This is a genomic window from Rhodococcus sp. Q1, assembly GCF_004153645.1.
Classification (GTDB): Bacteria; Actinomycetota; Actinomycetes; order Mycobacteriales; family Mycobacteriaceae; genus Rhodococcus; species Rhodococcus gordoniae.
Genome location: NZ_SDMJ01000005.1, coordinates 226,770 through 341,750 on the forward strand (window position 1 = coordinate 226,770; position 114,981 = coordinate 341,750).

The window sequence follows — 114,981 nt, forward strand, 5'->3', positions numbered from 1 at the left end:
ATAGTGCTGGCGGTGCGCACCGCGCTCGGGATCGAGGGCGGGCCCGGCCGCCGCAGTGTGCCCGGTAAGCGCGGAAACAACGGTCCGGCGGGTCCGACCTGTCTGCGATAGTCGGGACGAGCCGTGCCCATCCCGGGCATCCCGCACGCCGGAGACGGAGCCGCCGATGTTTCTGCTCGACGACAGGCTGATGTTCGGCGCCGGAGATCTCACCCGCGCCGCATCGTGCGAATTCGCACTGCTCCGCACGTTCGACTCGGTACTGGGCCGCGTCCCCCGCCCCGAGGCGGAACCCGACGCGATGCTCGAACGCGTCGCCGCACTCGGCGGACACCACGAACAGCACATCCTCGACCGGTTCCGCGCGCAGGTGGGCACGGACGAGGTCGTCGAGATCCCCCGGCCCGCCCACACCGCGCAGGCCCTCGCGGAAGCCGCGCAGGCCACCCTCGAGGCCGTTCGCGCCGGCGCACCCGTCGTCTGTCAGGGTGCGTTCTTCGAGACCGGCCCGGATCCGGCCGGCATGATCGGCTTCTCCGACTTCCTCGTCCGCGAGGACGACGGCTACGCCGTGTACGACAGCACACTGTCCCGGCACGCGAAGGTCGAGGCCCTCCTGCAGCTCGCCGCCTACGCGGACGCCCTCGCCCGCACCGGGACTCCGGTGTCCTCCCACGTACATCTCGTCCTGGGCAACGGTTCGATCGCCTCCTACCCGCTCGCGGAGGTCCTGCCGGTCTACCGGTACCGACGCGACTGTCTCGAAACCCTTCTCACGTCGCACGGCGCTGCCACCGGACCGGCGCGGTGGGGATCGGGCGGGCACACCGCGTGCGGTCGCTGCGACGAGTGCGCCCCGGAGATCGAGCGGAACCGCGACCTGCTGCTGGTCGCCGGGATGCGCAGCACCCAGCGCCTGCGGCTGATCGACGCGGGCGTGTCGACCATCGACGATCTCGCCGCACGTGAGACACCCGTCGGCGGGATGGCGCGCCGCACCTTCGACACCCTGCGGGCGCAGGCACGGGCCCAGCTCGAGGAGGAGAAGCAGGGCGCTCCCTACGCCGAGGTCTACGATGCCACCCCGCTCGGCGTCCTGCCCGCCCCCGACGAAGGCGACATCTTCTTCGACTTCGAAGGCGACCCGCTGTGGTCCGAGGGTGGCAGTTCCGAATGGGGACTCGAGTACCTGTTCGGTGTCGTGGAGGGCACCGCCGACGCACCGGTCTTCCGGCCGTTCTGGGCGCACGACCGCCGGCAGGAGCGACAGGCGCTGCTGGATTTCCTCGACTACGTCACCGACCGCCGGCGCCGGCACCCGAAGATGCACATCTACCACTACGCCCCCTACGAGAAGACGGCTCTGCTGCGGCTGGCCGGTCGGTACGGCGTCGGTGAGGAGATCGTCGACGACCTGCTGCGCGAGGGTGTCCTCGTCGACCTGTATCCCGTGGTGCGCAACTCGATCCGCGTGGGTGCCCGGGCGTACGGGCTGAAGGAACTCGAACCGTTCTACACCGGCGACGCCGAGGCGCGCGAGGGGGATGTCGTCGACGCGGGCGCCTCGATCGTCGCGTACGCGGACTACTGCGCACTGCGCGACGCCGGACGCCACGAGCAGGCGGAGCACGAACTCGCGTCGATCGCCTCCTACAACGAGGACGACTGCGTCTCGACACTGCGCCTGCGCGACTGGTTGCTCACCCACGCCCGCGACCACGGCGTCTTCCCGAGCGAGGTGACGCACGACGAGGCCGCCCCCGACGCGGAAGCGCACCCCGCGGAGACGAAACTGCTCGAATTCGTCGGTGGGGCGCTGGCGGGCGACCGCACCCCCGAGCAGCAGGCCGCCGCCCTCGTGGCTGCAGCCGTGGGCTATCACCGGCGCGAGCGGAAACCGTTCTGGTGGGCGCACTTCGATCGTCTGGCCACGGCCCCCGACGAGTGGGCGGACGGCCGCGACACGCTGGTCGCGGCGACGGCCGACGTCGAGACCGACTGGCACAAGGCCACCCCCCGGCAGCGACTGCTCCGGCGCCGGTTGCGCCTCGCCGGCGAGCTCGAACCGGGCAGCGCGTTGCGGGCCGATCAGGACGTCTTCCTGCTGTACGACGCGCCGGGGCCGGACGGATTGCCCGACGGCGGCGCCGGGACGCGCGCGTGGTCGCGCGGCAAGGTCGTCGAACGCACCACGGGGACGGAGCATCCCGACGTGCTCGTCGTCGACGAGCTGTTGCGGACGGACGAGGAGTACTCCGCACTGCCGGTCGCCGTCACGCCCGGCGCGCCCATCGCGGCGAAGAACATCGACGCGGCGATCGCTTCCGCCGCCGAGGCGATGTGCAGCGGATTGCCGGCGGTGCCGTCGACCGCGGCGGTGGATGTGCTGCGCCGCATCCCTCCCCGTCTGCGCTCCGGCGCCGCGTTGCCACCTCTCGGTGACGATACGGCGGACACCATCGTCACGGCCGTTCTCGCCCTGGACGATTCGTATCTGGCGGTGCAGGGTCCGCCCGGCACCGGCAAGACGTACACCGGGGCCCGCGTCGTGGCGTCGCTGGTGAACGAGCACGGTTGGCGTGTCGGCGTGGTCGCGCAGTCGCACTCGGTGGTCGAGAACATGTTGGCCGGCATCGTCGCGGCGGGAGTGCCGGGCGAGCGGGTCGCCAAGGCGAAATGCCAGAACCCGGAACCGACGTGGGCCGCCTTCCCGGACGCGAAGACGCTTGCGGCACATATCGGTACATCCACCGCCGGCTACGTGGTGGGCGGAACGGCCTGGGACTTCACGAATCCGAATTGCATCGCTCCCGGCAGCCTCGACCTGCTGGTGATCGACGAGGCCGGACAGTTCTGTCTCGCCCACACCATCGCCGTGGCCACGGCCGCGTCGAATCTGCTGCTGCTCGGCGACCCCCGGCAACTTCCCCAGGTCTCCCAGGGCACCCACCCCGAGCCGGTCGACGAATCCGCCCTCGGGTGGCTCGCCGAGGGGCACGGTGCGCTGCCCGCCGACCTCGGCTATTTCCTGCCGGTGACCTGGCGGATGCACCCGGATCTGTGCGCGCGGGTGTCCGACCTGTCCTACGAGGGACGACTGCACTCGAAGACCGAGGTCACCGCACGTCGCGCGCTCGACGGCGTCCCGCCCGGTGTCCGCCTGATCGAGGTGGCCCACGAGGGCAACGCGACCTGCTCGCCCGAGGAGAGCGCCGAGATCGTGCACGGGATCGCGGGCGTGCTCGGCTCCGCGTGGACGGACGACGCCGACTCGCCGCCGCGGCCCCTGGGCGAGGAGGACGTCCTGGTGGTCGCGCCGTACAACGCTCAGGTCACCCGCCTGCGACAGGATCTCGCCGCGGCGGGTCTGCACCGGGTGCAGGTGGGCACGGTCGACAAGTTCCAGGGGCGCCAGGCTGCGATGGTGTTCGTGTCGATGACGGCCTCCGCCGTCGAGGACGTGCCACGGGGGATGTCGTTCCTGCTGTCCCGCAACCGGTCGAACGTGGCACTCTCGCGCGGCGAATGGACGGCAGTGATCGTCCGGTCCGGTGCGCTGACCGATCACCTCCCGTCGACTCCCGACGGTCTGATCGAGCTCGGGGCGTTCCTGCGCCTGACCGAACCCGGCCCTACCGGGACGTGACCGCACTCACATCGTCCGTTAGGATCGACGGCGATCCTGTTACCTCAGGTAGCGGATACACGGGACCCGGTCCCCCGAGAACAGGAGTACACGTGTCGAAGACCCTCGAGGCCACGATCGAGATCGCCGCCTCCCCCGAGCAGGTGTGGCGCGTGGTGTCCGATCTGAAGCGGATGGGCGAATGGAGCCCGCAGTGCCGCCGGATGATCGTGCGCGGCGGGCCGGTGTCCGCCGGCACCACCACGATCAACATCAACAAGAAGGGCCTGCTCGTGTGGCCCACCACCGCGAAGGTCGTCGCCTTCGAACCCGGCCGCCACCTGAGCTTCCGGATCAACGAGAACCGCACGATCTGGTCGTTCACCCTCGAACCCACCGCGACCGGCACCCGCGTCACCCAGCGGCGCGAAGCCCCCACCGGGACCAGCACACTCTCGCAGACCCTGGTGAAGTATGTTCTCGGCGGCACCGAGGCGTTCGACGACGAACTGACGAGGGGGATGAACGCGACCCTCGCGCGTCTCAAGAACGAGATCGAGACGGCCGCGCGGGTCTGACCTTCCACCCTCGGCTCACGTACGCTGGAGTGCCTGTGGACCGACAGGACCCGCCCGTTCGTCGGGCGGGTCCACTGCGGTCCACAGCACACCGATCGCCAGCGATAAGAGGAGCCCGTGGCACGTAAGCCGACGCCCGCCGGAACACCCCCCACCAGCGGGGTAGCCCACATGGTCGACCTGGTCAGACATGTCGTACCGCCTATGCATCCGGGCGGCATCCCCTTCGTCGCCGCTCCGTTGGCCGTGGCGACCCTCGGCCGCCGTAAGCCCTGGCTGCGCCGCGCCGGTCTCGCATCGGCACTGGCGTGCGCCACCTTCTTCCGGCATCCGCACCGTGTGCCCCCGAACCGCGCCGGTGTGGTCGTCGCGCCCGCCGACGGCGAGATCGCTCTCGTCGACCACGCCGTGCCGCCCGCCGAACTCGGGCTCGGCAGCGAGGAGCGCCCCCGGGTCAGCATCTTCCTGTCCGTCCTCGACGTGCACGTACAGCGCAGCCCCGTCGGCGGCACCGTCCGCTCGGTGGTCCACACGCCGGGCAAGTTCCTCTCCGCCGATCTCGCCGACGCGAGCGAGGTCAACGAGCGCACCAGCATGCTGATCGAGACCCGCGACGGCGCCGAGGTCGCCGTCGTCCAGATCGCCGGGCTGCTGGCCCGTCGCATCGTCAACGACGCGCAGATCGGCGACACCTTGCCGATCGGCGACACCTACGGCCTGATCCGTTTCGGTTCCCGGGTCGACACCTACCTGCCGGCCGGGAGCACTGTGCTGGTCGAACGCGGTCAGCGCACGATCGGCGCCGAGACCGTTCTCGCTCAGCTGCCCACGCTGTCGTGAGTCCGCCTACGCAGGGTGCGCGCGCGGCCGCGACCGCACGGTCCCGCAATCGGTCCAATGTCGTCCGCCTGTTGCCGAGCGTCATCACCATCCTCGCGTTCTCCGCCGGTCTGTCGGCGGTGAAGTTCGCGCTCGACGGGGAATTCGGTACCGCTCTCGGCATGATCGGCGCCGCGGCGGTCCTCGACTCGCTGGACGGCCGCATCGCCCGCATGCTCGACGCGACCAGCAAGATCGGCGCCGAACTCGACTCGTTGTCCGATGCCGTCGCGTTCGGTGTGGCACCGGCGCTGGTGCTGTACGTGACGATGCTCGACGGCAGCCCCTTCGGCTGGATCGTCGCCCTGCTCTACGCGGTGAGCCTGATCCTGCGGCTCGCGCGCTTCAACACCCTCCTCGAGGACGACAGCGTCCCCGCCTACGCCCGCGAGTACTTCGTCGGCGTGCCCGCCCCGGCGGCCGCCCTCGTCGCGCTCGCGCCGGTCGCGGCATACATCCAGTGGGGCGACGGCTGGTGGACCACCTACGCTCTGGTCGCGCTGTGGACCCTCGCAACGGCAGGCCTCGCGGTCAGCCGGCTCCCGACCTTCGCGATGAAGTCGGCGTCGGTGCCCGCACGACTCGCAGTCGTGCTGCTCGTGCTGGTCGCGGTGGCTGCGGCCGCGCTGGTCACCTACCCCTTCATCCTCATGCTCGTGCTGGTCGCGGTCTACCTCGCGCACATTCCCTTCGCGGTGCGGTCCCGGCGCTGGGTTGCGGCCCGGCCCGAGACCTGGGACATCAAGCCCTCGGAACGACGGGCCCTGCGCGCGCGTAACCGCGCCGAACGTCCGCGTCGCGTCGCGGCCCGGCGCGTCGCCACGACGGCACGATCTCAGGCGCGACTCGGGCTGCGCCGTCCGCGAGGGCGATGACATGCACGACCCGCGAGGACGCTAGTCACGTTCTAGGCTCGGCGGGGTGACCACCCCACAACTCTCACTCACCGTCCGGCTCAACACCTCCGCCGCCGACGCGCGGCGCGGTGTCGTGCGTCTGCACCCCGAAGCGCTGGCCGCGCTGGGCCTACGGGAATGGGACGCGATCGCGCTGGTGGGGGCGCGTCGCACAGCGGTCGTGGCGGGTCTCGCACCGGCCGGCACCCCCACCGGCACGATCCTGCTCGACGACGTGGTGCTGTCGAACACGGGCCTGAAGGAGGACGCGACCGTCGTCGTCGCGCCCGTGACGGTGTACGGCGCGCGCACGGTGACAGTCACCGGATCCGCCCTCGCCAGGCAGTCGATTCCCGAGACCACGCTGCGTCAGGCACTGCTCGGCAAGGTCCTCACCGTCGGCGACGCGGTGTCGTTGCTGCCGCGCGATCTGGGACCGGGCACGAGCAACGCCGAGACGACGCGGGCGCTCTCACGGACGTTCGCGATCGCATGGACCACCGAACTGCTCACCGTCTCGTCGGTCGATCCGGCCGGGCCGGTGAGCGTGCAGCCGAACACCGCCGTGGTGTGGGGTGGCGGCCCGGGTGCCCTGCCGTCCACCTCCGTGCCGTCCGTCTCCGGATTCGTCGCCTCCTCCTCCGCGACCGTCCGGCCCGAACCGGCCGCCGCGCCGCCGCCGGCACCACCGGCGCCACCGGTCGAGGACCTCGTGGGTGTGCAGGCCCAGGTCGCGAAGCTGTCCGAATGGCTCACCCTCTCGCTCGACGAACCCGAACTGCTGTGCACTCTCGGTGCGTCGCCGCATCTCGGCGTGCTCGTCACCGGTCCCGCCGGAGTCGGCAAGGCGACCTTCGTGCGATCGGTCGTCTCGGGCCGGCGTCTGGTGGAGGTCGACGGACCGGGCGTCGGTGCGCTCGCCGCCGACGAACGGCTCCGCCGGATCTCCGCCGCGGCCGAATCGGTGCGCGGCGGTGGTGTCCTGCTGCTGACCGACGTCGACGCCGTGCTGCCGGCCGACACCGAACCCGTCGCGACGTTGATCCTCGACGAATTACGGCGGGTCGTCGACACCGAGGGTGCGGTGCTCGTCGCGACCACCGCACATCCCGACGACGTCGACTCCCGGCTGCGGGCACCAGAGATCTGCGACCGCGAACTGTCCCTGCCGTTGCCCGACGGCGCGACCCGCCGCGCCCTGCTCGACGTGCTGCTGCGGTCGGTGCCTTCCACCGACCTCGACCTCACCGCCGTCGCGGGTCGCACCCCCGGCTTCGTCGTCGCCGACCTCGCGGCGCTGTGCCGCGAGGCCGCACTCCGCGCGGCGTCCCGGGCGAACCGCGACGACGACGAACCGTCGCTCGTCCAGGACGACCTGATCGGCGCCCTCGAGGTGATCCGCCCGCTGTCGCGCTCGGGCACGGAGGAACTTGCGATCGGCAGCGTGAGCCTCGACGACGTCGGCGACATGATCGAGACGAAACAGGCCCTGACCGAAGCCGTGCTGTGGCCCCTCCAGCACCCGGATTCGTTCGAGCGTCTCGGTGTCGATCCGCCGCGCGGCGTGCTGCTGTACGGCCCGCCCGGGTGCGGCAAGACCTATCTCGTCCGCGCTCTCGCCGGCACCGGGCGCCTGAGCGTCCACGCCGTCAAGGGCGCCGAACTGATGGACAAATGGGTGGGTGCCTCCGAGAAGGCGGTGCGCGAACTGTTCGAGCGTGCCCGCAACTCGGCACCGGCCCTGGTGTTCCTCGACGAGATCGACGCGCTCGCGCCGCGCCGCGGACAGAGCTCGGATTCCGGGGTGTCCGACCGGGTCGTCGCATCGCTGCTCACCGAACTCGACGGTGTGGAGCCGCTGCGCGACGTCGTGGTGGTGGGAGCGACCAACCGGCCCGACCTGATCGATCCGGCGTTGCTGCGTCCAGGCCGGCTCGAACGGCTCGTGTTCGTGCCGCCGCCGGACGCCGACGCCCGCGCCGCGATCCTGAAGACCGCGGGCCGTTCGGTGCCGCTCGACGACGACGTCGACCTCGACGAACTCGCCGCCGGACTCGACGGTTATTCGGCCGCGGACTGTTCGGCGTTGCTGCGCGAGGCCGCGCTCGCGGCGATGCGGCGCAACGTCGATGCCGCCGTCGTCACCGCGAAGGACGTCGCGACGGCCCGGGAGAAAGTGCGGCCCTCACTCGATCCCGAACAGGTCGCACATCTGCAGGCCTACGCGGAGGGCCGTTGAGATGCCCGTCTCCACCGCGGTCCGCGTCGCCGGTCCGGCAGCCGTCCTCGCGGCCTTCCTCGCGGCTGCGGTCGCGATCCTCGTCCCGGCCGCGGGTGAGTCGGTCCTGCCGGAAGGTGCCCGCAGCGAGTGGGCTCCCGTGGTCACCGCCGCGCTGGCCGTCCTCTCGGCGGCCGGGCTTCAGCGGACCGGATCCCGGCGCACCGCATGGATGCTGGCCGCCGCGTCGGTCGTGGTCCTCGGCTCGGTTCGGTATCTCGTTCCCGCCGGTATCTCGGCCGACAGCCTGACCGTCGTCGGATGGGTGATCGCGGCGATCACCGGTGTGCTGCTCGGGGCGGCGACCGCGGGCTCGTGGGGCTCGGCGACCGGCCAGTGGGCCCTGATCGCCGGCGGGTGGGCGGCCTTCCTCACCGCCGCGGCCGTGGGCTCCGAGGTTCCGGTCCACGCGCTGCGCTGGACGGTGCCGCAATGGGCACTGGCCTTCGCACTCGTCGCAACGGTCGCCGCCGCGCTGACGGTGCCCGCGGGCCTGCGCGTGCAGCGGGCCGATCCGCGACTGCTCGCGATCGTGGTGACCGCCGCGGTGGTGCTCTCCCTGGGGTACCGACTGCTGGGTGAATTCGTGGGCTCCCGCGCGACCGGCACGGGTGTGCTCCTGTGGCTGATCGCCGGTGGCGCGCTCGCCGTGGCGGTCGTCGGCGCCGAGATCGTCGCGCGTCTCGTCCCACCCGGCGACGACCGGTTCGTCCTCGCGGTCACCGGCGCCGTGGCCGCGGCATACCCCGTGCTCGTGGAGTTGTGGTCGGGCATGCGGTCGGCGAGCGTGCCGTGGTGGGTGTCGCTCGTCGCGGTGGCCGCGGTGGTCGCCGGGGTCCGGCTCGCCTCCTCCCTGCCGTACGCGCTTCCCGGGCTGCTGCTCGCCGCGTCGATCTCGGCGGCGACGGTGTGGTGGCCGGAGGAGATCGGCGAGGGCATTCCGCTCGCGGTGCGGGTCGCGCTCGTCGCGCTGGGCACCGGTCTCGCGCTCGGTGCGTCGTTGCCGGGTTCGGCCTCCGTCGCGGCGCTCGGGCTCGCGGTGCCGGTGCCGGCGACGGCCGTCGTGGGAGCGGTGTGGATGCTGCCGGCGGAGCCACAGTGGTCGGCGCTCGCATTGTTCGCCGCCGCCGTGATCTGTGCGTGGCAGGTGCGTTAGATGCTCTCACCTACCCGATTCGCAAGCGTGTGAAGACAACCATTAGGATAGGGACAATCCGTTTTGCCCGATGACGGCGAGCGGCGTGCATGTCGGGGCGATCCCCGTTTCGGCGGTGTGCCGTCCGCTGTGACGACAGCGAGTCCTATCGACCCGCAGTCCGTTTCACCCCGCCGACAGGCCCGACCCCGACGGAGTGCCTTTTGATCGCCATACTCGTCGCCCATGCGGTTGCTGCTCTTCTGGCGCCGCTTCTGGTCAGAGTCATGGGGAGAAACGCATTCCTGCCGCTCGCGCTGGTGCCCCTCGCGAGTCTCGGCTGGGTCGTCACCAATTGGGGAACCGAGCAGAAACTGCAGATCGCGTGGGCTTCGACTCTGTCGATGAACATCGATCTGCGCTTCGACACGCTCGCGGCGATCATGTGCGTGCTCGTCCTGGGCATCGGCTCGCTGATCCTGCTCTACTGTTCGCGTTATTTCGAGGACGACGAGCCCCGCCTGGGAATCTTCGCCGCCGAGATGGTCGCCTTCGCGGGCGCGATGTTCGGCCTGGTCGTCAGCGACAACATGTTGCTGCTCTACATCTTCTGGGAACTGACGACCGTCCTGTCGTTCCTGCTCGTGGGCCACTACGCCGAGCGAGCGTCGAGTCGGCGCGCCGCCACCCAGGCCCTGCTCGTCACCACGGCCGGTGGCCTGGCGATGCTGGTCGGCATCATCATCCTCGGCGAGATGGCCGGCAGCTACAACCTCTCCGACGTCGTCGCGGCGGCACCTCACGGATGGCTCGCCGGCGTCGCCGTGGTGCTCGTGCTCGTCGGCGCACTGTCGAAGTCCGCCGTGGTCCCGCTGCACTTCTGGCTGCCCGGCGCGATGGCCGCCCCCACCCCGGTGTCCGGATATCTTCACGCCGCGGCGATGGTCAAAGCCGGCATCTACCTCGTGGCCCGGCTCGCACCCGGCTTCGCGGACAGCGCCGCGTGGCGGCCGATCGTCATCGGTCTCGGTCTCGCGTCGATGATCCTCGCCGGCTGGCGAGCGTTCCGCGCCTTCGACCTCAAGCTCATCCTGGCCTTCGGCACCGTCAGCCAGCTCGGCTTTCTCACTGCGCTGGTGGGTACGGGCAGCCGGGAAGCGGCCCTGGCGGGCCTGGCGATGGTGATCGCCCACGCCCTGTTCAAGGCATGCCTGTTCATGGTGGTCGGCATCATCGACCACTCCACCGGCACCCGCGACATCCGCAAACTCGCGCATCTCGGCTCTGCCGCCCCCTACCTGATGGTGATCGCGATACTTGCGGCGGCGAGCATGGCCGGTCTGCCGCCGTTCATCGGTTTCGTCGCGAAGGAAGCCGCGCTCGAGTCGTCGCTGGTGGCCGAGGTGCTCCCCGAATGGGCGCGGATCGCCATGACTGCGGGCATCGTGGTGGGCTCGATCCTCACCCTCGCCTACAGCATCCGGTTCATCTGGGGTGCCTTCGGCCGCAAGCAGCTCAAACGTCCGAGCCCCGCGGTGCAGAACCTGCACGTGCCCGGCCCGCTGCTGCTCACCGCCCCGAGCGTCCTCGCGTTCGCCGGTCTCGCCGCGGGCTTCGCGAGCTCGTGGATCGACCATCTGATCACCCCCTACGCCGACGAGCTGCCCACCGAACTCGACAAGCCCTACCACCTGGCGTTGTGGCACGGATTCTCCTTGCCGCTGGGTCTGACCGGCGTGGTGATCGTGGGCGGCACGGTCCTGTTCCTCGCGCACCGCACCATCGCGCGTCTGCGCTTCGAGCACCCGCCGCTCGGAAATGCCGACCGGATGTACGACGCGACCCTCCAGGGCATGGACACCCTGTCCCTGCGCCTGACCGCCTTCCTGCAGCGCGGTTCGCTCCCCCTGACCCAGGCGACCATCCTCATCACCCTGGTGGCGCTCCCGACGGTGCTGATGTTCTTCTTCGGGCTGAGCACGATGCCGTCGACGCGCGCGTGGGACTCGATCTGGCAGCTCGGGGTGGGGTTGATCATGATGGCCGCCGCGATCACCGCGACGGCCCTGCGCAACCGTCTCGGCGCAGTGTTGGTCGTGGGCGTGACCGGTTACGGGCTCGGGGTGCTGTTCGCCCTCCAGGGAGCTCCCGACCTCGCGCTCACCCAGTTCCTCGTCGAGACCGTCACCCTCGTGATGTTCGTGCTGGTCCTGCGCAAGCTGCCCGCCGAGACCGACCCGGCCGCGGTGATGGGCAGCAAGTTCGCCCGCGCGATGCTCGGCATCGCCGTGGGCGCGGTGGTCGCCGGGATCGGCGCCTACGCCGTCGCGGCACGCACTACCGATCCGATCTCGCTGCTGCTGCCCGACGCCGCCTACTACGGCGGTGACGGCAAGAACATCGTCAACGTCCTGCTCGTCGACATCCGCGCCTGGGACACGCTGGGCGAGATCTCGGTGCTGCTGGTCGCCGCGACCGGCGTGGCCAGCCTGGTCTTCCGCACCCGCCGCTTCGGCACCGCCCCGCGTGTGGCGGACGCACCCGCGGCGCAGCTCGACGCGGTCTCCGCCAGCAACGAGACGACCTGGCTGCTCGGCGGCGATCTCATCGATCCGCGCTACCGATCGCTGGTCCTCGAGGTCACCACGCGACTGGTCTTCCCCACCATGATGATCCTGTCGGTGTACTTCTTCTTCTCCGGGCACAACGCGCCCGGTGGCGGTTTCGCGGGCGGTCTCGTCGCCGGTCTCGCGCTGGTGTTGAGGTACCTGGCCGGCGGACGCTACGAGCTCGGAGAGGCGGTTCCCATCGACGCCGGCAAGATCCTCGGCATCGGACTCACCTTCGCCGCGGGCACCGCACTGGTGTCGATGTTCCTCGGCGCCCCGGCGCTGTCGTCGGCGACCCTCGAGCTCACGCTGCCTCTGCTCGGCGACATCAAGCTCGTGACCGCACTGTTCTTCGACCTCGGTGTGTACCTCATCGTCGTCGGACTGGTCCTGGACGTGCTGCGCAGCCTAGGTGCTCGCCTCGACGCCGAGACCGTGGGTGAGCGCCGATGACCGCGAACATCACGCTCCTCGCCGTCGTCGGTGTGCTCGTCGCGGCCGGTGTGTACCTGCTGCTCGAACGCAGCATCATCAAGATGCTGCTGGGCCTGCTGCTGGCCGGCAACGGCATCAACCTGTTGCTGCTCACCCTCGGCGGCCCCGCAGGTCATGCACCCATCGTCGGTGTGGAGAGCGACGTCGAGCCGGACATGGCCGATCCCCTCGCGCAGGCGATGATCCTCACCGCGATCGTGATCACGATGGGTGTGGCGGCGTTCGTGCTGGCACTGACCTACCGCTCCTACACCTACCGCGCACGGGACGAGATCGAGAACGACCCCGAGGACACCCTCGTGTCGCAGCGGCGCAGTCTCGCCGATCTACCGTCGCGAGACCGCTCCGACGACCCGCTCACCGGTATCCCGAGCAAGAGCGGCGACGCCTTCGACGCCGCGGGCAACCCGATCCCGCTCGATCAGCTCAAGAACATCGAGGACATCGAGGCGTACGAGGATCTGCACGACGGCGACTTCGACGACCCCACCGACTCGGCCTACACGCAGAACCAGGGGGGGACGGACGAGTCCGGCTCTGCCGAAGATTCGGGCGGGGCCGGCTCTATCGAGGATGCCGAGGACGCCGACGAGGACGTCCGCGCGGACGATCCCGACCCCGAGGCCCCCGACCCTGCCGAGGGCGAGCGGACCGGAGACGACGAGAAGAACGGGAAGGAGGATCGCCGATGAACCCGAGCGTCGCGAACCTCGTTCCCCTCCCCGTCCTCATCCCCTTGCTCGCCGCAGCCGCAACCCTGATCGTCGGCCGCCGTCCGCGCGTCCAACGGTGGATCACCGTCTTCGCGCTGGTCGCCTCGCTCGTCGTGTGCGTGGCGCTGCTGTACTACGCCGACGCCGACGGCATCGCGGTACTGCAGATCGGTGGGTGGGAGGCGCCGATCGGCATCTCGCTGGTCGTCGACCGATTGTCGGCGTTGATGCTGGTCGTCTCGGCGATCGTGCTGCTGTCGGTGATGCTGTACGCAGTCGGCCAGGGTATCCACGACGGCAACGAGCAGCAACCCGTCTCGATCTTCCTGCCGACCTATCTCGCGCTCACCGCGGGTGTCAACATCGCCTTCCTCGCGGGCGACCTGTTCAACCTCTTCGTCGGCTTCGAGGTGCTCCTCGCCGCCTCGTTCGTCCTGCTGACCCTGGGTGCGAGCGCCGACCGGGTCCGCGCGGGCGTCTCGTACGTCATGGTCTCGATGGTGTCCTCGCTGGTCTTCCTCGTGGGCATCGCCTTCGCCTACGCAGCCACGGGCACTTTGAACCTCGCCCAGATGGCACTGCGGATGGACGAGATCTCACCGGGCACCCGGGCCGCGATCTTCGGTGTGTTGCTCGTGGCTTTCGGTATCAAGGCCGCGGTCTTCCCGCTGTCGTCGTGGCTGCCCGACTCCTACCCCACCGCGCCCGCACCGGTCACGGCCGTCTTCGCCGGCCTGCTGACCAAGGTCGGTGTGTACGCGATCATCCGGGCGCACACCCTGCTGTTCCCGGGCGGCGAACTCGACGACGTCCTGCTCGTCGCGGGTCTGCTCACGATGATCGTCGGCATCCTCGGCGCGATCGCACAGAACGACATCAAGCGTCTGCTGTCGTTCACGCTCGTCAGCCACATCGGCTACATGATCTTCGGTGTCGCTCTGTCGTCGCAGACCGGTCTCGCGGGCGCCGTCTACTACGTCGGCCACCACATCCTCGTGCAGACCACCCTGTTCCTCGTAGTGGGTCTCATCGAACGCCAGGCCGGGTCGGCGTCGCTGCGACGCCTCGGCAGCCTCGCGCTCATGTCTCCGCTGCTGGCGGTCCTGTTCCTCATCCCGGCGCTCAACCTGGGCGGTATCCCGCCGTTCTCCGGGTTCATCGGCAAGGTCGCCCTGCTGCAGGCCGGCGCGGAGGACGGTTCGGTCCTGGCCTGGGTCCTCGTCGCCGGTGGTGTCGTGACCAGCCTCCTGACGCTGTACGTCGTCGCGCGTATCTGGACGAAGGCGTTCTGGCGGGCACGCGCCGACGCTCCCGAGGGCGATCTCGCGGACATCGGCCCCTCGGCGCTGATCGACGAATCCGCCACCGACATCTCCTTCGAGGAACGCCCGGACGTGGGCCGGATGCCGGCCGCGATGCTCGTCCCCACGGTCTGGCTCGTCGCGATCGGTGTGTCGTTGACGGTCTTCGCCGGTCCCCTGCTCGACATCAGCAACCGTGCCGCGGAGAACCTGCGCGACCGCACGGTGTACATCGAGGCCGTGCTGGGGGGTGAGCAGGAATGATGAAACGCGCCAACATCCTGCGCATGTTCGTCGTGGGATGGACGACGCTGGTCTGGGTCCTGCTGTGGGGCACCTTCAGCATCGCCAACATCCTCGGCGGTGTGGTCGTCTCGCTCGTCGTCATGTTCGTGCTGCCGCTGCCGCGTGTACCCGTCGAGGGTCGCGTGCACGTGTGGTCCGCGATGCGACTCGGCGCGGTGATCTTCGGCGAGACCATCCGCTCGACGATCAACGTGGGGTGGCTCGCGATCCGGCCGTCCCCGCCGCCGGTCACAGGCGTGCTGCGCTGCCGGCTCACCATCAAGTCCGACCTGGTGCTGACACTGTGGACGGACATCATGAACAACATCCCGGGCACCATGGTGCTCGAGATCGACCAGGTGCGGCGGATCATGTACGTGCACGTCCTCGACGTGAGTACCGACAAGGCCGTGGCCGACTTCTACCGTTCCGCCCGCCTCATCGAGCGCCTCCTCATCCGGACGTTCGAACGCGAGTCGGAATGGCAGGCCAGCCCCTGGCGCAGCGGAACGGAGGAACTGACGTGACCGTGACACTGGCGATCGCGGGGGCGCTGCTGTTCGTCTCCGCAATCCTGATCACCTACCGCGTGATCGCGGGCCCCAACTCCCTCGACCGGCTCGTCGGCGTCGACGCCCTGCTCGCGCTCGGCATCTGCGGCATCGCGATCTGGGCGGTGTACACACGCGACACGTCGGTGCTGCCCGCCACCGTGGCCCTCGCCCTGGTCGGCTTCATCGGGTCGGTGTCCGTGGCTCGATTCCGGGTGCGTGACGAAGGATGACGACGATCATCGACACCTTCGCCCACCTCCTGATCCTCATCGGGGCGGTCATCTCGTTGACCGCTGCGATCGGCGTGGTGCGTTTCCGCGACACCCTGTCGCGCATGCATCCGGCCACCAAGCCGCAGGTGGTGGGTCTGTTGTTCGTGCTGGGTGGCGCGATGATCATCCTGCGCAGTTCCGTCGACATCTGGATGATGGCGCTGGCGGGCATGTTCATGGTCCTCACGGCACCGGTGATCGCGCACCGCGTCGGTCGCGTCGCCTACCGGGAGCAGCTCGGTCGCGACGGCCTGCTCGACGAGGACGCTCCCGGCGGTGCGTGACAGGTGACGAGGAGCTGACGGCCGGGACGTCCTCGGACGATCACTCCTTCAGTTCCTGCACGAGCGAGTCCACCACCGCGACGAGATCGCCGTCCGTCCGTTCCGCGAGCCTGCGCTGACGCTGATAGGACGCTCCCCGCACCGGGATGTCCGCAACTCGCGCGAGTTCGTCGGCGCATCCGAGCCGTACCGCGGTGGGCATGATCTGCTCGAGCAGATCGTTCAGGTCGTCGGTGACGAGCCGTTCGGTACACACCGGGTCGAGGATGACCTCGGCATCGAGTCCGTACCGCGCCGCACGCCACTTGTTCTCCTTGACGTGCCACGGTTGCAGCACAGGAAGTTCCTCACCGCGCTCGAGACGTTCGTCGAAGTAGACGACGAGTGAATGCACGAACGCGACGAGGGCGGCCAGTTCGGCGCGGTTGGTGATGCCGTCGAAGACCCGGACCTCGAGGGTGCCCCATTTCGGCGCGGGCCTGATGTCCCAGTGCATGCCTCCGGGATGGCTGATGACACCGGACTCGAGCTGGTCGGCGATGAATTTCGCGTACTGCGGCCAGTCGGCGAAGTGATAGGGCAGGCCGGCAGTCGGCAGCTGCTGGAACATCAGCGCACGGTTGCTCGCGTAGCCGGTGTCGTAGCCCGCCCAGATCGGCGACGAGGCCGACAACGCGAGCATGTGGGGGTACTTCACGAGCATGGCGTTGAGGATCGGGATGATCTTCTCCGCGGAGGAGACTCCCACGTGGACGTGCACTCCCCAGATGAGCATCTGCCGTCCCCACCAGCGGGTGCGGTTGATCATCTCCTCGTAATCCGGGGAGGGTGTGACGGTCTGGTCGGTCCATTGCGCGAACGGATGGGTGCCGGCACACATCAGGTCCACTCCGAGCGGATCGGCGGCGCGGCGCAGCAACGACAGCGACTCGGACAGATCGTCGACGGCCTCGGCGACGGTGTCGTGTACACCGGTGACGAGTTCGACGGTGTTGCGCAGGAACTCCTTGGTCAGCCGCGGGGTCTCCCCGGCGATCTCCTCCACCCTGTCGAAGACGACCGCCGCGCTGTTCGAGAGATCGCGGGTGGTCTTGTCCACCAGAGCGATCTCCCATTCCACGCCGATCGTGGGACGAGGTGATCCCGGAAACGCGACTGCCACGTCTCGATCCAACCACAGGGCCCCGCCGACGGATGTCCGTCGCGGGGCCCTGTGTCAGGAATTACCCGGGTACCGAGCTTCAGGGGATTCGAACCCCGCTCACCCGATGACGCCGCATGCGAGGCGGGCGCCGAGGTTGTCCTGGTGCACGACCACAGAGGCGCCGTCCTCACCTTCGAGGTCCTCGAGGCCGAAGGCCGAGGTGGTGACGGTGGCGGTGGCGGTACCGTCCTCGTGGACGACGAGCGAGACCAGGTCGCCGCTCTCCGGGACGGAGGTGTTGCCACCGGCCTGCAGGTGGGCACCGGCCGACAGGAAGGCGCCGGGCTCGCCGCCGTTCGGCGCGGTGGACTGGGGCTCGCACCGGCCGAACTCGTGGATGTGGACACCGTGGTAGCCGGGCTCGAGACCCTCGACCTCGATGGTCACCTCGACGTCGCCACCGTTCTCGGCGAACGACACGGTGCCCGCCGATGCACCGTCGACCGTGGTCAGCTCGGCGGTGAGCGCAGCGGCGGAAGCTGCAGCAGCACCACCGGCCGGCGACTCGCTTCCGCCCTCGGTGCCCTGGTCGTCGCCGTGGGCCTCGGAAGCGGGCGCGGCGGATCCCGTCCACACCGGCGGAGTCGTCCCCGGCTCGGTGCTCGCCTCCTCGCTGTTCGAGCACGCAGTCAGGCCCACCGCGGCGATCGCGACGATCGGGGCCAGAGCACGCCAGGACATGCGACGGGTGGAACTGGAGACCATCAAACCGCTCCTTCGAAGTGCCGAAAAGTCACCCGATCATAACCGGGCGTCTCCGGCGCCCACCCGGTGGCGGACCGACACGGTTCCGGCGCTAACGCGAAGTGACGATGACGATCACTCCGGGGGCGGCGTCGCGGATGCCCTCGAAGCGCGGTTGCGCGGTGACACCGAGCGACTCGGCGACGGCTGTCGCGGTCTGCTGCTCTCCGGGAGACGACCCGTAGAACACCGCGGTCTGCGGGAGCAGACCCTCGCTGTAGTTGCCCGTTTCACTGATCGTGAATCCCTCGTCCTCGAGGTAGGCCGCGGTCTGCGCGGCGAGGCCCGCGACCTCCGAATTGTTGAACACGCGTATCGGAGCCGTCGCGGCCGGAGACGCGCCGGCGGCGAGCGAGGTTCCACTCGCCGCGGGCAGGGAGGGAACCGAGGACACGGCAGCGGAGGTGCTCGCGCCGGCCGGCGCCGGGGCGGACGTAGCCCCGTTCCCGGCAGCAGGCGCGGAGGGCACCGCGGCCGAGCGCGGAGAGGGCGCGGCCGGTGCGGCAGTGGTCGTGGGTGCGGCCGTGGGAGCAGGCTCGTCGTCCGAATTACCCAGGGCGGCGAAACCCAGACCGGCGAACAGGATGCCCAGGGCGATCAGGACCATCGCGAACGCACGCAGAGGCGGTCCCGAGGGTGTGGGCGCGCGGCTGGGGATCTCGGGGGTTCTGCTCACGACCTCGACCATAGTTGCCCGAGCACACACAGCGCTGCCGACCGGCCGTGCGTGTCGACTTCGCCGTGTCCTCCTACGAGGTGCCCGGACTAACGGGTGTCGAAACCGAGACGGCGGGCCGCGCGGGCCTTCTGACGGCTCGCACGCAACCGCCGCAGCCGCTTGACCAGCATGGGATCGGCGGCGAGCGCCTCGGGACGATCCACCAGGGCATTGAGCACCTGGTAGTAGCGGGTGGCGGAGAGACCGAAGAGTTCCTTGATGGCGTCCTCCTTGGCACCCGCGTACTTCCACCACTGCCGTTCGAACGCCAGGATGTCGAGATCGCGACGGCTCAGGCCGTTCGCCTCGTCGCCGGTGGGCTCCTGCGCGAGTGCGCCGTCGCCCTGCGGGGACACGAGATCGGACCGGTCGTTGCCGTGCGCTGCTGCGCCGTCCATTTCCCTCCTCGACTGACTGGATCACACCGTGACGAAGAGTCCTTGCGTCTCGGCGGAAGTCATTCAACCACGGGGTAGGGACACGTACCGGTCCGAGAACGCCGCGAGTCCGTCCCATTATCCTGTGTCACCATGGCCATTCTTCCGATCGTCATCGTCGGCGACCCCGTCCTGCACAATCCCACCCGGCCGGTGACCGAGTCACCCGCCGAACTCGCCGAGCTGATCGCCGACATGTTCGAGACGATGGACGCGGCCAACGGCGTCGGACTCGCCGCCAACCAGGTCGGCGTCGGCAAGCGACTGTTCGTCTACGACTGCCCCGACCGCGACGGGTCCGGCTCGGTCGTCCGGCGACGCGGCGTCGTCGTCAACCCGGTCCTCGAGACCTCCGAGATCCCCGAGACCATGCCCGACCCCGAGGACGATCTCGAGGGCTGCCTGTCCGTGCCCGGCGAGAACTTCCCCACCGGACGCGCCGACTGGGCGAAGGTCACCGGCACCGACGAGAACGGGGAGCCCGTCGAGATCGAGGGCCACGGTTTCTTCGCCCGCATGCTGCAGCACGAGGTCGGGCATCTCGACGGTTTCCTGTACGTCGACGTGCTGATCGGGCGCAACGCCCGCGCCGCGAAGAAGACCATCAAGCGGGCCGGATGGGGTGTTCCGGGCCTGACCTGGCTGCCGGGTTCGGTGGAGGACCCGTTCGGCCACGACGAGGACGACTGACGAGACGACCGGCGAACCGTCGATGACGACCGACCGTCCGGCCGCACCCGTACCCCTCGGCACCCGGGTGGTGCTGCGGTACCGCCTGCCCGCCGGCTACAGCCACCCGATGACCGACGTCATCGGCGAACTCGTCTCCGTCGAGCCGGTGGTCGCGGTGCGCAGCGCCGACGGTCGTGTCGTCCAGGTGTCCCCCGCCTCGGTCGTCGCTCTCAAACCGATCGCGGCGCGGCCCATCCGCGTCTCGGAGATCCGTGCGCTCGAACACGCCGCCGCGGCGGGGTGGCCCGGTCTGGAGTCGGATTGGGTGGACGGGTGGCTCGTGCGGGCCGGGCACGGCTTCACCCGGCGCGCCAACTCGGCGACGCCGCTGGGTGAACGCGGGACCGTGGCCGATCCCGCCGATCCGGCCGTGCGGGCCCGGCTGCGCGGATGGTTCGCGGCACGCGGACTGCCGCTGCGGCTGTCGGTGCCCGATCGGCTCGGCCGGATCCCCGAGGGCTGGCCGACCTCGGAGCCGGTGCTCGTGATGGGAGCCGACCTCGCGAACGTGCCGCTGCCCCCGGAGCCCACCCCGGTCACCATCACCGACCGGCCGGATGCCGACTGGATGTCGCTCCACCGGACCGGTGACGATCCGGTGGTCGCGCAGGACGTGCTCGGCGCGGTGGCCGCGGGCATCCTCGGGTTCGGCCGTATCGGGGCGCCCGGGCAGCCGCCCCTGGCGATCTGCCGCGCGGCGGTCACCGACGCCCCGGACGGACGCCGCTGGGTGGGTCTGTCGGCCGTGGAGGTCGCGCCCGAGCACCGGCGCCGCGGACTCGGCACGCTCGTGTGCGGCGCCGTCCTGCACTGGGCCCGCGAGCAGGGCGCGACCCACGCATACCTGCAGGTCGAGGAGTCGAACACAGCGGCCCGCGCCCTGTACCGCGAACTCGGCTTCGTCGACCACCACCGCTACCGGTATGCCTCCGAACCCGTCGGATAGGTCACCTACAGTGGGCGTGTGCGCCTTGCTACCTGGAATGTGAACTCCGTCCGTGCCCGTACCGACCGCATCCTCGACTGGCTGCAGCGAACCGGCACGGATGTGCTCGCGATGCAGGAAACCAAGTGCAAGGACGAGCAGTTCCCCCACGAGCGTTTCGAGGAACTCGGCTACCGGGTGGCGCACGTCGGGCTGAGCCAGTGGAACGGTGTGGCCATCGCCTCGCGGGTGGGCCTCGACGACGTGCAGATCGGATTCGACGACCAGCCCGGTTTCTCCAAGGACCCGGAGGCCGAACCCGCACTCGAGGCGCGGGCGATCGGCGCGACGTGCGCGGGTGTGCGCGTGTGGAGCCTGTACGTCCCCAACGGCCGCGACCTGCACGACCCGCACTACACCTACAAGCTCGACTGGCTCGCCAAGCTGCGCGCCGACGCCCACGGCTGGGCAACTGCGGCTCCCGAGCAGCCCATCGCCCTGGTCGGCGACTGGAACGTCGCCCCCACCGACGACGACGTGTGGGATCCGGCCTTCTTCGAGGGCAAGACGCACACCTCGCAGCCCGAGCGCGACGCCTTCCACGCGTTCGCCGAGGTCGGCTACACCGATGTGGTCCGTCCGTACGCCCCCGGCCCCGGGGTGTACACCTACTGGGATTACACCCAGCTGCGATTCCCCAAGAAGCAGGGCATGCGGATCGATTTCGTCCTCGGGTCGCCGGCCTTCACGGCGCGCGTGACCGGCGCCGAGATCGACCGCAACGAGCGCAAGGGCAAGGGCGCGAGCGACCACGCCCCGGTGATCGTCGACCTCGAGGTCTGATCAGGCCTTGCGGGCGGGCACCTTACGCTGCCGATCGTTACGCTGCGGTTCCTTGCGATGCGGCTCGAGGGGCACGACGACGTCGCGGTAGTTCTCGTGCGAGGCGAGGAACCGCTGCACATAGGTGCACACCGGCCGCACCCGCCAACCTCGCCGGCGCGCGAGATCGAGCGACCCGCCGACGAGGACGGCCGCGAGACCACGATGACCGAAGTCTTCGACGATCACGGTGTGCATGAAGTCGACGACCGGCGGGTTCGGTGCCGGAGCGCGTTCGAAGTCGTAGTACCCCAGGATGCCGACGAGGTCACCGTTGAGGCGCAGTTCGAACCGGTTCTGGTCGGCATTGTCCACCACGTCGAGGTCCGGCGAACTCGTGTTCATGAGCGCCTCCAAAAGCGTCTTGCGTAATCGAACTGTGACCTGTGCCACTATAGAACACTGAGGGGTGAACCGCCGGTAACGCTGTCGTGTTTCGCAACGGGAGCCCGCCTCAGCGCCGCCCGGCCGTGATCGAACACACCCTCGGTAGGGTGTCTGCGTGGAACTTCTGCCCTTGTCGCCCCGAGGCGAGACCCCGGTTCGAGCCCTCACCATCGCCGGCACCGACTCCGGAGGTGGAGCCGGCATCCAGGCCGATTCGCGCACGATGGCGATGTGCGGTGTGCACGCATGCGTCGCGGTCGCGGCCGTCACGGTCCAGAACTCGGTCGGAGTCCGCGGGTTCCACGAGATTCCCGCCGAGATCGTCGCCGATCAGGTGCGCTGCGTGGTCGAGGACATCGGCGTGTCCGCGGCGAAGACGGGCATGCTCGCCTCCACGCAGATCATCGAGGCCGTCGCCCAGGTGTGCTGCGAGGTGGGCATCGGCCGCGACCAGGCGGTGCCGCTCGTCGTCGACCCGGTGTGCGCGTCCATGCACGGCGATCCCCTGCTGCACGCCGATGCGCTCGACGCGATCCGCGGTGTGCTCGTCCCCCTCGCCACCGTCGTCACCCCCAACCTCGACGAGGTACGGCTGATCACCAGCATCGACGTCGTCGACGACGCCTCGGCCCGCCGCGCCGCCGAAGCCCTGCACGCACTCGGCGCCCGGTGGGTGATCGTCAAGGGCGGCCATCTGCGCAGCTCGGCGATGAGCACCGATCTGCTGTTCGACGGCGACCGTTTCCTCGAGTTCAGCACGCCTCGCATCGACACCGGCAACGATCACGGCGGCGGCGATACGCTCGCGGCCGCGATCACCTCGGCCCTGGCCCACGGCCGGTCGGTGCCCGAAGCCGTCGAGTTCGCGAAGGAATGGATCACGAAGTGCCTCGAGTGGGCCTACGACCTCGGGCACGGCCACGGGCCGGTCAACCCCTTGTGGCGCCTGCACGAGCGCTGACGACGCCCACCCTCACTCGGTGAACTCGGCGCGCACCTGTGCTCGCCGGTCGCCGGTGGGGACCCCGTCGGGTCCGTCGACCGAGTTCGCGTAGACGGCCGTGCCGTAGGCGACTGCGGCGGCCGCTGCCGCGAACGCGTCGCGGTCGATGCCGGCCAGGGTGTCCTCGGGGGTGTGATAGTTCGGGTCGAAGGGCTGGTCGGCGGTGCCACCCCACAGCTCGGCCTGCTCGGGGGTCTTGACGTCGTCGGCACCGGTGAACACCCCGCCCGCGGGGATACCGGAGGCGACGAACGGACCGTAATCGGAACGACCGTCGAAATCCGTTCCTCCGACGTCGATTCCGCGTTCGTCGAAGAACTGCGCGAAGGTCCGTTCGATCCCCGCCGAGCCCTCCGGCCCGGGTCCCTCGCCGACGGCATCGGAGTCGTCGCCGTCGAACACCAGATATCCGGCGTTGGGTGAGCCGAGCATGTCGAAGTTCAGGTACAGCGCGATGTCGAGTCGCTCCTCCTCGGACAGCGACTCGACGTACCTGGTGGAGCCCACCAGCCCGACCTCCTCGGCCCCCCAGAACGCGAACCGCACGGCGTTGGTCACTCCCGGTTCGCTGCCGAGCTGCAGCGCGGTTTCGAGGACGGCGGCGACGCCGGTGCCGTTGTCGTTGATCCCCGGCCCTTCGGGCACACTGTCGAGGTGCGCGCCGACGACGATCACGTCGTCGGTCGAGCCGGTGCGGGTCTGGGCGATCACATTGCGTGACTTCTGATCCTCGGTGCGGGTCTCGAGCGTCATCGTCACGGTGGTCGCGGCGGAGAGACGCTCCGCGTCGGCCCCGGCCACACCCCCGACCGGGATACGGGGGTTCGACTCCGCCCCGAGACCGGCGGCGTCGAGCGGGCCGTCCTCGTTGTTGGCGACGATCAGCGCGGCCGCTCCCCGGTCGGCGGCGACCTGCTCCTTCACGGCGAAGGTGCACACGCCGCGATCGACGATCACCACCGCGCCGGTCGCGTCGACCCCGTCGTAATCGGTGGGTTCGCACCCGGGGGTGCCGTCGGGGGCGATCCGCACGACGCGCGCGGTGAGTCCGTCCGGTCCCGTCGACGGCGACATGCCGAGTGCGCTCACCCCCGTCGGGTCCCCGTCGACGACGAGCTGCTCGTTCTCGACCGCGAACAGCGTCGAATCGAACTCCGGTGTCTGCACGTCGAATCCGGCGTCGCGCAGAGCTCCGGCGACGTAATCGACGCTCGCGTCGTAACCGGCGGTACCGAGCGCACGGTTGCCGTCGTTCTCGCCGGCGATGCGTTCGAGTTCCGTCAGGTGCGTCGTGACGGCGTCGAGTTGCACGGCGTCGGCGAGCGCCGCCGGATCCACGGGTGACGCCTCCACCTCCCCTTCCGAACATCCTGCCGTCAGGAGTACTCCGGCGGCGAGCAGAGCCGCTCCCCGTATGCCGTATCTCGCCCGCGCCCGCGCCATCGTCCGAGCGTACAAAAAAGCACTGCGCCGCACGGGGAATCCGTGCGGCGCAGTGCGGCGGTGCGGGAGTATCAGGCGTCGCGGCGGTTGACCACCACGAGCGACAGCGCGAATACCAGGAATGCGAAGGCCGCGAAGTATACGAGCGATCCCCATGGACCCCAATGGAATTCGATTCCCTGACCGATACCCAGGAAGTTGTTCGCGTTGGCGAACGGCAGGAACGGCTGGATCTCGCGGCCCACGGAACCGAACAGCGCGAACAACGACTCGAGGAGCAGCGGCCACAGCATGAGCAGTGCGATCGTGCCCGCCGACTGCCGCAACAGGGTGCCCACGCCGACCGCGAGGAAGACGCAGAGGAACGCGTAGATCGCGGTGCCGTAGACCGCACGCCACGCGGTGTCGCCGCTCAGGACGAGATCACGTCCCGCGTCGGGACCGGCCAGCACCTTCGCGAGGTAGAAGGCCCCGAACGAGACCGCGACCGTCAACAGCGCGCCCAGCACCCCGATGAGCAGGGCCTTCATCGTCAGGAGCAGAGTGCGGTTCGGGGTGGCCTGGAAGGTCGTGCGGATGACCCCGAAGCGGTACTCGCTCGTGACCGACAGCGCCGCGAGGATCATGAGTACCAGCACGCCGAAGCCGGTGACGCCGCTGACCGCGACATCCACGGTCGGATAGAACTGCCCCATCTCGTCGTCCATCCCCACCGACGCGCGGGAGACCGAACCGAGGATCGCGGCGAGCCCCAGCCCGAGGGCGACGATGACGACGGTGCACCACAGCGGCGACTGCACCGACGTGAGCTTGATCCGTTCGGCCCGCAGTGTATCGAGCGCCGTACTCATCACAGTCCACCCTTCATGACGTCGTCGACTCCGGATCCGTGGTATTCGACCTCGCCACCGGTGAGTTTCATGAACGCTTCCTCGAGGGACGCGTGTCGTCCCGCGAGTTCGTGCAGCACGATCGACCGGGCCGCGGCGAGTTCGCCGATCTCCGCCGCCGGAGCTCCCGAGACGTGCAGGGCGCCGTCGTCCTCCCGGACGGTGTGCCCGCGTTCGGCGAGCGCGGTGCGCAGCTCGCCGAGCTGCGGGCTGCGCACCACCACGAACGAGTCGGACGCCCGGTCGACGAACTCCTTCACCGAGGTGTCGGCGATGAGCCGGCCGCGGCCGATGACGATGAGATGTTCGGCGGTCTGAGCCATCTCGGAGAGAAGGTGGCTGGACACGAGCACCGTGCGGCCTTCTGCGGCGAGCGCCTGCATGAACCGCCGGATCCATACGATGCCCTCGGGGTCGAGGCCGTTGACCGGTTCGTCGAACAGCAGCACGCGCGGGTTGCCGAGCAGCGCGGCGGCGAGACCGAGGCGCTGCGACATCCCGAGCGAGAAACCACCGGCACGCTTGCCCGCGACCTCGGTCAGTCCCACCTGGCGCAACACCTCGTCGACGCGGGAGGCGGGCAGGCCGTTCGACGCGGCCAGCCAGGCGAGATGGGACCGCGCCGATCGGTTGGGATGCACCCACTTCGCGTCGAGCAGCGCCCCGACGGTGGTGAGCGGCCGCGTCAGCTCCTGGTACGGCTTCCCTTCGATCAGTGCGGTTCCCGAGGTCGGCCGGTCCAGTCCCAGGATCATGCGCATCGTGGTGGACTTCCCCGCCCCGTTGGGGCCGAGGAAGCCGGTGACGATGCCGGGACGGACCGTGAACGTCAGGTCGTCGACCGCGGTCGTGGACCCGAAGGTCTTGGTCAAGCCGGTCACTTCGATCATGCGCACCACCCTACGTGCGGCTCCGGCGAGCGCATCCGATCACACTCCCCGGAGCCGCACGCGGTGCGTCAGGGGACGAAGACCTCGGTGGTGACCGGGATGCTCGGTCGCTCGGTACGCATCGTCAGGGCGACGCGGCCGGGCCCGGGGAACACGTGCATGAACAACGGCCGGGTGCTCGTGTGGAAGGCCGGCACGAAGCGGGTCTCCGTACCGTGGGCACCGGTGTCGAGGTTGTGCCAGTCGAAAGCGACGGTGACGTCGCAGTTCAGGATGCTCGGCGTCCACTCGCCGAGAAGCGAGTAGCCCTGCGTGATCCGCAGTTCGATCCCGTGGGTGGCACCCGGCGCCGAGGAGTACTCGTAGAGCGGGCCGTCGAAGGCGGTTCCACCGGCGCGCACGATGCCGGCGCAGATGCCGTCGCCCAATGTCAGCACGGGTGGCGTGGACAACTCCGTCGTCGCGCACGACCTCGGTCCGGTGTTCGACCAGCCCATCTGACACGGTTCCTGGGCGCCCGCGACACCCGGCGCCGCGACGGCGACGACAGTGCCCATGAGCCCGGCAGCGGCGGCAGCGAGAATTCTGTGTGCAACTGTCATGCCCGGGGATCGTACAGACCGATCGGTAACCCGTCGCGCAATAATCGGAAAACCCCTGAACACCAAGGTGCTCAGGGGTTTCCCGTACCGGTCACGGCTCCATCGGCGAAGATGCCTGGGCCCAGAAGCGTTTCGGGATCCGGCCGGCGTGCCGGGCACGGAATCCCGCTTCGACGGCGTGCCGCATCGCGGCGGCCATCAGCGCGGGATCCTTCGCGCGGGTGACGGCGGTGGCGAGCAGGACTGCGTCGCACCCGAGTTCCATCGCGAGCGCGGCGTCGGAGGCGGTTCCGATCCCCGCGTCGAGGATCACCGGCACGCCCGCGGCCTCGACGATCATCTCGATGTGGTGCGGGTTCGAGATACCGAGGCCGGTGCCGATCGGCGAGCCGAGCGGCATCACCGCGGCGCATCCGACATCCTCGAGTCGCCGGGCGAGGACCGGGTCGTCGGTCGTGTACGGCAGGACGACGAACCCGTCGTCGACGAGTTGCTCGGCCGCCGAGACGAGTTCGATGGCGTCGGGCAGCAGTGTCCGTTCGTCGGCGATGACCTCGAGTTTCACCCAGTCGGTCTCCAATGCCTCCCGGCCGAGTTGCGCGGTCAGCACCGCTTCCTTCGCACCACGGCAACCGGCGGTGTTCGGCAGCGGTTCGATACCGAGGCGACGCAGCAGATCGAGGACACCCGTTCCGGAGGCCGCGTCGACGCGGCGCATCGCGACGGTGGTGAGCTCGGTGCCCGACGCGACGAGCGCCTCCTCGAGCACGGCCAGGTTCGCCGCACCACCGGTACCGGTGATCAGCCGCGAGCCGAAGGTGCGGCCGGCGATGGTCAGCTCCGGCAGATCTGCGCCGGGATCGCGTGTGTCAGCCACCTTGGACCGCCGTGAGGATCTCGATGCTCGCACCCCGGGGCACCGGCTCCGACCATCGTCCTCGCGGGCACACGACACCGTCGACGGCGACCGCGATTCCCTTCTCGGGCAGACCGAGCTCGTTCAGCAGCTGCGCCACCGTCGGCGCCGCGTCGTAGTACTTGTCCTCACCGTTGACGGTGATGCCCACGGACACCTCGTTCGTCATCCCACACTCGCTTCCGTAATTCGTCGGGGACAGGCGTATTTCGCATCGGCCAGCGACCGCCCGCCGAGTTCGGCGAGCACCGCGTCGACGGTGAGGGGCGTGAGCAGCACACCGTTGCGACCGTGCCCGGTCGCGGCGACGACACGATCGGAGACCCGGCCGATCAGCGGCAGGTTGTCGGGCGTCATCGGGCGCAGGCCCGCGCTCGCCTCGAGCAGCTCGTACTCGCCGAGCGCCGGAAAGATGATCTCGGCATCGGCGATCAGATCGCGCACACCCGCCACCGTGACCTGCGTGTCGGACGCCTCGTACTGCGTCGCCCCCACCACGAGACCGTCGTGGCGCGGAACCAGGTAGGCGGGACGCCCGTGGACACTCGCGCGCACGGTGCGTTGCGGCGGCGGGGTCGCGCCCGGCCGCACCCGCAGGCGCAGGATCTCGCCCTTGACCGGGCGGACCGGAAGGTCCGGCCACAGACGTGCCGAGGCCACCCCGGCCGCGAGCACCACCTGGTCGTCCGGCAGGTCGGCCGGGTCGTGCACGGCGGCGTCCGAGAAACGCACTCCGGCGCCGGTCGCCGCGACGCGCAGGGCGTCGACGAGCGCACGGTTGTCGACCGACGACTCGGTGGGGGCGAGGAGTCCGAGACGGACCTTCGGACCGAGGGACGGCTCGAACTCCCGGATCTCGGCGCGGGAGAGCAGCCGCATCTCGTGCCCCTGCTCCCCCACCCATTCGGCGACGGTCCGCAGGTCGGCCGCATCGGCCGCATCGAGCGCGACGGTCAGGGACGCCTGGGCGGTGAACACATCGACGCCGGTCTCCGTGCGCAGCGCCTCCGCGAAGCCGGGCCAGCGGTCGAGGGAGGCCGCTCCCAGGGACAGGACGTGGTCTTCACCGGGCCAGCCCTCGGACAGCGGTGCCAGCATTCCTCCGGCCACCCACGAGGCTCCGCTACCAGGATTCGGGTCGTGCACGGTCACGATGTGTCCCGCGCGGGCCGCGCGCCATGCGATCGACAGCCCGATCACTCCGCCACCCACGACGGCCACAGTTGCCATTGGTCCACCTCACTCCCTGCGCCGGCATGATCCGGGTCAGGTCATAACGGTCGGGGCCGGCAGGCCCCCTCTCAGCCCCGCGATCCCCGGGACTCCCGTGTCGTCACTTTCGCTCTAGAGGCTACCGTCTTGTCCGTGACCACCTATCGCGGCAACCATCCCGACCCGCGCGGCCGACTCGCCACCGCCCGGCTGTACCTGTGCACCGACGCCCGCCGGGACACCGGCGACCTCGCACGGTTCGTCGAGGAGGCCCTCGCCGGTGGGGTCGACATCGTCCAGTTGCGCGACAAGGACTCGGCCGGCGAGAAGAAGTTCGGACGGCTCGAGGCACGCGACGAACTCGCGGCCCTCGAGATCATCGGCGAGGCGTGTGCACGCCACGGAGCACTCCTCGCCGTCAACGATCGCGCCGACATCGCGCTCGCAGCGGGCGCCGACATCCTGCATCTCGGTCAGGGCGACCTGCCGGTGCGGCACGCGCGGCAGATCCTCGGCGACGAGATCGTCATCGGCCGGTCGACGTCGAGCCGGGCGCAGGCCGCGCTCGCCGACATCGAGGAGGGCGTCGACTACTTCGCGTCCGGACCGGTGTGGGACACCCCGACCAAGCCGGGCCGTACCGCGGCGGGGCTGGAGGTGACGCGCGAGGTCGCGCAGTCGCAGCCGGCACGACCGTGGTTCGCGATCGGCGGCATCGACCTCGAACGGCTCCCCGAGGTGCTCGACGCCGGTGCCACGCGGGTCGCGGTGGTCCGGGCGATCACGAAGGCAGACGATCCGCGGGCCGCCGCGGCTGCACTGAAAGCGGCTCTGCCGGTCTGAAGACCGGTACGGCAGGGCGCTACAGCCAGCCCAGCACGGCCGAGGGCGACATCGCGAGCGTGCCCTCGGGCAACCGCGCGCGCAGACCGCGATCCGCAGTGACCACGACCGTCACTCCCGGGTCCACCACGGCCGTCGCGGTCGCGGCGAGCCGGGCCAGTTCGTCGTCGCCGCTGCCGTCCGCGGTGTGCACCGGGATCCGGACGTCGTCGATCGTCGCGGCGCGGGCGTGGCCTTCGAGGACCGCCTCGACGCGGGGCACCCAGCCGAACGACCCGTCGGGAAACTCGACGGTGCGGGGCAGCGCCGCGGCGAGGTCGGCGAGCAGGGCGGCGGTCGCACCGGGGCGGTCGCGCCACCACCCGGTGGGGCCACCGGCCCCCAGCACGTTCGCCGTGTCGAGCAGCATGCGCACCGGCGCGGTGCGCAGCGACGGCCATGCCTCGGCGAAACCGCTGTGCAGCGGCATCGTCTCGACGTCCGGTTCCGGCACCCAGCGCAGTTCGGTGCTCTCCTGGTTGAGGCTGGTCACGAGCGTCTCGGCGGCATCGGCGACGACGGTGGTGTAGGTCCACCCACCGGCGAGACCGGAGGTGACGCGTTCGGCACGCACCGTCACCGCCTCGACGTCGATACCCGCCTCTTCGTGCGCTTCCCGCACGGCTGCGTCGACGGTGCTCTCGTGCGAGTCGCGGGCACCACCGGGAAGGGCCCAGGTCCCACCTTGGTGCGACCATGCCGCCCGATGCTGCAGGAGTACCGCGGGCCGACCGTCCGCCAGCGGAGCGCGCAGCAGCAGGCCTGCGGCGCCGTGCCGTCCCCAGCGCTTCCCGCCGTCCGGGCCGGCCGCCCAGCCGTCGCCGTCTCCACGCATAACGTCCGCCTCTCCGATCCGCCTCGCCCGGGCCTGTGCCCGGTACCGGATCCCGCCGTCCGTGGACGGCAACAATACCGCCGGGCTGCTTATATGCTCCCCTCAGACCGCTCGACACGAGGAAGGGAGTGCCCGGTGGACGTGCGGATCACCCCTCCTTTCGCTCCCATCGGGAGCCACGTGCGCGAGACTGCCGGTACGGACGATCCGGACGCCCGTGTCGATCGCTTCCGCGCCCTGCTGCGATCGACCCCGGTCCGGTTGCTGATACTCGGGGCGGTGCTCACCGTGTTGCTCGTGGCCTCGGCCGCGGTGTCCGCGACCACCGTGTCCGGCCGGCAGGCCACCCACGACCGTCTCCTCGTGTCCGTCGAACCGCTCGCGAGCGCGGCCCAGAATCTCTACAGCGCGCTCTCGGTGGCCGACGCGGCCGCCGTGACGGGGTTCATCTCGGGCGGGCTCGAACCGGAGGCGGTGCGGAGTCGCTATATCAGGGCCACCGACGAGGCGGCGGAGTATCTCGTCATCGCTGCGACGGGGCTGACGGACGCCGACCGCGAGACGGCGCACAACCTCACCGAGATCGGGCGCTTGCTGCCCGTCTACACCGGGCTGATCGAGACGGCCCGCACCAACAATCGCACCGGGCATCCGGTCGGTTCCGCCTATCTGGGTGAGGCCTCGCATCTGATGCAGACCGAACTGCTCCCGGCCGCACAGGAACTGCACACGCGCGGTGTCGCTGCCGTCGAGGACACCCAGCGCGACGCGGTACGACCGCCCTGGCTCGCCATCGGACTGCTCCTCGTCACGGTCGCCGCGCTGTGCGCGGCGCACGTCGTGGTGAGCCGCCGCAGTCGTCGCACCTTGAATCCCGGGCTCATCGTCGCGATCGGCGCGACCGGGGCGCTGCTGGGCTGGCTGCTCGTCGCCGGCCTGGCGTCGTCGAGCGCCACCGAACGCGCCATCGAGCGGGGCGCGGCACCGCTCGCCGATCTCACCGAGGGACGGATCCTCGCCCAGCAGTCGCGCACCGCCGAAACCCTGCTGATCGCCCGGCGCGACACCACCGGCGCGTACGACGACACCTTCGGGACCAACATGTCGCGACTCGGCGACATCCTCGACGTGTACGGACGCGAGTCCGCCCTGGAGGCGGGCGCCGACGCGGTCACGGCGGCCCGGTCGGCGCACGAAGCCTGGATCAACTCGCACGCACGCATGGTCGACGCACTCGCGCGCGGTGACTACGCGGCTGCCTCGGTCCTCGCGGTCGGGGCGGGTCCCGGCGAATCCACCGCCCGGTTCGTCGCCCTCGACGAAGCCTTGACGGAAGCGATCGACGGCACCCGCACCGAACTGCGCGACAACGAGTTCCGCGCGTCGCGGACCCTCGCCGGCCTCACACCGATGTCGGTGATCCTGCTGACGGTGGCGCTCGTCGGAGTGTGGGTCGGTCTCCGGCCACGGTTGAAGGAGTACCAGTGAGACAGCGCGTTCTCGTCGCGGGCCTGTGCGTCGTCGCCGCACTCGCCGCCGGGTGCGCGACCGAGCCCCCACCGCGCGCGCCCGGTCTCCAGGGGTCGACGACGTCCGTCCCGCTTCCCGAGAACGCGCGGCTGCTCGAGTCCTCGGTGGCCACGCCGCCCGCTCCCGACTGCGGTGATCCCACCGCATCCCTGCCACCTGATCCGGGCGTGACCGGACCTGCGATCGATCGGATCCGGGCGCGCGGCCGACTGGTCGTCGGACTCGACACGGGCAGCAATCTCATGAGCTACCGCGATCCCGCGACGGGACGGATCACGGGCTTCGACGTCGACATCGCCCGCGAGATCGCCCGCGACCTCCTGGGCGACCCCGACCTCGTCGACTACCGCATCCTGAGCTCGGCAGAACGCGAGAAGGCGCTGCAGGATTCGACCGTCGACATCGTCGCGAAGACGATGAGCATCACGTGTGCCCGACGCGAGAAGGTGGATTTCTCGACGGAGTACTTCCGCGCGCAACAACGAGTACTCGTCGTCAAGGGTTCCGACATCCGCACCGCCGCCGATCTCGCCGGGCGGCGCGTGTGCATCGTGGACGGCACCACCTCGCTGCTCCGGATGCGGGAGGTGCAGCCGTCGGCGTCGATCCTCACCGTGCCGTCGTGGGCGGACTGCCTCGTCGTCCTCCAGCAACAGCAGGTCGACGCCGTGAGCACCGACGACACCATCCTCGCCGGCCTCGCCTCGCAGGACCCCTATCTCGAACTCGTCGGTCCCTCCCTGGGATCCGAGCCGTACGGTATCGGGATCCGGCTGGGGAGCGACGATCTCGTACGGTTCGTCAACGCGACCCTCGAGCGGATCCGTTCCGACGGTACGTGGACGGCGCTGTACGAGAAGTACCTGCGGGTGCTCGGTCCGACACCGCCACCCCCGACACCGAACTACCGGGAGTGACGGCCATGTCCGACGAACCCGAACCGGCCGGCACCCCGTCGGCCGATTCCGGGCCCGCCACCGAACGGGCTGCGGACTCCGGACCGGCCACCGCACCGGCGACCGGGGATATCGGCCCCGCCACCGAACGCGGTCCCGCAGCCGAACGCAGCCCCGCCCCCGTGACGCGGTCCGACTCCACCCAGCGGTCCTCGATCTGGTCCGGTTCGTCCTCGCAACGCTCGTCGAGCCGTCGCGTGCGCCCGCGCGGAACCCAGCGTCGTCGCATCGCCGGCCTCGTCGACGTACCGGTCCCCACCGCGAAGGACCCCCTCGAGGCAGTGCTCCGCGACCCCCACGTGTCCGAGGGCAAACGGTTCTGCTCGAAGTGCGGACAGCCGGTGGGCCGCAGTACCCCTTCGGGTCCGGGGCCCACCGAGGGTGACTGCCCGAAGTGCGGCACCCATTTCGAGTTCACGCCGGCCCTGCACCACGGCGATCTCGTCGCAGGGCAGTACGAGGTCCAGGGCTGCCTCGCGCACGGCGGACTGGGGTGGATCTACCTGGCGATCGACCGCAACGTGAGCGACCGCTGGGTGGTCCTCAAGGGCCTGCTGCAGGGCGGCGACGCCGAAGCCCAGGCGGTCGCGGTGGCCGAACGTCAGTTCCTGGCCGAGGTCAGCCATCCGAGCATCGTGCAGATCTACAACTTCGTCGAGCATCCCTCGCCGGACGGCACCCCGATGGGATACATCGTCATGGAGTACCTGGGTGGTCACACCCTGCGTACCGTGCTCGACAACTATCCTCCACCGAACCGCATCCCCGTCGAGCAGGCCATCGCATACATGCTCGAAGTGCTTCCGGCACTGCAGTATCTGCACGACATCGGGCTGGTCTACAACGACCTCAAACCCGAGAACATCATGGTCACCGACGAGCAGATCGAACTCATCGACCTCGGCGCGGTCTCCGCGATCGAGGGATACGGCTATCTGTACGGGACGCCGGGATATCAGGCACCGGAGATCGTCCGGACCGGGCCGACGGTGGCGAGCGACATCTACACGGTCGGACGCACCCTCGCGGTGCTCACCCTCGAGATGCCGTCGGACAAGGGACGTTACCGCGACGGTCTCCCCACTCCCGAGCAGGCGCCCCTGCTCGCCGAGTTCGACTCCTTCCACCGACTGCTGCTGCGGGCCACGAATCCCGACCCCCGGCAGCGTTTCTCGTCGGCCGACGAACTGCGGGGACAGCTCACGGGCGTGCTGCGCGAGATCCTGTCGAAGAAGCTCGGCACCGAACACCCCGGCCTGTCCGGTGTGTTCAGTCCGCCCCGGACCACTTTCGGTACCGATGAGGCGCTCGTGCCCACCGATGTGTACGCCGACGGAATCGAACGCGACGCCAAACTGCAGGGCCAGGATGTCGCGGCCGCGCTGCCCGTCCCCCTGCTCGATCCGAACGATCCGAGTGCTGCACTCCTCGCCGCCGCGGTGCACAGCGAACCGCAGCAGACCCTCGACTCCCTCCGGCACGCGCGGGAGAACGGTGTCGGACGGGTTGTGGGAGCATCCGACGTGTCGTTCTCCAGGGAGATCACATTGGCCGAAGTCCGCGCGTATCTCGATCTCGGGCAGGTCGACAGCGCCGTCGAGATCCTCACCCGCCTCGAACGCGAATTCGGCGACGACTGGCGCATGGACTGGTACGCCGGCATCGCCGAACTGCTGCAGGACGACTACGAGGCAGCGTTCGCGCGGTTCGACAAGGTGTTGCAGGCCCTCCCGGGCGAGATCGCCCCGAAGATCGCGCTCGGGGCCACCGCCGAACTGACGCTCCAGCATTGGGAGAGCGACGATCCGGCCGCGTGGCGACGTTTCTGCGAGGAGTCCTATCGGGTGGTGTGGCGCACCGATCACGCCGTCGTCAGCGCCGCCTTCGGACTTGCACGCCAACTCACCGCCCGCGACGAGATCCGCGCCGCCGTGGACGTTCTCGACGAGGTTCCGATGACCTCCCGGCATCACAGCGCCGCGACGATGACCGCCGCACTGGTCCTGTTGCGGGGCGGTCGTGTCGAGGAGATCTCGGAGGCCGATCTGCGCGAGGCCGCGCACCGGATCGCGTCGCTGCCACCCGACGAGGGCCGCGCCCTGCAGATGCGCGCACTCGTGCTCGGGGCGGCGCTCGAATGGGTGCGCAGCGGGCGGGCGTCGAGTCGCGAATACGACCGCATCCTCGACGTGCCGTTCACCGAGAAGGGACTCCGCCTGGGCGCCGAGGCGGCGTTGCGGCAGCTGGCGCGCAACGCCCCCTCCCGCACGCACCGCTACACACTCGTCGATCTCGCGAATGCGATCCGGCCGCGTAGCTTGACCTGACCAGGATCAGCGTCGAGCGAACTGCACTGCGGCCCGGGCGATGGCGAGCTCCTCGTTCGTGGGGATCACGAGCACCTCCACGTGGGACGAGTCGGCCGAGATCCGGCGTTCCCCGTCCCCGTCGGCAGTGTTGCGGGCGTCGTCGACGACGATGCCGAGGCGGTCGAGACCGGCGAGACTGTCGCGCCGGACATCGACGTTGTTCTCCCCCACACCACCGGTGAAGACGATCGCGTCGACACCTCCCAGCTCGAAGGTGTAGGCACCCAGGTACTTCCGGATGCGGTGCACGTAGACGTCGTACGCGAGTCGCGCGTCCTCGTCGCCTTCGCCGACGAGCTTCAACAGGGCCCGGAAGTCGTTGACACCCGACAGTCCCTTCAGGCCCGAGTGCCGGTTGAGCAGGTCGTCGATGGCGTCGACCTTCAGTCCGGCCGCCCGGTTGAGGTGCATGACGACGCCCGGGTCGATGTCGCCGCTGCGCGTACCCATGACGAGACCTTCGAGCGGGGTCAGCCCCATCGAGGTGTCGATCGGGTTCCCGCCCGCGATCGCCGATGCCGACGCACCGTTGCCCAGGTGGAGCACGATCAGATTCAGCTCCGCGATGTCGCGTCCCAGGAACTCCGCGGCACGCCCCGACACGTATTCGTGCGACGTGCCGTGGAATCCGTACCGCCGGATGTCGTACTTGCGGGCGACGTCGCGGTCGATCGCGTAGGTCGACGCATGCGCCGGAAGACCGTGGAAGAAGGCGGTGTCGAAGACACCCACATGGGGCACCTCGGGAAGCTCCTCCCGGGCGACCTCCATCCCCACGACGTTCGCCGGATTGTGGAGGGGCGCGAGGACCGACAGTTCGTCGACGGCGCGCACCACGTCGTCGTCGATGAGGGTGGGTTCGTAGAAGACCTTGCCGCCGTGTACGAGCCGATGGCCGACCGCGACGATGCCCACCTCGTGCAGGGGCCGGCCGAGCCCTTCGAGCATCTCGAGCATCGCACGCAGTCCGGTCCGGTGGTCGGGGATCGCGTCGTTACGTTCGTCCACACCCGTCGTGTGGTGGAAGACGATCCTGCCCTCCGGCTCTCCGATGCGCTCGATCAGTCCGTGTGCCGGTGAGTTCCCGCTCTCCGGCTCGATCAGCCGGAACTTGATCGACGAGGATCCCGAATTGAGGACCAGGACGGTCCCTGCGGTCGCGGGGTTCGGGCTGCTCACGCGTCTTCCTCCTGCGCCTGGATCGCGGTGATGGCGATGGTGTTGACGATGTCCTGGATCAGGGCGCCTCGGGACAGATCGTTGACCGGTTTGTTCAGGCCCTGCAGGACGGGCCCGACGGCGATGGCACCGGCACTGCGCTGCACGGCCTTGTAGGTATTGTTGCCGGTGTTCAGGTCCGGGAAGATGAACACCGTGGCGCGACCGGCGACGTCGGAGCCGGGGAGTTTCGCGCTCGCGACCGTCGGTTCGATCGCCGCGTCGTACTGGATCGGTCCCTCGACGAGCAGGTCGGGTCGCCGCTCCCGCACGAATGCCGTGGCGGTGCGGACCTTGTCGACATCGGCACCCGAACCCGATTCGCCGGTGGAGTACGACAACATCGCGATCCGGGGATCGATCCCGAACCGGGCCGCGGTCGCGGCCGACGAGATCGCGATGTCGGCGAGCTGGTCGTCGGTCGGGTCGGGAACGACGGCGCAGTCGCCGTAGGCGAGCACACGGTCGGCGAGGCACATGAGGAAGATGCTCGACACCGTCGAGACGCCGGGTTCGGTCTTGATGATCTCGAGTGCGGGGCGGATCGTGTGGGCGGTGGTGTGCGCCGCACCCGACACCATGCCGTCGGCCAGACCCAGATGTACCATCATCGTGCCGAAATACGAGATGTCACGCATGATCTCGCGTGCGCGATCGACGGTCATCCCCTTGTGGGCACGCAACCGCGCGTACTCCTCAGCGAAACGGTCGGCGTGCTCGGAGGTGCGCGGATCGAGGATCTGCGCGTCCGACAGGTCCACGCCGAGTTCCGACGCCCGCTGGCGCACGGCCGCCTCGTCGCCGAGGATCGTCAGCTTCGCGATGCCGCGCTGGAGCACACGTCCTGCCGCCCGGAGGACACGGTCGTCCTCGCCCTCGGGCAGCACGATGTGGCGCTGCTGCGTCCGCGCCCGGTCGATGAGCTGGTATTCGAACATCTGCGGGGTGGTCACGGACGGACGCGGCAGTCGCAGCCGGTCGAGCAGGGCGCGGGAATCGACGTGCCGTTCCATCAGCGCGAGCGCCGTGTCGATCTTGCGTTGCGCACCGAGTGCCATGCGACCGCGGGTGCGGTCGGCGGCCGAGGCGGTGTCGAAGGTGCCGAGGTCGGTGGTCAGGATCGGCAACGACGGCTTCAGCGCGGCGACGAGCTGCGCGATCATCGGGTGCGGCAGCAGACCACCGTTCATGATGATGCCTGCCAGCGTCGGAAATCCTTCGGCGGCATTGGCATTGACGAGTGCGAGAATGACGTCGGAGCGGTCGGCGGGTGCGATCACGACGATGCCGTCGGTGATCCGCTCGAGGATCCGCTCGGCGGTCATACCACCGACCATGATGCGCAGCGCTTCACGCTGCAGCAGGTCGGGGTCGCCGCTGTAGAGATCCCCGTCGATCGCGGCCTGCAGTTCCGCCATCGTCGGCGCGACCAGCGCGGGAACCTCCGGGAGCGTCCACACCGGTTCGGTGCGGTCGCCGAGCGCCTTCGCGATGTCGTCGAGGGCGTCGGGATCGCAGCGGTTGACCACGACCGCACCGAGATGCGCGTGCTGCCCGGCGAGTTCGTTCGCGCAGACCCCCGCGAGCTGGGCCACCTCGGCAGGCGTGCGCCGGGCGCCACGCAGGACGAGCAGCACCGGAGCGTCGAGGTTCGCCGCGATACGAGCGTTGTACGACAACTCGCTGGGATTGGCGATCTCGGTGTAGTCACTGCCGACGATGACGACGGCGTCGCAGCGGTCGGCCACCGCGTGGTACTTGCCGACGATGTCGCTGAGCGCTGCGTCGGGGTCGTCGTGGACGTCGTCGTAGGTGACGCCGATACAGTCCTCGTAACCGAGGTCGACGGTGGTGTGTTCGAGCAGCAGTTCGAGGATGTAGTCGGTGTCGCTGTCGGAGCGCGCGATGGGCCGGAAGACACCGACGCGGGCGGTGGACGCGCACAGCGTCTGCAACACGCCCAGAGCGACGGTCGATTTCCCCGTGTCCCCTTCCGGAGCTGCGATGTAGATGCTCGAGACGGACCCTGCAGCAGCACTCATGGATCCCACCCTAACGGCAAACTTTGCTCCGTCCGATGTGCCCGCGCATATGCCCGGCCGGAGGTGCCCGGCCGGGCATATGGCGCCGGAGATGACGGTGAGCATCACGCTGCGCCATGCTGCTCGGCGAGCACCCCCAGCTCGACCGACTCGTGCGGGCCGAACTGCTCCGCCGCCGGGAAAGCACACACAACCTCCCCCTCGCCGGACGATCAGGCGGCGCGGACCCGCGCCAATCCCCATTCGTGGGCCAGGAGTTCGTAGGAACGCAGACGGTCCTCGTGGCCGTGCGTAACCGAGGTGACGACGAGTTCGTCGGCGTCCGTCACTCGGCGGAGAGTGTCGAGGCGCTCCGCCACCGTGCTCGGCGACCCCACGAACTGGGTAACGATGCGGTCGTCGACGAGGGTACGCTCCTCGGCGGTCAGTGGCGGGGTGGTGTCCGGATTCGGGTACGGGATCGCACCGCGACCCACACGGATGCTGTGTGCCCAGTGCCCGTAGGTCGATGCCAGTTCGCGCGCGGTGGCGTCGTCGTCCGCGACGACCGCGTCGGCCGAGACCACGACGTACGGCTCCGACAGGATCGACGACGGACGGAACGCCGCCCGGTACGCCTCGACCGCTTCGACGGTCGTTCCCGGGCTGACGTGGTAGTTCGCACCGAACGGCAGGCCCAGGCGACCCGCAAGTTCCGCCGACGGTCCGGCGCTCGACCCGAACACCCACAGCTCGAGGTCGGCGCCCTCTCCCGGGCCGGCGTGCAGGTCAATTCCGTCCGGCGTCGTGTAGGTGCCGTTCAGGAAGGCGAGGATGTCCTCGACCTGCCGTGAGAAGTCGGGCGACTCGGCGCCGGGTTGCTGCAGGACACCGAAACTCGCGGCGAGACGCGAGGACGACAGCAACTTCGCCGCCGAGAAGGGCGGCGGAATGATCAGCCCGTCGCGGATCTCCGTCGCCCGCGGAGCAGGTTCGGGAGCGGCCGCACCAGCCAGCGCCTCCGCCCGTCGCTGACCCGACCTGCCGAGACCGAGATCGATGCGTCCCGGGTACAGGGCGTCGAGGGTGCCGAAGGATTCGACGACGCCGATCGCCGTGTTGTGCCCGAGCTGGACCGCGGCGGCACCGACTCGGATGGTGTGGGTTGCGGCGGCGATCGCACCGATGAGCACGTCGGGCGCGGACGAAGCGACGGCGACGAAGTGGTGCTCGGCGACCCAGTACCTCGTGTACCCCCATGCTTCGACGTGGCGCGCCAGGTCGAGGGTGTTACGCAGCGCTTCCGGGACCGAGGACCCCTCGCTGACCGGTGAAAGATCCAGCACGGACAACGGAACCGGATTCACGGCGTTCACAACGACTCCCGGACACGGGGATCGCGTTCACCGGATTCGACGGCGAACGGAAGTCGGTTCTGCGATGGCGCGAGCGGGCACGTCGCCGCGTCGGTGAACGCGCACGGCAGGTTCGCCGCGCGCGTGAAGTCGAGTGCGACGGCGCCGTCGGTGGCCGGCCTACCGACCTGCAGGATCCGCGCCGCCGGATAAGTGGTCACCCCGCTCGTCGCATCGGTGAACAACACGCGCAGCGGGCCCCCGGCTCCCCCGAAGGCGACGAGTTCGTGTTCGGCTCCGTCGTAGTCGAAGCGGATGACCCCGGCTGCGGGATGGTGGTGCTCGAGTCCGTCGACGACCGCGCCCGTCGTCACGACCTGCTGTTCGTCGAACGCCTCGAACCGGCCGGTCAGCACCCAGGACGGGTCGGGTTCGTAGGCCGGGACGCCGGTGAACGACGCGAGCGCCGGTGCGGTGCGGTCGTGGATGCGGATCCCGAATCGTCCGGTGCGCTGGATGACCTCGACGAAACCGCAGTCGAACTCCGCTTCGAGGCCCGGCGCACCCTCGACCGGCTCGTAGGTGGTGGTCTCACCGTCGAGTTCATGGATCACCGACCCGCCGTCGACGTGCCACCGACCCGGCGCCTCGCCGAAGAAGGTGGGGGTTTCGTCCAGCCAGTAGAGGGCGGTGAGACTCAGCCAACCGAGCGGTTGCCGCAAGCCGTCGTTGCGGTCGGCATGCCACCGCCGCCAATCGTCGACGAACGTATCGAATGTTGCTGTCATGACGCCCGGGCTCCTTCGGTGACGGTGTGGGGGTCGCGCAGGCCGAGGTGGCCGCGCAGAGTGGTGCTGTCGTATTCGGTGCGGAAGCTGCCGCGTTCCTGCAGCAGCGGGACGACCGTGTCGACGAATTCGTCGAGGCCGCCGGGAGTGAGGTGCGGGACGAGGATGAACCCGTCGCCGGCGTCGGTCTGGACGTAGAGGTCGATCTCGTCGGCGACCTGCTGCGGCGTTCCGATGAACTGCTGGCGCGCGGTGACCTCGACGACCAGTTCCCGGATGCTCAGTTCCTCCGCCTCGGCCCTCTCCTTCCACTGCCGGGCGACGGCGAACGGATCCTTCGCGTGCCGTACGCGGCCGCGGGTGATCGTGACGTTGTCCTCGGGATCGATGTCGGGTAACGGACCATCGGGGTCGTACGACGAAAGGTCCTTACCCCAGATCTGTTCGAGGAAGGCGATGGCCGTCTGTGGCCCGACCTGCTGCAGGCGGATGTGCCGGGCGCGCTCGTGGGCGTCCTCGGAGGTGTCTCCGAGGACGAAGGTCGCGGCGGGCAGGATCTTCAGCTCGTCCCAGCTGCGGCCGTACTTCGCGAGGCGGTTCTTGACGTCGGTGTAGAAGGCGCGACCTTCCTCGAGGGTGCCGTGCCGGCTGAAGATGGCGTCGGCCTTGGCGGCACCGAACTCACGGCCCTCGTCGGAGTCACCGGCCTGCAACAGGACCGGGTGCCCCTGGGGGCTGCGCGGCACCTCGAAGCGACCCGCGATGTCGAACTGGGTGGTGTGGATGTCGAACGACGCGATGTCGCCGTCGGGAGCGAAGACTCCGGCCTCGCGGTCGATCACGGGTCCGCGGGCGGACCAGCCGTCCCACAGCTCCCGCACCACGTCGACCACCTCGGAGGCACGGACGTACCGCTGCGAGTGCTCGAGGAATCCGCCGCGACGGAAGTTCTCTCCGGTGAACGCATCCGACGAGGTGACGAGGTTCCATGCGGCGCGACCGTCCGAGAGGTGGTCGAGGGTCGCGAACTGCTTGGCCAGTTCGTACGGCTCGTTGAAAGTGGTGTTGATGGTGCCGGCCAGGCCGAGGTGGGTGGTGGCACCGGCGAGGGCCTCGAGCACCGTGAGGGTGTCGGGGCGTCCCACGACGTCGAGGTCGTGGATGCGGCCGCGGTGCTCGCGGAGCCGGAGTCCTTCGGCGAGGAAGAAGAAGTCGAACTTACCGCGTTCGGCGGTGCGGGCGAGATGCAGGAACGACGAGAAGTCGATCTGGCTCTTCGACTCGGGGTCGGCCCACACCGTGGTGTTGTTGACGCCGGGGAAGTGCGCGGCGAGATGGATCTGCTTGCGAACAGTGTTGCGGGACACGATGATCGTTCCTTCAGTGAGCAGCCGCGAAGCGGTTGGCGGGACGGGACAGACCGAGGCGGTCGCGGAGGGTTCCGGTGGCAGGCGCGACCTCGGGGCGGACGACGGGCAGCACGTCCTCGACGAGCCGGCCGAGGGTGGACGGCAGTGCGAGCGGCCGCAGGGTCACCCCGTCCACACCTGCCACGTCGTCGAGCAGTTCGATCAGACTCTCGGACGCACCGACGTGGACGAGCGTGTCGGAGCGGTAGGGCTGCCCGGCCCACGTCTCGAGTCGCGCGAGCTCCTCGGCGGCGTCGTCGCCGAGCAGGACGTCGAGGTCGAGCAACACGAAGATCTGCCGACCTTTCGCCGCCGCCCGGAGGCGGCCTGCAAGTTCGGATGCTGCGGACAGGTCGGTGGCGCGGATACGCACGAGATCCGCTCGCTGCGCGGCGAACCCGAAGGACTCGTCACCGGTCACCGTCGCCGCGACCAGCGGTTGCCCCTGCGGGGACCGCGGCACGATCGACGAGCCCTTGACGGAGAAGTACTCGCCGACGAAGTCGATGTAGTGGACCTTGTCGCGATCGATGAAGCGGCCGGTGGCGACATCGCGGATCTCGGCGTCGTCCTCCCAGCTGTCCCACAGCCGCACCGCGACTTCGGCGGCCTCGTGCGCTTCGGCCCACAGCGACGCGGTGTCCTGCTCGTCCTTGCGGCCGAACAACTCCACGACGCCCGGCGTCACCGCGACCTCCCATCCGGCGCGACCGAGCGTGGTGTGGTCGATCGTCTGGATCGCCTTGGCGACGTGGAACGGTTCGGTGTGGGTGACGGTGGCCGTGGGGATCAGACCGATGCGCGTGGTTGCGGTGGTCAGGCGCGCCGCCAGGCCGACGGCTTCGAGGCGGCCCTGCACCGTGGTCGCGCCCGAGACGACGCCGAAGGTGTCGGAGAAGAACGCCAAGTCGACGCCGGCGCGGTCGGCGGCACCGACGAGGTCGGCCCAGTAGCGGGGGGTGAACAGTTCCTCGGCGCACGAATCGTCACGTCGCCAGGACGAGGGGTGTAGGCCGGTGCCGGCGAAGTCGACGGCCAGCAACAATTCTGAACTATCGGACATGGTGGACCTTCCCGGGGATGGCCTCGAGCAACGTCTGCGTGTACTCGTGTTGGGGGTTGTCGAGAATTTCTGCGGTGGGGCCGTATTCGACGACCCGACCGGCGCGCATCACGGCGACGGTGTCGCTGATCTGCCGGACGACGGCGAGGTCGTGCGAGATGAACAGGTAACTGATTCCGAGTTCGGCCTGCAGCGAGGTGAGCAGGTCGAGGATCTGCGCCTGGACCGACACGTCGAGCGCCGAGACGGGTTCGTCGAGGACGAGCAGTTCGGGGTTCAGGGCGATGGCCCGTGCGATGGCCACGCGTTGCCGTTGCCCACCGGACAGTTCGGCGGGTCTGCGGTCCAGATGTGCCGTCGACAACGCCACCTGGTCGAGGAGGCAGGCGACGTGCTCGGCACGTTCGGCTCTCGTGCCGACACCGAACGCCTCGAGAGGTTCGGCGACGATGTCGCGGATCCTCAGTTTCGGGTCGAGCGAGGCGTAGGGATTCTGGTGCACGATCTGCACCCGGCGTCGCAGCGCCCGCAGGGCGCGGCCACCGAGCGCCGTGATGTCGTCACCATCGAACCGGACCGATCCGGAGGTCGGGGTCTCGAGCCGGATCGCGATGCGCGAGACCGTGGACTTTCCCGAACCCGACTCCCCCACGAGCGAGAGAGTGCCGCCGCGGGGTACGTCGAAGGACACATCCCGCACGGCGTGCAGCGAGGACTTCCGGTCGATGCGGAAGGTCTTCGACACCGTCGACACCGACAGGATCGGCGCAGCCTCTTTCGGCGCGGGCCGCACGACCGGTTCCGCGAGGCTCGGCGCGGCCGCGATGAGCGAGCGCGTGTACTCGTGTTGCGGGTCGGTGAGGACCTGCGCCGCCGGTCCGGTCTCGACGACCCGTCCGCCCTGCATGACGACGATGCGGTCGGCGCGATCCGCCGCGACACCCAGGTCGTGGGTGATGAGCAGGACAGCGGTGCCGGTCTCGGCGATCCGCGCCTCGAGGTGGTCGAGGATGCGGCGCTGAACGGTCACGTCGAGCGCGCTGGTCGGTTCGTCGGCGATGACGAGGTCGGGTCGGCAGGCGAGGGCGATACCGATGAGCACCCGCTGCCGCTGACCGCCGGACAGTTCCTGCGGGTACTGCTTCGCACGCAGCTGCGGGTCGTCGAGCCCGGCCTCTTCGAGGATGCGCAGCGCCTCGATCCGCGCGGTGCGCCGGTCGGCGAGACCGTGGATGCGCAGCACCTCGGCGATCTGGTCGCCGATACGGATGACGGGATTGAGGGAGATCGTCGGGTCCTGCGGAACGAATCCGATCCGGGCGCCGCGGATGCGTTCGAACGCGCGCTCGGACAGGTCGTTCAGCGATGTGCCGTCGAAGGTCACCGACCCGGCCGTGACGCGACCGGCTCCGGCGAGCAACCCGATGATCGCGTGCGCCGTCGTGGACTTGCCCGACCCCGACTCGCCGACCACCGCGACGACCTCGCCGCGACCGACGGTGAGATCGACACCGTTCACCGCGACCACCGGCTCGCGCGACGATTCGTAGGCGACCTGCAGGTCGCGCACTTCGAGGAGGCTCATCGTGCGCTCCTGTCCTCGATGGCGTGGCCGACGCGGTGGGCCGAGAGCACAACGGCGACGATGACCAGGCCCGGCAGGGTCGTCATCCACCAGGCCGCGGCGAGATAGTTGCGGCCCTCCGAGATCAACGACCCCCATTCGGGTGTCGGTGGCACGGCACCGAAACCGAGGAAGCTCAGTGACGACACGGCCAGCACGGCCATACCGAATTCGACGGCGGCCAGGGCCGCGACGGGCGCGTACGAGTTGCGCAACACGTGCCGGCGCAGCACGGTGTGCCACCGGGCACCGCACGCGAACGCGGCTTCGACATAGAGCGCCTTGCGTACCCGCAGCACTTCCGACCGCATGACGCGTGCGAAGTTCGCCACGAGGCTCACACCGACGGCGATCGCGACGTTCATCGTGCCGAAGCCGAGAGCGGTGACCAGGGCGAGGGACAACAGCAGCGCGGGGATGGACAGCAGAACGTCGACGAGGCGCATGAGTGCCGCGTCGAGGGCACCGCCGACCGCGCCGGACAGCAACCCGATCAGCGAACCGACCACGAGGGCGATCCCGACCGCGACGAGCGTCGCGGTGAGCGACAGGCCGGCTCCGTGCACGACGCGCGTGTACACGTCGCGACCGAGATTGTCGGTGCCGAACCAGTGCGCGACGCTCGGCCCCTGCAACTTCTCGGCGGGTACGCCCTGCAGGGGGTCGCCCGACGCGAAGACCGACGGGACCAGCGCGAAGCCCACCGCGAGGAGCAACACGATCGACGAGACGACGAGCACCGCATTGCGTCGCACCGCCGTCGCAATGGATGTGATCCGAATTCTTCTGCGCGAGCTCGGTTCCGGCAACGACGTCGCCGGTATCGCTTCGCGGACGAGGGTGTCAGACACGTGCCTCGACCTCCAGGAGAGTGTCGTCGTGGGTCGGGTCGTCCTCCGTCGACGCGGCTGCACCACCGCGGTCGATGCCGTGGGTGATCCGCGGGTCGATGAAGGGGTAGAGCAGGTCGACGGCGAGGTTGACGAGCACGAAGACGGTCGCGGAGAACACGACGATGCCCAGCACCACCGGGATGTCCTGCGCCATCACCGACATCTGGGTCAGGCGTCCGACACCGCCGCGAGAGAAGACGGTCTCGACCACCACGGATCCCGCGAGCAGGTTGCCGACGATGACGCCGGCGATCGTGAAGGCGGGGATGCTCGACAGCTTCAGTGCGTGACGCGTCTGGATGCGCAGGCGGGACGCGCCTTTCGCGCGTGCCGCCTCGATGAACGGCTGCCGCCACGTCGTCTGCAGGCTGGTCGCGAGGACCTGGGCGATCACCGCACCGGTGGGCAGTGCCAGGGTGATCGCGGGCAGGATCACGTGCTCGATGCCCTGGTCCCCGAACGCCGGGAACAGCCGCAGCCGGAACGAGAAGAGCTGTAACAGGATCAGGCCCACCCAGAAGGTCGGGACGGCCACCCCCAGCGGGGGAAGCGAGAACAGCAGGCCGCGGAGCCAGTGCGTTCGCGTGTAGGTCGCGAGGAAGGCGACCGCCGTGCCGAACACCAGGGCGAACACCAGGGCGGTGCCCGCCAGGACGAGGGTGCTCGGCAGGGCGGCGGCAATTGCGTCGGTCACCTGCTGTCCGGTGGAGATGGACATGCCGAAGTCACCTCGGACCGCGTTGCTCAGCGCGTTCCAGTACTGCACCGCGACGGGCTGGTCGAGTCCGTACCGCGCCTGGAGCTGTTCGATCGCGGCGGCGTCGACCGGTGTTCCGGCATCGGCACCGGCGGCGATGGAGACCGGATCGGAGGGCAGCAGGAACAGGACCGCGAACGACACCGTGAACGCCGCCCACAGCACCCCCACGGCCTGGAGCACACGGAAACCGAGATAGCGCAGCATGATCTACTCGCTCAGCCAGGTGTCGAAGAACTGCAGTCGTGCCGACGCCTCGAACTTCAGGTCGGCGACGTTCGGTCCGGCACCGATCGCCTGCGACAGTTCGACCGTCGGGATCCACAGCCCGTTGTCGAGGACGAGCTGCTGCGCCCGGCCGATGAGCTCGGCACGTGCGGCCGGGTCGGTCGTGGACAGCTGCTGGGCGAGCACGTCGTCGAGATCCGGAATGGGATTGCGCTGGTTGAGGTTCCGCCCGTCGAGCCCGAATGCCGTGCGCAGGATGTCGCCGTCGGCCCGGGTGCTGTTGTAGTAGGACGCCTCGTAGTCGCCGGCATTCTGGCGTGCGGTGTTCTCCGGAGTGGAGACGAGATCGAGCTGCAGGTCGATTCCCACCGCCCGCAGCTGTTGCTGCACCAGTTCGAGAATGGCCTGGTTGCCGGCGAACACCGAGCTGAACAGCACGGGGAAGCTCAGGCGCTGCCCGTCCTTGACTCGGATGCCGTCGGGACCGGGCGCCCAGCCGGCCTCGCCGAGGATCTGCTCGGCCTTCGCCGGGTCGTAGGTGACGTCGGCGAGCTCGACGTAACCGGGGGTCGCGGAGGCGAGAGTGCTGGTGGCCGGGCGGAAGTCCGGTCCGAGGACCGTGTCGACCAGTTCCTGCCGGTCGATCGCCGGGACGAGCGCGCTGCGCACGGCCGGGTCGGTGAGGACACCGCGGCTCACGTTGGGTTGGAAACCGAACGGGATGCCCGGATTCGGGGTGGTCAGGATGCGGCCGCCGGCCCCTTCGATCTGCGGGGCGTCCTGCGGCAGCGCATCCGAGATGGCGTCGAGCTGACCCGAGGCGAGCGATCCGGTGCGGACACCCGATTCAGGGACGATCGTGAACTCGATCCGGTCGAGGTAGGCGTCGCCGTCGTGTCCGAAGGCCTCCGAACCCCACGAATAGCCCGTGCGTTTGACGAGGGTGGCGGACTTGTCCTGCTGGTAGTCCTCGTACACGAACGGGCCGGTGCCGGACAGGTCGCCGGCGCAACGTTCCTCCGCGCTCTTCGCGGTGTCGGCCTCCGAGAGCAGGCCGAGCTGATGACTTGCTGTGGCCTGCAGGAACGGCGCGTTCGGCACGGAGAAGTCGATCTGCGCCGTGCGGTCGTCGACGACCGTGGTGCCGGCATATCCTGCGAGATACCCGACGGCCTGCGGCGCCTTCACCCCTCCGAGGCTGTTCACGATCGCGTCGAAGTTCTTCTTCACGGAGTCCGCGGTCAGTGGAGTTCCGTCGCTGAAGGTCACACCCTCCTTCAGGCGGAAGGTGAACTGCGTGCCGTCGGCATTCGATTCCCAGCTCTCGGCGAGCCACGGCACGATCTCGCCTGTCCCGGGATCCTGGTCGGTGAGCGAGTCGACGACCTGCCGGGCGACGTAGATGGTCTGGTTGCTGGCGGCCTGCGCGGGATCGGCGCAGGTGGGTGGGACCGACAACCCGTACCGCAGGGTGCCACCGGCCTGCGGATCGCCGGTGGGCTCCGAGTTCGCCACGGCGCCGGTGCCGCACGCGGTGAGGGCAGCGCCCAGTACGGCGGTGGCGGCGGCCGTGACGACGAACCGGGACGCGGAGGAGGACGAGATGGACAACGACGGGCTCCGTGATCTGGACAGGGCTCCGGCGGCATCACCGTGTGGATGCCGCCCGGCGGGCGGGGATGTCGTCCCTGGGGAACGGGGGGTTCAGCGCGGATCTCGGCCGCAACGACACCTGGCGGCGCAGTGCCGGCACAGATCGACGTGGATGCGTTCCCACGCCCCCACCAGACCTTCGTTCGTCATCTTCTCCTCCATCGGTCCCGGCGGTAGCACCCTCACCTGCCCACGGCAGGGGGTTGCTGCGACGTCGTCGAGCCGGGTCTCTCGGTCGCTCTGGATGGTTCGTTACGCGAGGTTACGGAGCCACGGGGCTCGGGCACACCGTTTTTTTCACCACGATCGAAACGGTTCCGACGCCGCCGGCTCAGGCGGTGACGGCATCGCGGTGCGGTATCGCCGCACGCAGTGCCGGCGCGACCTCCGCCTGGAACAGTTCGAGGCTCGCCCGCTGTTCGGCCGCCGAGAACCCGCCGCGGTCGGCGGTCACGTGCGTGACCTCGTGACCGAACCGCTCGTGGTAGCGGAGCACCTTGTCGATCACCTGCTGCGGGCTCCCGATGAGTGCGGAGCTGCGTTCGACGAAGTCCTCGACGGTCTCGAAGACGACGGGAAGTCCCGTCTCCCGGGAGAATTCGAGTCGTTGCTCGAACTGGGTCCGGTAGGCGTCGATCGCTTCCTGCGAGGTCGGCGCGACGTACAGTCCGGCCGTCCCCGCACCCACCCGCGCCTCGGCGGGGTCGTGGCCGTAGGCCGCCCATCGTTCGCGGTAGTGGTCGATGAGCTCGGCGTAGGGCTCGATCGGGTTGGTGACGTTGGCAGAGAAGATCGGATCGCCGTAGCGGGCTGCGAGATCGACGGATTCGCGGCTGGTGGCGCTGCCGTGCCAGATGGCCAGACGGTGTTGCAGTGGCCGGGGCACGGTGACGGCGTCGGTGAGCGACGGCCGGAACCGACCCTCCCACGTGACCGTCTCGTTCTCCCACAGTGCCCGGAACAGCTCGTAACCCTCACGGTTGCGGTCCCACTGGTCGTCGGGCGTGACGTGGAACAGGTCGGCCTGGGCGGTGCCGTTGCCCTTGCCGATCATCAGCTGCAGGCGCCCACCCGACAGGTTGTCGAGTGTGGAGTAGTCCTCGAACGCCCGGACGGGATCGAGCAGACTCAGAGTCGTGACCCCGGTCCACAATTCGAGGGTGCTGGTCCGCGCCGCGATGTTGGCCAGGACGACGGGAGGCGACGAGGCGAGGAACGGCTTCTCGTGCCGCTCGCCCACCGCGAATCCTTCGAATCCGAGTTGTTCGGCGAGCACGGCGGTGTCGACGACCTCCCGGATCCGTTCGGACGGGGACAGCCACTCCCCCGTCACGGGGTCGGGATGGTGGGTGATGAGACTGAGCAGCAGGAACTTCACGCGGAGGCCACCTTTCGGACCAGGAATTTCTCGAAGGGATGCGGGCCGATCTCCTCGGCGGGTCGCCGGGGATCGAACAGGGCGGTGTACCCGGCCGCGAGATACAGCGCGACGGCCTCCGGTTGTCGCCAACCGGTCGTCAGATAGATGCGGGTGTACCCGCGACGTAAGGCCTCGGCCTCGAGTTCGGCGACCACGATGCGGCCGAGACCACGGCGCCGATGGTCTTTCGACGTCCAGATCCGCTTGAGTTCGGCGGTGCTCTCGTCGTAGCGCTGGAAGGCTCCGCCTGCGACCGGCACTTCGACCTCGACGAGGACGAGCAGGGCACCGTCGGGTGGCGCGAACCGGTCCTCCGGATAGCCGACGAGACTCTCGTACTGCTCCTCGAAGGAGTGCTCGTAACGGGTGCTGTACTCGACCGCGAGTTCTTCGAGCAGCGGTGCGGCCAGGGGATCGTCCTGCCGCACCGCCCGCACGTCGAGTCTGCCGGTCCCGGTCACGAGACCACCGCCGGCTGTCGTGCTCCGAACCGGAACGGTTCGGGGCTGGTGGCGGTGCCGTCGGCGAGGTCGGCGACGAGTTCGCCGATGGCGGGCGCGAACTTGAATCCGTGTCCGGAGAATCCGGCGGCGACGGTGACGGCACCGACGCGGTCGACGACGAAGTTCGAGTCCGGCGTCGTCGTGTACAGGCAGGTGTCCACCCGTGCACTCTCGGCGTCCACGCCGGGGAGCCAGGTCCGGGCGTAGGCGACGAGTCGGCGGACACCGTCCGGGTCCGCCACGAAACTACGGTTGTCCGGTTCGACCTGCGGGCCGGTGCCGTGCTCACCGATCTTGATGCCGTCGACGGAACCGAGGCCGTAGATGCCCTCCCCGTCGAGTCGGGCGCCACGGTGGTGGACGAAGCTGGGCCACTGCGCGTCGGTGAGCGGGACGAAGTGCGCCGGTTGTTCCTGCGTCGTGCGCAGGGCCGGCAGCCGGGGTGCCGTCTCGTTGCCCGCCCCGTCGAGGACGGCGCGCGTCCACGCTCCCGCCGCGACGACGACGTGCCTCGCGGTGATCACCTCGGTGTCGAGCACGATCTCGACGCCGCGATCGGTCTCGCGGACGGTGCGGGCCGGGGTGAGGTGCCGGACGTCCGCACCGGCCTGCGCCGCGGCCTGCTGCAGCGCCGCCACCGAGTGGTCGGCGTGCAACCGCCCGGCGTCGGGATGGTGCAGCACCGTGGTGTCGAACCTGATGCCGGGCCAGCGACGCTGCGCCTCGGCGGGATCGAGGACGGTGTGCGCGATGCCGAGCTGATACAGCGTCTTCGTCTTGGCGTGGACGGCCGCGGGCAACCCGTGGTCGACGGCGCCGGTGAGCTCGAGGACCCGGTTGCCCGTGGTCTCTTCGAGCTGCCGCCAGAGCGGTAGGGCACGAGCGGCGAGCGCGGTGTAGAACTGCCCGTCGTAGGCCTGCCGATAGATGCGGGAACTGCCGTGCGAGGCACCGCGGTGGTGCCCCTGCTCGAACTGTTCGAGCAGGACCACCGTGCGGCCACGTGCGGCGAGTCGCCACGCCGCTGCGGAGCCGATGACACCGCCACCGACCACCACGACGTCGACGAGTCTCCTGACGCGAGTCATGCTGTCTTCCTGTCGTTTCCGGCCTACGAGGTCTTGGGCAGGCCGGGCGGGTTGATCCGCGAGACCTCGATCGCTTCGCTGCTGATGCCCCACCGGTCGAGAACCTGTGCGTACGTGCCGTTCTCGATGACGTGGTTGATCGCCTCGTTGATCGCCTGGATCAGGCCGTTGTCCTTCTTCGTCAGTACCGCGATCTCACCCTGCAGGTCGAGACCGGCTCCCGAGAACGTGCCGGCCACCTCGGTCTCACCGGACTGCAGCGCGTGGAAGGCAGACGTCGGATTCGGGCCGACGTACGCGTCGATGCGGCCGGAACCGAGCGCGAGGTAGTAGTCGACGGCGTTCTGGTAGTACAGGATCTCGGCAGGTTCGAGTCCGGCAGCGACGTTCTGTTCGTTCCACTCGACGAGCAGCGCCTCCTGGTTGGTTCCGGAGCCGACGCCGATCGTCAGGCCGGCGATGTCCTCGGGTCCGTCGAAGGTGATGCCGCTGTCCTTGCCGACCTCGACGGCAAGGCTGTCGAGGCGGTAGGTGGCGAAGTCGTACTTCTCCTTGCGTTCCTCGGTGACGGTGACGTTGGAGATGAACACGTCGGCCTCACCCGAGTCCACGCGGACGAAGTTCTGGGCCCAGTCCGCGGCGGTGAGTTCGATGTCGAGGTCGAGAACATCTCCGATGAGATGGGCGAAGTCGGTCTCGGATCCGATGATCGTGGTGTCGTCGTCGGCGTAGAAGCGCAACGGCGGCACCGTACCGGCGTTGCCGGTGACGACGAGCGTGCCGCGGTCGCGGATCTCCTCGGGAACCTTCGCGGCGATCTCCTCCACCGGGTCGGTGGTGATGCGGTTCTGGTCCGCGGTGAGGTTGTAGCCGGCCGCTGTGGCGTCGGTGTCGGTACCGGCCTCTGCGTCGGAACTGCAGGCCGCGGCGCCCAGGAGAGCAACGGCGGTCAGGGCCGAGGTCAGCAGGCGGACCCGGCGGGAGGAAGCGAACATCGTTACCTTCTCGAGTGCTGTGGTGGGGGATCAGAGAACGCGCGACAGGAACGACGCGGTGCGTTCCTGTTGCGGGTTGTCGAGGACTTCGTGGGGTGGTCCCTGTTCGACGATGACGCCGCCGTCCATGAAGACGACGGTGTCGGCGACCTCACGGGCGAAACCGATTTCGTGCGTGACGATCACGAGGGTCGCGCCGTCGCCGACGAGGTCGCGGATGACGGCGAGAACCTCGCCGACGAGCTCGGGGTCGAGCGCCGAGGTCGGCTCGTCGAAGAGGATCACGGCAGGTCGCAGCGCCAGGGCACGCGCGATCGCGACGCGCTGCTGCTGACCGCCGGACAAGTGTTTCGGATAGTCATGCAACTTGTCGCCCACGCCGACACGGTCGAGCAGGGCGCGCGCCTCCGCCTCGACCTCCGCGCGATCGCGTCCCTGCGCCGAGACCGGTGCCTCGACGACGTTCTCGAGGGCGGTCAGGTGTGGGAACAGGTTGAAGTTCTGGAAGACGAAGCCGAGGCGGGAACGCTGACGGAGGATGTCGTGGGCGCGCAACTCGTGCAGCTTGTTTCCGCGACGCTTGTAGCCGATCAGCTCGCCGTCGATGCGAACGGTCCCCCGGTCGACCTTCTCGAGGTGGTTGAGGGTGCGCAGGAGGGTGGACTTCCCGGATCCGGACGGCCCGAGGATCACGGTGACCGTGCCCTTGCGTAGCTGCAGGTCGACGCCTTTCAGCACCTCGAGTGCGCCGAAGGACTTACGGACTCCGCGCACGTCGACGACGTAGTCGACGTCGTCCCGGGTGGCGGTCATTTCGTCGCTCCTCGGGGTGCGCCGATTCCACTGTCGCGGATCTCGCGGTACTTCGCGACCACGCGCTGCCACGGGGTGAGCGGCAGGGCACGTGCCGAACCGCGGGCGTAGCGCCGTTCGACGTAGTACTGCCCGATCGACAGGATCGTGGTGAGGATGATGTACCAGACGGTCGCGACCATGAGCATCGGCACGACGCGTCCGGTGCGGCCGAAGATCACCTGTACCTGGTAGAAGAGCTCGGCGATGGCCATGGTGGAGACGATCGAGGTGCCCTTGAAGAGACTGATCACCTCGTTCGCGGCGTTCGGGAGAATCGCCCGCATGGCCTGCGGGAGCACGATCTTCACGAACTGCCGGCGACGCGGAATGCCCAGCGCGTTCGCGGCTTCGATCTGACCGTGGTCGACGGAGATGATGCCGGCGCGGATGATCTCGGCGGAGTAGGCCGCCTGGTGGAGCGCCAGACCGATGACTGCGGCGGTGAAGCCCGAGATCACCCCGGCGACACCGAACTCGAAGAACGCGGGACCGAAGGGGATGCCGATCGACAGCGTCTTGTACAGGTACGCGATGTTGAACCAGAACAGAAGTTGGACGATGAGCGGGATCGATCGGAACACCCAGATGTAGGTCCACGAGACCACCTGTAGAACAGGATTGTTCGACAGTCTTCCGATCGCAAGGAGCACACCGAGCGCGAAGCCGAGGACGGTGCCCCACAGCGTCAATTCGATCGTCGTCCACAGTGCGGACAGCACGGACGACGCAGTGAAGTACTGGGCGAAGGTCGCCCAGTCCCAGCCCGGGTTGGTGGCCAGGCCGTGCACGAACTGCGCGACGAGGATCAGCACGGCGACGCTGATCACCCAGCGCCAGGGATGCCGTTTCCGGGCGACGACCGGATTCTCGTCGTGGGCGTTGTCGACCGGTGCGTCGGGGATGCGGAGATCGGTGGACGCGCTCACGGCGACGTCCTGGAAGCGGGAGCCATCGGCAAGGGCCTTTCGGGAATGCTGGGGTGCAGGAAAGCGGGGTGCAGGAAAACGGGGTGCAGACGTGGGTCCCGATCCGTCCCCCTTCGGACGGGCCGGGACTCACGCGGCGAAGAACGACGGGAAGTTCGGCGGACGGTCTACGTCAGCGACAACACCGGGCGGAGTACCGCCACGACACCGGTGGGCCGTGCCACGGCACAGATCGATGTGCCGGCGGCACCATGAAGCGCGCTCGGTCCATCGGGTCATGCTCGTTCCTCCATGGGGTCCCGGCGGTAGCACCCGCTCCCGCACATGGGGGGTGCTGCGACGTCTCGGAGCCAGGTCTCGGTCGCTCTGGATGGTCGCGGCTCAAGCTACGGAGTGCGGCGCGTCGCGGACAGGCTTTCTCTCACCGTGACGGAAATCCGTTCCTCGTCGAGACCGGTGTTGTCGTCGACATGGAGCCCCGGCATCGACAACGATGTCGGCTTCGACGAGACGTAGACTCGCCTCGGTGACCCCGCTCGAACTCTTCCTCGTCGCCCTTGCCGGTCTCGGAGCCGGAGCGATCAACTCTCTCGTCGGCTCCGGCACCCTCATCACGTTCCCGACGCTCGTCGCGTTCGGTGTGCCGCCGGTGACCGCGACGATGTCCAACGCGATCGGTCTGGTCGCCGGGGGCGTATCGGGCACCTGGGGCTATCGGCGCGAGCTGCGTGGGCAGTGGGAGCGGTTGCGATGGCAGATCCCGGCGTCGTTCTGCGGGGCGCTGGTCGGAGCATGGCTCCTGCTCAACCTACCGGAGACCGTCTTCGAGACGGTCGTGCCGATCCTGCTCGTCCTGGCACTCACGCTCGTCGTGCTGCAGCCGAAGATCCAGGCTTGGGTGGCGCGCAGAACGGGTGGCGACGCCGACGCCCGTCTCGGACCGATACGGATGACGCTGCTCGTCGTCGGCACCTTCGCCGTCGGTATCTACGGCGGCTACTTCACAGCAGCGCAGGGCATTCTGCTGATGGGTCTGTTCGGCGCGTTGCTGCACGATCACATCCAGCGGCAGAACGCCGCGAAGAACCTGCTGTCGCTGGTCGTGAACGTCGTGGCCGCCTGTGCGTACATCCTGGTGGCGTTCGACCGGATCGATTGGACCGTGGCCGCACTGATCGCCGTGGGTTCCTTGATCGGCGGTCACCTCGGTTCCCACTACGGCCGGCGCCTGTCGCCGGTCGCGTTGCGGATCGTCATCGTCGTCGTCGGCCTGATCGGGCTGTACCGGCTGTTGTTCTGACCCGGTCATTTCTTCCCGACGGTAACGAAATCGTCTCCTATCGCCCCAGGGGCAACACCCGTCACAGGAATACCAGATGGTTGGTATGGAGTCGATCACAACGGGTACCTGACGAAGGTCGGGAGCACGACCTTCGAGGGGAGCAATCGTATGAAGAAACAGACCAAAGGGGCCATCGCCGCAGGGGCCGGAGCCATCCTGCTCCTGGGCGGGCTGGGCAGTCTCGCGTTCTGGAACGATCAGACCGACGGTGACGCCGGTACCATCACATCCGGTCAGCTGACGCTCGGGGAGTGCGCCGGCGGCGGCACGTGGACCGATGTCGGCAATGGTGGAGCGACGATCGGCGACATTTCATCGTTCCGAATCGTCCCGGGCGACACCGTGCGCTACACCTGCGCCTCCACACTCACCGCTCAGGGCGACAATCTGGAAGCCACACTCACCGCGAATCTGGATGGCGTCACGGGAAATACCGACTTGCGAAACGCCCTGATCACCACCATCGACGGCGAGTACGCCGGCCAGTCGTTCACCGGTGGAGCCGACGGTGTTCAGGTCGTGGCAAACGGCGGTGCGCCTCAGGATATTTCGGTCGACATCACCATCACGTTCGATCCGGCCACATCGGGGACGACCGGACAGAACGAGACCGTCGATCTCGGCAATCTGAGCCTGAATCTGCAGCAGAACACGAACCCCGCTCCCGCGTGAGGACATGAAGCGGAGATGGGCCTGGATCGCCGCAGTCGCGTCGGTTCTGCTCGTGACCCTCTGGTCCACACAGCAGACCGGCGCACTGTGGCGCGACAGCACACAACTCAGGGGCGGCACGATCATCTCGGGGAGCCTGACCATCATGGCCCAGGGCTCCCAGGACTACACATGGACGAACTTCGGCGGTACCAACCTGGCGCAGGGATCCGTGGTGCAACAGCCGTTGACGGTCAGCATTCGGGGTGACGCCCACGCACGTTACCGATTGCAAGCGGTACGTCAGAGCTCGACCCGGCTGCCGATCGCGGTGACAGCGTGGATCGTCGGTTCCGCCGACGCATGCCCGACGTCATCCGGTGCAGCGGTGGCTACACCGACGTCGACGATCGGCGGTCCTTGGACGGCCTTTCCGGCTCCAGGGGAAGGACGGTCGGCCGCTCCGGGCACCACGGAGGTGTGGTGTCTCCGGGCGACCGTCGGAGCCGCGGCAGAACAAGGCAGGTCGACCACCCTTGCGCTCGAATTTCGAGTGGAGCAACAGATATGACCGAATCCCGGGAAGAAGACGACCGGACAGGGCTGCTCTGGTGGATGGGCTCGATGCTCACCTGGGCCCTGCTGTTCGCCATGCTCACCCTGCTGGCAGTCACCATCCTGATCCCGGCCGTGGCCGGCGGCGAACGCTTCACCGTGCTCACCGGATCGATGGACCCCACCTACCCACCCGGCACCCTCATCGTCGTCGAGCCCGTCGAACCCGACGAACTCGCGATCGGAATGCCCGTGACGTACCAGTTGCGTTCGGGGGATCCCACTGTGGTGACGCATCGGATCATCGCGTCCGCCCAATCCGCGAAGGGGCAACGCACGTACATCACCCAGGGCGACGCCAACACTGTGCCCGACGAGAAACCGGTTCTCTACGAACAGATTCGGGGACGCGTCTGGTATTCGATCCCCTACCTGGGCTACGTGAACAACTGGCTGACGGGGCAACAGCGTTCGTGGACCGTCGGGATCATCGCGATCGCACTGTTCGGCTACGCCACCGTGCTGTTCACCAGCGGTATCAGGGATGGCAGACGTGAGCGGGACGCAGCACGAACCGGCGGAGGCAGCGATGCGCGGCGATGAAGTCCTCGATCACCTTCGCAAGTACCTACGAAAAGCGCCTTCATTCTTCACCGTCCGGGTGCGCGCACTACTGTCGCTCGGAACGGTCCTCGCACTCGGCGCGGTGGGAACCTTCGCCGCGTGGGCGAATTCGGCGGTAGCGACGGGGACGTTCAGCACCGGCACGGTCGATCTGCGAGCGAACGACGTGAAGTCCTATACGTTCTCCGACCTGACCTCGTCCTCCATGATGCCGGGCGAGAGTCGAGCGGCGAGTCTGCAGGTGCAGAACACACGCTCGACGATGGACGTCACGTACACGGTGAATGTCGCGACACCCGCCGGAAGTCCGGCCCTCGCGAACAACCTGCAACTCCGGGTCTTCAGCAACGGAACCCCGTCGAACCTCACTGCCGGCGGTCTCCGCAAGGGAACATGCACGGGAACACAGATCGGACAGACGAACCTGATCGCGGGAGGCGCTGCGCCGATCGTCACTTCTGCTCGCCCCTTGGCGGCCACGACCGGTAGGGAGACACTGTGCATGGTCGTCACGTTGCCCACGTCGACGCCGCTCCCCACACAGAACCAGAGCGTGTCCGCCCTCGTGTTCACCTTCACGGCGCAGACGACGGTGTGAGGCGACAATGACCGAACACGCACACCAGGCACGGCCCCCACGCAGAGGGTGGGACACCCTCCTGACGATCGGTGCAGTACTCGGCAGCCTGTGCATTCTCGTCGCGGCGGTATCGGCCCTGTTCGGCCTGACGCCGTTGATCTTCCGCTCGGGTTCCATGGCACCCGCGATTCCTTCGGGCTCCCTCGCGATAGCGCACACCGTCCCCGCAGCCGACCTTCGGTCCGGTGACGTGGTGAGTGTGATCAACGATCAAGGCAGTCGCATCACCCATCGGATCGTGGAAGTCCAGTCGTTCGCCGGAAACACGGCCCTCCTCCGGCTGCAAGGAGATGCGAATCCGGAACCCGATCCCCGCAGTTACGGAGTGAGCTCGGCCGAACGGGTGCTCTTCCATGTCGACGGCCTCGGCTACCTTGCCGCCTGGCTCCGGACCGTTCCCGGCCTCGTCGTGCTGGCGATACTCGCCGCCGCCCTCATCCGGATCGCGGTGCGTCCCGACGGATCGCCCCTCCGGAACGCCCAGGCCCCCGTGACTCCTCTGGCAGTCCTCGTCGTCGTGTCTGCGGTCGGCCTCTCACACACGCCGGGGACCGATGCGGCCTTCGTCGACAACGCGACCGCGCGAAGCGGAGCGTTCGCCTCGAAGAGCGAGTACGTACCACAAATTGCAGGAACGGTCGGCTGCAACAGCAAACTCATTCTCGACCAACCCGATCCTGTCACGTTGAACTGGACGCATCTGGGGTCGCCCTATCAATACCGGATCATTCTGCGAGATATGGACGGTCGTGTCTGGCGGACCGTCGACATCACCGACATCACCGCCGCGACGGGCGGCACCATCTCGTACGACCTGTACGGCACAGGTCTTCCTCGCCGCAGCCTCATCTGGCGGTACAACGCGGAAATACACACGATGTTGCCGGGAGGCACGGTGTCGGCAGCATGGAGGGGCCGCCTCGTCTCCCAACCAGTGTCCTTGATCAGCCACAACCAGGACCTCAACTGCAGCCCGAGCGGGGAACGTGACGGGACCCCGGCGTATGTGGCACCCCCGGCTTCCGTCGCATGCTCCACGACCGGCACAGGAAGTGCCACCGCAGCGACATTGACGTGGCCCCACGTCGGCACGGGTGTGACTTACCAGGTCACCGTTCGCAATCCGTCGGACGGAAATTTCGCTTACGTCACCACGGTGACCACCACCCCGACGGCCGCGGGGCAACCGGTGACCGCCAGGATCGCCCGGACCAACCTCGACACCGCTCTCATCACCGCGAATACCGCTGACGCCGAGATCCGCTCGATCCAAGGAGATTCGTATTCCACAGGTTTCGTCGCGTACAGGCTCGACACGACGTCGACGACGGGCGTCACCTGCTCGGCACCAGCGACAGGAGCACGCTCACTGCCGCAATCCTCTGCTTCCACCACCACCACGACGTCGACGACGTCCTCCCCGACCGCAAGTCCGGGGACATCGACCTCCCTCGGTCCGACGACCACCGAGGGGAGTCCCAGCACGTCCGGGTCACCGTCTGCACCGACAGAAACGGAAATTGTCTCCGCGCTCCGCTCACCGTCCGGCCTGTACTCCGCTCGGCTCGTCCGATCCGAGGCCGGAACGTACGCCGTCATCACTGCTGCGACGGGCAGCGAGGAGTACCGCACCGGCGCCTCGGAGGGTGATGGACTGGCCTGGGCCGCCGAGACGGACGAGCTACGCATCACCGGAAGTTCGGGGGAATGGGTGATCAGTAGGGCTTCGGGTTCGTGGGTGAGGAGCGCGGTGGTCGATCCGCTCCCGGCTCCCCCGCCTGCTCCTGCTCCTGAACCTGCACCGACCGGCGAGCCTGCTCCTTCACCGGTCCCAGAGGAGACGCCGCCCGAACCTGCGCCGACCCCGAGCGACGATGCTCCTGTGGGCGAGCCGGCCGACGACGGATCGGAAGGCTGATGCTTCGAAATCAATTCCGCTTCAACGAAACAGGAATTCCTGCCACCACGAGAGTCGCTGCTTCACTGGCCTCCGCGACCCGCGCATTGAGCCGGCCCAGCATGTCGCGGAACAGTCGGCCCGAAGAGGTCGCGGGCACCACTCCGCTACCGACCTCGTTGCTCACGGCGACCACCGGCACCGCACATTTCCGCCACGCCGCGATCAACTCGTCCACATCGGAGTGGACAGGGTCGAGGTCACCGCCCTCCCAGACACCGTGGATATCGAGCCGTGCCGTCAACCACGTTCCGAGACAATCGATCAGCAGCGGTTCCGTAGCGGTGCACAGCACCTCGGCGACATCGACCGTCTCCACCGTCGACCATGAAGCGGGACGCCTTTCCCGGTGCAGTGCAACACGTTCCGTCCACTCCGCGTCACCCTCTCGTGTCCCGCCGGTGGCGACGTAGGTGACGGACGGGCAGGACGCGAGCAACTCCTCGGCGTGCCGCGACTTGCCCGACCGCACTCCCCCGAGAACCAGCGTCCGATGCGGCACGACCGGAGTCCCTTCACCCACGTGGACCACCTCACCATCACGGCCGGGACGAGCATCCACCTGCTGCAGACGTTTCCGAAGTATGTCGGCGGGTGGATTGTGGTGGCCCAGATGCACTGCGACCACATCGGTGTCCGGAGTGACGGCACCGGCACCGCGCAGGCCGTCCACCATGGTGCCGAATTCCGGAAGGCCGAGGTGGCCCTCGGACAGTTCGGAGCGGTCGCCGAAGGTCTCCTCGAGAAACACCGCGTCGAACCGCGCGTCGCGCACGGCCTCGAACCACTCGGTAGGCCACATCCCGGTGTCGCACGCCCACAGCAGCCGCGACCCGCCGGGACCCGACAGGTCGTACAGCACTGCGTCACCGTCACGGAACACCGTGTGCCGCGCGGGGAGAACACGCACCGCGTACTCACCGACGGCAAGCGAATCCCCGGCCTCAACCGGCACGAAGCGCACCGGGTCGTCGGGGCCCACCCACGGTCTGCAGGTGTCGAGGGCGTCGGCGGGGCCGATCACGTCGAGCTCGTCGCCGCCCGCGACCCATGATCGGAACAGCAACGCCTGCGGCCCGAAATGATCGGCGTGCGCGTGTGTCAGGAGGATGTGCCGCACCGTCGCCAGCGACCTGCCGTGCCGCACCGCCGCACCGGGCGCCTCCGGACCGCAGTCGAGCAGCAGCACGTCGTCGACGAGCGCCGCGGTCTGCCCGCGTATCTCGCCGCGACGTGCGGCGTCCGCACAGGATTCACACGTGCAGAACGGATTCGGCCATCCGTCCGCCGCACCGGTCCCCAGGAGTACGACCTCCATCAGCAGTCCTTCGAGGTGTCGCGGAGCGGGAGAACGGCACGACCCGCCGGGCGGTCGAGGATCTCGACGCGGGCGCCGTAGACCTGCGCGATGCGTTCGGCGGTGAGCACGTCGTCGGGCACTCCGTCGGCGACGACGTGCCCGCGATCGAGCAGCACGAGCCGTTCCCCGTACTGGGCGGCGGAGGTCAGGTCGTGCATCGCGGCGATGACGGTGAGGTCGCCCTCGGTGCGCATCGAGTCGACGAGTTCGAGCACCTGCTGTTGGTGCCCGATGTCGAGGGCGCTGGTGGGTTCGTCGAGGAGCAGCACCCGGGGTTGCTGGGCGAGAGCGCGCGCGAGCACGACCCGCTGCAGCTCCCCACCGGACAGTTCGGTCGCGAGTCGCGGTGCGAACGCTTCGAGCTCGAGCCGTTCGACGACCCGGTCCACCACCTCGCGGTCGTGCGCGGTCTCGGATCCGAAGCGCGGGATGTGCGGGGTGCGGCCGAGGTGGATCAGTTCCCTGACGGTGACACCTTCCGGCACCACGGGGCGTTGCGGCATCAGCGCGACCGCGCGTGCCATGTCCCGACGTCCGGCGCGCCCCGGCACGATGTCGGCGACCTGCAGGTGACCGGTGGCCGGCACGAGCCCGGCGAGGACGTGCAGCAGGGTGGTCTTGCCCGACCCGTTGGGTCCGACCAGCGACACCCAGGAGCCGGCGGTGACGTTCAGGTCGACGCGGTGCAGCACCTCGATGCCACCGCGTTCGGCGCCGAGCTGCCGGCACGACACCGTCACGGTCCCGGTGGGGAGAACATCGCTTTTCATCGGACACCTCGGCTACGTCTGAGCACGACGAGGAAGAAGGGCGCCCCGATCGCCGCGGTCACGACACCGATCGGCAGTTCGGCGGGCGACATGACGGTACGGGCCAGGACGTCCGCGAGGACGAGGAAGGATGCGCCCACCAGCAGGGACAGCGGCAGCAGGAGTCGGTGGCCGGGTCCGGCGAGCAGCCGTACCGCGTGGGGCACGACGATGCCGACGAAGCCGATGAGACCGCTCGCCGAGACGACGGCCGCAGTTCCGAGCGTCGCGACGCACACGAGCAACAGCCGCACGCGCGCCGGGTCGATCCCGAGGCTCGCGGCTTCGACGTCGCCGACCGCCATGACATCGAGTGTGCGCCGGTGCAGCACGATGATCGCGACGGTGACCACGACGTACGGCAGGACCACGACGACATCGGACCATCCGTCGGTGGACAGGCGGCCGAGCATCCACGAGTACACCTGCCGCAGCGTGTCGTCGTGCAGCTGCATGAAGAACGTCTGGATCGCGTTGGCGAAGGCTGCGACGGCGACCCCGGCGAGGATGATGACGACTTCCGAGCGGCTTCCGCCGACGGTGCGGCCCAGCGAGTAGGTTGCGCCGACGGCGAGCAATCCACCCGCGAACGCTGCGACGGGGACCCCGGCGAACCCGGCCGCGCCGCCCACGACGATGGCGAGGGTCGCGCCGAGACCGGCGCCACTGGACACCCCGAGCAGGTAGGGATCGGCGAGCGGGTTGCGGAAGACACCCTGGTAGGCCGCGCCGGCGATGGCCAGCATCGCACCGACCAGCACGCCGAGCACCACACGCGGCATCCGGATGTTCCACAGGATGGCCTGCTGACGCGTGCTCAGTCCCGAATCGACGTCGACGAACGGCAGGCGGTCGGCGATGTCGAGCAGCACCCCTCCCGGGGTGAGACCGGCCGGTCCGACGAGGATCCCGACCAGCATCGCGGCGAACAGGACGAGCACCGCGCCGGTCAGCACGAGCACGGTGCGCGGCAGTACCCGCGCACCACCGGGTGGCAGGGCGCGGGTACTGCGGCGCGACAGAGAGATCAAGGCGTGGGCTGGGCCGCGGGGATGGCGCCGACGATCCGGGCGATCTCGCGCATCAGGTCCACGACGCGCGGACCCCAGCGACTCGCGATGTCCTCGTCGAGGACGTAGACGTGACCGTCACGGACGGCGCTGAGCTCGTTCCAACCCGCACGCTGTGCGACGACCTCGGGCGTGACGCCGCAGCACTGTCCGTCGGCCAGGAAGATCACGTCGGGGTTCTGTTCGAGGACGTACTCGGCGGACAGCTGCGGGTAACCGTTGCCGCCGGTCGCGATCGAGGTCAGGCCCAGCATCGAGTAGATATCGCCGATATAGGTGTCGTCGGTGACGGTGTAGAAGGTGTTGTCGAGCTCGTGGTAGTAGGTCAGCGGGGTCTCACGCTCCGGGAGGCCCGCGAGAATCCCGTCGATGTCCGTCTTCATCTGCGCGACGAGTTCGGCGGCGTCACCGACGTGTCCGGTGGCGGCTCCCAGCTGCTCGATCTGGGCATAGGTGTCGTCCAGCTTCCCGGCGGCGGGAAGGATCAACGTCTCGACACCGGCCTGTTCGAGTCCCGCGACGAGATCGGCGGTGTCGGCGTTGGCGACGACCAGGTCGGGTTCGTAACCGAGGATCGCCTCGACGTTCGGGGTGTAGCCCGACAAGTCGGTGACGGGCGCGTCGGCCGGGTAGTCGGATCGGTCGTCGACCGCGACCACCTGGTCACCGGCACCGATGGCGTAGAGCATCTCGGTGCTGGTGGGGCTCAGGGAGACGATGGCCTGCGGAGCATCGGCGGAAGCGGTGCCGGTGTCACCGGCCGCCGACGAGTCGTCGCTGTTCGAGCACCCCGCGGCGAGGAGAGCGAAGGCGGTCAGTCCGGCGGCGAACAGCCGTCGGGAGTTGTCGAGGGGCACAGCCATCCTCCGTTGTTCGGAGGACGAAAACAGCACGGCTGCAACAGGCGGTTGCGGCACGCCACCGTCCTTCGTCCGAGGACCAGTACGTACGGACCCTCCGCGCCGGCCGACCTGGCTCACCCCGTATCGGGACTCACAGTTGCGGGACAGCGCCGGATTCTCACCGGCTTCACCGAAAACGCAGCGGGTGCCCTACCGGATCGGCAGGACACCCGCAGCGTAGCTCACGGCTTCGCAGGTCAGGACAGCGCCTGCTGGAGATCTTCGAGAAGATCCTCGGGATCCTCGAGGCCGACGGACAGTCGCACCACACCGTCGGACAGGCCGATCGCGGCCCGGCCCTCGGGTCCCATCGCCCGGTGGGTGGTGGTCGCCGGGTGGGTGACGAGCGACTTGGCGTCGCCGAGATTGTTCGAGATGTCGACGATACGCAGCTTGTTCAGCAGCTCGAAGGCGCGTTTCTTGCCCTCGCCCTCCGGGGCGTCGAGTTCGAACGTGATGATCGTGCCGCCGCCGCTCATCTGCGACTTCGCGAGTTCGTATTGCGGGTGCGATTCGAGATAGGGGTACTTGACCCACCGCACTGCCTCCTGCGATTCGAGGAACTGCGCGATGCGCAGCGTCGAATCGACCGAGGCCCGCAACCGCACCGGCATGGTCTCGAGACCCTTGAGCAGCGTCCACGCGTTGAACGGGCTCAGCGACGGCCCGGTGTGGCGGATGAGCTTCTGCACCGGCCCGTCGATGTAGTCGGCGGGTCCGAGGATCGCACCGCCGAGCACACGGCCCTGGCCGTCGATGTGCTTGGTGCCGGAGTACACGACGACGTCGGCACCGAGATCGAGGCTGCGCTGCAGCAGCGGGGTGGCGAAGACGTTGTCCAGCACCACCTTCGCGCCCGCCGCATGCGCCATCTCGGAGACGCGACGCACGTCGACGAGGGTCTGCATGGGGTTCGAGGGGGTCTCGAAGAAGACCGCGGTGGTGGGCACCGACAGTGCCTTCTCCCACTGGTCGAGATCCTCGCCGTCGACGAACACCGTCTCGACGCCCCAGCGGGGCAGGATCTCGTTGCACACGACGAAGCACGAACCGAAGAGGCTGCGTGCCGCGACGAGGCGGTCGCCCTTGCCGAGCAACGCGGCGAGCGCGGTGAACACCGCGGACATGCCGGACGCGGTGGCGTACGCTCCCTCGGCACCGTCGAGCAGGCGCAGGCGCTCCTCGAACATCTTCACCGTGGGGTTGCCGTAGCGGGAGTAGACGAAATGGTCGACGTCGCCGGTGAAAGCGGCCTCGGCGGCCTCGGCCGACTCGTAGACGAACCCGGAGTTGAGGTAAAGGGCCTCGGAGGTCTCCTCGAAACCGGATCGGAGGGTGCCGCCGCGCACGCCGAGCGTGGCGGGACGAACGGTGTCGGGCAGCGATTTGCTGAACGCGCCGCCCTGGGGGATGGAACTCACGACTGCCTCCACGGCAGGCCCGCGGCCCGCCAGCCCTCGGCACCTCGATGGCCTTCGCCGTCGAGAGCGCCTTCGAATCCTTCGAGAACGTTGTAGGCGGGGGTCAGGCCCGCGGCGGTGGCGGCTTCGGCCGCACCGATCGAGCGCTGACCCGAGCGACACAGGAAGATCACCGGCCCGCCGCCGATACCCGCTGCCCGCAGATCCTCGACGAAGGTCGGATTCGGGGCGCCGTCGGGGTAACGAACCCACTCGACGAACACGGTCCGGCGACCGAGCGACGAGGTTTCGGGGACCCCGACGTATTTCCACTCGGCTTCGGTCCGCACATCGACGAGCACGGCATCCGGATCACCGTGCAGCAGGTCCCATGCCTGCCGCGGCGTTATATCACCTGCGTAGCTCACCCGGACATGTTTTCACAGTTCGCGCTGGGACGTACACGCGGGCATCGCTTCGTATACGCACGGGCACCGATTCAGAATCGGCAGATCCTCCACACGTCGTCGATGCGGACGACCTGCCACGTCTCGGTCTGCGTCTGCCCGTCGAGGCCGGTCCGGACGTCCACGGTGGCCCGATCGCCGTCCACGGAGATGTTCTGCGCGGCCTGCAGCTCGACACGCCCCTCGACGTCCGCGAGCGGCGCATCGTCGGGGGACAGTTCGCTGCACCGCAGCCGGTCGAGGATCGGTCTGTCGTTCTCGTTGTGAGCGGAGACGTAGTCGGTGACGGCGCGGCGCACCATCTCGTCCTCCGTGAGGTCGGCGCCCGGCGGGGAGAACATCTGGGCACCGAAGACGACGAGGACGAGCACCACCAGGACCGCGAGGGCTCCCAGGAAGGGCCCTGTGCTGCTACTGGTGGGACCGTCGGGATCCGGACCGGGATCGGGATCGGGATCGGGTTCGGGGGCTCCGCGCTTGGCCATGCGCTCGATCCTAGTGGGAACGAGGTCGCCGCCTGTCACGACCACATTTGCCCTGAAAACCCTCTCGAGGTAGGAATTGGGGCATGGCCACCACGCAGCTCGTTCGACGCCTCGCCGTCGACCTGTGTCGTATGGGTGCCCACATGTGTTGTCGCTGAAGCGATTCGTTCGACGGCTCGATTCATCCTCTTTCGCCGTCATCCCCGCGCGACCTGCGCCCGGCCCACTGAGGGCAGCCTTAATTTAAGCTGGATATGTCCGTCCGCACACCGAAGAGGTAGTTGATCCCCTGATGACCGATCAGACTCGTCCCCTTCGCGTCGCGATCGTCGGTGCCGGTCCCGCCGGTATCTACGCCGCCGATGCGCTCATGAAGTCCGACACTGCGCAGGATCCCGGGGTCAGCATCGACCTGTTCGAGCGCATGCCGGCACCGTTCGGTCTGATCCGTTACGGTGTCGCTCCCGATCATCCGCGCATCAAGGGCATCATCACCGCCCTGCACAAAGTGCTCGACAAGCCGCAGATCCGGTTGCTCGGCAACCTCGACTACGGCACCGACTTCACCCTCGACGACCTCCAGCGTTTCTACGATGCGGTGATCTTCTCCACCGGCGCGAACGCGGACCGCGCGCTGAACATCCCCGGCATCGACCTCGACGGCAGCTACGGCGCCGCCGACTTCGTGTCCTGGTACGACGGTCACCCCGACGTGCCGCGCACCTGGCCGCTCGAGGCGGAGAAGGTCGCCGTCCTCGGTGTCGGCAACGTCGCTCTCGACGTCGCCCGCGTGCTCGCCAAGACCGGCGACGAGCTGCTGCCGACGGAGATCCCGCCGAACGTCTACGAGGGCCTGAAGAACAACAAGGCCGTCGAGGTGCACGTCTTCGGTCGCCGTGGCCCGGCACAGGCCAAGTTCACGCCGCTCGAGTTGCGCGAACTCGACCACTCCCCGACCATCGAGGTCATCGTCGACCCCGAGGACATCGACTACGACGAGGCCTCCGAACAGGCCCGCCGCAACTCCAAGCAGGTCGACATGGTCGCCAACACCCTGCAGGACTGGGCGATCCGCGACGTGGGCGACCGCCCGCACAAACTGTTCCTGCACTTCTTCGAGTCCCCGCACGAGATCCTCGGTGAGGACGGCAAGGTCGTCGGGCTGCGCACCGAGCGCACCGAACTCGACGGCACCGGCAACGTCCGCGGCACCGGAAAATTCCGCGATTGGGACGTCCAGGCCGTCTACCGCGCGGTCGGCTACCTGTCGCAGAACATCGCCAAGCTGCCCTTCGACGAGCAGGCCGGCACCGTGCCCAACGAGGCCGGTCGTGTGCTCGCCGACGAGGCGACCGAGGGCCCGGACCGGTTCCTGCCGTACACCTACGTCACCGGCTGGATCAAGCGCGGCCCCGTGGGCCTGATCGGCCACACCAAGGGCGACGCGAACGAGACCGTCGCGAACCTGCTCGAGGATCGTGCCGCCGGTCGTCTGAACGACCCGGAGGATCCGTCCGAGGACGCGATCGTGAAGTTCCTCGAGGACAAGCAGCTGCCGTACACCACCTGGCAGGGCTGGTACCGCCTCGACGCGCACGAGCGCAGCCTCGGTGAGGCCGAGGGTCGCGAGCGGGTCAAGGTCGTCGAGCGCGAGGACATGTTCCGCGCGAGCGAGCCGCACAAGTCGTGATCTGCGCCTGAGCCCGACGACCGAGGAGGGACCCGTCCGTGCGGACGGGTCCCTCCTCGCATTCCGGGCTCAGGTGAACAGGACCGCTCCCAGCCACACCGAGGCCGCGACGAGTCCGCCGAACAACTCGACGAGGATCGACAACGCGACGGCCTTGGTGGCCGCCACGGTCGAGACCCACGCGTCGCGATGAGTGCGGTGCCGCTGCACCTCGGACAGGTACATACCGAGCAGGAAGCCCAGGAACAGGCCGACGACGGGGACGACGAAGAACCCGACGATACCGAGCAGCCCGGCGAGGATCAGCGACCGGTTCGGCACGCCCGCCTGCTGCAGTCGCTTCCCGGGCCAGGTGTACTTCACGATGCCGGTGACCAGCAACGCCGCCGTCGCCACGCCGAGCACGACCCACGCGGTGGTGCCTCCCGTGACGAACGCCCACACTGCGATCGCCCCGAAGATCAGCAGGACGCCGGGCAGGATCGGCAGCACGATCCCGAGCAGGCCGACGAGGATCGCCAGCCCGACGAGCAGTTCGCCCCCGGCACTCACGGCGCCACCGGGTGGGCCGAGCGGGCGGAAGACAGCGGAGTACCGGGACGCGGTGGCAGCATGGTGGGACTATATGTGCCACCGGTCCACGCCCCCCGGGAGGACGCGATGAGCAGTACCAGGCCTCACAGCCCGAAGAGTGCATCGGACGCCGGCTCCGCCGCGATGCGCGGCGACGTCCGGTACTTCACGACCCCCGCTGTCGATCCCGCCGAGACGGTCGAGTGGCAGCGACGCGACGCGCGGATCGTGCACCACGGCACCGGGCGCGTCGTCTTCGAGCAGACGGATGTGGAGTTCCCTGCCTTCTGGTCGCAGAACGCCACCGACATCGTCACGCAGAAGTACTTCCGCGGGCAGCTCGGGCACCCCGATCGTGAACACTCGCTGCGCGACGTGATCGCGCGCATCGTCGACACGATCACCGCCTGGGGGCACACCGACGGCCATCTCGACGACCCGGAGGCGTTCGCCGCCGAACTGACCTGTCTGCTGATCCACCAGCGGGCCTCGTTCAACAGTCCCGTCTGGTTCAACATCGGGGTGCCGAACACTCCGCAGCAGGCCAGTGCGTGTTTCATCCTGTCGGTCGACGACAGTATCGATTCGATCCTCGAGTGGTACCGCCAGGAAGCGGTGATCTTCAAGGGCGGGTCGGGAGCCGGGGTGAACCTCTCCCGGATCCGCTCGTCGGCCGAACCGCTGACCGGCGGTGGAAGCGCATCCGGTCCGGTCAGCTTCATGCGCGGCGCCGACGCGTCGGCCGGCACGATCAAGTCCGGCGGCAAGACCCGGCGGGCCGCCAAGATGGTGATCCTCGACGTCGGCCATCCCGACGTCGAGGAGTTCGTCGACTGCAAGGCGATCGAGGAACGCAAGGCGCGGGTGCTCGCCGAGGCCGGTTTCGACATGGACCTCGACGGCGCCGACATCCATTCGGTGCAGTACCAGAACGCGAACAATTCGGTGCGCGTGACCGACGAGTTCATGCACGCGGTGGTGGCCGACGCCGAGTGGCCCCTGCGCGCCGTGACGACCGGCGAGACCGTCCGGACGGTGCGCGCGCGAGAGTTGTTGGAACGCATAGCATCCGCCACCTGGGAATGCGCCGACCCCGGCATCCAGTACGACACGACGATCAACGCCTGGCACACCGCCTCCGCGACCGGACGGATCAACGCGTCGAATCCCTGCTCGGAGTACATGCATCTCGACGATTCGGCCTGCAATCTCGCGAGCCTGAATCTGCTCACCTTCCTCCGCGAGGACGGCACCTTCGACGTCGACGGTTTCCGTCACGCCGTGGCGGTGATGCTCACCGCGCAGGAGATCCTCGTCGGCCGCGCCGACTACCCCACCGAGCGCATCGGTGAGACGTCGCGTCGGTTCCGGCAGCTCGGACTCGGTTACGCCAATCTCGGTGCGCTGCTCATGGCTTCGGGCCTGCCCTACGACAGCGAGGGAGGCCGCGCGACCGCGGCGGCGATCACCGCGCTGATGACCGGGCACGCCTACGCCGTCTCGGCCGATCTGGCGCGGCGCCTCGGCCCGTTCGACGGGTTCGACGAGAACCGCGCGCCGATGCTCGACGTGCTGGGCAAGCATCGAGGGGCACTCGACGACATCGACGCCGATCTCGCCCCGGCCGACGTGCTCGAAGCCGCGCGGCAGGCGTGGGATCGCGCGGTGACCGACGGCACCGCCCACGGCGTGCGCAACAGCCAGGTCAGCGTTCTCGCCCCCACCGGCACCATCGGACTCGCGATGGACTGCGACACCACCGGTATCGAACCGGATCTGGCGTTGGTGAAGACCAAGAAACTCGTCGGGGGTGGCAGCCTCACGATCGTCAATCGCAGTGTGCCACGCGCATTGTCGCGTCTGGGTTACGGCCCGTCGGAGGTCGCCGACATCGTCGCGCATCTCGATCTGCACCACGATCTCGCCGGCGCGCCGCACGTTCGCGGCGAGCACGCACCGGTGTTCGCGACCTCCATGGGCGACAACGTCATCTCGCCGCGCGGCCACGTCGCGATGATGGCCGCGGTGCAGCCCTTCCTGTCGGGTGCGATCTCGAAGACGGTGAACCTGCCCGAGTCCGCGACCGTCGACGACATCGCCGACATGTATGTCGACGCGTGGCGGCTGGGCGTGAAGGCCCTCGCGATCTACCGCGACAACTGCAAACTGGGACAACCGTTGTCGACGTCGTCGCGCCCTGCTGTCGCAGAAGCGGCGGCGTCGTCCGCGGCGCCTCGCCGCGAGCGGCTCCCGCGCACCCGCACTTCGCGGACGTTCGAGTTCCGGGTGGCGGACTGCAAGGGCTTCGTCACGATCGGTGAGTACGACGACGGGCGTCCCGGCGAGATGTTCCTGCGCGTGTCCAAACAGGGCTCGACGCTCGCCGGCATCATGGACGCCTTCTCGATGTCGGTCAGTTACGGTCTGCAGTACGGGGTCCCGTTGCGCACCTTCGTCCGGGCCTTCACGAGTACGCGTTTCGAGCCGGCCGGGATCACCGACGATCCGGATCTGCGGATCGCCACGTCGATCCTCGACTACATCTTCCGGCGACTGGCGGTCGACTATCTCGAACCCGACGAGCGCGCCGAACTGGGCATCCTGACCGTCGCCGAGCGTTCGGTGCCCGACACCCCCACGCTCACGCCGTACACGAGCACGCCGCCGGTGCGTGATCCCGATCCGCCGGCGACCGCACGGCGCAGCACGCATGCGGACTCCCCGGGTGGGTTCGCCGCGCCGTCACCGTCGAATCCGGACGCGCCGTACTGCATGCAGTGCGGGGTGAAGATGCAACGGGCCGGATCGTGCCACGCCTGCCCGTCCTGTGGGAACACCAGCGGCTGCAGCTGAGGTGATGCGTCCATACTGGCGCGATGGTCCTGGGAGTCGACACCGAACTGACATTGACGGCCGCAGGTACGGTCTTCCTCCTCGCGCTCGCTCTCGGCGTGTGGAAGTACCGGCAGATGGCGACGTCCGACGACCACCTCGCGCACCCGTACGTCGACATCGCCCACCGATCGGCCCTGATGTACTCCTTCGCGACGCTGCTGGTCGCGGTGTTCGTCGAGCTCAGCGCGTGGCCCACCGCAGTGAACCTCGCCGCGGCCGCGGTGATCGTGGTGTTCTTCGTCGGTGCGATCGCGAGCTATGTCGTGCACGGTGCGCTGCGCGACACCACGAATCAGTTCGCGCGTCCGGTGCGCGGGACGGGTCCGGCGATGGCCGCGCTGATCGTCGGTGAGATGGGTGGCTTCGCGGTGCTGTTCGCCGGCTTCCTGTGGGGTGCCTTCGCAAGCTGAGGCCGCGTCAGGTGCGGTGTTCGAGCAACGACAGGACGTTGCCGTGCGGGTCGCGGAACCACGCGACCCGCATACCGTCGGGTGCGGTCCACGCGTCGTGGTCGTCCTGATCCATGCCGTTGTACCGGATGAACTCCACGCCGTGCTCGCGCAGTCGTTCGACGGTGCCGTCCAGATCGGATACCCGCCAGCCCAGCACGGTGTAGCCGGTCTCCTCGCGCGACTGCACGAGGGTCACCCGGACCGGTGCGCCGTCGCCTCCGTCGAGGACGAGCGCGAAGGGGTCGCGGGAGAGCTTCCGGAAGCGCAGGGTGTCGACGTAGAACATCTCCGAGACGTCGAGGTCGGTGCTCGGGACGAAGCTCACGAGTTGGCCGGTGATCGTCATACGTCCACTGTGCTCCGGAGCGCCCGAGTGCGACAGCGGATTCGGCGGATTCACGCCCCCACCTCGGCGATCCGGCGACTAGGCTCTCGATCATGAGTACCTCGGAGATCGCTACGGTCCTGGCCTGGCACGACGCTGTGAACAGCAACGACATCGACACGCTCGTGCAGTTGTCGAGCGACGACATCGTGCTCCCCACCCCCGACGACGATCCCGACCAAGGACTCGACGAACTGCGCGAGTGGGCGACGACGGCAGGGGTCACGCTGCAACCGGGCCGCCTGTTCGTCCACCACGGAATCGTGGTGGTCGAGGAGACGGCGACCTGGGCGTCCGATCCGGGGCCTCGTGAGGAGGCGATCGCCTTCCGGGTGGTCGACGACCAGGTGGTCACCGTCGTCCGCCACGCCGATCTCGGCGAGGCCTTCGAGGCGACCGGACTGAGCGAGGCCGACCTCTACGAGGAGTGAGCCACTCCCGACGACCGGAACCCCAGTGACCGGAACCATATTCTGAACGCTCGCTAAGGTACTCTCCGTTGCGACAGTCCCTACACATCGGAGCGAGGTTCGTCGAGTGTCCGCTGAAGCTGTTGAGAAGAAGGGTCCGCTCGCGGGTGTCCGCGTCGTCGAGTTCAAGGGGCTCGGTCCCGGCCCGCACGCCGCGACCCTGCTCGCCGATCTCGGCGCCGATGTCGTCATCGTGCAGCGCCCCGGTGAGATCCCGCCGGCGGGACAGCGCGACCCGATTCAGCGCAACCGTCGTGTCGTGGAGGCCGACCTCAAGGATCCCGCCGACATCGAGAAGGTCCTGGGTCTGCTCGAGCGCGCCGACGTCCTCATCGAGGGTTTCCGTCCCGGCGTCACCGAACGGCTCGGCCTCGGACCGGATGTGGTCCTCGAGCGCAACCCGCGCATCGTCTACGGCCGCATGACCGGTTGGGGCCAGGAGGGCCCGCTCGCGAACGCGGCCGGCCACGACATCAACTACATCTCGCTCACCGGTGTGCTGCACGCGATCGGCCGTAAGGGTGAGCGTCCGGTGCCGCCGCTGAACATGGTGGGCGACTTCGGCGGCGGTTCGATGTTCCTCGTCTTCGGCATCCTCTCCGCCCTCGTCGAGCGGCAGACCTCCGGCAAGGGCCAGGTCGTCGACGCGGCGATGGTCGACGGTGCCCTCGCGCTCTCGCACATGATGTGGGCGTTCCGCGGCCGCGGTGTGTGGTCGGACGAGCGCGGCGTCAACCTGCTCGACACCGGCGCACCGTTCTACGACGTCTACGAGACCAAGGACGGCAAGTACATGGCCGTCGGCTCCATCGAGCCGCAGTTCTACGCACTGCTGCTGCAGGGCCTCGAGCTCGATCCGGCCGACCTGCCGCACCAGCTCGACACCTCCCGCTGGGCGGAGACGAAGAAGATCTTCACCGAGAAGTTCCTGTCGAAGACGCGCGACGAGTGGACCGAGATCTTCCTCGGCACCGATGCCTGCGTCTCCCCGGTCCTCACCTGGGCCGAGGCGGAGAAGAACGAGCATCTCGTCGCCCGCGGATCACTGATCGAGATCGACGGCACCGTGCAGCACGCACCGGCGCCACGCTTCTCCCGCACACCCGCCGGCGAGCCGGGGGCACCGGCGGCCGAGGCCACCGACATCGACACCCTCTGGGTCTGATCCGGCAGCCCGAGCCCGCCGACGCTCCGACGATCGTCCTGGCGCACAGGATCAGACGACGAGCCGCGCCTCGTCGGGCGTGCGTCCGGAGGCCACCTGGTCGTAGGCGGCGGCCATGGCCTCGACGGCGTCGTCGAGGACCTCCGCGTCCTGCGTATGCGGCAGGCGTACGAAGTGCTCGAACGCGCCCTGCACGCCGAAACGCGGACCGGCCGAGAGCAGCACGCCGTGAGACGGTGCGGCCGCAGCCAGCGAGGTCGACACCGGCTCGGGCATCCGCGCCCACAGCGACATCCCGCCCTGGCCCGGTGTGTACTCCCAGTCGGGTAACCGCCGGTCCAGGGCGTCGCACAGCGCACGACGTCGCTCCCGCAAGCCGGCGCGTCGGCGTTCGAGCAGCTCGTCGACATCCGAGAGCAGATGTGCGGCCGCGAGCTGTTCCATCACCGGGGTGCCCAGGTCGACGGCAGTCCGGGCTCCGGCCAGCCGGACGATCGTGTCGCGGTCGGCGCGGATCCACCCCACCCGCAGGCCGCCCCAGAGCGACTTCGCCGTCGAGCCCACCGTCACCACCGACGCTCCGGCGGGCATCGCCGCGACCGGCGGCGGCGGCGGGGCGTCGAGCCACAGATCGACCATCGACTCGTCGACGACGAGCGTGGTCCGCGTGTCGCGCATGATGCGGGCCAGTTCGGCACGGCCGTCCTCGTCGAGGCACAGGCCCGTGGGGTTGTGGAAGTCGGGGACGAGGAAGGCGGTGCGGGCGGCGGTCTGCCGGACGGCGCTGGCGACACCGTCGAGATCCCAACCGCCGTGCGGGCCGTTCTCCGGGCGCACCGGAACCGGCACCGGACGGGCGCCGTATCGGCGGATCGCTTCGAGCGCATTGGGATAGGTGGGGTGGTCGACGACCACCCGGTCGCCGGGATCGTCGAACACACCGAGCAGCAGGCGCATCGCGTGCTGCGCCCCGGAGGTGACCATGATCTGATCGGGCGAGGTGGGCAGTCCACGCTCGCGGTAGCGACGGGCGATGACCTCGCGCAGCACCGACACCCCGATCGGTTCCATGCCGTGCGAGTCGAGATAGGTCGACATCGACCGCAGCGCCGCCGCATACGCCGCCTCGATCTCCGTTGCAGGCGCGGGTAGCGAGGCATTGCTCAGATCGATCGCCGGACCGACCGGCATCCGGGATCCGGTGTTCTCGGAGCCCCGGCGAGCGGGCACCGCGACGGTGCTGCGGGCACCCTGTCGACTGCGCAGATAACCCTCTTCCCGTAGCGCCGCGTAGGCGGACGCGACGGTGGTGCGGCTCAGCGACAGGGCTGCGGCGAGCTCCCGCTCGCTGGGCAGGGCGACCCCGAGCGGAACACGACCGTCGTGCACGAGCAGGCGGATGCTGTCCGCGAGCGCCCGGTAGGCAGGACGAGGATCGGGGCGAGAGGAGCGACGGGAATGCGACTGCCCCGAATCCTGCCAGTTGCCGAGGTCGCGGACGAGCGAACCGGCTCCGATCGCTCGAGTGATCATCGATCCAGTATGCCCCGCGCCGCGCGGGCGGGATCAGGCCGGTGGATCGAGCACCTGACGGAACAGGACCGTCCCTCGCGAGTCGAGCAACTCGACCCGCATCTGCCTCGTCCCTCCGTCGATGAACACCTCCCCGAAGTGCTGATATCCGTCCATCGGTGAGGTGTTCGCCGCCGGAGGCGCGTGCACGAAGACGGCCTCGGGCCCGAACGTCCCGTCCAGTTCGTCGGGTCCGAAAGCACCCGCGTTGAGCGGTCCCGAGACGAACTCCCAGAACTCGTCGAAGTCGGTGAACGATGCGCGTTCCGGCGAATAGTGATGCGCGGCCGTGTAGTGCACGTCGGCGGTCAACCACACGGTTCCGGTGATGCTGCGCGCCTTGACCGCCGACAGGATCTGCGCGATCTCCGATTCCCGACCCGACGGAGTGCCGTTGTCCCCGTTCGCGATTCCTTCGAAGGCCGTGTCGCCGTCAGGCACGACCAGGCCGATCGGGAGGTCGGCGGCGATGATCTTCCAGGTGGCGGTCGAGCGGGTGAGTTCGTCGATGAGCCACTGCGTCTGCGCGCTGCCGAGTACCTGCCCTGCCGCGCCGACGTTGGTGCCGTTGGCGTCCTTGTAGGTCCGCATGTCGAGTACGAAGACGTCGAGCAGCGGTCCGTACCGCACGACCCGGTGGATACGCCCGTCGGCGGCCTCCGCCGGGTCGAGCGGAAGCCACTCGTGGAACGCACGGAAAGCCCGCTTCGCCAGGATGTCCACGTTCTTCTCGGTGTACTGCTCGAGATCCAGGATCTCTCCCGCGTACCAGTTGTTGACGGTCTCGTGGTCGTCCCACTGCACGATCTGCGCGACGGAGGAGTTGAACCGCCGGTAGTTCTCGTCCATGAGGTTGTAGGCGTACTGGCCGCGGTACTCGTCGAGGGTCTGCGCCACGGCACTCTTGGCGTCGGTGACGATGTTGCGCCAGATCCGGCCGTCCGATAGTTCGACGGTCTCCTTCAGCGGATTGTCGGCATACACGACGTCACCGGAATGTACGAACAGGTGCGGGTCGCGACGGGCCATCGTGTCGAAGATCGTCATCCCGCCGAGGTCGGGATTGATGCCGAAGCCCTGACCGGCGGTGTCGCCGGACCACTGCAGCCTGATGTCGCCCGGGGCGGCCGGCGCGGTGCGGAACAGACCCGTCACCGGTTCGGACGTGGCACCGTCCTCACCTTCGAGGACGACACGGTAATGCACCTGTTCGCCGGCCGGCAGTCCCGTCAGCCGCAGCCGGCCGGTTCCGTCCGTCTCGGGGGTCAGCAGACCACCCACGTGCCGCACGGGGTCGGTGAAGGATTCGGTGGCTGCAGTCTCCACGACGAGCCGCGCAGGCCGATCCGAACGCGCCCACACGAGCGCCCCGTCGGCCCGCACGTCGCCGGTGGCCACACCGTGGGTGAGGATCGGCCGCTCACGGACCAGGCTCGGCGTCGCACCGGAATTTCCCGACGAGCATGCCACCGCCGGAGTCGCGAGGGCTCCGAGCGCGACGGTGCGCAGCAGGGTTCGACGGGACACGTACATGCTTCTTCTCCAGGGTCCGACGGATTGTGCGGGACGAGCGTGCACAATCCGTGCGAACCGTCGGTGAACGGCCAGTGAGGGCCGGGCGCCCGTCCGACGACGAAATCGGAACGGGCGTGAAGCTACCCCGTCAGCGGATGACGTCGCGCCGGACGATGGTCTCGTCGCGACCCGGCCCCACACCGATGCAGGAGATGTAGGCGCCGGAGAGCTCCTCGAGACGCAGCACGTAGTTCTGCGCGTTCTGCGGCAGCTCCTCGAAGGTGCGGGCATGGGAGATGTCCTCCCACCAGCCCGGCATCTCCTCGTAGATCGGCTTGGCGTGGTGCACGTCGGTCTGCGTCATCGGCATCTCGTCGATACGCACACCGTCGACCTCGTACCCGACGCAGATCGGCACGGTGTCGAGACCCGACAGCACGTCGAGCTTGGTGAGGAAGTAGTCGGTGATGCCGTTGACGCGGGTCGCATAGCGGGCGATGACGGCGTCGAACCATCCCGTGCGGCGTGCGCGGCCGGTGGTGACACCGACCTCTCCGCCCTGCTTCGCGAGGTAGGCGCCGTGGTCGTCGAACAGTTCGGTCGGGAACGGGCCCGAGCCGACGCGGGTGGTGTAGGCCTTGAGGATGCCCAGCACCGTCGTGATCCTGGCGGGGCCGATACCCGAACCGACTGCGGCGCCGCCGGCGGTGGGGTTGGACGACGTCACGTACGGATAGGTGCCGTGGTCGACGTCGAGGAGCGTGCCCTGCGAACCCTCGAGGAGGATCGTGTCGCCGCGATCGAGGGCCTTGTTCAGTTCGAGGCGGGTGTCGGTGATGCGGTGCGTGAAGCTCTCCGCCTGCGCGAGCACCTCGTCGACGACCTGCTGCGGGTCGAGTGCCTTGCGGTTGTAGATCTTGACGAGCACCTGGTTCTTGAATTCCAGTGCGGCCTCGACCTTCTGGGTGAGGATCTTCTCGTCGAGCACGTCGGCGACCCGCACGCCCACACGGGCGATCTTGTCCTGGTAGCAGGGGCCGATACCGCGGCCGGTGGTGCCGATCTTCTTCTTGCCGAGGAAGCGTTCGGTGACCTTGTCGATGGCCACGTGGTACGGCATGATCAGGTGCGCGTCGGCCGAGAGCAGCAGACGGCTGGTGTCCACGTCGCGCTTCTCGAGACCTTCGAGTTCGGTGAGCAGCACACCCGGATCCACCACGACACCGTTGCCGATGACGTTGTTGACGCCGGGCGTCAGGATGCCCGACGGGATCAGGTGCAGGGCGAACTTGTCGCCGTTGGGCAGCACCACCGTGTGACCGGCGTTGTTGCCGCCCTGGTAGCGCACGACCCACTGCAGACGTCCGCCGAGTAGATCGGTAGCTTTGCCCTTGCCCTCGTCGCCCCACTGGGCTCCGATCAGGACGATTGCCGGCATGTCGCGCTCTCCTCAGGCAGGTGTCTACGTGCGGGCGGTCTCGCCTGCAGGGTCCTGCCCAACCGGGCAGCAGCCGGGACCACAGTGTAGTCCACCCTCGGACGAGCGCGGATGACGGTCCGGCAGAACCGCCCGGAGCTGCGGCGCGCGGCGGCGGGTCGCCGACCCACCCGGCCACCGGCTTCCCATTACAGTGGACACAGCCGAGAGCCCGACGAACCCGACCCCTCGAGGAGACCCGTTGACCCCGGTAGTGCTCAGATGCGGTGACGTGCCATTGCCGTTGGCGCTGACCCCCGTGACCGCACTTTCTGCGCCTGCCCTCCCCGAGAAGGACGACTTCGAGGACGTCTTCGCCCACCTCGAGTCGGTGGAGGACCCCCGTCTGGTCCTCGTGGGCGACGATGCGGCCTTCGCTGCGACCGTCACCCGCCTGATGCGCACCGAACGTCTCGACCTGGAGATCGCGTACGTCCCGGAGAAGCGCACCCCCGCCACCGAGGCGTACGGACTGCGGACGGGGTCCAAGGCCGCCACCGTCGCCCTCCAGGGCGTCGCGAAACCGCTGCCGCTCATCCGCGACGACGCCGGCATCGCCCTCGTCGGCCGCGCGTTGCTGTGCGGTGACGAGGACGAGGCGCTCGTCGGAGAGGCCTACGTCGACGACACCCGCCTGTTCTCCGGCACCGTGCCCGGCATCCGCGTCGAACCCACCCCGGCGATGCCCGGTCTTCGGGCCGCGATCGACCGGCCTCGCTGGTTCGGCGGATACAAGTGGCTGACGGGCCGGGCGATGCAGCTGGGTTCCCCCGCCACGGTCGTCACCCGCGACGGGGTAGCGAACCCCAGGGCCCTCAAGCGGTCGACCTTCTACCGGCACGACAAGAAGTGGAAGCTCGTCCGCTGAACCCTTCTCAGCCGACGTTCACGCCGTAATCCCGCGCGATGCCCGCCAGGCCCGACGCGTAGCCCTGGCCGATGGCGCGGAACTTCCACTCCCCACCGTGGCGGTACAGCTCGCCGAAGACCATCGCGGTCTCGGTGGACGCGTCCTCGGTGAGGTCGTAGCGGGCGAGCTCCCGGTTGTCGGCACGGTCGACGACGCGGATGAACGCGTTGCGCACCTGGCCGAACGACTGGCCGCGCGCGTCGGCATCGTGGATCGACACCGGGAAGACGATCGACTTGACCTCCGCCGGAACGGCGACGAGGTCGACGTTCACGCTCTCGTCGTCGCCCTCACCCTCCCCGGTGAGGTTGTCGCCGGTGTGCTCGACCGAGCCGTCGGGCGAACGCAGGTTGTTGTAGAAGACGAAATGCTGGTCGGACAGGACCTTGCCGTTCTCACTCGTCAGCAACGCGCTGGCGTCGAGATCGAAATCCACGCCGGTCGTCGCCCGCACATCCCAGCCGAGACCCACCGTCACCGCCGTCAGGTTCGGAGCCTCCTTCGACAGCGAGACGTTGCCGCCCTTGGCCAAGCTCACACCCATACCGAATCCTCTCGCTCGATGATCGTTGCTAACCGCCACCCTAGTGAAGACCGGACGAGTCGGGCAGGGACGTGTGAATGCCTCCTCCCCCGGGTATGCGCCGAGCACCGGACGAAGGCCGGGGACGGCGTTCCCGGCCATTCGGCGTGTACGGCGAATGTCGCGCGGGGGAGAAGAGGGGTCGGCTGTGGTGATTCGGGTCGCGTCGGTACCTGCGTCGCACGTCTACGTCCGGCACCTCGCGTGCCCGGAGGGTGACGACGTGATCCGGTTGTGCGGACCCGATTCCGGCCGACGGCCGCAAGGTGCCCGGTGGCTGGTGGCCGCCGTTGATGCTCGAACCGGGCTGGGTGAGCGACCACCACGAGGAATTCGACGTCTTCCACGTCCATTTCGGCTTCGACGCGATCGGCGCGGAACAACTGCAGGACGCCGTCGCCGAACTCGCCGAGCATCACAAGCCACTCGTGTACACGGTCCACGATCTGCGCAATCCGCACCACCCGGAGCCGGGCGAGCACCACAAGCAGCTCGACGTGCTGATTCCCGCTGCGGACGAACTGATCACCCTCACACCGGGCGCCGCCGAGCAGATCCGTCTGCGCTGGGGGCGGAAGGCGACGGTCCTGCCGCACCCGCACGTCGTCGAGCAGCCCTGGCTCGAGCGACCGCGCCGTAACGACGGACCGTTCGTCGTCGGGGTCCACGCGAAGAGTCTGCGGGCGAACATGGATCTGTTCCCCGTACTCGACACGCTCGCCGAGACGATGCGATCCCTGCCGGGCGCCGTACTGCAGATCGACGTGCACGACGAGGTCTTCGATCCCGACAACGCGTACTGGTACAACCCGGAAGCCGGGTCGCGCATCCTGCGGTACGGCGAGCAACCCCACGTGGACGTGCGTGTTCATCCGTACTTCTCCGACAACGAACTGTGGCAGTACCTCTCGGACCTGTCGGTGTCGGTGCTGCCCTACCGCTTCGGCACCCACTCGGGCTGGCTCGAGGCGTGCTACGACCTCGGCACCGCGGTGATCGCCCCGAGCTGCGGCTTCTACGGTGAGCAGCGCCGGTGCGGCGTGTACACCTTCGACGAGAACACCTTCGACGCCGACTCTCTCGACCGTTGCGTGCGTGAGTTGTACGAGACCAGGGATTTTCCGCGAGCCGCCTGGCCGCAACGCATGGATGAGCGTCGTGCACTCGCCCGTGCGCACCGCGACATCTACCTACGCGCGACGGGAGGGCGGAACGGATGACGTCGCCCTCGTTGCGTGTAGCCCTCATCGCGTCCAACAGATATCCGATTCGCCAGCCCTTCGCGGGCGGACTCGAAGCACACGTGTGGCACCTCGCGCACGCGCTCGGCAAGGACGGGCACGAGGTGACGCTCTTCGCCGCACCGGGCTCCGACCCCACACTTCCGGCCGAGTTCCTCGAAGTGCCCTCGTTCGAGGTCGGCGAACTCGCGCGAAGCGACGTGTCGATGCCGCCGGCGGACGGTTTCCTCGGCGACCACCACGCCTACCTGTCGTTGATGCTCGATCTCGCAGGGCCGTCGGCCGACGCCTTCGACGTCGTGCACAACCACAGCCTGCACTACCTGCCGATCGCGATGGCCCGGACACTGCGTACCCCGCTGCTGTGCACCCTGCACACGCCGCCGACGCCCTGGCTCGAGTCGGCGATGGCCACACCGGGTGGATGTCCGGGCACATTCGTCGCGGTCAGCCGCCACACCGCGGCGGCGTGGGAACACGCCACCCCCGGTCCGGTCGCGGTCGTGCCCAACGGCGTCGACCTCGGGGCATGGCCCGTCGGCCCGGGGGGTGACGACCTGATCTGGTTCGGCCGCCTCGTACCGGAGAAGGGTGCACACCTTGCGATCGAGGCCGCGCGGCGAGCCGGCTACCGAGTGCGGATCGCCGGGCCGATCAGCAACCGCGAGTACTTCTCCCGACACGTCGAACCGTTCCTCGGCCCCGACGTGACCTACCTCGGTCACCTGTCCCAACCCGATCTCGCTGCAGCGGTGGGAAATTCGGCGGCGTCTCTCATCACCCCGCAGTGGGACGAGCCGTACGGGCTCGTCGTCGCCGAGTCCCTCGCGTGCGGGACACCCGTGGTGGCCTTCGCTCGCGGCGGGATCCCGGAGGTGGTGGACGAGAGCAGCGGATGCCTCGTCGCGCCGGACGACATCGACGACCTCGCTGCGGCGGTGCCCTGCGCGGTCGGCCTCTCCCGTTCCTCCGCCCGGGCCCGCGCGGAGGAACGCTGTTCGGAACGCACGATGGTCGACGCGTACGTCTCGCTGTATCGGGAGCTCGCAGGAGCGGCATGATCGGCTACTACATCCATCATCACGGGCACGGGCACCGTACCCGTGCGAGCAGCATCTGCGCGCATCTGCAGGCGCCGGTGACGGCGTTGTCGTCGGCACCGCTCGGCAGCGCGTCGGATGCCTTCGACGACGTGGTGCTGCTCCCCCGCGACGACCTCGCCGTCGGCACCGCACAGGACCCGACGGCCCACGACGTCCTGCACTGGGTTCCCAGCCATGACGACGGTCTCCGCGAACGCATGCACGCGCTGGGTTCGTGGATCGCCGCGACGCGGCCGAGCCTGCTGGTGGTGGACGTATCGGTGGAAGTGACGCTCCTCGCCCGGCTGTACGGCATCCCCGTGGTGGTGCTGGCGATGCCGGGCGAACGCACCGATACCGCGCACACACTCGCGTACCGCATCGCCGACCACATCGTCGCGCCGTGGGCACAGGAGATCTACGACCCGCACTGGCTGCGCCCGTATATGGACAGGACATCGTATGTCGGGGGCATCAGCCGGTTCGACGGTCGTCCGGCACCCACCCGACCGTCCGCCGAGAAGCCGCGGGTGCTCGTGATGAGCGGCAGCGGCGGGTCGTCGATCACGGTCGACGATCTGCTCCGCTTCTCGGCCCGCTTCCCGGAGTACACGTGGGAAGGTCTCGGGGTCGCCGGGGGTCCGTGGGTCGACGACCCGTGGCCCGTCCTCGCGGGAGCCGATGTCGTGATCGGGCACGCGGGACAGAACACCGTCGCCGACATCGCGGCCGCCGCACGACCTGCAGTCGTCATCGCCGAACCCCGTCCGTTCGACGAACAGCACTCCACCGCAAAGGCTCTCGAGAAGTCCGGCCTGGCAGTGGGACTCGACGGCTGGCCCGGCCCCGGACGTTGGCCCGAACTGATCGAACGGGCACGCGGTCTCGACCCGATCGAGTGGAAACGCTGGCAGGTCGATGGCGCTGCGGCGCGGGCCGCCGCAATCCTGGACGAGCTCGCGGGGGCGCCGTGACCGTCTCGGTCGTCACCGTCGCCGCCGGTCGCAGCACGCATCTGCGGCGGCAACTCGACGGCCTCGCGCGCAGCACCCGAACACCCGACGAGCACATCGTCGTCGCGATGGGTGATCCGGAGGTCGCCGATGTGGTCGCTGCTGCGAAATCGCCGGCGCGGGTGGTGCCGATGGATGTCGGTTCCGGGCGCCTACCGGTCGCGGAAGCACGGAATCTCGGAGCCCGCGCGGCGTCGTCCGACCTGCTGGTCTTTCTCGACGTCGACTGCATCCCGTCCCCCGAGCTGCTCGAACGGTACATCGACGCAGCCGTGCGCCATCCCGCCGCGCTTCACTGCGGTCCCGTCACCTACCTGCCCGAGCCGGGACCCGGCGGCTACGACCTCGCCCGGCTCGGTGACTCCGTCGATCCGCACCCGGCCCGCCCGTTTCCACCCGACGACGAGATCGTGCTGAACGACGCACACGAGATGTTCTGGTCGCTCTCGTTCGCAGCCCGGCCACTCGTATGGGACCGTATCGGCGGCTTCTGCACCGCGTACCGGGGGTACGGCGGGGAGGACACCGATTTCGGTCAGAAGGCCGCGCGCGCCGGAGTCCCCATGGCATGGGTCGGGGGCGCCCACGCCTTCCACCAGTACCACCCGGTGTCGACTCCGCCGGTCGAGCATCTCGACGACATTCTCGTCAATGCCACACTGTTCCAGCAGCGTTGGGGCTGGTGGCCGATGCGGGGCTGGCTCGACGAATTCGAGCGGACGGGACTCGTCTCCTTCGACCCCGACACGCAGCGGTGGACGAAGGTGCGGACGACCGGCCCGTGAGAACTTTTCGTGCCGTGTGCTAATTTCGGCACCGTCATTGCGACGACGCACGAGGAAGCCGGTGTGATTCCGGCGCGGTCCCGCCACTGTGACCGGTAGAGCGATCTCCGGGAGCCAGATACTCACGTCGCCGTACCTCCTTGCCCGGGGCGGACTTCCCCGAGAGAGGGCGTAATCGCCATGCGTGTACGCGCAGCCTTTCCGACGCTCCTTGTCGCGCTGACCTCCGCAAGTCTTCTGCTCGCCGGATGTTCGCCGGCCACATCCGACACCGAGAACGCTGCCTCGGACGGGTGTATCACCGACTTCGACCCCTCGGTCGACTATTTTCCCGACAAGTCCGAGATCGTCGACGCCGAGAACTTCTCGATCACCTACGAGAAGAGCTACCAGGTACTTACCGTCGACGAGCCGTTCACGGGTGCACAACCCGAGTCGTACGTGCTGGTCAAGTGCGGTGCACCTGCCCCGGAGCTGTCGGGCGATCTGGCCACGGCCCAGCAGATCCAGGTGCCGATCACGAGCCTGTACTCCGGCTCGACCACCCATCTGCCACTGGTGACCGCGCTCGACGAGCTCGATGTGCTCACCGGCGTCTCGAACGGTTCGTATGTCTCCGACACCACCGTGATCGAACGCATCGAGTCCGGTGACATCGCCGAATACGCAGCGGGCGGCACGATCGACACCGAAGCCGTCGTGCTGGCCGCGCCCGACGTGGTGATGACCGGCGGCACCGACGACCCCGCCTACACGCAGCTGCGCGAGGCCGGGATCGGCGTGGTCGCCAACGCCGAATGGCTCGAGGCATCGCCGTTGGGGCGGGCCGAGTGGATCAAGGTCGTGGCTGCACTGACCGGCAAGGAGACCCGGGCCGCCGAGGTCTACGACGGTATCCGCGACCGGTATCTCGACGTCGCGGCGAAGGCCGCGGGCGTCGAGACCGTGCCCGTGCTGCTCGGCGGGATGTCGCAGGGCACCTGGTACATGTCCTCCGGCGGCAGTTACATGGGCCGGTTGTTCAGCGATGCCGGTGCCCGCTGGCCGTGGCAGGACGTAACGACCACCGGTTCGCTTCCCCTCGACTTCGAAACCGTGGTCGCCGAGGCCTCCGACGCCCCCACCTGGCTCGTAGTGAACAACAGCTGGAACTCGATCGGTGATGCCCTCGCCGACGACGAACGCTACGGATCACTGACCGCGGCCGCTGCGGGCCGGGTCTGGAACGCCAACAAGGCACTCGGGCCGAACGGTGGCAACGACTTCTACGAGCGCGGTGTGCTGCGCCCGGATCTGATCCTGTCCGATCTCGTCGCGATCCTGCACCCCGATCTTCTTCCCGGCCACGAGTTCACGTTCTACCGGCAGCTACCGGCATGACGTCGGTGCTGACCACCTCGGAGGTCACGGTCGATCAGCGACCTGCAACATCCGTGCGGGTGGGTCGCGTCACCGTCACGTTCGTGGCACTGGCGGCCGCGATCGTGGTCGCGGCAGTGCTGTCGGTGATCCTCGGATCGGTCACCGTTCCGCTCGACGAGACGCTGCGGGTGCTGGTCGGCGGTGTCGCGACCGACGCCCGGTGGGACATGGTGCTTCGTGATCTGCGTCTGCCGCGTACCGTCACCGCGCTTGCGGTGGGTGCGGCCCTGGGGATCGCCGGTCTGCAGATGCAGACGCTCTTCCGCAATGCCCTCGCCGACCCGTTCATCCTCGGCGCGAGCTCCGGCGCGAGCCTCGGGGTTGCCGTCGTGGTGGTCGCCGGGGGTGGCGGCGCCGGCGGATTCACGGCCGGGCTGGCAGGCCTCGGACGTGCCGGGGTGGTGATCGCCGCCGCGCTCGGAGCGGCCGCGGTACTTCTGTTGATCGTGCTGTTGTCACGGTGGGTGAAATCGGCTGTGACCTTGCTGTTGATCGGTGTGATGCTCGGCTCGGCAACCACCGCCGTCGTGTCCGTCCTCCTGGTCTACGCGGATCCGCAGCGCAGCCAGCAGTTCCTGGTGTGGGGCCTGGGCAGCTTCACGGCTACAACCTGGTCCGATTTGAGGCTGTTGGTCCCCGTGGTGGTCGGCGGGATCGCCGTCGCCCTGCTCACGGTGCGTGCGCTCAACGCGTTGCTGCTCGGTGAGGGATACGCCCGTTCGATGGGCATCGACATCCGGACCGTCCGGTTGACGACGGTGGTGTCGGCAGCATTGCTCGCCGGGGCCACCACGGCCTTCTGCGGGCCGATCGGCTTTCTCGGTCTCATCGTTCCGCACTTGGCCCGCATGGCATTCGGAACCTCGGATCATCGGGTACTCCTGCCTGGGGTAGCCCTGCTCGGAGGCCTGGTGGCCGTGATCTGCGGAATCGTGAGCCAGATGCCGGGGACCGACACCGTCTTCCCGCTCAACGCCGTCACGGCGCTCGTGGGTGCTCCCGTGGTGATCGTGGTGCTGATCCGATCCCGGCGCGGAGCACTGGGAGCAGCGCTGTGACCCCCGCGGGTGTGGAACTGCGCGACCTGACCATCGGCTACACCCGCCGCCGCGCCCTGCGCTCGAGCGCGGTCACGACGATCGCCGCGAACATCACTGCCGTCGCCCGCCGCGGTGAACTGACAGCCCTCGTCGGCCCCAACGGCGCCGGCAAATCGACTCTGCTGCGCACCCTGTGCGGACTGCAACCACCGTTGAGCGGGCAGGTATTCATCGATGGTGACGATCTCGCGACGGTGCGCCCCGCCGAGCTGGCGACCCGCATCTCGGTGGTCCTCACCGAACGCATCGACCCGGGGCTGCTTACCGTGCGCGAACTCGTCGCCCTCGGCCGAACCCCACATCTGCCGGCCAGCGCCCGACTCTCACCCGAAGACCGGGCCGCGGTGGACCGGGCCCTCGACGCCGTCGGTGCCGTGCCCCTGGCTTTGCGACAGTTCGCCGAACTGTCCGACGGCCAGCGCCAACGCGCCCTCACCGCCCGGGCGCTGGCCCAGGATCCGTCATTGCTCGTGCTCGACGAACCCACCTCCTTCCTCGACGTGCCCTCACGGGTCGAACTCGTCGACGTCCTCGGACGCCTGGCGCGCGAGCAGAATCTCGCGGTGGTGATGTCCACCCACGAACTCGAACTCGCAGTACGGGTGTCCGACCGGATGTGGCTGCTCGACTCGGACCGCACACTGACATGCGGCACCCCCGGTGCCCTGGCCGAATCCGGCCGTATCGGAGCGGCGTTCGATCGCGGACGCATGCGGTTCGATCCTCGCAGGATGGTGTTCGACCTGGAAGCGGAGGACAGCCGTGTCTGATGCGATCGGGGTTCTCGAGCGAATCGCCGTATGGAGCCCGTACTTCCGCGTGAATACCGGACCTGCCGACGGCAGGTGGCGTCCCACCGCAGATCTGGCCGACCCCGCGACCCGCGACGCTCTGGTGGCCGATACTGCCGCGCGGATGGGCACCGACGAACCGCGCGTGGCCGCATCGACCCTCTTCTTCGGATACGTCGCACGCGTGTGGTCGGTGGCGATCGGTTCCGTCGTCGACTCCGGACGATGCATCCGGCTCGATCCCGGGCAACTCCTGTGGCGTAACGACGCCGGACTGCACCTGCACATCACAGAACCCGGATTCGGCGACGACGTCGTGACGGAAGTCCTCGACCGCCAGATCGAACCCCTCGTCCGTGCGTGGCGCGACGTGGTGGCAGGCGGCCTGCTGTGGGGCAACACGGCATCCGCCCTGATCGGCGCCGGACGGGTGATCGGTTCGGCTGCACAACCTCTCGTCGGTGCTGCACTGTCCGATCCGCGTCTCGCCGAAGCCCTCGACCCGGCGACCGGCCGACGTCGCAGCTGCTGTCTGTACTACCGCACACCCACCGGCGGGGTGTGCGGCGACTGCGTCTTTCCCACCCCGCCGAAGGACCGCTCGAAGGAGATTCCGTGACAGTCGTTTTCGATCCCGAGATCATCGATACCGAGGACGGCGGGCGCGAACAGCGCTGGCCCCTGCCGACCGACGAGGACAGCCTGCTGCGCCTGATCCGGCTGTTGTTCGAGAACTACTGGAACGACATGTGGTTCGGTCTGCTCATCGAAGGTTCGGCGCTGGAGGTCGCGGCCCCCGACGCGCCGAAGAAGATCGGCATGTACGACGGGTACGTCACCGTCGATTTCGGCCGGTGGCATTTCCATCTGTGCATCGGCGAACACACCGCGAGTGGGCCGGAACTCGGCCGGATCCGCCGCTGCGGCCGCGCCGAGCTGTACCGCAGGATCGGCAGGGACGACACCGTCACCTCCTGGGGTCTGCGCATGTTCAACGGCCGGGACGAGCAGATGCTCACGATCATGCTGCCCACCCCGTTCCTCACCAACACCCAGCAGCTGACGGAGGAACCGGTCTGGGAACACCTCGAGGCGTGGGACCGCATCCGGGCGGAGTTTCTGGGATTGGACCCCGATCCGCGCGACCGCACAGGTAGGGGCTTCCGGCACACATGAGTGTGAAGCCGGGCGCCGACCGAGGTCCGGCGCGGAGCGGCGTCGCTCAGGGACCACGCAGTGAGAAACACCCTGTCCGACACTCGGCTGACAGGAACTCGGCCTATCGGATCCGTGCGCTGTCCAAGGGCGTCCCCGCAACGAGGTGGACTTCGATCAGCTCGTCGACCTCTGCCGGGTTGATACGGCCGTACCAGACGTCGTCGGGCTGGACGGCGACGACCGGGGCCTGATTACAGGGAAACATGCAGGTCGCGGCGCACATCAGGACCTCGGTGTCCTTGAGCCCCCGTTGCGTCAGTCCGTCCGCAAGGGCCGTCCAGGTCTGCTCGGCACCCCGCGCGCTGCAGCGCGGCCCCCGACAGACCGTCACGTGGCGACGATACGGCGGCACCTGTTCCCACGCGGGTGAGGTGACCGGCGCTTCGGTGCCGCGGACCGGCCGTACATTCTGCAGAGCCGTATCGATGACACCGGGGACGGCGACGTCTGCGCCGACCAGGACGGTAGCGATCACGACATCCGGTGCCTCGGGGCCGCGCTCGCGCCACCAGTGCGCGGCGACCCGTCGCAGCCACGACAAGCCGGGGGCCAGCGGCCCGAAACACACCCCGAGCAACTCGATCCGTGTCACCCCTCGGTCGGCGAGTTCGGTCAGCACTGTCGACAGTGTGGGTTCGGCGATCTGCAGGAAGGCGAGCCGCGCGTCCGCTCCTGTTGCGGCGGCCTCCAGCTCCCGGATGGCGTTGACTTCGCGGATCGACATGCCGACCAGAACGCGCCCGGTCACCGGGCGGCCTCGATGTCGACCGACCGGTGGGGTAGAACCAGCGGTGTGCCTGCGACGGGGTCGGTGATCACGGTGGCCTCCACACCGAAGACGTCGCGCACCATCTCGGGAGTGATGACTTCGCTGGGCGGTCCGGCGGTCACCAGCGTCCCCGCTCGCATCGCCACAAGGTGATGGGCGTAGCGACTGGCCATGTTGAGGTCGTGCAACACCAGCACGATGGTGCGCCCGAGGCGGTGGTTCAGGGAAGCGAGCAGGTCGAGCACCTCGATCTGATGGGCCAGGTCGAGGAAGGTCGTGGGCTCGTCGAGCAGCATGATCTCGGGATCCTGGGCCAACGCCAGCGCGATCCACACGCGCTGGCGTTGGCCACCCGACAGTTCGTCGATCGGGCTCTCGGCCAGATGGTCGACGCCGGTCGCCGCCAGTGCGACAGCCACCGCCCGGTCGTCTTCGGCACTCCACTGACGGAACCACCGTTGATGGGGATGCCGGCCCCGGCCGACGAGATCGGCGACGGTGATGCCGGCCGGGGCGAGGGGCTGCTGCGGCAGCAGACCGAGGGTGCGGGCCAGCGTGCGCGCCGGCATCTCGGTGAGCTCGGTACCGTCCAGAAGGACTCTGCCGTGCTGCGGCGACAGCAGACGGGCCAGGCCCCGCAGCAGCGTCGATTTGCCGCACCCGTTGGGTCCGACGATCGCTGTGATACGGCCGGCAGGCAGGCTCGTGCTCACCTGGTCGACGATCAGCGAGGAGCCATAGCCCAGGCTGAGCTGCTCGGTCGTCAACGAGACCGACCGGGTCGCGTGTGCCGGCTGCGGTGTCATCCGGCGGCTCCGATGCGGTGGGCGCGGGCGAGGAGATAGAGCAGGACCGGCGCTCCGAGGATCGCCGTGAGGACTCCGACGGGCATCTCCGACGGCGCGAAGATCGAACGGCCCGCCAGATCGGCGCCGGCCACCAGAAGGGCGCCGACGGCGGCAGAGGGCGCAAGGCCGACCTGCCGCTCGGCGAGGATGCGGCGGGTGATCTGCGGCGCCACCAGCGCGACGAAACCGATGGGTCCGGCAGCTGCGGTCGCCATCGCGGCGAGGACCACTGCAAGCAGCAGCAACAACACCTTGCGGCCTTGACCGGCTCCGGTCAGGGTGCGGGTGAGATCGTCGCCGAGCTCGAGCAGCCGCAGATGCCGCGACATCGCGATCAGGACCGGGACCGTCGCCGCCAGCGCGATGACGATGATGGTCACGTGCAGCCCGCTCCGATTGGCCAGGCTGCCGGTCAGCCAGGCGGCGGCACTCATGGCTCGGTGGATGTCGGAACGGGTGAGCAGATAGGAGATAGCGGAGGAAAGCATCGCCGCGACACCGATCCCGACCAGCACCAGCCGGAAGCCGTGCAGACCGCGACGGTAGGCGATGAGCACGATCATCAGCGCAGCGAGGATCGCGCCGGCCAACGCACCGAACACGAGCTGCAGACCGCTGCCCCCCACGATGAGCAGCACGGTCAATGCGCCCATCGCCGCCCCGGAATTGATGCCGATGATGTCGGGGCTGACGAGCGGATTGGCGGCGATGCGCTGCAATATGGCCCCCGAGAGCGCAAAAGCCGCGCCGACACCGAGCCCGGTCAGTGCCCGGGGCAGGCGGTCGCCCAGCACGACCTCGCGCTCGATGAGGGTGCCTCCGCCGCCCACGATGGTGAGGGCGTCGGAAACCGAGATCGGGTACACCCCGAGGACCAAGGAAGCCGTGGCGACCGCAACGGCGGCCACGCCGGCGACGACGGTGAGCAGCACCGAGGAGCGGCTGATCCGAAAGGAGACCGGGGTACCTCGCGGGGCCACCAGGAGCGTGTCGCGGGTCGGACCGCGGCGCACCGGCGAACTCATGTGCCGACCACCTTGCGGTTGCGGACCAGGTAGAGGAAGAACGGGGCGCCGATCAGGCCGGTGATGATTCCGACCTGCAGCTGTTCGGGCCGGACCAGGACGCGTCCGAGGATGTCGGCGATCAGCAGCAGCATGGGCGCGAGCACGATGGTCCAGGCGAGCACCCAGCGGTAGTCCGGGCCCGTGATCATCCGTGCGATGTGGGGTACCACGAGCCCGACGAACCCGACCGGACCTGCGATAGCGGTGGCGCCACCCGCAAGCAGGACTACGGCGAGAGCACCTGCGGTGCGGTCGATCCACATACGGGCACCGAGGCTGCGGGCGAGATCGTCACCCAGAGCCAGAGCATTCAGCGCGCGGGTCAGGCCCACGGCAAGGACGACGCCGGCAGCGATGAACGGCGCCACCGCGGCCAGAGTTTCACTGTCCGAACGGGTCAACGATCCCACGACCCAATAACGGAAGTCCTCCATCGTGGAGGCGTCCTGGAGCGTGATCATCGTGGTGGCCGCGCCCAGGAGCGCGGTGAACGCCGACCCGGCCAGCGCGAGCTTCACCGGTGTGGCACCACCCGGCCCGAGCGAGCCGAGCAGGTAGACGAAAACGGCGGCCACCGCGGCTCCTGCGAAGGCGAACCACACGTAACCGGCAGCGCTCATGATGCCGAGACCGACCATCGCCGAGACCACCGCCAGTGCCGCGCCGGCGTTGATGCCCAACAGTCCGGGCCCCGCCAAGGGGTTGCGGGTCAGACCTTGCATCACCGCGCCGGCGACGCCCAGCGCCATCCCGGCCAACAGTCCGGTCACGGTCCGTGGGATGCGGATATATCGCACCACGCGCTCGACGTCACTGTCCGCTGAGCCTGTCACGGCCCCGGCCACGTCGGAGAGACCGACCGGCAGGGTGCCGAACAGGACCGAGCCGAGGGTCGCGGCCACCAGGACAATCGTGGCCACCGCGAGGCCGAGCAGACGAGTACGGTTGCCGCTCAGCAGGCCGGAACGCACGACAGGCGCGCCGGCAGCCGTGGCCGGACCGTCCGCAGATCGCTCTGGGGTCGTTGCCGCCGTCGTCACCGCCTACCTCACTCGCCCCCGTCTTGTCCGGTCTCGTCCGGGACGGCCGGGAACAGGTCGGGATGCAGCAGCGAGGCCAGCAGCTCGATTGCATGGGCGATGCGGACTCCGGCGGCGCGGTCGGCGAACAGGAACGGATGCACGGCACCGTTCCGCACGGCCGACAGGCCCGCGAGCGCCGGGTTCTGCATGATCGTCTGCGCCTCCTCGGCGCCGTCCTGGCGGGTATAGGAGGCATCGCAGCAGGTGCTGGTCACGATGACATCGGGGTCGCGACGGATCAGCTCTTCGAGGTCGATCGCGACGTGGCGTCGCTCGACAAGGTCGGCAAAGGCGTTCACACCCCCTGCCTGCGCGATGATCCGGTTACCGAAGTCGATGCCACCGGCGACTCGGATGCCACCGCCCTCGTCGAGCAGGACGATCGCGACGCTCGGGCGGTCCGCCCCGGCCAGCACCTGGTCGACCGCCGCGATGCGCTGCTGTTGGTCGGCAATGACCTCCTCGGCGCGCTCCTCGACGTCGAACAGGGCCCCGAGGTCGCGCAGGTCGTCATAGATCGTCTCGACGCTCACGGTGGCGGGGTCGATCGCCTCGTCCGACAGTCCGTCCGCGCTGGGGCACAGCGGGCTGAGGATCCAGCTCTGAATGCCGAGCCGGGCCAGACTCGCCCGCGTGCCGAAGCTCTCGTCGCCGGCGCCGTCCTCGGTGAACACGTTGTTGTAGCCCGACAGGACGAAGTCGGGCCCGGTGGCCAGAAGCGCCTCACGGCTGGGGAGCTTCTCGACGTACGGCACCTGCTCCTGGGCATCTGCGTACTCGGGCAGCACCTGAGCGTCGAGGAAGGCGGTCTCGATCAGACGATCGCTGATCCCCAGCGCATGCGCGATCTCGATGGCCGGCTGGTAGGCGGCATACACGCGCTCCGGTGGCGCTTCCACGGTGACATCGATCCCGCAGTTCTCGACGGTCATGGAGTCGGCCGACGCGGCGCTCTCCTTCTCGCCTGCGCTACATGCGCTCACGCTGATCAGTGTCAGACATGCAGCGGCGACGGTCAGTGTCCGACAGTTCAGCGAAGTCACGCGGCGGCCTCCCTCTCGATGTGCTGGGGGACTCGGCACTCGGGCAGCATCGAGGCAGGGAGGGGGCCGGTCGCAGCGACCCGATCACCGATTCCCGGTGCGTGGGCGCTCGCGATGGCGCGCCCTCCGGCAGGAGCCGGACGCCGAGGAGGCACAGCGGAGACAGAATGAGAGAGAGATGGGTGCACGGCTTCGCGCAGCCTTTCTCGGGGTATGCCGCCCCGATGCCGAAAGGTACGAATGGGGTGAGTATCTGGCTCGCAGACGCTTGTCGAAGCGCCGCTCACAGTGGCGGTACCGCGCCGGATTCACACCGGCTTCCTCGAATCCCATTGCGATGGACGCACCGAGGCTAGCAGGAGCCGGCCATGCCCGATTTTCCGGCTCGGCCGAAGTAGCCGAAGTAGGAGCCGGACGCGGTGCAGGTCGGTGGTGGTGCAACGCCACTCGAACGGCGTAGCGGTCGTGTCCTGTTCGTCGTCGGTACCACCGCGGTGCGGGAGGCCGCCGTCATCGCCATGCCCTGTCCGGAACCGGAGAACAGACCAGAGGGGCATCACCGTTATCCTCGCGGGGTGGACTCACGGATGCCGGTGCTTGCGCAGGTGCGCGGTGCTGCCGTGGCGTCGGTGTCGGGGGCGGTGAGTATCGCTGCCCACGGCATGGCCGGTGGCGGCATGCCGCCGAGCCAATCAGCAGTGGTGCTGCTGCTGGCCGCGTGCGCGGGTGTCGGTGCCGCGGTCGCCGCCTTCGACGTGCGCGACCGGAACCGGACGTTTCTCCTCGCGGCGCTGACCGCCGGACAGGTGGTCGGGCACACCACCCTCACGGTGGTCGACGACCACGCGCACGATCTGGGACTGTCGTCCGCGATGTTCGCCACCCACCTTGCCGCTGTTGCGGTTTCCGCGGCTCTGGTGCGCGCCGTCGAAGGTGCGTGCCTGCACGTACTGGCGGCCTTCACCCGCGTGCTGCTGGTGCTCGTTTCTGTCCCGCCGGTGCAGACCGTCGTGTGGTCGGCGACGCCGATCCATCGGGCGACGCTGTCGCTGTGGTTGTCGGCCGGCACCGCTGCCGGTACGCGCGGACCGCCGACCGCTGCGTAGTCGGTTTCCCTCCCGATCACTCTGCTGCGCCCGTCACCGGCGCGGGAGAACACGCGATCACCGGCGGCAGGGCCGACCTCACTCTCTTTCCGCCGTCCCGCCTCCGCCCTCCACCGGAGGGTCGAACGCAGGGCGTGCGTGCCCTCAGCGGCGTCCACCGGATTCGATCTGCCCGAGTCCCCCGATGCCCGCTTTCCTGACGGCGGCTTCGTCGACCGCATCTCCCGTGGCACACGTACTTCCACGTGAACCCACCCGGGAAACGCGCAGACGGCGACCGCCTTACGACAGCCGAATCGAGACACACTCATGTCCGTTCCCGAACTCGACCGCGGTACAGACGCCGCGGACGACACCGCCGCGGCACACGCCCGGCCTGCAACGAAGAACCCTCCGCCGCTTCGCAGCATGCGGCCGCTGATCATGCGACTTCACTTCTATGCCGGGGTTCTGATCGCCCCGTTCCTGCTCATCGCGACGATCAGCGGTGGCCTCTATGCGATCGCTCCGACTCTCGAACAGGTGCTCTACCGCGACCTCCTGCACGCGGACACCTCCGGTCCGGCATTGCCGGTCGCCGATCAGGTACGGGCAGCTCGACAACTACGGCCGGATCTGACCGTCTCGGCGGTGCGCCCGGCCTCCGAAGCCGGTGAGACGACCCGGGTGTTGTTCACCGACCCGTCGTTGGGGGAATCCGAACGCACCGCGGTGTTCATCGACCCGGTGACCGCATCGTCGACGGGCGAATCGGTGGTCTACGGCAGCAGCAGCGCACTGCCGGTACGCACCTGGATCTCCCAGCTGCACCGGCATCTCCATCTGGGAGAGCCCGGCCGGCTCTACAGCGAACTCGCCGCATCCTGGCTCTGGGTGGTTGCCCTCGGCGGGATGTATCTGTGGGTGCAGCGCTATCGGACACAGCGCATGCGGGACATGGAATCTGCCCGTCTGCTGACCGTCGACCGCAACGCGCAAGGACGGAAGCGCACTCTCGGTCGGCACGGTGCTACCGGCATGTGGATCGTCATCGGATTGATCTTCCTCTCCGCCACCGGGTTGACCTGGTCGAAGTACGCCGGTGAGAACATCGGTGAGCTGCGCACCACGTTGAGTTGGACCACCCCGTCCACAGATGCCGCACTCGGTGCCTCCGCTGCCGCCGGGTCGGGGGGACACGACGACCATGGTGGACACGGCGTCGCGTCCGCCGACCCTCGGACACTCGACCGCACCATCGACTTCCTCGACGCGGCGCTCATTCTCGCGGCCGAGAACGAAGTCGGCGGCCGAGTCGAGATGAGCATCCCGGCCGATGAGCACACCGCCGTCACCGTCACCGAGACACGCCAGCCCTGGCAGTTCGCCACCGACGCGATCGCGATCGACCCCACCACCGGGGCGGTGACCGACGTGAACCGGTTCGCCGACTGGCCCCTGGCCGCCAAACTCACCGCCTGGGGTATCGGACTGCACATGGGCATTCTGTTCGGCCTGCTCAATCAGCTGGTGCTGCTCGGTCTCGCGATCGCCTTGGTCACGGTCGTCGTGTACGGCTATCTGATGTGGTGGGAGCGCCGCCCTGCGCGCGGATCGCGCCGGGTCCCCCGTCCCCCGCTGCGCGGTGCGTGGAGGCGTGTCCCTCCGGCCGCGGCAATCGCAGTGGTGGCTGCGACAGTAGTCGTCGGCTGGTTCGTCCCGTTGCTCGGACTGAGCCTGCTCGCTTTCCTCGTCGTCGACGTCGTCGTCGGTCTCCTGCAGCGCCGACGCTCGCCCGAGTCCTCCCACGAGGCGGCCTCCGCGACCGGCTGAGTCTCGTCGTCCCGGCTCGTCGGCTCGGACCCTGCCACGGGGTCCGAGCCGACCCGGCGGTCCGACTCTTCCGGATTCATTCACGGAAGACTGCATTCCGGTCTCGGAGGTCGTCGTCGAGTCCACACGTCCCGAGAATGGGGACGACCCTTGTATAGTCGGCGCTGCGATCGGTTCGCCGCATGTCGTCGTGAGGAGCCCCGAAGACCTCGTGTGCGCGCCGAAGCACCCGATGCCGACAGGTACCGGGTGTGAGAGGGAACCCGGTGGGAATCCGGGACTGTCCCGCAGCGGTATGCAGGAACGATCGCCGTCACTCAGCACTGGACACCGAGTCCGGGAAGCGACGGCCACTAGGTCCATCTCGACGGAATCGGGATGGGTGCCTGCAAGTCCGAAGACCTGCCGATCGTGTCGGGCACGCCGTGCCCGACGGTATGCCGCCTCGTGGAATGGGCGCGTGCACCGATCGGCAACACCTCGACCACAGGTCGAGATCACGGGGCTCGTTTCGGGATGCGCGTACGTCGGGCGGTAGACCACCAGCGACGAACACCGGAGAAAACCTGATGTCTGCTCCGACAGCACCCCCGTTCACCGCCACCGTGCTCGGATCCGCACGAATCGGACCGAACCGCGAACTGAAGAAGGCCACCGAGGCCTACTGGGCCGGGCGCCTCGACCGCGGCGGCCTGGAATCGGTTGCCGCGCAACTCCGCGCCGACACGTGGTCACGTCAGCACACGGCCGGGCTGGACTCGATCCCGGTCGGGACGTTCTCGTACTACGACCACGTCCTCGACACAGCAATCATGCTCGGGGCGTTGCCTCCCCGGGTCGCGGGTATCGCCGACGACCTCGACCGCTGTTTCGCCGCAGCGCGCGGGACCGACGATATCGCCCCACTCGAGATGACCAAGTGGTTCGACACCAACTACCACTACCTCGTCCCCGAGATCGGACCCGGCACCGTCTTCGAGCTCGACGCCACAAAGATCCTGGGTGAGATTGCGGAGGCACGCGAGCTCGGTGTGCCGGCCCGCCCCGTGGTCCTGGGTCCACTGACCTTCCTGCTGCTGTCGAAGCCCGTCGACGGGCAAGGACCGCTGCTCGATCGGGTCGACGAGCTCGTTCCCCACTATCTGGACCTGTTGGCGCAGATCGCCGACACAGGGGTCGACTGGGTGCAGCTCGACGAACCGGCGTTGGTCCGCGACCTCGACAGACCTGCTCTCGATGCGATCGGACGGGTGTACGACGCCCTGGCGCAAGCACAGAAGCGGCCGGCGATTCTCGTCGCGTCGTACTTCGGCAGCCTCGGGCCGGCGCTGGAGCGACTCGCACATACCGGAGTCGAAGGCCTCGCCGTCGACCTGGTCGCCGGTACCACCACCGGAATCGCAGGTCTGCCCGAACTCGCCGACAAGCTCGTGGTCGCCGGTGTCGTCGACGGCAGGAACGTATGGCGCACCGACCTCGAACAGGCCTTGTCGACGCTGGCCACACTTCTCGGTTCCGCAGCGGCCGTGGCGGTGTCGTCGTCGTGCTCACTACTGCACGTGCCGTACACGATCGATACCGAACCGGATCTCGACGAGTCGCTGCGCACGTGGTTGGCCTTCGGCAACGAGAAGGTCTCGGAGATCGTCACTCTCGCCACCGCTCTACGTACGGGACGCGACGCCGTCACCGACGAACTCGACGCTGCCCGTACCGCCGCACAGGTGCGGGCCTCGGATCCGCGCCTGCGCAACGATCGGGTGCGCGGTGTCCTCGCATCGATCTCCACCGATCGCACCCGCAGACCCGCCGACCGTCGCCGCGAGATCCAGCGTCGCCATCTCGATCTGCCGTTGTTGCCGACGACCACGATCGGCTCGTACCCGCAGACGACCCGCATCCGGGTGGCCCGTGCAGCGCTGCGCGCAGGCGAGATCGACCACGGCGAGTATGTGCGGCGGATGCGGGACGAGATTTCCGAAGTGGTTGCGCTGCAGGAGGAGCTGGGGCTCGACGTTGTGGTGCACGGCGAACCGGAGCGCAACGACATGGTGCAGTACTTCGCCGAGCAGCTCGACGGGTTCTTCGCCACCGCCAACGGCTGGGTGCAGTCCTACGGCACGCGGTGTGTGCGGCCGCCGATCCTCTACGGTGACGTCGCACGCCGCGCACCGATGACCGTCGAGTGGATCGTCTACGCCCAGTCCCTCACCGACAAGCCGGTCAAAGGCATGCTCACGGGCCCCGTCACGATCCTGGCGTGGTCGTTCGTCCGCGACGATCAGCCGCTCGCCGAGACCGCCGACCAGATCGCGCTCGCCATCCGCGACGAGACCGTGGACCTGCAGGCCGCCGGGGTGCGCATCATCCAGGTCGACGAACCTGCACTTCGTGAACTCCTGCCGCTGCGCGCGTCGGAACAGCCCGACTACCTGAAGTGGGCGGTCGGTGCGTTCCGGTTGGCGACATCCGGTGTCGCCGACTCCACGCAGATCCACACCCACCTGTGCTATTCGGAGTTCGGAGAGGTGATCGGGGCGATCGCCGAACTCGACGCCGATGTCACGTCCATCGAGGCGGCCCGCTCGCACATGGAGGTCCTCGACGATCTCGACGCCGCCGGGTTCGACCTCGGTGTGGGCCCCGGCGTGTACGACATCCATTCGCCGCGGGTGCCGAGCGAGGACGAGATCACAGCACTGCTGCGCACGGCTCTGCAGGCAGTGCCCGCCGACCGACTGTGGGTCAACCCGGACTGTGGGCTCAAGACCCGCGGTACGACGGAGGTCACGGCCTCACTGGCGAATCTCGTCGCCGCTGCCGCCACCGTGCGTGCCGAGCTGAACAGATAGCTACCGCACCACGAAGGAGGTCCTCGACGATGTCCGCCCATCGCACACTCGAATCCCTTGACCAGGGAGCAGAACTGGCGCACACACGCTGCGGATGACATCACCACGAACGATCATGGCCCGCAGCTTTCGTGCTGCGGGCCATGATCGAATGCATCCCGGGGACAGGAGACGGTGACGGAAATGCCCCGGGATGCCGTTCGAGCGGGTGTCAGGCCACGATCGGCCGCTGCGGCACCCCTGTGTATTCGCTCAGCGGACGGATGAGTGCGTTGGACTCACCCTGCTCGATGATGTGCGCGGCCCACCCGGTGATACGGCTCATGACGAAGATCGGGGTGAACACCTCGATGTCGAAGCCCATCAGGTGGTAGGCCGGCCCGGTGGGAAAGTCCAGATTCGGCTCGATGCCGGTGGCCTCGGCCATGGTCTTCTCGAGGATCTCGTACATCTGCACCCACTTCTCGCCGCCGGTGAGCGCGGCAACCTCGAGGAACGCCGTCTTCATGGCCGGCACCCGGGAGTCGCCGTTCTTGTACACCCGGTGCCCGAATCCCATCACTTTCTCCTTGCGGGTGAGCTTGTCCCGCAACCATTCCTCGGCCCGTTCCGGTTCCCCGATCTGGAGCATGTCGTGCATCACGGCCTCGTTGGCGCCACCGTGCAGCGGCCCCTTGAGAGTGCCGATCGCGGCGGTGACGGCGCTGTAGATATCCGACAGCGTGGAGGTGACCACGCGCGCAGCGAACGTGGAGGCGTTGAAGCTGTGCTCCGCGTACAGGATCAGCGAAACCTCGAATGCCTTGACGATCTGCGGGTGCGGAATCTCCCCGAAGCACATGTTCAGGAAGTTCTCGGCGAATCCGAGGGAATGGTGCGGCGGGATCGGATCCAGGCCGCGTCGCCGACGGTGGTCGGCCGCGATGATCGTCGGCAACAACGCCATCATACGAAGAGCCTTCTCACGCTTGGACTTCGGATCGGTGTCCCATTCCTGGGGATCCTCGGCGCCGAGATAGCTGATCGCGGTGCGCACCACATCCATCGGATGGCAGCTCTCGGGCATCTTCGCCACCAGGGACAGCAGCGACCGGTCGGCGCGCCGATTCGCCCGCTCACGCTGGCAGAACAGCTCGAGCTGCCGATCGTCGGGAAGTTCCCCGTTCCACAGCAGGTAGGCGACCTGCTCGAAGCAGCAGTGTGCCGCGAGGTCCTGGACCGCATAGCCGCGGTAGGTGAGCGAATTGGTTTCGGGTACCACCTCGGAAATGGCGGTGGTGTCGACAACGACACCGGCCAGGCCCTTGTAGATGGTGGGGACAGCAGAATCGGTCGTCCCCGAACCGCGATGGGCAGCGATCATCACTGGCTCCTCGACAGAGTGAAATCGAAGATTCCGGAATCGAACTCGTTGTAGCGCTCGTACTCGAGCAACTCGTACAGCCGTGAACGCGTCTGCATCTCGTCGAGCAGGGTTTCCTGAGTGCCTTCTTCGTGGATGACACGCAGTCCGCGTTCGATCGCGCCCATCGCCAACCGCAGAGTGGTGACCGGGTAGATCACCGCGTTGTAACCGATGGACTCGAGCGCTTGTGCCGGGACGAGTGGGGACTTGCCGAACTCGGTCATGTTCGCCAGCAGCGGGATGTCCACCGCGCCGCGGAACTTCTCGAAGTCGGTACGAGTGTGCAGTGCCTCGGTGAAGATCAGGTCCGCTCCGGCGTCCGCGTAGGCCTTCGCACGCTCGATCGCGGCATCGATACCGTCGATGCCGGCGGCGTCCGTGCGAGCACAGATCACGAAGTTCGGGTCCCGCCGCGCGGAGACGGCGGCGCGCACCCTGCGAACCATCTCGTCGGTCGGCACGATGGCCTTCCCGTCGAGGTGCCCGCAACGCTTCGGGTTGACCTGGTCCTCGAGGTGCAGGCCGGCAACCCCGGCGTCTTCAAGGGTGGTCACGGTGCGAGCTGCCGACATCGGCTCGCCGAATCCGGTGTCCGCATCGACCAGCACCGGTAGATCGGTGCAGCGCGCGATCGGGGCGCTGTGGGAAGCGACCTCGGTGAGGGTGGTCAGGCCGATGTCCGGTAGACCGAGTGCAGCCGAGAACGCGCCTCCCGAGATGTAGATCCCTTCGAAGCCGATCTCCTGGATCAGCTTGGCGGTCAGCGGATTGATCGCACCCGGGAGTCTGGTGATCGATTCGGAGGCCAGCGAGGCGCGGAGGGCGACACGCTTGTCGGCTGCGGAAGTGACAGCGGCGATGAGACCTGTCATGTCAGAACAGTCCCTTCGGCGACTTCGGAGCGCGGGCGAGAACCTCGCCCGAGACGGTGAAGGTCAGCTGGTTCAACTCACCGGCGGCCAGTTCGGGGGTGCGTTGCGCGACGTCGAGGAAGCGGTCCTGCTCGGCCGGGTCCACGACGCCCTCGGCGAGGGTGCGGAACTTGGCGATGTACTGCTCGCGGGAGAACGGACGCGCGCCCAGCGGATGCGCATCGGCAATGGCCAGTTCGTCGACGATCACCTCGCCGCTCTTCAAGGTGATCTCCGCGCGCGCGCCGAACGCCTTCTCGTCGGGATCGGTCGAGTGGTAGCGGCGGGTCCACTCGGGATCCTCCGCGGTGGAAATCTTGCGCCACAGTTCGACGGTGTCCGGCCGTTGCGCACGCTCGGGGGCGTAGGACCGCTCGTGATGCCAGGTGCCGTCCTGCAGCGCGACCGCGAAGATGTACATGACCGAGTGGTCGAGCGTCTCCCGGCTGGCCTGCGGATCGAACTTCTGCGGATCGTTCGAGCCGGTGCCGATCACCACGTGGGTGTGGTGACTGGTGTGCAGCACGATCGACGCGATCTGCTCGAGATCTTCGATGCGCTCGCGCATGCGCCGCGCCAGATCGATCGGTGCTTGGCTCTGGTACTCGGCCGAGTGCTCCTTGGTGTAGGTGTCGAGGATGGCGCGCTTGGCCTCCCCCGGGGCCGGCAGCGGCACGTGGTATTCCACATCGGGTCCGCCGAGCAGCCAGGCGATGACCCCGTCCTCACCCTCCCAGATGGGTGACGGTGCGCCCTCGCCGCGCAACGCCCGATCCACGGCCTCGACGGCCATCTTCCCGGCGAAGGCCGGTGCGTACGCCTTCCAGCTCGAGATCTCGCCTTTGCGGGACTGACGCGTCGCGGTCGTGGTGTGCAGTGCCTGCCCGATCGCCTGGTAGATGGTCTCGGTGTCGAGGCCGAGGAGCGTGCCGATGCCGGCAGCGGCCGACGGTCCGAGATGGGCGACGTGGTCGATCTTGTGCTCGTGCAGGCAGATGCCCCGCACGAGATCGACCTGGATCTCGTAGCCGGTGGCGAGGCCGCGGATCAGGTCCGCGCCACTGCGGCCGGTGTGCTGTGCGACCGCCAGGATCGACGGGATGTTGTCGCCCGGGTGCGAGTACTCCGCCGCGAGGAAGGTGTCGTGGAAATCGAGTTCTCGCACGGCGACTCCGTTGGCCCACGCCGCCCATTCCGGCGAGAAGGCACCGTCCACGCCGAACACCCTGGAACCCGACGTATACGGATGGGCCAGCGCCTGGGCGCGGGCGTTGGCGACCGGACGGCGTGTCACCGACGCCGCCGCGACCGCGGCATTGTCGATGATCCGGTTGATGATCATTTCCTCGGTGTCACCCGGCACGTCGACCGCATCGGTGGCGACCTCGGCAATCTTCCAGGCGAGGTGTTCGTGCTTCGGGAACTCTTCGGCGGAGCGATGGGTACGGACGAGATGGGTTTTCACTACACGACCTTCCACAGGATCTCAGCTGTCGATTCGCACGCTATGCACACTGCCCCGGCGTGGAAATGCCTTGCACAGGAGTATTTGTGTGTAAGCCGACCACCGAATCTGCGTAAGTTGCGGAAACCGTTCCTGTTAGGTTCGGCCCATGCAGAAGCTGTATGCGGGCACCCGACTGCGCCGGCTGCGTGAGGAACGGGGACTGACCCAGACCGCGCTGGCGCGGATGCTGCAGTTGTCCACCAGCTACGTCAACCAACTCGAGAACGACCAGCGACCGCTCACCGTCCCCGTCCTGCTGCGTCTGAACTCGACGTTCGACCTCGATATGGGTTTCTTCGCCGTCGACAGCGACGCCCGCCTGGTCGCCGATCTGCAGGACGTGTTCGCCGACCATGCCGACGCCGTCGATACCACCGCGACCGAGATCGACGACCTGGTCACCCGCCATCCGGCCGCAGCCCGGATCCTGGTCGCCATGCACCGGAGGCTGCGTGGCGCCACCGAACAGGTCGAAAGACTGTCACCGACACACGACGGCACCACCACCGAATCGCAACTCGCCAGGCCTTACGAGGACGTGCGGGACTTCTTCTACGACCGTCGCAATCACATCGCCGAACTCGACGATGCTGCAGAACGGATGTTCGTCTCCCGCGAACTGTCCCTCGGCGGTCTCGACCTGCAGCTCGCTCGTCTACTGCGCGACGAACATTCCGTCACCGTGCGGATCCGCACCGACGCTCCTGGCGCACCCGGCCCGAAACGCACCCACGACGCGACCACGAGGACCCTTGCTCTCGCCCGTCGACTCACCCACGGCCAACGCGCCTTCCACCTGGCAACCCAGTTGGCATTCCTCACCCAGAAGAGGACGATCGATGCGCTCGTCGCTGCGGCCTCCGATCTGCCGCCCGAGTCGAAGGCGCTCGCACGCATCGGCCTGGCCAACTATTTCGCCGGAGCACTCATCCTGCCCTACACACATTTCCTGCGCACGGCCGAAAGCCTGCACTACGACATCGATCTGATCGGGAACGCATTCGAGGTCGGATTCGAAACCGTCTGCCACCGCCTGTCCACCCTCCAGCGCCCCGGACAGCGCGGGGTGCCGTTCTTCTTCGTCCGCACCGACAAAGCCGGGAATATTTCGAAACGACAGTCCGCCACCGCATTCCACTTCTCCCGAGTGGGTGGAAGCTGCCCGCTGTGGATCGTGCACGACACCTTCTCCACACCCGGGAAGATCCGCACCCAGGTCGCGCAGATGCCCGACGGGCGGAAGTATCTGTGGATCGCGCGCACCACAGACGAACACCCGACCGGAGGACATCTGTCGCAGCCGCGCAGTTTCGCCATCGGACTCGGCTGCGATCTGACCCACGCCCACAAGCTCGTCTATTCCCGAGGATTGAATCTCGACGACGTCGCTACGACCGTTCCGATCGGCGCAGGCTGCAAGGTCTGCGACCGCAGCGACTGCGCCCAGCGCGCCTTCCCGCAAGCCGGCCGGGCCCTGGACATCGACGAGAACCGCGCCACTACCGTCCCCTACACGCCCGAAACACCGCAGTGACGAACCGGACCTCGACCATACCCCTGCAAATCGACGCCGTCGGGTCGGTAGACACGACATCGGAGCACTGGTGGGACGCCGCCGCATGCAGATTCTTCGGGCCTGCTCCGTTCTTCGCGCCCGATGACGAAACCCGTGGGCAACGCGCACGACGTGAACACGCCGCCAAGCTCATATGCCGACCGTGCCCGGTGCGCCACGAATGTCTGAGCCACGCACTGGCCACCGGTGAGCACCATGGCGTGTGGGGCGGAGCGACCGAGCACGAACGCAAGATGCTCTGACATCCGGCTCTCGGGTCGCGTGCCCTCGCTGCATCTCCACGAGGGCTTCGTGGGTGAGCGCGTCCGTGGGCGGCCTCTCGGATCGACCGAAAGCCGGGGCGGGTCTTGTCATCGTCGGGGCGACCTCGAGCAGGTTGTCGCTGCCACGCGCATGGACGGCACGCGGGTCATCCGCAGCGTCGGCGACGGATACAGGTGCGATAGATTTTTGCAATGGCACGGGACATCGGGGGAACGGTGCGGGGAATCACCCTTCAGCAGTTGCGGTACTTCGTGGAGGTGGCCGCCGAAGGATCCATCAGTGCCGCGGCGGACCTGCTGTATGTCGCGCAACCGACCCTTTCGACCGCGCTGAAAGACCTCGAAAATCGTGTGGGACGTACGCTCTTCGTTCGCTCGACCCGTGGGGTGGCACTCACCGAAGACGGGGCGGAATTTCTCGGCTACGCACGCCAGGTGGTCGAGCAAGCAGAACTCCTGGAACAGCGGTATCTGGGCCGCGGGCCCTCGCGCCGGCTCCTCGCCGTATCGACTCAGCACTACTCGTTCGTCGTCGACGCCTTCGCCCGCATGGTGAAGGCATCCGAGGCCGCGGAGTATGCGTTCAGTCTTCGAGAGACCCGCACCTGGGACATCATCGAGGATGTTCGCACGCTACGGAGTGAACTCGGTGTGCTCTATCGCAACGAGTTCAACGCAAACGTGATCAACAAGCTGATTCGCGAATCAGGGCTGGTGTTCACGCCGCTGTTCCTGGCATCGCCGCACATCTTCATCGCCCGCACGAACCCTCTCGCAGGGCGAAAGAGTGTGACGCTCAGTGATCTCGAAGACGTGCCCCGGCTCACGTTCGACCAAGGTGCGAACAACTCCTTCTACCTCGCTGAAGAGATTCTCTCCACTCGATCATCGAAGCAGGACATCCGGGTGAGCGATCGAGCGACCATCTTCAACCTCATGATCGGCTTGGGTGGCTACACCATCTCTACCGGCATCATCTCGGACGATCTCGATCCGTCCATCGTCGCCGTGCCGCTCGACGTGGACGAGCGTATCGAGATCGGTTGGATCGGTCACGCCTCGGTGTCTTTGACCGCCCAGGCTCAGCGATTCGTGGCGGAGATGCGCGACGTGGTTTCGGGGTTCGGAGTCGATCTGCTGACATAGGGAATACCTATGCCCAGACATCATGTCCGGCAATTACCCTATGGCAGCAGGTCTACTTACACTGACTTCCACGCCACTTCGGACGAACGCCTCCCGGGTGTTCTCGACCTGAAAGGTCGGCCCTGGCCCATCGGGTGTTCGTGTGGAGTGCTGCGAAATCTCAGGCAGTGAACTGTGCGGTGACGCACTTGTCGCTGCACTCACCGCACATGGTTAGGGGCATCTGGTCGGCATGACGAACGACTGTGTCTTCAGCATCGACACGACACGCTTCGATGAGGACTACACCCCGGCGACCGACTCGCGCAGCACGACGAACTTCGCGAATCTCGCACGCGGCGAGGGTCGTCGGCAGAATCTGCGCAACGCGGTGACGATGATGAACACCCGTGTCAACGAGTTGGTGCACTGGGACAATCCGCGTGGTGACCGTTACGCACTCGAACTCGACATCGTCTCGGTGGACCTGCATCTCGCATCGGCCGAAGATGACGCCACATTTCCGGTGATCGAAATGCTCGACGTCGACATCGTCGATACCACCACCGGTGGCCGCACGGAAGGCATCGTGGGAAACAACTTCTCCTCGTACATTCGCGACTACGATTTCAGCGTTCGGCTCCCGGGGAACACGGGAATCCCCAGCGACTTCGGCGATCTGCACGGGCAGGTCTTTCAGCGCTTTCTCGAATCGGACGAGTATCGCGAACGGTTCTCGCAGCCACCGGTCATCTGCATCAGCGTTTCGACCTCCAGGACGTACCGCCGGCTCACCAACTACCACCCGATTCTCGGAGTGGAGTACGTAGCGGATGGGCAGTCTCTCACTGATCGGTACTTCGGGAAGATGAGGCTTCGGGTTCGCTACTTCATGCCTCAGGGGGCCGCCGCTCCCTTGGCCTTCTACCACCGCGGTGACCTGCTCAACGACTATTCGTTTCTCGCACTCGCGGGAACGATCGCGACGATGGAGACCTTTCAGAAGATCTATCGTCCCGAGATCTACAACGCGAACACCGCGGCCTCGGAGGTGTACCGGCCGAGTCTCGACAACGGCAACTATTCATTTCCGCAAGTGAGCTACGACCGTGTCGAGCGCGCTCGGCTCGCGACCACCCAGGGAAAGTTCACCGAGGTGAATCTCATGAAACCGTATGGCGCTGTTCTTGAACAGTGGGCTACCAAGCAATACGCCTGACCATACGAGACCGAAAGGTACCAGAGATGAACACACTCCTGCCCACCTCGATCGTCGGTAGCCTGCCCAAGCCCTCGTGGCTTTCGGAGCCAGAAAAGCTCTGGTCGCCGTGGAAGTTGCGAGACGACGAACTGCGCGAAGGGAAACTCGACGCCCAGACGCTCGCAGCATATGAGCAGCGTCGTGCCGGGCTCGACATCATCAGCGATGGTGAACAGACGCGGCAGCATTTCGTGACCACGTTCATCGAGCACCTCAGTGGCGTCGACTTCGACCGGCGCGAGACCGTGCGAATTCGTAACCGCTACGACGCGAGTGTCCCGACGGTTGTCGGCACGGTGAGCCGCGAAAAGTCAGTGTTCGCAGCGGATGCGACGCGCCTTCGAGCGGCGACCGACCAGCCGATCAAATGGGCCCTGCCTGGACCGATGACAATGATCGACACGCTCTACGACGACCACTACAAGAGTCGCGAAAAACTCGCATGGGAGTTCGCGACCATCCTGAACCAGGAAGCAAAGGACTTGGAAGCGGCCGGCGTCGACATCATCCAGATCGATGAGCCCGCATTCAATGTGTTCTTCGACGAACTGAAAGACTGGGGTGTGGCGGCGCTCGAACGTGCAACCGAAGGGCTGAGCTGCGAAACCGCCGTTCACATCTGTTACGGCTATGGGATCAAGGCCAACACCGACTGGAAGGCAACGCTCGGGGCCGAGTGGCGCCAGTACGAAGAGTCGTTTCCACTGCTGCGACAGTCGTCGATCGACATCGTGTCGCTGGAGAGTCACAATTCGCGGGTACCTGTCGACCTGATCGAACTGCTTCGGGGCAAGAAGGTCATGCTGGGAGCGATCGATGTGGCGAACGACACCATCGAAACGCCCGAAGAGGTCGCCGCAACCCTTCGTCGCGCACTCCCGTTCGTTGACCCCGAGAAGCTCTACCCGAGTACCAATTGTGGTATGGCGCCGCTGGGCCGACGCGTCGCACGAGACAAGATGATCGCGCTCGCTGCTGGGACCGAACTTCTGCGAAGTGAGTTGCCCTAGCGACCCCGGCGACTCGGCGGCACCCGAGTACGGGTGACACCGCCACTGCGGGTTACCCAAGGGCCCCGGCGAAGTCGTAAGTGATCCCCACTGTGACGTACCGCTGCTCGGACTGAGCCTGCTCGCCTTCCTCGTCGTCGTCGACGTCGTCGACGTCGGTCTCCTGCAGCGCCGGCACTCGCCCGAGTCCTCCCACGAGGCGACCTCCGCGACCGGCCGAGTCTCGCCGTCCAGGCTCGTCGGCTCGGACCCTGCCAGGGGTCCGGGCCGACCGGACGGTCCGGCACTTCCGACTTCGTCTACCCGTGAACTCCTGAGCGCCCCTCAGGTGAACGGAACGCCCCCGGTGACGGCGACGGTCTCGCCGGTGATGTAACTCGACTCCTGGGAGGCGAGGAAGACGTAGGCGGGCGCGAGTTCGGCGGGCTGGCCGGGACGTCCGAGCGGGGTGTCCTTGCCGAACTGCCCGTAGGCGTCCTTCGGCATCGTCGCAGGGATGAGGGGGGTCCAGATCGGTCCGGGTGCAACGGCATTGACACGGATGCCCTTGCTCGCCACGTCCGAGGCGAGGCCCTTGGTGAAGTCGACGATGCCGGCCTTCGTGGTCGCGTAGTCGAGCAGTCCGGGCGACGGGCTCACCGCCTGGATGGACGTGGTGTTGACGATCGTCGAACCCGGCTGCATCGCGGCGACCGCGAACTTCGACAACCAGAACAGAGCGTAGAGGTTCGTCTTCATCACGCGGTCGAACTGCTCGGTGGAGATGTCGCCGATGCCGCCGGGTTCGAGATGCTGATAGGCCGCGTTGTTGACGAGGATGTCGATGCCGCCGAGTTCGGACACCGTCGTGTCCACGAGCCGCCGGCAGAATTCCTCCTTCCGGATGTCCCCGGGCATCCGCACCGCACGTCGGCCGGCGCGCTCGACGAGTTCGGCGGTTCGCCGCCCGTCCGCGTCCTCGTCGTCGAGGTAGGCCAGCACGACGTCGGCGCCCTCCCGGGCGAAGGCGATCGCGACCGCCCGACCGATACCGGAATCGCCTCCGGTGATCAGTGCGCGCCGACCTTCGAGGCGTCCGCTCCCCCGGTACGTCTCCTCACCGTGGTCGGGAGCGGAGACGAGATCGGCGGTCGCCCCGGGGTAGGCGATCTCCGGTTGTTCCTCGAGCGGTGGGACGGGATGCTGCTCTCCCGGGTGCTGCATGCGGTATTGGTCCTTCTCCGGCATTCTCGCCCTCCCTCGATCGAGTTCGTGAACGGCAATACCCGGTCCTCGACGGCATCACACCGGCGCCGGCCCCGACGGGGTGCGTCGGGATCCGATTGCAGGTGAACGGTATGAGCGAGGTCACATCGGCGTCCGGCGCATAATGGCCACTCATGTGTCGGAACGGAGAGGCTGAGGCATGAGCGTGGACCTGTCGGCTTATCGGAACGACTTCGCCCGAATCGAGAACAAGGTCGCCGGTGAGTTCGACGCCGGTCGCCATGGCCGGGTCCTGGCGGGCTGCGTCGTCGTCCTGACGGTGTGCCTGTTGCTGCCGCAGACGTCGTCGGCGTGGTCGTGGACGGTCTTCGGCAGCTGGTTCGGCGACACCGCCCCCGTGGCTGTGCCGCTGCGGATCTTCGCGGTACTGGCCCTGGTGTTCGGTGTGGTGCTCTCCACGCTGGCGTTGTGGTTGCGGCGGTGGAAGCTGGCGTCGCTCGCGATGCTCGGCTCCGGCCTGTCGTCGTTCTTCGGGTTGCTCGCCTACTGGTCGCAGGCAGGGATGATCACGAACGCACCGCATCATCCGACCGTCGCGTTGATCGCCGAATGGCTGGTGATGATCGTGATGACGTGCCAGTGGCTGCCGGTCGTGCTGAGCCGGTCGCCCACGGACGTGCCGCCGCGACCGCATCCGCTGCAGGCCGGTCGGCGGTAGGTCAGCGGTCGACGAGCGACCCCATCTTCTTCGCCAGGAACTCGATGCTGCGGCGCGGCATGAGCCTGGCAAGCAGGTCGAGCATGGTCGCATCCTTGCCGATACACACGCGGAAAGCGCCCTTCTCGATCGCATCGGCGATCCGGCGGGCGGCTTCGGCGGACGACGTGATCTTGACGGACGCATCGGTGCTGCGCCCCGGGATCGCGGCGCCGGAGTTCTCGGCGATCCCCGTGCGGACGGCTCCGGGGAACACGAGCGTCACCGCGACCTTCGTGGTGCGGAGTTCGGCGTAGAGACCTTCGGTGAGAAGTTTGACGGCGGCCTTGCTCGCGCCGTAGACCGACTGGCCCGGCACGGGCACGAAGGCTCCCATGCTCGAGACATTGAGCAGGCTCGCTTCGGGCCGGGTGAGCAATGCGGGCAGGAACGCCTTGCACATGTGCACGACACCCCAGTAGTTGACGTCGAGGACCTTGTTCATCTCGTCGTACGGCAGCTCTGCGAACGGGACGAACTTCTGGATGATGCCGGCGACGTTGGCGACACCGTCGACCCGCCCGTGCGCAGCGGTCACCTCGGTCACCAGCGCTTCGACGGCAGCCCGATCGGAGACGTCGACCGTATGGGTGGTGAGACGGTCGTCGTACGCAACCGCCAATGCACGGGTGCCGTCGAGCGCCTCGGTGCGGAGATCGACCGCCGCGACCCGCGCACCACGCACGAGTAGTTCGAGGACGACGTCGCGTCCGATCCCGTTGCCTCCCCCGGTGACGACGAAAACCTTGTCACGTATCTGCATGCTGCCTCCTCGTGTCGTTGTATCCAGTCGATCAGGCCCGTCGCACCGTCGCCACCCCGAGTGTGCGGGCCGATATCTGGGGGTACCCCTTCGGACACGAGTCGGCCCAGCGTACGGAGGTGGAAGTGACGACGTCGAAGAAGAAGGACGACGAGGTGCTCGAGGACCCGCCGGGTCCGGTCGATCACGGCCGCGACGGCGGCATGGCGACCCGGGAGAACGCTCCGGATGTGGTGGAACGCTCGGACGAGAAGTACGACCGCCCGGCACCCGATACGACGTGAACGGCCACGAGGACGCCGTTCGGACCGATAGGTTGGGTACATGCAGTTCGCGGCACCTGCAGATCGGTACGACCGATTCATGGGCAGGTACGCCCCGACGCTCGCGCCGGCACTGGCGGATGCCGCCGGGGTGACGGCGGGCCAGCGGGTCTGCGATGTGGGCTGCGGGCCGGGTGGACTCGCCCGGGAACTCGTCGCGCGGGTCGGTGCCGCGAACGTCGCAGCGATCGACCCTGCACCTCAGTTCGCGGCCGCGTGCCGCGACATCGCACCGCAGATCGACGTACGTGTCGGTGTGGCCGAACACCTGCCCTGGGCGGAAGGAGAGTTCGACTCCACGCTGGCCTGTCTGGTGCTCGGGTTCATGAGCGATCCCGAGGAAGGTGTGCGGGAGATGGTGCGGGTGACACGCCCCGGGGGCACCGTGGCCGCATGTATGTGGGACACCACGGCGGGCGGAATGACGATGCTCCGCATCTTCTGGACCGCGGTGGGAACGGTCGATCCCCACACTCCCGGTGAGACGACGATGGCGGGAACTGCCGAGGGCGACATCGCCGAGCGATTTCGCCGGGCCGGCCTGACCGAGATGGTCGACGGCGCACTCTCTGCACGCGCCGAGTACGCCGACTTCGACGACTTCTGGGAGCCGTTCACGTTCGGCATCGGACCGGCAGGCCGATACCTGGCGACGCTTCCCGACCCGCAACGCCTCGCGGTCCGTGACGCGTGCCGGGCGGCCCTTCCTTCCGGCTCCTTCTCGCTCGACGCCCGGGCGTGGTACGCGCGCGGAACCGTCCCGGTCACCCGCTGATCGTCGGCTTCTTCACCATTCCTTCCGTAACAGATATGTGTCCATCACCCATCCGCGTGCCCGTTTCGCGCGGATGCGGGCCTCACGGATGGCGGGGAGCGTCTCGGCGAGCGGACCGTCGACGAGTTCTTCGTCGCTCGTCCCGAGATTCGCACCCCACCAGATGTTCCACCGGCCCTCGAGGTCTGCACAGGCGAGGCCGCCGTCGAGCATGACCACGATGTTCGCGGCACCCCCTGCGACATCCCGCATCAGCCTGCGTCCGGTGGTGACGGTGATCGGCCCGCCGATGGTGTTGAGCACCAGACGATGCCGGGCCGCCAGCAGTTGCACACTGCTTACTCCGGGAACGACGTCGTAGTCGAACCGCACGTTCCCTCGCCCGAGGATGCGGTCGACGACACGAATCGTACTGTCGTACAGGCTCGGGTCTCCCCATACGAGGAATCCGACGGTTTCGTCGTCCCGAACCTGTTCGAGCAGAACGGATTCGTAGGCTTCGGCGCGGGCGGCGTGCCAGTCGCGTACCTCGTCGCCGTACCGGTCCGGATTCCGGTCGCGAGGGGGGTCGGCCACCACGATCACCCGGTACGCACCGGAGGTGTGGCGGCGCAGGATGTCCTCGCGCACCTCGACGAGATCGTCCACACCCCGGTTCTTGTCGGCCACCAGGAAGACGTCGACGCTTTCGAGGGCGCGCACCGCCGCCACCGTGAGATCGTCCGGTCCCCCGGGTCCGATACCGATGAGCCGAACTCTCAAGCGCGGTCCTCGAGATCGCCTTCGACGTCGAGATAGGCCTGCTGCAGGCTGCTCACCGTCTCGGGGTCCGGTTCGGCCCACAGCCCTCGATCGGCTGCCTCGGTGAGGCGTTCGATGATGCCGCGCAACGCCCACGGATTCGCTTCGCGGAGGAACTCCTGGTTCTCCGGGTCGAGTGCATAGTTCTGTGCGAGCGATTCGTACATCCAGCCCTCGACCACGCCGGCGGTGGCGTCGTAACCGAACAGGTAGTCGACGGTGGCGGCGAGTTCGAACGCGCCCTTGTAGCCGTGCCGGCGCATCGCACCGATCCACCTCGGGTTGACGACCCGCGCCCGGAAGACCCGCGCGGTCTCCTCCGCCAGTGAGCGTGTCCGCACCGCGTCGGGTGTGGTGGAGTCGCCGATGTACGCCTTCGGGTCGGTGCCCGTCAGTGCCCGCACCGTCGCAACCATGCCGCCGTGGTACTGGAAGTAATCGTCCGAGTCGGCGATGTCGTGTTCACGGGTATCGGTGTTCTTGGCCGCCACCGCGATCCGGCGGTAGTTCGTGCGCATGTCGTCGGCGGCCGCAACTCCGTGCACACCGCGCCCGTAGGCGAATCCGCCCCACGCCGTGTAGACCTCGGCGAGATCGGCGTCGGTGCGCCAGTTGCCGGAGTCGATGAGCTGCAGGATGCCCGCACCGTACGAGCCGGGCTTCGACCCGAAGATGCGGCGCACCGCACGATCGGCATCGCCGTGCTCGGCTTCGTCGCGCCGGGCATGCGCTCGCACATAGTTCTGTTCGTCGGGTTCGTCGAGGGCGGCGACCATGCGGATCGCGTCGTCGAGCATGCCGATGACGTGCGGGAACGCATCGCGGAAGAAACCGGAGATACGGACGGTCACGTCGATGCGCGGCCGGTCGAGTTCCTCGAGCGGAATCACGGTCAGTTCACGGACCCGGCGCGACTCGGCGTCCCATTCGGGACGCACTCCGATCAGTGCGAGTACCTCGGCGATGTCGTCGCCGGCGGTGCGCATCGCGGATGTCCCCCACACCGACAGGCCCACCGACTGCGGGTACTCCCCCGTATCGGCGAGATACCGCTCGATCAGGTTGTTCGCGAGTGCGACGCCGGTGTCGTACGCGAGCCGGCTCGGCACGGCCTTCGGGTCGACGGTGTAGAAGTTGCGGCCCGTCGGCAGCACGTTGACCAGGCCACGGAGCGGCGAGCCGGACGGTCCGGCAGGGACGTACCCGCCGTCGAGGGCGTGCAGGACGGCGTCGAGTTCGGCGGTCGTGCCCGCGAGGCGAGGCACCACCTCCTCGGCGGCGAAGGCGAGTACGCGAGCGACCTCGGTATCGGGATGGCCGAGGACGGATTCGACGATGCGCGAAGCGGACTCGGTACGCCAGTCGTCGTCCTCCATGGCCTGCACGAGCGACCGCGCAACGCCTTCGATTCCGTCGACCTCGGCCAGTGGGGCATCGGGCTTCAGTCCGAGTGCCGTGCGCAGACCGGGCACGGCGTTGCTCTTGCCGCCCCACACCTGCGCGGCACGCAGGATCGACAGCACCAGATTCACCCGTGCCTCCCCGACCGGCGCGGCGCCCAGGACGTGCAGGCCGTCGCGGATCTGGGCGTCCTTGACCTCGCACAACCAGCCGTCGACGTGCAGCAGGAAGTCGTCGAACTCGGCGTCGTGCGGGCGGTCGTCGAGGCCGAGATCGTGATCGAGTTTCGCGGCCTGGATCAGCGTCCAGATCTGAGCCCGGATCGCGGGCAGCTTGGCCGGGTCCATCGCCGCGATATTGGAGTACTCGTCGAGCAGTTGTTCCAAACGCGCGATGTCACCGTACGATTCGGCGCGCGCCATCGGCGGGATCAGGTGATCGACGATGATCGCGTGGGCAC

At 68.2% G+C, this 114,981-nt stretch carries 106 protein-coding genes, 2 pseudogenes and 6 riboswitches (2 of these 114 running past the window's edge); of the genes and pseudogenes, 53 read left to right on the forward strand and 55 right to left on the reverse strand.

What is annotated here, in order from left to right:
• The 13 genes and pseudogenes from EQ874_RS16790 to mnhG form a co-directional block, all read left to right on the forward strand.
• A protein-coding gene (locus EQ874_RS16790) for a DUF1707 domain-containing protein (RefSeq protein ID WP_129977480.1) crosses the window boundary here: on the forward strand, positions 1-111 show its 3' portion. Its footprint begins 408 nt before the window's first position; only the last 111 of its 519 coding nucleotides appear in the window; its start codon lies off the left edge, out of view; it ends in the stop codon at positions 109-111.
• Positions 112-166: 55 nt separating this feature from the next.
• Positions 167-3,646 carry a bifunctional RecB family nuclease/DEAD/DEAH box helicase gene (locus EQ874_RS16795; RefSeq protein ID WP_129977481.1) on the forward strand — a complete coding sequence of 1,160 codons (3,480 nt, stop codon included), beginning with the start codon at positions 167-169 and terminating at the stop codon, positions 3,644-3,646.
• Between the two features lie 92 nt (positions 3,647-3,738).
• On the forward strand, positions 3,739-4,203 hold the full coding sequence (locus EQ874_RS16800; protein WP_129977482.1) for an SRPBCC family protein: 465 nt from the start codon (positions 3,739-3,741) through the stop codon (positions 4,201-4,203).
• Between the two features lie 117 nt (positions 4,204-4,320).
• On the forward strand, positions 4,321-5,043 hold the full coding sequence (locus EQ874_RS16805) for a phosphatidylserine decarboxylase (RefSeq protein ID WP_026002919.1): 723 nt from the start codon (positions 4,321-4,323) through the stop codon (positions 5,041-5,043).
• Entirely contained in the window at positions 5,040-5,957 is a 918-nt protein-coding gene (locus EQ874_RS16810; RefSeq protein WP_129977483.1) for a phosphatidylcholine/phosphatidylserine synthase, read from the forward strand. Before EQ874_RS16805 ends, EQ874_RS16810 begins: the two co-directional genes overlap by 4 nt.
• A gap of 46 nt (positions 5,958-6,003) precedes the next feature.
• Positions 6,004-8,217, forward strand: a complete 2,214-nt coding sequence (locus EQ874_RS16815) for an AAA family ATPase (RefSeq protein WP_129977484.1) — start codon at positions 6,004-6,006, stop codon at positions 8,215-8,217.
• A gap of 1 nt (position 8,218) precedes the next feature.
• Complete coding sequence (locus tag EQ874_RS16820) at positions 8,219-9,412, forward strand: hypothetical protein (RefSeq protein WP_129977485.1); 1,194 nt, start codon at positions 8,219-8,221, stop codon at positions 9,410-9,412.
• Positions 9,413-9,615: 203 nt separating this feature from the next.
• Positions 9,616-12,453 carry a Na+/H+ antiporter subunit A gene (locus EQ874_RS16825; protein WP_129977486.1) on the forward strand — a complete coding sequence of 946 codons (2,838 nt, stop codon included), beginning with the start codon at positions 9,616-9,618 and terminating at the stop codon, positions 12,451-12,453.
• Positions 12,450-12,980, forward strand: a pseudogene (locus EQ874_RS16830) (Na(+)/H(+) antiporter subunit C); the annotation flags it as partial. The gene EQ874_RS16825 and the pseudogene EQ874_RS16830, both read left to right, overlap by 4 nt.
• Before the next feature lie 203 nt (positions 12,981-13,183).
• Positions 13,184-14,773, forward strand: a complete 1,590-nt coding sequence (locus EQ874_RS16835; RefSeq protein WP_024101810.1) for a Na+/H+ antiporter subunit D — start codon at positions 13,184-13,186, stop codon at positions 14,771-14,773.
• Positions 14,773-15,321: a Na+/H+ antiporter subunit E gene (locus tag EQ874_RS16840; protein ID WP_129977587.1), complete on the forward strand. Its 549-nt coding sequence runs from the start codon at positions 14,773-14,775 to the stop codon at positions 15,319-15,321. The genes EQ874_RS16835 and EQ874_RS16840 overlap by 1 nt, the downstream gene beginning before the upstream one ends.
• Positions 15,318-15,578 (forward strand): monovalent cation/H+ antiporter complex subunit F, encoded by a 261-nt coding sequence (locus EQ874_RS16845; RefSeq protein ID WP_006553640.1) that lies wholly within the window; start codon positions 15,318-15,320, stop codon positions 15,576-15,578. Before EQ874_RS16840 ends, EQ874_RS16845 begins: the two co-directional genes overlap by 4 nt.
• On the forward strand, positions 15,575-15,904 hold the full coding sequence (mnhG, locus tag EQ874_RS16850; RefSeq protein WP_006553641.1) for a monovalent cation/H(+) antiporter subunit G: 330 nt from the start codon (positions 15,575-15,577) through the stop codon (positions 15,902-15,904). The genes EQ874_RS16845 and mnhG overlap by 4 nt, the downstream gene beginning before the upstream one ends.
• A 40-nt stretch (positions 15,905-15,944) precedes the next feature.
• Here mnhG and EQ874_RS16855 read toward each other — a convergent pair whose 3' ends face one another.
• From EQ874_RS16855 to EQ874_RS16870, 4 genes are all read right to left on the reverse strand, one after another.
• Positions 15,945-17,066, reverse strand: a complete 1,122-nt coding sequence (locus EQ874_RS16855) for a glutamate--cysteine ligase (RefSeq protein WP_039585476.1) — start codon at positions 17,064-17,066, stop codon at positions 15,945-15,947.
• Between the two features lie 99 nt (positions 17,067-17,165).
• On the reverse strand, positions 17,166-17,813 hold the full coding sequence (locus tag EQ874_RS16860; protein ID WP_064062663.1) for a superoxide dismutase family protein: 648 nt from the start codon (positions 17,811-17,813) through the stop codon (positions 17,166-17,168).
• Between the two features lie 91 nt (positions 17,814-17,904).
• Positions 17,905-18,540: a LytR C-terminal domain-containing protein gene (locus tag EQ874_RS16865; RefSeq protein WP_129977487.1), complete on the reverse strand. Its 636-nt coding sequence runs from the start codon at positions 18,538-18,540 to the stop codon at positions 17,905-17,907.
• A 77-nt stretch (positions 18,541-18,617) separates the two neighbouring features.
• On the reverse strand, positions 18,618-18,968 hold the full coding sequence (locus EQ874_RS16870) for a DUF3263 domain-containing protein (protein ID WP_016935504.1): 351 nt from the start codon (positions 18,966-18,968) through the stop codon (positions 18,618-18,620).
• Positions 18,969-19,100: 132 nt separating this feature from the next.
• On the opposite strand from EQ874_RS16870, the gene EQ874_RS16875 reads away from it, so the two are divergent.
• The 3 genes from EQ874_RS16875 to EQ874_RS16885 are packed head-to-tail and all read left to right on the forward strand — an operon-like array spanning position 19,101 to position 21,507.
• On the forward strand, positions 19,101-19,697 hold the full coding sequence (locus EQ874_RS16875) for a peptide deformylase (RefSeq protein ID WP_064062665.1): 597 nt from the start codon (positions 19,101-19,103) through the stop codon (positions 19,695-19,697).
• A 22-nt stretch (positions 19,698-19,719) separates the two neighbouring features.
• Positions 19,720-20,685: a GNAT family N-acetyltransferase gene (locus EQ874_RS16880; RefSeq protein ID WP_129977488.1), complete on the forward strand. Its 966-nt coding sequence runs from the start codon at positions 19,720-19,722 to the stop codon at positions 20,683-20,685.
• A gap of 18 nt (positions 20,686-20,703) precedes the next feature.
• Positions 20,704-21,507: an exodeoxyribonuclease III gene (locus tag EQ874_RS16885; protein WP_064062667.1), complete on the forward strand. Its 804-nt coding sequence runs from the start codon at positions 20,704-20,706 to the stop codon at positions 21,505-21,507.
• Here the strand turns inward: EQ874_RS16885 and EQ874_RS16890 are convergent, their stop codons facing one another.
• Positions 21,508-21,891: a GNAT family N-acetyltransferase gene (locus tag EQ874_RS16890; RefSeq protein ID WP_064062668.1), complete on the reverse strand. Its 384-nt coding sequence runs from the start codon at positions 21,889-21,891 to the stop codon at positions 21,508-21,510. It lies immediately after the preceding gene.
• 157 nt (positions 21,892-22,048) lie between these two features.
• Here EQ874_RS16890 and thiD point away from each other — a divergent pair, with 157 nt between their 5' ends.
• Positions 22,049-22,894, forward strand: coding sequence for a bifunctional hydroxymethylpyrimidine kinase/phosphomethylpyrimidine kinase (gene thiD, locus EQ874_RS16895; protein WP_016934410.1), 846 nt, complete (start codon positions 22,049-22,051; stop codon positions 22,892-22,894).
• 12 nt (positions 22,895-22,906) lie between these two features.
• Here thiD and EQ874_RS16900 read toward each other — a convergent pair whose 3' ends face one another.
• The 7 genes from EQ874_RS16900 to thiO all read right to left on the reverse strand — a co-directional run bounded on the left by EQ874_RS16900 (position 22,907) and on the right by thiO (position 28,907).
• Positions 22,907-24,379, reverse strand: coding sequence for a M20/M25/M40 family metallo-hydrolase (locus EQ874_RS16900; RefSeq protein ID WP_207213562.1), 1,473 nt, complete (start codon positions 24,377-24,379; stop codon positions 22,907-22,909).
• 71 nt (positions 24,380-24,450) lie between these two features.
• Entirely contained in the window at positions 24,451-25,230 is a 780-nt protein-coding gene (locus tag EQ874_RS16905) for an ABC transporter permease (RefSeq protein ID WP_016934408.1), read from the reverse strand.
• A complete protein-coding gene (locus EQ874_RS16910; protein ID WP_064062783.1) occupies positions 25,230-26,159 on the reverse strand; it encodes an ABC transporter ATP-binding protein in 930 nt (309 codons plus the stop codon). The genes EQ874_RS16905 and EQ874_RS16910 overlap by 1 nt, the downstream gene beginning before the upstream one ends.
• Positions 26,160-26,227: 68 nt before the next feature.
• The gene (locus tag EQ874_RS16915) at positions 26,228-26,761 is read right to left on the reverse strand and encodes a hypothetical protein (RefSeq protein WP_228044642.1); all 534 of its coding nucleotides are present in this window, start codon (positions 26,759-26,761) and stop codon (positions 26,228-26,230) included.
• Positions 26,762-26,852: 91 nt separating this feature from the next.
• Positions 26,853-27,638 carry a thiazole synthase gene (locus EQ874_RS16920; RefSeq protein ID WP_129977489.1) on the reverse strand — a complete coding sequence of 262 codons (786 nt, stop codon included), beginning with the start codon at positions 27,636-27,638 and terminating at the stop codon, positions 26,853-26,855.
• Positions 27,631-27,846, reverse strand: a complete 216-nt coding sequence (gene thiS, locus EQ874_RS16925; RefSeq protein WP_064062673.1) for a sulfur carrier protein ThiS — start codon at positions 27,844-27,846, stop codon at positions 27,631-27,633. The genes EQ874_RS16920 and thiS overlap by 8 nt, the downstream gene beginning before the upstream one ends.
• Entirely contained in the window at positions 27,843-28,907 is a 1,065-nt protein-coding gene (gene thiO, locus EQ874_RS16930; protein WP_165369266.1) for a glycine oxidase ThiO, read from the reverse strand. Before thiO ends, thiS begins: the two co-directional genes overlap by 4 nt.
• Positions 28,904-29,016: riboswitch (TPP riboswitch) on the reverse strand. (Overlaps the previous gene by 4 nt.)
• A 26-nt stretch (positions 29,017-29,042) precedes the next feature.
• Between thiO and thiE the strand changes: the two genes are divergently transcribed.
• The gene (thiE, locus tag EQ874_RS16935) at positions 29,043-29,732 is read left to right on the forward strand and encodes a thiamine phosphate synthase (protein WP_129977490.1); all 690 of its coding nucleotides are present in this window, start codon (positions 29,043-29,045) and stop codon (positions 29,730-29,732) included.
• 19 nt (positions 29,733-29,751) lie between these two features.
• On the opposite strand, the gene EQ874_RS16940 is transcribed toward thiE, so the two are convergent.
• Positions 29,752-30,606, reverse strand: a complete 855-nt coding sequence (locus tag EQ874_RS16940; protein ID WP_129977491.1) for an NUDIX hydrolase — start codon at positions 30,604-30,606, stop codon at positions 29,752-29,754.
• Between the two features lie 180 nt (positions 30,607-30,786).
• Between EQ874_RS16940 and EQ874_RS16945 the strand changes: the two genes are divergently transcribed.
• From EQ874_RS16945 to EQ874_RS16955, 3 genes are read left to right on the forward strand one after another with little or no spacing between them, the layout of a single operon-like run.
• Positions 30,787-32,094 carry a hypothetical protein gene (locus EQ874_RS16945; protein WP_242496786.1) on the forward strand — a complete coding sequence of 436 codons (1,308 nt, stop codon included), beginning with the start codon at positions 30,787-30,789 and terminating at the stop codon, positions 32,092-32,094.
• The gene (locus tag EQ874_RS16950) at positions 32,091-33,053 is read left to right on the forward strand and encodes a glutamate ABC transporter substrate-binding protein (protein ID WP_084421404.1); all 963 of its coding nucleotides are present in this window, start codon (positions 32,091-32,093) and stop codon (positions 33,051-33,053) included. Before EQ874_RS16945 ends, EQ874_RS16950 begins: the two co-directional genes overlap by 4 nt.
• A gap of 5 nt (positions 33,054-33,058) precedes the next feature.
• On the forward strand, positions 33,059-35,419 hold the full coding sequence (locus EQ874_RS16955) for a serine/threonine-protein kinase (protein ID WP_207213563.1): 2,361 nt from the start codon (positions 33,059-33,061) through the stop codon (positions 35,417-35,419).
• Between the two features lie 6 nt (positions 35,420-35,425).
• On the opposite strand, the gene EQ874_RS16960 is transcribed toward EQ874_RS16955, so the two are convergent.
• From EQ874_RS16960 to EQ874_RS17035, 16 genes are all read right to left on the reverse strand, one after another.
• Positions 35,426-36,640, reverse strand: a complete 1,215-nt coding sequence (locus EQ874_RS16960) for an acetate kinase (protein ID WP_129977494.1) — start codon at positions 36,638-36,640, stop codon at positions 35,426-35,428.
• Positions 36,637-38,721, reverse strand: a complete 2,085-nt coding sequence (pta, locus tag EQ874_RS16965; RefSeq protein WP_129977495.1) for a phosphate acetyltransferase — start codon at positions 38,719-38,721, stop codon at positions 36,637-36,639. The genes EQ874_RS16960 and pta overlap by 4 nt, the downstream gene beginning before the upstream one ends.
• A 212-nt stretch (positions 38,722-38,933) precedes the next feature.
• Positions 38,934-40,076: an LLM class flavin-dependent oxidoreductase gene (locus tag EQ874_RS16970; protein ID WP_129977496.1), complete on the reverse strand. Its 1,143-nt coding sequence runs from the start codon at positions 40,074-40,076 to the stop codon at positions 38,934-38,936.
• Entirely contained in the window at positions 40,073-40,843 is a 771-nt protein-coding gene (locus tag EQ874_RS16975) for a DUF1684 domain-containing protein (protein ID WP_129977497.1), read from the reverse strand. The genes EQ874_RS16970 and EQ874_RS16975 overlap by 4 nt, the downstream gene beginning before the upstream one ends.
• Complete coding sequence (locus EQ874_RS16980) at positions 40,840-42,210, reverse strand: NtaA/DmoA family FMN-dependent monooxygenase (RefSeq protein ID WP_129977498.1); 1,371 nt, start codon at positions 42,208-42,210, stop codon at positions 40,840-40,842. The genes EQ874_RS16975 and EQ874_RS16980 overlap by 4 nt, the downstream gene beginning before the upstream one ends.
• A gap of 13 nt (positions 42,211-42,223) precedes the next feature.
• Entirely contained in the window at positions 42,224-43,315 is a 1,092-nt protein-coding gene (locus EQ874_RS16985) for an LLM class flavin-dependent oxidoreductase (protein WP_129977499.1), read from the reverse strand.
• The gene (locus EQ874_RS16990) at positions 43,305-44,900 is read right to left on the reverse strand and encodes an ABC transporter ATP-binding protein (RefSeq protein ID WP_129977500.1); all 1,596 of its coding nucleotides are present in this window, start codon (positions 44,898-44,900) and stop codon (positions 43,305-43,307) included. Before EQ874_RS16990 ends, EQ874_RS16985 begins: the two co-directional genes overlap by 11 nt.
• Positions 44,897-45,748, reverse strand: coding sequence for an ABC transporter permease (locus EQ874_RS16995; RefSeq protein ID WP_165369271.1), 852 nt, complete (start codon positions 45,746-45,748; stop codon positions 44,897-44,899). Before EQ874_RS16995 ends, EQ874_RS16990 begins: the two co-directional genes overlap by 4 nt.
• 34 nt (positions 45,749-45,782) lie before the next feature.
• Positions 45,783-46,796: an ABC transporter permease gene (locus tag EQ874_RS17000; protein ID WP_129977501.1), complete on the reverse strand. Its 1,014-nt coding sequence runs from the start codon at positions 46,794-46,796 to the stop codon at positions 45,783-45,785.
• Between the two features lie 3 nt (positions 46,797-46,799).
• Positions 46,800-48,428, reverse strand: coding sequence for an ABC transporter substrate-binding protein (locus EQ874_RS17005; RefSeq protein WP_129977502.1), 1,629 nt, complete (start codon positions 48,426-48,428; stop codon positions 46,800-46,802).
• A 197-nt stretch (positions 48,429-48,625) separates the two neighbouring features.
• A riboswitch (SAM riboswitch) is annotated at positions 48,626-48,721 on the reverse strand.
• An 80-nt stretch (positions 48,722-48,801) separates the two neighbouring features.
• A complete protein-coding gene (locus EQ874_RS17010; protein WP_129977503.1) occupies positions 48,802-49,848 on the reverse strand; it encodes an LLM class flavin-dependent oxidoreductase in 1,047 nt (348 codons plus the stop codon).
• Positions 49,845-50,351, reverse strand: a complete 507-nt coding sequence (locus EQ874_RS17015; RefSeq protein WP_129977504.1) for a GNAT family N-acetyltransferase — start codon at positions 50,349-50,351, stop codon at positions 49,845-49,847. Before EQ874_RS17015 ends, EQ874_RS17010 begins: the two co-directional genes overlap by 4 nt.
• A complete protein-coding gene (locus tag EQ874_RS17020; RefSeq protein WP_129977505.1) occupies positions 50,348-51,481 on the reverse strand; it encodes an FAD-dependent oxidoreductase in 1,134 nt (377 codons plus the stop codon). Before EQ874_RS17020 ends, EQ874_RS17015 begins: the two co-directional genes overlap by 4 nt.
• Positions 51,482-51,504: 23 nt before the next feature.
• A complete protein-coding gene (locus EQ874_RS17025; protein ID WP_129977506.1) occupies positions 51,505-52,476 on the reverse strand; it encodes an ABC transporter substrate-binding protein in 972 nt (323 codons plus the stop codon).
• Positions 52,477-52,506: 30 nt separating this feature from the next.
• The gene (locus EQ874_RS17030) at positions 52,507-53,289 is read right to left on the reverse strand and encodes an amino acid ABC transporter ATP-binding protein (RefSeq protein ID WP_129977507.1); all 783 of its coding nucleotides are present in this window, start codon (positions 53,287-53,289) and stop codon (positions 52,507-52,509) included.
• Positions 53,286-54,233 carry an amino acid ABC transporter permease gene (locus EQ874_RS17035; RefSeq protein ID WP_129977592.1) on the reverse strand — a complete coding sequence of 316 codons (948 nt, stop codon included), beginning with the start codon at positions 54,231-54,233 and terminating at the stop codon, positions 53,286-53,288. Before EQ874_RS17035 ends, EQ874_RS17030 begins: the two co-directional genes overlap by 4 nt.
• Positions 54,234-54,783: 550 nt before the next feature.
• Between EQ874_RS17035 and EQ874_RS17040 the strand changes: the two genes are divergently transcribed.
• The 6 genes from EQ874_RS17040 to EQ874_RS17065 all read left to right on the forward strand — a co-directional run bounded on the left by EQ874_RS17040 (position 54,784) and on the right by EQ874_RS17065 (position 59,987).
• Complete coding sequence (locus tag EQ874_RS17040; protein WP_129977508.1) at positions 54,784-55,557, forward strand: sulfite exporter TauE/SafE family protein; 774 nt, start codon at positions 54,784-54,786, stop codon at positions 55,555-55,557.
• 150 nt (positions 55,558-55,707) lie between these two features.
• A complete protein-coding gene (locus tag EQ874_RS17045) occupies positions 55,708-56,271 on the forward strand; it encodes an alternate-type signal peptide domain-containing protein (RefSeq protein WP_064062683.1) in 564 nt (187 codons plus the stop codon).
• A gap of 4 nt (positions 56,272-56,275) precedes the next feature.
• Positions 56,276-56,821 (forward strand): hypothetical protein, encoded by a 546-nt coding sequence (locus EQ874_RS17050; RefSeq protein ID WP_064062684.1) that lies wholly within the window; start codon positions 56,276-56,278, stop codon positions 56,819-56,821.
• The gene (locus EQ874_RS17055) at positions 56,818-57,408 is read left to right on the forward strand and encodes a signal peptidase I (protein WP_129977509.1); all 591 of its coding nucleotides are present in this window, start codon (positions 56,818-56,820) and stop codon (positions 57,406-57,408) included. Before EQ874_RS17050 ends, EQ874_RS17055 begins: the two co-directional genes overlap by 4 nt.
• Positions 57,359-58,027 carry a SipW-dependent-type signal peptide-containing protein gene (locus EQ874_RS17060; protein ID WP_242496787.1) on the forward strand — a complete coding sequence of 223 codons (669 nt, stop codon included), beginning with the start codon at positions 57,359-57,361 and terminating at the stop codon, positions 58,025-58,027. The genes EQ874_RS17055 and EQ874_RS17060 overlap by 50 nt, the downstream gene beginning before the upstream one ends.
• 7 nt (positions 58,028-58,034) lie before the next feature.
• Complete coding sequence (locus tag EQ874_RS17065; RefSeq protein WP_129977510.1) at positions 58,035-59,987, forward strand: signal peptidase I; 1,953 nt, start codon at positions 58,035-58,037, stop codon at positions 59,985-59,987.
• 10 nt (positions 59,988-59,997) lie between these two features.
• Here the strand turns inward: EQ874_RS17065 and cobU are convergent, their stop codons facing one another.
• The 7 genes from cobU to EQ874_RS17100 all read right to left on the reverse strand — a co-directional run bounded on the left by cobU (position 59,998) and on the right by EQ874_RS17100 (position 66,519).
• Positions 59,998-61,344, reverse strand: a complete 1,347-nt coding sequence (cobU, locus tag EQ874_RS17070) for a bifunctional adenosylcobinamide kinase/adenosylcobinamide-phosphate guanylyltransferase (protein WP_129977511.1) — start codon at positions 61,342-61,344, stop codon at positions 59,998-60,000.
• Positions 61,344-62,156 (reverse strand): ABC transporter ATP-binding protein, encoded by an 813-nt coding sequence (locus EQ874_RS17075; RefSeq protein ID WP_064062689.1) that lies wholly within the window; start codon positions 62,154-62,156, stop codon positions 61,344-61,346. The genes cobU and EQ874_RS17075 overlap by 1 nt, the downstream gene beginning before the upstream one ends.
• Positions 62,153-63,115 carry an iron ABC transporter permease gene (locus tag EQ874_RS17080; RefSeq protein ID WP_242496795.1) on the reverse strand — a complete coding sequence of 321 codons (963 nt, stop codon included), beginning with the start codon at positions 63,113-63,115 and terminating at the stop codon, positions 62,153-62,155. Before EQ874_RS17080 ends, EQ874_RS17075 begins: the two co-directional genes overlap by 4 nt.
• A gap of 107 nt (positions 63,116-63,222) precedes the next feature.
• A complete protein-coding gene (locus tag EQ874_RS17085; RefSeq protein ID WP_129977594.1) occupies positions 63,223-64,122 on the reverse strand; it encodes an ABC transporter substrate-binding protein in 900 nt (299 codons plus the stop codon).
• Between the two features lie 93 nt (positions 64,123-64,215).
• A riboswitch (cobalamin riboswitch) is annotated at positions 64,216-64,345 on the reverse strand.
• Between the two features lie 19 nt (positions 64,346-64,364).
• Positions 64,365-65,588, reverse strand: a complete 1,224-nt coding sequence (locus EQ874_RS17090) for an O-succinylhomoserine sulfhydrylase (RefSeq protein WP_026003258.1) — start codon at positions 65,586-65,588, stop codon at positions 64,365-64,367.
• Positions 65,585-65,995 carry a rhodanese-like domain-containing protein gene (locus tag EQ874_RS17095; RefSeq protein WP_026003257.1) on the reverse strand — a complete coding sequence of 137 codons (411 nt, stop codon included), beginning with the start codon at positions 65,993-65,995 and terminating at the stop codon, positions 65,585-65,587. Before EQ874_RS17095 ends, EQ874_RS17090 begins: the two co-directional genes overlap by 4 nt.
• A 71-nt stretch (positions 65,996-66,066) precedes the next feature.
• On the reverse strand, positions 66,067-66,519 hold the full coding sequence (locus tag EQ874_RS17100; protein WP_129977513.1) for a hypothetical protein: 453 nt from the start codon (positions 66,517-66,519) through the stop codon (positions 66,067-66,069).
• A gap of 292 nt (positions 66,520-66,811) precedes the next feature.
• Between EQ874_RS17100 and EQ874_RS17105 the strand changes: the two genes are divergently transcribed.
• On the forward strand, positions 66,812-68,209 hold the full coding sequence (locus tag EQ874_RS17105; RefSeq protein WP_016935369.1) for an FAD-dependent oxidoreductase: 1,398 nt from the start codon (positions 66,812-66,814) through the stop codon (positions 68,207-68,209).
• 69 nt (positions 68,210-68,278) lie between these two features.
• On the opposite strand, the gene EQ874_RS17110 is transcribed toward EQ874_RS17105, so the two are convergent.
• On the reverse strand, positions 68,279-68,761 hold the full coding sequence (locus tag EQ874_RS17110) for a DUF456 domain-containing protein (protein WP_129977514.1): 483 nt from the start codon (positions 68,759-68,761) through the stop codon (positions 68,279-68,281).
• A gap of 165 nt (positions 68,762-68,926) precedes the next feature.
• Here EQ874_RS17110 and EQ874_RS17115 point away from each other — a divergent pair, with 165 nt between their 5' ends.
• Together EQ874_RS17115 and EQ874_RS17120 are read left to right on the forward strand one after the other, a co-directional pair.
• Positions 68,927-71,635: a vitamin B12-dependent ribonucleotide reductase gene (locus tag EQ874_RS17115; protein WP_129977595.1), complete on the forward strand. Its 2,709-nt coding sequence runs from the start codon at positions 68,927-68,929 to the stop codon at positions 71,633-71,635.
• 23 nt (positions 71,636-71,658) lie between these two features.
• On the forward strand, positions 71,659-72,087 hold the full coding sequence (locus EQ874_RS17120) for a hypothetical protein (protein ID WP_129977515.1): 429 nt from the start codon (positions 71,659-71,661) through the stop codon (positions 72,085-72,087).
• 7 nt (positions 72,088-72,094) lie between these two features.
• On the opposite strand, the gene EQ874_RS17125 is transcribed toward EQ874_RS17120, so the two are convergent.
• Positions 72,095-72,475 (reverse strand): VOC family protein, encoded by a 381-nt coding sequence (locus tag EQ874_RS17125; protein ID WP_026003201.1) that lies wholly within the window; start codon positions 72,473-72,475, stop codon positions 72,095-72,097.
• 92 nt (positions 72,476-72,567) lie between these two features.
• Here EQ874_RS17125 and EQ874_RS17130 point away from each other — a divergent pair, with 92 nt between their 5' ends.
• On the forward strand, positions 72,568-72,945 hold the full coding sequence (locus EQ874_RS17130; RefSeq protein ID WP_016933751.1) for a nuclear transport factor 2 family protein: 378 nt from the start codon (positions 72,568-72,570) through the stop codon (positions 72,943-72,945).
• A 106-nt stretch (positions 72,946-73,051) separates the two neighbouring features.
• On the forward strand, positions 73,052-74,149 hold the full coding sequence (locus EQ874_RS17135) for a CaiB/BaiF CoA-transferase family protein (RefSeq protein ID WP_129977516.1): 1,098 nt from the start codon (positions 73,052-73,054) through the stop codon (positions 74,147-74,149).
• 51 nt (positions 74,150-74,200) lie between these two features.
• On the opposite strand, the gene EQ874_RS17140 is transcribed toward EQ874_RS17135, so the two are convergent.
• The 3 genes from EQ874_RS17140 to EQ874_RS17150 form a co-directional block, all read right to left on the reverse strand.
• Complete coding sequence (locus tag EQ874_RS17140) at positions 74,201-75,682, reverse strand: PLP-dependent aminotransferase family protein (protein ID WP_129977517.1); 1,482 nt, start codon at positions 75,680-75,682, stop codon at positions 74,201-74,203.
• A gap of 33 nt (positions 75,683-75,715) precedes the next feature.
• On the reverse strand, positions 75,716-77,254 hold the full coding sequence (locus tag EQ874_RS17145; protein WP_129977518.1) for an alkaline phosphatase D family protein: 1,539 nt from the start codon (positions 77,252-77,254) through the stop codon (positions 75,716-75,718).
• A 130-nt stretch (positions 77,255-77,384) separates the two neighbouring features.
• Positions 77,385-78,674 carry an adenylosuccinate synthase gene (locus EQ874_RS17150; protein WP_016934311.1) on the reverse strand — a complete coding sequence of 430 codons (1,290 nt, stop codon included), beginning with the start codon at positions 78,672-78,674 and terminating at the stop codon, positions 77,385-77,387.
• Positions 78,675-78,927: 253 nt separating this feature from the next.
• Between EQ874_RS17150 and EQ874_RS17155 the strand changes: the two genes are divergently transcribed.
• Positions 78,928-79,581 (forward strand): hypothetical protein, encoded by a 654-nt coding sequence (locus tag EQ874_RS17155; RefSeq protein WP_026003325.1) that lies wholly within the window; start codon positions 78,928-78,930, stop codon positions 79,579-79,581.
• 7 nt (positions 79,582-79,588) lie between these two features.
• Here EQ874_RS17155 and EQ874_RS17160 read toward each other — a convergent pair whose 3' ends face one another.
• Positions 79,589-80,167 carry a TerD family protein gene (locus EQ874_RS17160; protein WP_016934313.1) on the reverse strand — a complete coding sequence of 193 codons (579 nt, stop codon included), beginning with the start codon at positions 80,165-80,167 and terminating at the stop codon, positions 79,589-79,591.
• 157 nt (positions 80,168-80,324) lie between these two features.
• On the opposite strand from EQ874_RS17160, the pseudogene EQ874_RS17165 reads away from it, so the two are divergent.
• The 9 genes and pseudogenes from EQ874_RS17165 to EQ874_RS17205 all read left to right on the forward strand — a co-directional run bounded on the left by EQ874_RS17165 (position 80,325) and on the right by EQ874_RS17205 (position 88,816).
• Positions 80,325-81,426: pseudogene (locus EQ874_RS17165) on the forward strand (glycosyltransferase family 1 protein).
• Positions 81,423-82,508, forward strand: coding sequence for a glycosyltransferase family 4 protein (locus EQ874_RS17170; protein WP_129977519.1), 1,086 nt, complete (start codon positions 81,423-81,425; stop codon positions 82,506-82,508). Before EQ874_RS17165 ends, EQ874_RS17170 begins: the two are co-directional and overlap by 4 nt.
• Positions 82,505-83,503: a glycosyltransferase gene (locus tag EQ874_RS17175; protein ID WP_129977520.1), complete on the forward strand. Its 999-nt coding sequence runs from the start codon at positions 82,505-82,507 to the stop codon at positions 83,501-83,503. The genes EQ874_RS17170 and EQ874_RS17175 overlap by 4 nt, the downstream gene beginning before the upstream one ends.
• Complete coding sequence (locus tag EQ874_RS17180) at positions 83,500-84,327, forward strand: glycosyltransferase (RefSeq protein WP_129977521.1); 828 nt, start codon at positions 83,500-83,502, stop codon at positions 84,325-84,327. Before EQ874_RS17175 ends, EQ874_RS17180 begins: the two co-directional genes overlap by 4 nt.
• A gap of 17 nt (positions 84,328-84,344) precedes the next feature.
• A riboswitch (cobalamin riboswitch) is annotated at positions 84,345-84,472 on the forward strand.
• A 35-nt stretch (positions 84,473-84,507) separates the two neighbouring features.
• Positions 84,508-85,707 (forward strand): ABC transporter substrate-binding protein, encoded by a 1,200-nt coding sequence (locus EQ874_RS17185; protein WP_129977522.1) that lies wholly within the window; start codon positions 84,508-84,510, stop codon positions 85,705-85,707.
• Positions 85,704-86,807, forward strand: a complete 1,104-nt coding sequence (locus EQ874_RS17190) for an iron ABC transporter permease (protein ID WP_129977523.1) — start codon at positions 85,704-85,706, stop codon at positions 86,805-86,807. Before EQ874_RS17185 ends, EQ874_RS17190 begins: the two co-directional genes overlap by 4 nt.
• On the forward strand, positions 86,804-87,619 hold the full coding sequence (locus tag EQ874_RS17195) for an ABC transporter ATP-binding protein (RefSeq protein WP_129977524.1): 816 nt from the start codon (positions 86,804-86,806) through the stop codon (positions 87,617-87,619). The genes EQ874_RS17190 and EQ874_RS17195 overlap by 4 nt, the downstream gene beginning before the upstream one ends.
• The gene (locus EQ874_RS17200) at positions 87,612-88,259 is read left to right on the forward strand and encodes a (2Fe-2S)-binding protein (RefSeq protein WP_129977525.1); all 648 of its coding nucleotides are present in this window, start codon (positions 87,612-87,614) and stop codon (positions 88,257-88,259) included. The genes EQ874_RS17195 and EQ874_RS17200 overlap by 8 nt, the downstream gene beginning before the upstream one ends.
• Positions 88,256-88,816 (forward strand): hypothetical protein, encoded by a 561-nt coding sequence (locus EQ874_RS17205; protein ID WP_129977526.1) that lies wholly within the window; start codon positions 88,256-88,258, stop codon positions 88,814-88,816. Before EQ874_RS17200 ends, EQ874_RS17205 begins: the two co-directional genes overlap by 4 nt.
• 103 nt (positions 88,817-88,919) lie before the next feature.
• Here EQ874_RS17205 and EQ874_RS17210 read toward each other — a convergent pair whose 3' ends face one another.
• From EQ874_RS17210 to EQ874_RS17230, 5 genes are read right to left on the reverse strand one after another with little or no spacing between them, the layout of a single operon-like run.
• Positions 88,920-89,606 carry a (2Fe-2S) ferredoxin domain-containing protein gene (locus tag EQ874_RS17210; RefSeq protein ID WP_129977527.1) on the reverse strand — a complete coding sequence of 229 codons (687 nt, stop codon included), beginning with the start codon at positions 89,604-89,606 and terminating at the stop codon, positions 88,920-88,922.
• Positions 89,603-90,433 (reverse strand): ABC transporter ATP-binding protein, encoded by an 831-nt coding sequence (locus tag EQ874_RS17215; RefSeq protein WP_129977528.1) that lies wholly within the window; start codon positions 90,431-90,433, stop codon positions 89,603-89,605. The genes EQ874_RS17210 and EQ874_RS17215 overlap by 4 nt, the downstream gene beginning before the upstream one ends.
• Positions 90,430-91,500, reverse strand: a complete 1,071-nt coding sequence (locus EQ874_RS17220; protein ID WP_129977529.1) for an iron chelate uptake ABC transporter family permease subunit — start codon at positions 91,498-91,500, stop codon at positions 90,430-90,432. Before EQ874_RS17220 ends, EQ874_RS17215 begins: the two co-directional genes overlap by 4 nt.
• The gene (locus EQ874_RS17225; RefSeq protein ID WP_207213565.1) at positions 91,497-92,582 is read right to left on the reverse strand and encodes an iron ABC transporter permease; all 1,086 of its coding nucleotides are present in this window, start codon (positions 92,580-92,582) and stop codon (positions 91,497-91,499) included. The genes EQ874_RS17220 and EQ874_RS17225 overlap by 4 nt, the downstream gene beginning before the upstream one ends.
• An 8-nt stretch (positions 92,583-92,590) precedes the next feature.
• Positions 92,591-93,607 (reverse strand): ABC transporter substrate-binding protein, encoded by a 1,017-nt coding sequence (locus tag EQ874_RS17230; RefSeq protein ID WP_242496789.1) that lies wholly within the window; start codon positions 93,605-93,607, stop codon positions 92,591-92,593.
• A 286-nt stretch (positions 93,608-93,893) separates the two neighbouring features.
• Positions 93,894-94,033, reverse strand: a riboswitch (cobalamin riboswitch).
• A gap of 221 nt (positions 94,034-94,254) precedes the next feature.
• On the opposite strand from EQ874_RS17230, the gene EQ874_RS17235 reads away from it, so the two are divergent.
• The 3 genes from EQ874_RS17235 to metE all read left to right on the forward strand — a co-directional run bounded on the left by EQ874_RS17235 (position 94,255) and on the right by metE (position 99,437).
• A complete protein-coding gene (locus tag EQ874_RS17235) occupies positions 94,255-94,773 on the forward strand; it encodes a hypothetical protein (protein ID WP_084421442.1) in 519 nt (172 codons plus the stop codon).
• A gap of 309 nt (positions 94,774-95,082) precedes the next feature.
• Positions 95,083-96,585, forward strand: a complete 1,503-nt coding sequence (locus tag EQ874_RS17240) for a PepSY-associated TM helix domain-containing protein (protein ID WP_129977531.1) — start codon at positions 95,083-95,085, stop codon at positions 96,583-96,585.
• Positions 96,586-96,808: 223 nt separating this feature from the next.
• Positions 96,809-97,010: riboswitch (cobalamin riboswitch) on the forward strand.
• Between the two features lie 144 nt (positions 97,011-97,154).
• Positions 97,155-99,437 carry a 5-methyltetrahydropteroyltriglutamate--homocysteine S-methyltransferase gene (metE, locus tag EQ874_RS17245; protein WP_129977532.1) on the forward strand — a complete coding sequence of 761 codons (2,283 nt, stop codon included), beginning with the start codon at positions 97,155-97,157 and terminating at the stop codon, positions 99,435-99,437.
• Positions 99,438-99,648: 211 nt separating this feature from the next.
• On the opposite strand, the gene EQ874_RS17250 is transcribed toward metE, so the two are convergent.
• Genes EQ874_RS17250 through prpD form a run of 3 tightly spaced genes read right to left on the reverse strand, consistent with a single transcriptional unit; the run spans position 99,649 to position 103,218 of the window.
• Positions 99,649-100,800, reverse strand: coding sequence for a bifunctional 2-methylcitrate synthase/citrate synthase (locus tag EQ874_RS17250; protein ID WP_129977533.1), 1,152 nt, complete (start codon positions 100,798-100,800; stop codon positions 99,649-99,651).
• A complete protein-coding gene (prpB, locus tag EQ874_RS17255) occupies positions 100,800-101,714 on the reverse strand; it encodes a methylisocitrate lyase (protein WP_129977534.1) in 915 nt (304 codons plus the stop codon). The genes EQ874_RS17250 and prpB overlap by 1 nt, the downstream gene beginning before the upstream one ends.
• Before the next feature lies 1 nt (position 101,715).
• Positions 101,716-103,218: a 2-methylcitrate dehydratase PrpD gene (gene prpD / locus EQ874_RS17260; RefSeq protein WP_129977535.1), complete on the reverse strand. Its 1,503-nt coding sequence runs from the start codon at positions 103,216-103,218 to the stop codon at positions 101,716-101,718.
• Between the two features lie 148 nt (positions 103,219-103,366).
• Between prpD and EQ874_RS17265 the strand changes: the two genes are divergently transcribed.
• From EQ874_RS17265 to EQ874_RS17285, 5 genes are all read left to right on the forward strand, one after another.
• Complete coding sequence (locus tag EQ874_RS17265; RefSeq protein ID WP_129977536.1) at positions 103,367-104,794, forward strand: short-chain fatty acyl-CoA regulator family protein; 1,428 nt, start codon at positions 103,367-103,369, stop codon at positions 104,792-104,794.
• Positions 104,791-105,078, forward strand: coding sequence for a WhiB family transcriptional regulator (locus EQ874_RS17270; RefSeq protein ID WP_242496790.1), 288 nt, complete (start codon positions 104,791-104,793; stop codon positions 105,076-105,078). The genes EQ874_RS17265 and EQ874_RS17270 overlap by 4 nt, the downstream gene beginning before the upstream one ends.
• Before the next feature lie 213 nt (positions 105,079-105,291).
• Complete coding sequence (locus EQ874_RS17275; RefSeq protein WP_129977537.1) at positions 105,292-106,245, forward strand: LysR family transcriptional regulator; 954 nt, start codon at positions 105,292-105,294, stop codon at positions 106,243-106,245.
• A 232-nt stretch (positions 106,246-106,477) separates the two neighbouring features.
• Positions 106,478-107,443 carry a putative oxygenase MesX gene (locus EQ874_RS17280; protein ID WP_129977538.1) on the forward strand — a complete coding sequence of 322 codons (966 nt, stop codon included), beginning with the start codon at positions 106,478-106,480 and terminating at the stop codon, positions 107,441-107,443.
• Between the two features lie 26 nt (positions 107,444-107,469).
• Positions 107,470-108,495 (forward strand): methionine synthase, encoded by a 1,026-nt coding sequence (locus EQ874_RS17285; protein ID WP_129977539.1) that lies wholly within the window; start codon positions 107,470-107,472, stop codon positions 108,493-108,495.
• 52 nt (positions 108,496-108,547) lie between these two features.
• Here the strand turns inward: EQ874_RS17285 and EQ874_RS22930 are convergent, their stop codons facing one another.
• Both EQ874_RS22930 and EQ874_RS17290 read right to left on the reverse strand, forming a co-directional pair.
• Complete coding sequence (locus EQ874_RS22930; protein WP_165369269.1) at positions 108,548-108,691, reverse strand: hypothetical protein; 144 nt, start codon at positions 108,689-108,691, stop codon at positions 108,548-108,550.
• A gap of 128 nt (positions 108,692-108,819) precedes the next feature.
• Positions 108,820-109,722, reverse strand: coding sequence for an SDR family oxidoreductase (locus tag EQ874_RS17290; RefSeq protein WP_129977540.1), 903 nt, complete (start codon positions 109,720-109,722; stop codon positions 108,820-108,822).
• Between the two features lie 178 nt (positions 109,723-109,900).
• On the opposite strand from EQ874_RS17290, the gene EQ874_RS17295 reads away from it, so the two are divergent.
• The gene (locus EQ874_RS17295) at positions 109,901-110,419 is read left to right on the forward strand and encodes a hypothetical protein (protein WP_129977541.1); all 519 of its coding nucleotides are present in this window, start codon (positions 109,901-109,903) and stop codon (positions 110,417-110,419) included.
• Position 110,420: 1 nt separating this feature from the next.
• Here EQ874_RS17295 and EQ874_RS17300 read toward each other — a convergent pair whose 3' ends face one another.
• Positions 110,421-111,221 carry an SDR family NAD(P)-dependent oxidoreductase gene (locus EQ874_RS17300; protein WP_129977542.1) on the reverse strand — a complete coding sequence of 267 codons (801 nt, stop codon included), beginning with the start codon at positions 111,219-111,221 and terminating at the stop codon, positions 110,421-110,423.
• A gap of 11 nt (positions 111,222-111,232) precedes the next feature.
• Between EQ874_RS17300 and EQ874_RS17305 the strand changes: the two genes are divergently transcribed.
• Entirely contained in the window at positions 111,233-111,505 is a 273-nt protein-coding gene (locus EQ874_RS17305; protein ID WP_129977543.1) for a hypothetical protein, read from the forward strand.
• Between the two features lie 40 nt (positions 111,506-111,545).
• Positions 111,546-112,319, forward strand: coding sequence for a class I SAM-dependent methyltransferase (locus EQ874_RS17310; RefSeq protein ID WP_129977544.1), 774 nt, complete (start codon positions 111,546-111,548; stop codon positions 112,317-112,319).
• Positions 112,320-112,331: 12 nt separating this feature from the next.
• On the opposite strand, the gene cobF is transcribed toward EQ874_RS17310, so the two are convergent.
• Together cobF and cobN are read right to left on the reverse strand one after the other, a co-directional pair.
• A complete protein-coding gene (cobF, locus tag EQ874_RS17315) occupies positions 112,332-113,081 on the reverse strand; it encodes a precorrin-6A synthase (deacetylating) (RefSeq protein ID WP_129977545.1) in 750 nt (249 codons plus the stop codon).
• A protein-coding gene (cobN, locus tag EQ874_RS17320) for a cobaltochelatase subunit CobN (RefSeq protein WP_129977546.1) crosses the window boundary here: on the reverse strand, positions 113,078-114,981 show its 3' portion. The gene runs 1,708 nt beyond the window's last position; the window shows 1,904 of its 3,612 coding nt (coding positions 1,709-3,612); its start codon lies off the right edge, out of view; it ends in the stop codon at positions 113,078-113,080. Before cobN ends, cobF begins: the two co-directional genes overlap by 4 nt.

What these genes read in the sequence shown, in the direction of transcription:
- EQ874_RS16795 (WP_129977481.1), top strand. Translation starts at nt 167, where the DNA reads ATGTTTCTGCTCGACGACAGGCTGATGTTCGGCGCCGGAGATCTCACC.
- EQ874_RS16820 (WP_129977485.1), top strand. Translation starts at nt 8,219, where the DNA reads ATGCCCGTCTCCACCGCGGTCCGCGTCGCCGGTCCGGCAGCCGTCCTC.
- EQ874_RS16835 (WP_024101810.1), top strand. Translation starts at nt 13,184, where the DNA reads ATGAACCCGAGCGTCGCGAACCTCGTTCCCCTCCCCGTCCTCATCCCC.
- EQ874_RS16840 (WP_129977587.1), top strand. Translation starts at nt 14,773, where the DNA reads ATGAAACGCGCCAACATCCTGCGCATGTTCGTCGTGGGATGGACGACG.
- mnhG (WP_006553641.1), top strand. Translation starts at nt 15,575, where the DNA reads ATGACGACGATCATCGACACCTTCGCCCACCTCCTGATCCTCATCGGG.
- EQ874_RS16860 (WP_064062663.1), bottom strand. Translation starts at nt 17,813, where the DNA reads ATGGTCTCCAGTTCCACCCGTCGCATGTCCTGGCGTGCTCTGGCCCCG.
- EQ874_RS16865 (WP_129977487.1), bottom strand. Translation starts at nt 18,540, where the DNA reads ATGGTCGAGGTCGTGAGCAGAACCCCCGAGATCCCCAGCCGCGCGCCC.
- EQ874_RS16870 (WP_016935504.1), bottom strand. Translation starts at nt 18,968, where the DNA reads ATGGACGGCGCAGCAGCGCACGGCAACGACCGGTCCGATCTCGTGTCC.
- EQ874_RS16875 (WP_064062665.1), top strand. Translation starts at nt 19,101, where the DNA reads ATGGCCATTCTTCCGATCGTCATCGTCGGCGACCCCGTCCTGCACAAT.
- EQ874_RS16880 (WP_129977488.1), top strand. Translation starts at nt 19,720, where the DNA reads ATGACGACCGACCGTCCGGCCGCACCCGTACCCCTCGGCACCCGGGTG.
- EQ874_RS16890 (WP_064062668.1), bottom strand. Translation starts at nt 21,891, where the DNA reads ATGAACACGAGTTCGCCGGACCTCGACGTGGTGGACAATGCCGACCAG.
- EQ874_RS16900 (WP_207213562.1), bottom strand. Translation starts at nt 24,379, where the DNA reads ATGGCGCGGGCGCGGGCGAGATACGGCATACGGGGAGCGGCTCTGCTC.
- EQ874_RS16905 (WP_016934408.1), bottom strand. Translation starts at nt 25,230, where the DNA reads ATGAGTACGGCGCTCGATACACTGCGGGCCGAACGGATCAAGCTCACG.
- EQ874_RS16910 (WP_064062783.1), bottom strand. Translation starts at nt 26,159, where the DNA reads ATGATCGAAGTGACCGGCTTGACCAAGACCTTCGGGTCCACGACCGCG.
- EQ874_RS16915 (WP_228044642.1), bottom strand. Translation starts at nt 26,761, where the DNA reads ATGACAGTTGCACACAGAATTCTCGCTGCCGCCGCTGCCGGGCTCATG.
- thiS (WP_064062673.1), bottom strand. Translation starts at nt 27,846, where the DNA reads ATGACGAACGAGGTGTCCGTGGGCATCACCGTCAACGGTGAGGACAAG.
- thiO (WP_165369266.1), bottom strand. Translation starts at nt 28,907, where the DNA reads ATGGCAACTGTGGCCGTCGTGGGTGGCGGAGTGATCGGGCTGTCGATC.
- EQ874_RS16940 (WP_129977491.1), bottom strand. Translation starts at nt 30,606, where the DNA reads ATGCGTGGAGACGGCGACGGCTGGGCGGCCGGCCCGGACGGCGGGAAG.
- EQ874_RS16955 (WP_207213563.1), top strand. Translation starts at nt 33,059, where the DNA reads ATGTCCGACGAACCCGAACCGGCCGGCACCCCGTCGGCCGATTCCGGG.
- pta (WP_129977495.1), bottom strand. Translation starts at nt 38,721, where the DNA reads ATGAGTGCTGCTGCAGGGTCCGTCTCGAGCATCTACATCGCAGCTCCG.
- EQ874_RS16975 (WP_129977497.1), bottom strand. Translation starts at nt 40,843, where the DNA reads ATGACAGCAACATTCGATACGTTCGTCGACGATTGGCGGCGGTGGCAT.
- EQ874_RS16985 (WP_129977499.1), bottom strand. Translation starts at nt 43,315, where the DNA reads ATGTCCGATAGTTCAGAATTGTTGCTGGCCGTCGACTTCGCCGGCACC.
- EQ874_RS16990 (WP_129977500.1), bottom strand. Translation starts at nt 44,900, where the DNA reads ATGAGCCTCCTCGAAGTGCGCGACCTGCAGGTCGCCTACGAATCGTCG.
- EQ874_RS17000 (WP_129977501.1), bottom strand. Translation starts at nt 46,796, where the DNA reads ATGCTGCGCTATCTCGGTTTCCGTGTGCTCCAGGCCGTGGGGGTGCTG.
- EQ874_RS17020 (WP_129977505.1), bottom strand. Translation starts at nt 51,481, where the DNA reads ATGACTCGCGTCAGGAGACTCGTCGACGTCGTGGTGGTCGGTGGCGGT.
- EQ874_RS17025 (WP_129977506.1), bottom strand. Translation starts at nt 52,476, where the DNA reads ATGTTCGCTTCCTCCCGCCGGGTCCGCCTGCTGACCTCGGCCCTGACC.
- EQ874_RS17030 (WP_129977507.1), bottom strand. Translation starts at nt 53,289, where the DNA reads ATGACCGCCACCCGGGACGACGTCGACTACGTCGTCGACGTGCGCGGA.
- EQ874_RS17045 (WP_064062683.1), top strand. Translation starts at nt 55,708, where the DNA reads ATGAAGAAACAGACCAAAGGGGCCATCGCCGCAGGGGCCGGAGCCATC.
- EQ874_RS17050 (WP_064062684.1), top strand. Translation starts at nt 56,276, where the DNA reads ATGAAGCGGAGATGGGCCTGGATCGCCGCAGTCGCGTCGGTTCTGCTC.
- EQ874_RS17055 (WP_129977509.1), top strand. Translation starts at nt 56,818, where the DNA reads ATGACCGAATCCCGGGAAGAAGACGACCGGACAGGGCTGCTCTGGTGG.
- EQ874_RS17065 (WP_129977510.1), top strand. Translation starts at nt 58,035, where the DNA reads ATGACCGAACACGCACACCAGGCACGGCCCCCACGCAGAGGGTGGGAC.
- cobU (WP_129977511.1), bottom strand. Translation starts at nt 61,344, where the DNA reads ATGGAGGTCGTACTCCTGGGGACCGGTGCGGCGGACGGATGGCCGAAT.
- EQ874_RS17075 (WP_064062689.1), bottom strand. Translation starts at nt 62,156, where the DNA reads ATGAAAAGCGATGTTCTCCCCACCGGGACCGTGACGGTGTCGTGCCGG.
- EQ874_RS17080 (WP_242496795.1), bottom strand. Translation starts at nt 63,115, where the DNA reads ATGCTGGTCGGGATCCTCGTCGGACCGGCCGGTCTCACCCCGGGAGGG.
- EQ874_RS17100 (WP_129977513.1), bottom strand. Translation starts at nt 66,519, where the DNA reads ATGGCCAAGCGCGGAGCCCCCGAACCCGATCCCGATCCCGATCCCGGT.
- EQ874_RS17105 (WP_016935369.1), top strand. Translation starts at nt 66,812, where the DNA reads ATGACCGATCAGACTCGTCCCCTTCGCGTCGCGATCGTCGGTGCCGGT.
- EQ874_RS17115 (WP_129977595.1), top strand. Translation starts at nt 68,927, where the DNA reads ATGCGCGGCGACGTCCGGTACTTCACGACCCCCGCTGTCGATCCCGCC.
- EQ874_RS17120 (WP_129977515.1), top strand. Translation starts at nt 71,659, where the DNA reads ATGGTCCTGGGAGTCGACACCGAACTGACATTGACGGCCGCAGGTACG.
- EQ874_RS17125 (WP_026003201.1), bottom strand. Translation starts at nt 72,475, where the DNA reads ATGACGATCACCGGCCAACTCGTGAGCTTCGTCCCGAGCACCGACCTC.
- EQ874_RS17130 (WP_016933751.1), top strand. Translation starts at nt 72,568, where the DNA reads ATGAGTACCTCGGAGATCGCTACGGTCCTGGCCTGGCACGACGCTGTG.
- EQ874_RS17140 (WP_129977517.1), bottom strand. Translation starts at nt 75,682, where the DNA reads ATGATCACTCGAGCGATCGGAGCCGGTTCGCTCGTCCGCGACCTCGGC.
- EQ874_RS17145 (WP_129977518.1), bottom strand. Translation starts at nt 77,254, where the DNA reads ATGTACGTGTCCCGTCGAACCCTGCTGCGCACCGTCGCGCTCGGAGCC.
- EQ874_RS17150 (WP_016934311.1), bottom strand. Translation starts at nt 78,674, where the DNA reads ATGCCGGCAATCGTCCTGATCGGAGCCCAGTGGGGCGACGAGGGCAAG.
- EQ874_RS17160 (WP_016934313.1), bottom strand. Translation starts at nt 80,167, where the DNA reads ATGGGTGTGAGCTTGGCCAAGGGCGGCAACGTCTCGCTGTCGAAGGAG.
- EQ874_RS17170 (WP_129977519.1), top strand. Translation starts at nt 81,423, where the DNA reads ATGACGTCGCCCTCGTTGCGTGTAGCCCTCATCGCGTCCAACAGATAT.
- EQ874_RS17175 (WP_129977520.1), top strand. Translation starts at nt 82,505, where the DNA reads ATGATCGGCTACTACATCCATCATCACGGGCACGGGCACCGTACCCGT.
- EQ874_RS17185 (WP_129977522.1), top strand. Translation starts at nt 84,508, where the DNA reads ATGCGTGTACGCGCAGCCTTTCCGACGCTCCTTGTCGCGCTGACCTCC.
- EQ874_RS17190 (WP_129977523.1), top strand. Translation starts at nt 85,704, where the DNA reads ATGACGTCGGTGCTGACCACCTCGGAGGTCACGGTCGATCAGCGACCT.
- EQ874_RS17215 (WP_129977528.1), bottom strand. Translation starts at nt 90,433, where the DNA reads ATGACACCGCAGCCGGCACACGCGACCCGGTCGGTCTCGTTGACGACC.
- EQ874_RS17220 (WP_129977529.1), bottom strand. Translation starts at nt 91,500, where the DNA reads ATGAGTTCGCCGGTGCGCCGCGGTCCGACCCGCGACACGCTCCTGGTG.
- EQ874_RS17235 (WP_084421442.1), top strand. Translation starts at nt 94,255, where the DNA reads ATGCCGGTGCTTGCGCAGGTGCGCGGTGCTGCCGTGGCGTCGGTGTCG.
- EQ874_RS17240 (WP_129977531.1), top strand. Translation starts at nt 95,083, where the DNA reads ATGTCCGTTCCCGAACTCGACCGCGGTACAGACGCCGCGGACGACACC.
- metE (WP_129977532.1), top strand. Translation starts at nt 97,155, where the DNA reads ATGTCTGCTCCGACAGCACCCCCGTTCACCGCCACCGTGCTCGGATCC.
- EQ874_RS17250 (WP_129977533.1), bottom strand. Translation starts at nt 100,800, where the DNA reads ATGATCGCTGCCCATCGCGGTTCGGGGACGACCGATTCTGCTGTCCCC.
- prpB (WP_129977534.1), bottom strand. Translation starts at nt 101,714, where the DNA reads ATGACAGGTCTCATCGCCGCTGTCACTTCCGCAGCCGACAAGCGTGTC.
- EQ874_RS17265 (WP_129977536.1), top strand. Translation starts at nt 103,367, where the DNA reads ATGCAGAAGCTGTATGCGGGCACCCGACTGCGCCGGCTGCGTGAGGAA.
- EQ874_RS17275 (WP_129977537.1), top strand. Translation starts at nt 105,292, where the DNA reads ATGGCACGGGACATCGGGGGAACGGTGCGGGGAATCACCCTTCAGCAG.
- EQ874_RS17280 (WP_129977538.1), top strand. Translation starts at nt 106,478, where the DNA reads ATGACGAACGACTGTGTCTTCAGCATCGACACGACACGCTTCGATGAG.
- EQ874_RS17285 (WP_129977539.1), top strand. Translation starts at nt 107,470, where the DNA reads ATGAACACACTCCTGCCCACCTCGATCGTCGGTAGCCTGCCCAAGCCC.
- EQ874_RS17290 (WP_129977540.1), bottom strand. Translation starts at nt 109,722, where the DNA reads ATGCCGGAGAAGGACCAATACCGCATGCAGCACCCGGGAGAGCAGCAT.
- EQ874_RS17295 (WP_129977541.1), top strand. Translation starts at nt 109,901, where the DNA reads ATGAGCGTGGACCTGTCGGCTTATCGGAACGACTTCGCCCGAATCGAG.
- EQ874_RS17300 (WP_129977542.1), bottom strand. Translation starts at nt 111,221, where the DNA reads ATGCAGATACGTGACAAGGTTTTCGTCGTCACCGGGGGAGGCAACGGG.
- EQ874_RS17310 (WP_129977544.1), top strand. Translation starts at nt 111,546, where the DNA reads ATGCAGTTCGCGGCACCTGCAGATCGGTACGACCGATTCATGGGCAGG.